We start from the raw sequence: 115,343 nt of genomic DNA on the forward strand, positions 1-115,343 counted from the left end.
TTCGCTCGGTCCACGACAAGCTGGAGCGTTACTTGCGCATGCAGATGAGCCTTTCGGCCGGTAAGGACCGAGCCGATCACGAGCACCGGGAAATCATCAAGGCCTGCCGCGCCGGTGATGTCGAGCGGGCCGTGGCGCTGCTGGACGAACACATTGCCGGGGTCTGCGAGACCTTGTTCAAGTTCCTGCCTTCCAGCCATTGATGGGCCAACGCTGTGCCGATTTCGTCATCGGCGACAGATAAAACCATCAAGCCTTCAGCCCTGGGCGCGGGCCACGCTTACCGTCACTCACCTGAACGGACGTGGCCCTCCCATGAAACGCATCACCGTGATCGATTCCCATACCGGCGGCGAACCGACCCGACTGGTTACCGACGGTTTTCCTGACCTGGGCCAGGGCAGCATGGCCGAGCGCAAGCAACGCCTGGCCACCGAGCATGACGCGTGGCGCACCGCCTGCGTGTTGGAACCCCGGGGCAGCGATGTGCTGGTGGGGGCGCTGCTCTGCGAACCGGTGGACCCGAGCGCCTGTGCCGGCGTGATCTTTTTCAACAACAGCGGCTACCTGGGCATGTGCGGCCACGGCACCATCGGCCTGGTGGCGTCACTGGCCCACCTGGGCAGGATCGGCCCCGGCGTGCACAGCATCGAAACCCCGGTGGGCACGGTACAGGCAACCTTGCACGAAGACCGCTCGGTCAGCGTGCGCAACGTGCCGGCCTATCGTTACCGCAAGGCACTGGCCCTGGAAGTGCCCGGCATCGGCCCGGTGGTGGGCGATGTGGCCTGGGGCGGCAACTGGTTTTTCCTGATCGCCGAACATGGCCAGCGCGTGGCCGGCGACAACCTCGACGCATTGACCGCCTACACCTACGCCGTGCAGCAAGCCTTGGAGCAACAGGGTTTTCGCGGCGAGGACGGCGGCCTGATCGACCATATCGAACTGTTTGCCGATGACCCGCAAGCCGACAGCCGCAACTTCGTGCTCTGCCCGGGCAAGGCCTATGACCGCTCCCCTTGCGGCACCGGTACCAGCGCCAAGCTGGCGTGCCTGGCGGCCGATGGAAAACTGCAGCCTGGACAGATCTGGCGCCAGGCCAGTGTCATTGGCAGCGAGTTCGAAGGCGCCTACGAACACTCGGGCGAGCGCATCGTGCCAACCATTCGCGGTCGCGCCTACATCAGTGCCGAAACCACCCTGATCATCGAAGCGGACGACCCGTTCGCCTGGGGCATTCGCCCGTGAGCCAGGGCCATGTCGCCGACGTGATCGTCATCGGCGCGGGCATCATTGGCGCAGCCTGTGCCCAGGCATTGGCCCGGCGCAACGTCAACGTGTTGGTGCTGGACGCCGGTTGGCACGGCGCCACGGCGGCCGGCATGGGGCATCTGCTGGTGCTGGATGACAACCCGGCGGAACTCGCCCTCAGTCAATACTCCCTGCAACGCTGGCGCGAACTGGCCCCGGCCCTGCCCGAGGGTTGTGCCTGGCGTAACAACGGCACCTTGTGGCTGGCGGCCAATGCCGAAGAAATGGCGGTGGCCCAGAGTAAATACCTGAACCTGCTGGCCCATGGCGAAGCCTGCGAATTGATCGGCCAAGCCGCTCTGCAACAGCGTGAACCCGAGCTACGCCCAGGGCTGGAAGGCGGGCTGCTGATCAAGGGCGACGGCATCCTCTACGCTCCGGCAGCCGCCCGCTGGATGCTGGACGCGCCCAACATTCGCCAGCAGCGAGCCCAGGTCAGCGAAGTCGACGGAAACCGCGTGCGCCTCGGCGACGGTCGCTGGCTGAGCGCCGACGCGGTGGTCCTCGCCAATGGCATCCAGGCCACCGAGTTATGCCCGGAACTGCCGATCGAGCCGAAGAAGGGCCACCTGCTGATCACCGACCGCTACCCCGCCACCGTCACTCACACCCTGGTGGAACTGGGCTACGTCACCAGCGCCCATAACGCCAGCGGGCCGTCGGTGGCGTGCAATATCCAACCACGTCCGACCGGACAATTGTTCATCGGCGCCTCGCGGCAGTTCGGCAGCGTCGATCCGCAGGTGGAAGGCTGGATGCTGGCGAAGATGCTCAAGCGCGCCGTCGAATACATGCCAGGGCTGGCGCATCTGAACGGCATCAGGGCCTGGACCGGTTTTCGCGCGGCGAGCCCCGATGGCTTGCCGCTGGTGGGTCAACATCCACAGCGCAAGGGGCTGTGGCTGGCGGTCGGTCACGAAGGCCTGGGCGTCACCACGGCGCCCGCGACGGCCGACCTGCTGGTGGCGCAGCTGTTCAACGAAACCTCGCCGCTGCCCGCGCAGCCTTACCTGCCGCAGCGTTTCCTGGGAGAACCCGTCCATGCCTGAGCCTGACGCCCACACCTGTGGCGCGGGAGCTTGCTCCCGCTCGGTTCGTAGGAGCTGCCGAAGGCTGCGATCTTTTGATTTTGATCTTTCGTTTGAAATTCAAGTGTCTGGGGAAAGATCGCAGCCTCGTTGCACTCGTCAGCTCCTACAACGCGCCCCAGCGGGAGCAAGCTCCCTCGCCACGGGATGGGCGTTTGGCGCTGATATCCATTTACCCCTGGGGGATTGTTCCCATGCCTGATTTATTTCTCGACGGCCACCCCTTGTCAGTGGCCAACGGCACCAGCGTCGCGGCGGCATTGGCGCTGGGCGCGGACGGTTGCAGTCGCACCTCGGTCAGCGGCCAGCGACGGGCGCCCTTGTGCGGCATGGGCATCTGCCAGGAGTGCCGGGTGTTGGTCGATGGCCGTCGCTGCCTGGCCTGCCAGACCTTGTGCCTCGAGGGCATGCGTGTGCAGACCCGACCATGAACGAAACCACCGACCTGCTGATCATTGGCGCCGGCCCCGCGGGCATGGCCGCTGCTCTCGCCGCGGCAAGCAGCGGTGCACGCATCGTGCTGCTGGACGACAACCCGCTGCCCGGCGGGCAGATCTGGCGCGACGGCCCCCAGGCCAACCCGCCCGCCGCCGCCCGACGCCTGCGCGATCGACTGCACACCTGCGCCAACGTACGTTGCCATGCCGGCACCCGTGTGATCGCCTGCGCGGCGGATAAAACCTTGCTGGTGGAAGACGCCGAGCGCGGCTGGCAGATCAGCTACGAGCGCTTGATCCTGTGCACGGGTGCCCGTGAGCTGCTGCTGCCGTTTCCCGGCTGGGCACTGCCCGGCGTGACCGGCGCCGGCGGGTTGCAGGCGTTGATCAAGGGCGGCTTGCCGGTGCGCGGCGAACGGTTGGTCATCGCCGGTAGCGGCCCCTTGCTGCTGGCCAGCGCCGCCACGGCAAAACATCAGGGCGCGCAGGTGGTACGCATCGCCGAGCAGGCCCGTCGCGGCGCCGTCGCCGGTTTCGCCGCGCAATTGCCACGCTGGCCGGGGAAATTTTTCCAATCGTTCAGCCTGTTCGACCGGCACTACCGCACCGACACCCATATAGTGGAAGCGCTCGGCCGGGACCGGCTGGAGGGCGTGCGCCTGCAACAGCAAGGCGAGACGATTGAATTGGCCTGCGATCGGCTCGCCTGCGGTTTCGGGCTCATTCCCAATACCCAGTTGGGCCTGGCCTTGGGCTGCGCGGTCGAAGACCAGGCGCTGGCGGTGGACGCCTGGCAAGCGACCTCTCGCCGCGAACATTACGCCGCCGGTGAGTGCACCGGTTTCGGCGGCAGCGAACTGGCGCTGGTGGAAGGCGCCATCGCCGGCCATGCCGCCGTCGGCAACAGCAGCGCCGCCCAACAGCTGTGGCCCCGTCGCGCACGTTGGCAGGGTTTCGCCCGGGCCTTGAACACGGCCTTTGCCCTCGATCCACGACTCAAGACCCTGCCCACGGCGGACACCCTGGTCTGCCGCTGCGAGGACGTACCGTATGGCGAACTGGCCGGCCATGACAACTGGCGCGAAGCGAAACTGGCCAGCCGCTGCGGCATGGGCGCCTGCCAGGGCCGAGTGTGCGGCGCCGCCCTGGAACACTTGTTCGGCTGGACCCCACCCCTGCCGCGCCCGCCCTTCAGCCCGGCGCGGATCGAGACCTTGCTGAACCTGGCAGAAACCCCGCCCACCTGACTGATCTGCACTCACCCCAATCCCCTGTGGGAGCGAGCTTGCTCGCGATAGCGGTGGGTCAGCTTGCATCGATGTCGGATGCACTGACGCCATCGCGAGCAAGCTCGCTCCCACAGAAGGTTTGCAGGAGACACCGCGGCCCCCAATGTGGGAGTGAGCCTGCTCGCGAAGGCGGCGTGACAGGCAGCACATTTTCGACTGACACTGCGCCATCGCCCCCACAAAAAAAGACGACGCCGGCCATGTACCCCTCGCTCACCGCCCTAGCCCCTTGCGACCTCGATACCCTGCTGCGCAGCCTGCAGCCCATCGCCCCGCTGCTGGACACCCTCGCGGACGTGGTGTTTTTCATCAAGGACCCGCAGGCCCGCTACGCCTTCGTCAACCAGACCCTGGCCCGGCGCTGCGGTTTCAAACACCGCGGCGACCTGCTCGGCCTCACCGCCGACCAAGTGTTCCCCGAACGCTTCGGCCCGCTGTACACCGAACAGGATCGCCGGGTGCTGGCCAGCGGGCGGGAGTTGGCCGACCAGCTCGAACTGCATTTGTATTACGGCAACCAGCCCGTATGGTGCCTGACCCACAAGCTCGCCCTGCACGACCCGGATGGCCGGATCGTCGGCCTGGCCGGCATTTCCCGCGACCTGCAACTGCCGCAATCGAGCCACCCGGCGTTTCACAAACTGGCGGCGGTGGACGCCCATATCAAGCAGCACTTCGCCCGCCCCATCAGCCTTGCCGAGCTGACCGCCATCGCCGAATTGTCGGTGGCGCAACTGGAACGCCACTGCAAGCGCATCTTCCAACTCACGCCGCGGCAGATGATTCACAAGGCCAGGCTGGAGGAAGCCTCGCGGCTGTTGCTCGACCAGGAGCTGCCGATCACCGAGATCGCCCTGCGCTGCGGTTACACCGATCACAGCGCCTTCAGTCGCCAGTTCCGCGCCCTGACCAGCCTGTCCCCCAGCCAGTATCGCGAGAATCAGCGCTGATCCCTTGTTCCCTGATGGGGCATCGGGTCCCATGGTTGCTCCCATCTGTAACACCACGGGCCAACGCAGCCCCCTGCCTCTGTGTGCCCCGTCCGCCGGAAAAGCCTCTAGGTCAGTCCTCCCACTCAATTACTGCGACTCAACCCGAAACAGGCATGCCGATTGCTTATCTAATATCGTATACGAAATCCTCAATACGATATCTCACCGCATTTATTCGACAGCGAGGCATTTATGAAAAACCCTACATTGGCCGTAGCCCTCAGCGTTGTCCTCACCCCGCTTTTCATCACCCCGGCCCACGCCGACAAACTCGACGACATCATCGGTTCCGGCAAATTGCGCTGCGCCGTGACCCTGGACTTCCCGCCCATGGGCTTTCGCGACGAAAGCAACAAACCGGCGGGATTCGACGTGGACTATTGCCAAGACCTGGCGAAGGTCCTCGGCGTAGACGCCGAAGTGGTGGAAACGCCGTTCTCCGACCGAATCCCCGCGCTGCTGTCGGGCCGCGCCGACGTCATCGTCGCCTCCACTTCCGACACCTTGGAGCGAGCCAAGACCGTCGGCCTGACCGTGCCCTACTTCGCCTTCCAGATGGTGGTGCTGACCCGCGACAACACCGGCATCAACAGCTACGCCGACCTCAAGGGCAAGGCCTTGGGTAACACCAGCAGCACCTACGAAGCCATCGCCCTGGAGAAAGACCAGAAGAGCTGGGGCAGCGGCAGCTTCCGCGCCTACCAGTCGCAGAACGACACCCTGCTGGCCGTCGCCCAGGGGCACATCGATGCCACCGTGGTGACCAACACCGTGGCCGCCGCGACCATCAAGTCGGGCAAGTACAAGGGCCTGAAGATCGCCGGTGACGCGCCCTACGTCATCGACTACGTGTCCCTCGGCGCCAAGCGCAGCGAGTACGGCCTGCTCAACTACCTCAACCTGTTCGTCAACCAGCAGGTGCGCACGGGTCGCTACAAGGAGCTGTTCGTCAAATGGGTCGGCACCGACATTCCGCCGGCCAACCTCACCGTCCCCCAGGTCTACTACTGAGGATCGGCGCATGCCAAGCACGCCTGTCCGTGTGAAAGGCCGCAGCCTGGTGGAGGGTGCCGCCCAGGGCGCCCTGCTGTTCGCCGAGGTCGGGCTGAGTTTCTGGGGTGGAGTCGATCCGGCCAGTGGCGAGGTCATCGACCGGCACCATCCCTTGAGTGGCCAGCACCTGGCCGGGCGCGTATTGGCGATTCCCAGCGGACGCGGCTCCTGCACCGGCAGCAGCGTCTTGATGGAGCTGATCAGCAACGGCCACGCCCCCGCAGCCCTGGTGCTGGCCGAAGCCGATGAAATCCTGACCCTGGGCGTGCTGGTGGCGCAGGTGATTTTCCAGCGTTCGCTGCCGGTGTTGTGCGTGGGGCAGGAGGCCTTCAATGGGCTGCGCGGCCAGGGTTTTGTCCGTCTGGAAGGCGATGTCCTGACATTGTCTGGCCGGCCCCTGGACGACGGCTGGCAAGGTTCGTACGCGGCGTCGCAACCGCCCACTTTCTCAACCCTGGGGCTGACCGAACACGACCGGGCATTGCTCGACGGCAGCCATGGCAAGGCCGCCCAAGTGGCGATGCACATCGTGCTGCGCATGGCCGAGATCCAGGGCGCCACGCAACTGCTGGACGTGACCCAGGCTCACATCGACGGCTGCATCTACACCGGTCCCGCCAGCCTGCGCTTTGCCGAACAACTGGTGCAGTGGGGCGCGAAAGTCCGTGTACCCACCACCCTCAATTCCATCTCCGTGGACCAGCGTCGCTGGCGCGAGCTGGGCGTCGAGCCGGCCCTGGGCGAGCCTGCCAGTGCCTTGGGCGACGCCTACATGGCGATGGGCGCCCAACTGAGTTTCACCTGTGCCCCCTACCTGCTGGACACCGCGCCAAAAGCCGGCGAGCAAATCGTCTGGGCCGAATCCAACGCGGTGGTCTATGCCAACAGCGTGTTGGGCGCGCGCACGCAAAAGTACCCGGACTTCCTCGACATCTGCATCGCCCTGTGCGGGCGGGCGCCGTTGACCGGCTGCCATCTCGACGACCCGCGCAAGGCCCGGTTGATCGTCGACGTGCCCGCGCTGGGCAGGGTCGACGACAGTTTCTATCCGCTGCTGGGCTACCACATCGGTAGTCTGGCCGGCCGGCGTATTCCGCTGATACGCGGCCTGGAACACGCCGCACCGAGCCTGGACGACCTCAAGGCCTTCGGCGCCGCGTTCGCCACCACCAGCGCCGCGCCGCTGTTCCACATCGCCGGGGTGACACCGGAAGCCCTCGAGCCGGCCGATGTCCTGGAGCGCGACGTCGCGTTGCCGCAGGAAAGCGTCGATGCCGCGGGCCTGCTTGCCAGTTGGCGCGAACTCAACAGCGCCCGGGATAACTGGGTGGACGTGGTGTCCCTGGGCAATCCGCATTTTTCCCTCAGCGAGTTCGCCGCCCTCGCGACCTTGTGCGCGGGCCGGGTCAAGCATCCCTATGTGGTGCTGGCGATCACCTGCGGCCGGGCGGTGCTGGAGCAGGCCCGCAAAGCCGGGTATCTGACCGCCATCGAGGCCTTCGGCGCGGTGCTGGTGACCGACACCTGTTGGTGCATGTTGGGTGAGCCGGTGATTCCGCCCCACGCCACCACACTGATGACCAACTCCGGTAAATACGCCCACTACGCACCCGGCCTGGTCGGTCGCGGGGTGCACTTTGCCGCTCTCGCCGATTGCGTCGAGGCCGCGTGCAACGCCGCGACTCGCGGCCAGCCGCCGACGTGGCTACAACCGAACCGCACCGGGAGCCCGACCCATGTTTGACTACAGCTTCCAATGGCGCCCGGCCTTGCGCGCCCTGCCCGACATGCTCGCCGGGGCCTGGGTGACCTTCGAGACCGCCGCGCTGTCGATGATTTTCGGCGTGCTGATCGCCCTGGTGCTGACCGTGATGCGCCAGGCCCCGAATCGCTTGCTGCGGGGCGTGGGCAATGGCTGGGTGTCCATCGCCCGCAACACGCCCTCGCTGTTCCAGATCTACATCCTCTACTTCGGCCTCGGCTCCCTCGGGCTGCACGTCAGTTCCTGGCTGGCCTTGCTGGCCGGAATCACCTTCAACAACGCCGGCTACCTGGCGGAAAACTTTCGCGGCGGCCTCAAGGCCGTGCCCGGTACGCAAATGCGCGCCGCCCGTTCGTTGGGGATGAGTGCCTTCCAGGCCTACCGGATGATCATCGTCCCGCAACTGTTGCGCATCGTCTTCTACCCGCTGACCAACCAGATGGTCTGGGCGGTGCTGATGACGTCCCTGGGGGTGGTGGTCGGCCTGAACAACGACCTCACCGGCGTCACCCAGGAATACAACGTCAAGACCTTCCGCACCTTCGAATACTTCGCCCTCGCGGCGGTGCTGTATTACCTGATCGCCAAGCTGATCGTCGGGTTGGCCCGACTAGTGTCCTGGCGCTTGTTTCGTTACTGAGGAGGGTGGGTCATGTTTTCTACAAGCCTCAGCGTCAACGACCTGCTGTATTTGCTCGAGGGGGCCTGGGTCACGTTGCAACTGACCGTGTGGTCGATCCTGCTGGGCACCTTCGCCGGGTTGCTGTTCGGCCTGTTGCGGGCGCTGTTGCCGCGGGCCAGCCTGCCACTGGCCTGGCTGCTGGACGTGTTTCGCAGTGTGCCGCTGCTGATCCAGTTCGTGCTGTTCAACTCCCTCAAGAGCATCGCCGGCCTGAACCTCAGCGCCTTCGCCGTCGGCTGCATCGTGCTCGGGGTCTACGCCGCAGCGTACTTCACCGAAATCGTGCGCGGTGGCGTGCTGGCGGTGCCGTCGAGCACCCGCCGGGCCAGCCGGTCCCTGGGACTGAGCTATGTGCAGGACCTGCGCTTCATCGTCCTGCCGATTGCCACGCGGGTGGCCTTTCCCGGCTGGCTGAACCTGGTGCTGGGCGTGATGAAGGACACCGCGCTGGTGATGTGGATCGGCATCGTCGAATTGCTGCGGGCGTCGCAAACCATCGTCACGCGCATTCAGGAACCCCTGCTGGTGCTGTGCATCGCGGGCCTCATTTACTACGTCATGAGCCTGGTGGTCGCCCGCCTCGGCGCACGCCTGGAAAGAAGGTGGCAGGAAAATGATTGAGATCGAAAACGTGCATAAAGCCTTCGGCGCCCTGGAAGTGGTCAAGGGTGTGAGCCTGACGGTGGACAAGGGCGAAGTGGTGTCGATCATCGGCGGTTCCGGCTCTGGCAAGTCAACCCTGCTGATGTGCATCAACGGCCTGGAGCCCATCCAGAAAGGCAGCATCCGCGTGGACGGCATCGAGGTTCACGACCGGGCCACTGATCTCAATCGCTTGCGGCAGAAGATCGGCATCGTCTTCCAGCAATGGAATGCTTTCCCTCACCTGACCGTACTGGAGAACGTGATGCTGGCGCCGCGCAAGGTGCTGGGCAAGAGCCGGCAGGACGCCGAGGCGCTGGCGGTGAAGCAGCTTGAACATGTGGGCCTGGGGGACAAGCTCAAGGCCTTCCCCGGCAAGCTTTCCGGCGGCCAGCAACAACGCATGGCCATCGCCCGGGCGCTGGCCATGTCGCCGGACTACATGCTCTTCGACGAAGCCACCTCGGCCCTGGACCCGCAACTGGTGGGCGAAGTCCTGGACACCATGCGCATGCTCGCCGAAGACGGCATGACCATGGTGCTGGTGACCCACGAGATCCGCTTCGCCCGGGACGTGTCCGACCGCGTGGCGTTCTTTTGCAATGGGCGGGTCCATGAAATCGGCCCGCCGGACCAGGTGATCGGCAACCCGGTGCAGCCGGAGACGGCGGCGTTTCTCAAGTCGGTGAAATAGCGGATGGCCCTATCGCGAGCAAGCTCGCTCCCACAGGGGAACGCATTTCAATGTGGGAGCGAGCTTGCTCGCGATGAGGCCCGACCAGACAACAAAGGATTTTGATCCATGCGCTCATCAAAAATCATCCATGTAGTCAGTTGCCACGCCGAAGGCGAAGTCGGCGATGTGATCGTCGGCGGTGTCGCGCCACCACCCGGTGCCACGGTGTGGGAGCAGTCACGCTGGATCGCCCAGGACCAGGCCCTGCGCAACTTCGTCCTCAACGAACCCCGTGGCGGTGTGTTCCGCCACGTCAACCTGCTGGTGCCAGCCAAGAACCCGCGTGCGCAGATGGCCTGGATCATCATGGAACCGGCCGACACGCCGCCGATGTCCGGCTCCAACTCGCTGTGCGTGGCCACCGTGTTGCTGGACAGCGGCATCCTGCCGATGACCGAACCCCAGACCCGCCTGGTGCTGGAAGCGCCGGGCGGCCTGATCGAAGCGGTGGCCGACTGCCGCGACGGCAAGGTGCAACGGGTCGAGATCAAGAACGTGCCCTCCTTCGCCGACCGCCTCGATGCCTGGATCGAAGTCGAAGGCCTGGGCTCCCTGCAGGTGGACACCGCTTATGGCGGCGACAGCTTTGTCATCGTCGACGCCCAACGCCTGGGCTTTGCCATTCGCCCCGACGAGGCCGCCGAGCTGGTGGCCGTGGGCTTGAAGATCACCCGCGCCGCCAACGAACAACTGGGCTTCGTGCACCCGTTGAATCCTGATTGGTCGCACATCTCGTTCTGCCAGATCGCCGCGCCCATCGTCCAGGAGAATGGCATCGCCACTGGCGCCAACGCCGTGGTGATCCAGCCCGGCAAGATCGACCGCTCCCCCACCGGCACCGGCTGCTCGGCACGCATGGCGGTGTTGCACGCCAAGGGCTTGATGCAGGTGGGCGAGCGGTTTATCGGCCGCTCGATCATCGGCTCCGAATTCCACTGCCGCATCGACTCACTGACCGACATGGCCGGACGCCCGGCGATTTACCCGTGCATCGCCGGACGGGCGTGGATCACCGGGACCCATCAGCTGTTGCTCGACCCGGACGACCCGTGGCCGCAGGGCTATCGGCTTTCCGACACCTGGCCTGGCGCATGAATTTTGAACTTTGCACATCCCCTGTGGCGAGGGAGCTTGCTCCCGCTGGGTCGCGAAGCGGCCCTCTGGATTTGCCTGACACACCGAGTTGCCAGGTGGTTATTGGGGCCGCTTCACAGCCCAGCGGGAGCAAGCTCCCTCGCCACAAAAGCTCTGTATTCGACTCAACTTTATCTACGTATACGAAATACCATTAACCACCGGAGACAACCCATGAGCAAACGCATCAACTGGAGCGGCGTGTTCCCTGCCGTCACCACGCAATTCAACGATGACTTTTCCATCAACCTGGAAAAAACCCACCAAGTGATTTCCAACGTCATTCGGGACGGCGTTTCCGGCCTGGTGGTCTGTGGGTCGGTGGGGGAAAACACGTCCCTGAGCGCCGAGGAAAAAATCGCTGTGACCGAAGTGGCGGTGGACGCCTCCCGCGGCCGCGTGCCAGTGATTTGCGGCGTGGCCGAGTTCACCAGTGTTCAGGCCGCCAAGGTCGCCAACGCGGTGCGCAAGGTGGGCGTCGACGGGGTGATGCTGATGCCGGCGCTGGTCTACGGCTCCAAACCCTTCGAGACCGCCGAGCATTTCCGCTACGTGGCCCGTCACGCCGATGTGCCGCTGATGGTCTACAACAACCCGCCGATCTACAAGAATGACGTGACCCCGGACATCCTGATTTCCCTGGCCGATTGCGACAACGTGGTGTGTTTCAAGGACTCTTCCGGCGACACCCGGCGCTTCATCGACGTGCGCAATGAAGTCGGCGATCGCTTTGTGCTGTTCGCAGGCCTCGATGACGTGGTGCTGGAAAGCCTTGCCGTGGGCGCCGAAGGCTGGGTCTCGGGCATGTCCAACGTGTTCCCGAAGGAAGGCGAGACCATTTTCCGCCTGGCCCGCGCCGGACGGTTCGCCGAGGCGATGCCGATCTACGAATGGTTGATGCCGATCCTGCACCTGGACGCCCGCGCCGATCTGGTGCAATGCATCAAGCTGTGCGAAGCCATCGCCGGCCGCGGCAGCGCCCTCACCCGCCCACCGCGCCTGGCCTTGCCGGAAGCGGACCGGGTGTATGTGGAGCAGATCATGGCCAAGGCCATGGCCAATCGGCCGGCGTTGCCGGATGTGGGGCTTTGAGCCCGGGGCATGGCGCCAACTGGCGGTGACTGGGACGCCGCCATCGCGAGCAAGCTCGCTCCCACAGGGATTTGTGGTGAATACGCGATAGTGAGCCCAGGGGATTCAAGCTGTGGGAGCGAGCTTGCTCGCGATAGCGGTCTGCCTGAAGCGACTATGCTGGGTGTGCCGACTAAATCGCGAGCAGGCTCGCTCCCACAAAGTTTGACGAGGCTTCCCATGAATTATTTCCTGGCCCAGGCCCTGAACAACCGATGGGCCAACCACAGGCTGCTCGGCGCCTGCGCGCAGTTGAGCGAGGCTGACTACGCCGCGCCGCGCACGGGATTCTTCCCGTCCATCCAAGCCACGCTTTGCCACATCCTGGAAGTGGACCGTTACTACCTCACCGCCCTGGAAGGTGACCGGGACGGCCAGATAAAAGATTTCTCCCAGACCCTGCCCTTTGCCCAGCTCATGCAGAGCCAGGCTCAAACCGACCAGCGGCTGGTGACCTTCTGCGAATCACTGCGAGAAAAAGACCTCGCCCGCTCCGTCGACCTGATGCGTGCCGACGGTGTGGTGCTCGAACGAATCGACCGACTGCTGTTGCACCTGTTCGAACATCAGATCCATCACCGCGGCCAGGTGCATTCGATGCTCAGCGGCACGGGTGTCAAGCCACCGCAGCTCGATGAGTTCTTCCTCGACTGCGACCGTAGGTTTCGGCAGCAAGAAGAACAAACACTGCAACTCAACGAAGCAACTGTCTGGCGAGACTATCGGCCCGACTGAAGCGCTACGCCGAAAAAAAGGCGACGGCCGCCGCCGGCCATCGCCAAATCGCCCACCCGGGCGCTCTCAGATCCGTGCGGGAGACACGATGATCTTCACGTTGTGCTCCTTGTTGTTCACCAGTTCCTCGAAGCCCTGCCCGACGATCTCCTCCAACTGGATGCGCCCGGTCACCAGCGGCGAGATGTCCAGGCGTCCGTCGGCGATGAAGGCAATCACATCAGCGAACTCACCGTTGTAAGCCAGCGCGCCGAGCACTTGTTTCTCGGTGGAGACCAGTTCAAAGAAGTTGAACTCGCTCGGTTCCTCGAAAATGCCCACCAACACGCATTTGCCGGCCTTGCGGATCAGGTCGATGGCCAGCTTGGCGGTGTGCTTGTTGCCAATGCATTCGAAACTGACATCGGCCCCCAGGCCAGCGGTCAGGCGACGGACTTCGGCCAGGGCATCGCACTCGTTCGGATCGATCACATGGCTGGCGCCGACTTCCAGGGCCTTGGCCTTGCGGGCTCCGGACATTTCCAGGGCAATCACCTGGGCCGCACCGGCCGCCCTGGCGCACATGATCGTGCACAGGCCGATGGTTCCGGCGCCAACCACCACCACGTTCTGACCCAACAGGCTGCCGGCCTTTTTCACCGCATGCATGCCCACCGCCAGCGGCTCGATCAACGCACCGGCCTCGGTCGGAAAGTCGGCAGGCAGTTTGTAGAGCAGGTTCGCCGGCACGTTGACCAGTTCCGCGAACGCACCGTTGTTCATCAGCCCGGTGAAGGCCAGGTTCTCGCAGATGTTGTAGAGCCCGTGGGTACAGTAATAACAAGTGCCGCAGTGCTGGCAGGCATCGGCCGCCACCGGTTCGCCGACGCTGAAACCCTCGACGCCGGCGCCCAGTTCGACGATTTCGCCGCAGAACTCATGGCCGAGGATGCATTGGCCCTTGATCCCGGTCAGCGGATGCGGCGCGTCCACCGGGATGAACACCGGCCCGGCCACGTATTCATGCAGGTCCGAGCCGCAGATGCCGCACCATTGCACGCGGATCTGCACCCAACCGGCCGGCGGCGAAACCGGCAGTGGCACGTCTTCGACGCGAATGTCGTTGCGGCCATGCCAGACGGCGGCGCGCATGCTGCGGGTCGGCTTGATTGAAACGTTCATAGTTGCCTCCAGAGGATTTTATGGGGCGGCGATTCATCGCCGCCCGCTTAGTCAGTGCTGGGCGATGAACTCGAGAATCGATCGATTGACCTGCTCGGCCGCTTCCATCTGCACCATGTGGCCCTGGCCGGGGAGCACTTCGACCTGGGCATCCAACCCTTCGCTGTGGGCCGCCGGGATGATTGCGTCGTCGCTGCCCCAGATCACCAGGGTCGGTACGTGGCCGGCCTGCACCACCTCGCGCAGGTCCACCTGCTGGCGACCGTCGACGAACAGCGTCGCCGACAGTTGCCGCAGGGCGGCGTCCACGCCTTCCAGGCGCTTGTACTTGAGCATGTCGTCGAGCATCTGCCGCGTGACCAGCTCGGCATTGGAGAACAATTGCACCAGTGGCGGCTTGAGGGCGTTGCGGTTGGCCGCTTCGACGAAACCTTGCAGGTAGCTGCCGTTGATCTGCGCGCCCAGCCCGGCGCTGCCGATCAAGGTCAGCGACCGTATCCGCTGAGGCATCAGGCGCGCGGCATTCAGCGACACCGCCCCGCCCATGGAATGCCCCACCAGATGCACCGCGTTGATGTCCAGGTGATCGAGCAAGGCCAGCACCACGCCGCTCAGCTCGTCCAGGTCGCCGCGTTGCAGGGTTTTCGAAGATTCGCCATGGCCCGGCAGGTCCAGGGCAATGACCCGACGCCCGGCGGCCAGTGCTTCATGGTTGAACAGCCAATTGTTCAGGTCGCCGCCGAAACCGTGCACCAGCACCAACGGCACGCCGCCCTCGCCGCGTTCGAAATAGCGGATCACCCGGCCGTCCAACTCGACTTTCTGCGGTGTCGGGCCGCTGTCTTCATCGGCTGCATCACCGGGCACGAAGTTGGATTGGAACTGCTCGATGACCGCGTCGATCTCGGCGTCGCTGGCCTCGCCGTCGACGACGATGCCAAGCAAGGCGCCGACCGCCAGGGTTTCGTCCTGGCGGGCAACCTGCCGGCGCAGGATTCCGGAGAACGGCGCCTCGACGCTGCTGGAGATCTTGTCCGTCTCGACGTCCATCACTTCCTCGCCCTTGGTGATGGCCTGGCCCTCCTCCTTGAGCCAGGCATCGACCCGGCCCTCGGTCATCGACAGGCCCCACTTGGGCATGGTCAAGGTATGAATCTGGCTCATCAGCGCTTGCTCCACTCGATCACGTTGAGCACGGCTTGCTCGATCTTCGCCGCGTCAGGGATGTACAGGTCTTCCAGGGCATCGGAGAACGGCACCGGCGTGTGCGGCGCGGTGACCATTTCGATCGGGGCCTTGAGCGCGCCGAAGGCCTTTTGTGCCACCAGCGCGGAAATGTCGGTGGCCATGGAACAGCGTGGGTTGGCCTCGTCGATCACCACCAGGCGCCCGGTCTTCTCCACGCTTTCGAGGATGCTGTCCTCGTCCATCGGGCTGGTGGTACGCAGGTCGATGACTTCGCAGTCGATACCGCGCCCGGCCAGGCTGCGCGCGGCGTCCATCGCGGTGTTGACCATGCGTCCGTACGATACGAGCGTCACGTCCTTGCCGTCGCGCAGGAAGTTGGCCTCGCCAAAGGGGATGGTGTAGAGCTCTTCCGGCACTTCGCCCTGCATGCTGTAGAGCAACTTGTGCTCGCAGAAGATCACTGGGTCGTTGTCGCGGATCGCCTGGATCAGCAGGCCCTTGGCGTCGTAAGGCGATGACGGGCAGACCACTTTCAGCCCCGGAATGTGCGTCCACAAGGACGTGAGCATCTGCGAATGCTGGGCGGCGGCGCGCAGGCCGGCGCCGACCATGGTGCGGATCACCAGGGGCGTGGAAGCCTTGCCGCCGAACATGTAGCGAAACTTCGCCGCCTGGTTGAGGATCTGGTCCAGGCAGCACCCGGCAAAGTCGACGAACATCAGTTCGCACACTGGGCGTACGCCACAGGTGGCAGCCCCGACCGCCGCGCCGACGTAACCGATTTCCGAGAGTGGCGTGTCCAGCACGCGCCCGGGAAACTGGTCGTAAAGGCCCTTGGTCACCCCAAGTACACCGCCCCAGGCGTCGTTTTCACCGGGGGCGCCAGCGCCACCGGCCACGTCCTCACCCATGATGAACACGCTTGAGTCCCGGCGCATCTCCTGGGCCAGCGCTTCGTTGATTGCCTGCTGATAGCTGATTTTTCTCGCCATGATGGAGTTCTCTATTCTTGTTGTTCAGGAGGGCGTTCAGGGATAGCTGACGTAGACGTCGGTCAGCAGGTCCGCTGCGGAGGGCTTGGGATCGGACTTGGCCTTGTACACGGCGTTTTCAATCAGCAGGTCCACTTCCTTGTCGATCTGGTCCAACTGCTCGACGGTGAGCAAGCCGGCCCGGGTGGTGCGCTCGCGGAACTGCATCAGGCAGTCCTGGTTTTCGCGGAAGTGCTTGACCTCGTCGGGGGCCCGGTAGGTCTGGGCGTCGCCCTCGAAGTGCCCGTAGTAGCGGGTCAGCTTGACCTCGATCAGCGACGGCCCCTCCCCGGCACGGGCGCGTTCGACGGCAGCCCCGGCGGCTTCATGCACGGCAAAGAAGTCGAAGCCGTCGACAGTCACGCCGGGCATGCCGAACCCGGCCGCACGATCGGCGATGTGATCGCAGGCCACCGACCAATTGGACGCGGTGGCTTCGGCGTAGCCGTTGTTTTCCGCGACGAACAGGCACGGCAGGTTCCACACCGAGGCCATGTTCATGGCTTCGAACACCGCGCCCTCGTTGGAGCCGCCGTCGCCGAAAAACACCACGGCGACGCTGTCGGTGCCCTTGAGCCGGGCCGCCAAAGCCGCGCCGACCACCAGGGGCGCGCCGGCGCCGACAATGCCGTTGGCGCCGAGCATGCCTTTCTCGAAATCGGCGATGTGCATCGAGCCGCCCTTGCCTTGGCAGACGCCGGTTTTCTTGCCGTAGATCTCGGCCATCATGCCGTAGACGTCCACGCCCTTGGCGATGCAATGACCATGGCCACGGTGGTTGGAGGCAATGCAATCGTCATCGCCCAGGTGGGCCATGACGCCTGCGGCCGAGGCTTCTTCGCCGGCATACAGGTGGACGAACCCGGGGATTTCACCCGTGGCGAACTCCACGTGAAGGCGCTCTTCAAAGGCGCGGATGGTGCGCATTACCTGGTAGGCGTGCAGCAGTTGATCGTGGGTGAGCGGTGTCGACATTTTTATTCTCCAGGGGTGTCTTGAAGGTTCAGAGGGTGTTGCGGGTGTTCGCGGCCGATGGCCAGCAAACGTTGTTGCGCGGCGTAGGCCAGCACCGCGTTGACGTCGATGCTCAGTGGACCGCCGGCATCGAGGGTGACCGTGGGCCGGTCATGCACGTTGAATTCGATTTCCCGCTCGCCGTCCAAGGCCAGGGTGCCGCTGGAGAGCGACAGGCCATGGGCGACACCAGGTTCCAGGGGGCCGGCGGCGAGCACGCCACAGCCCTGCAACAGGCCCGGCGCGAGCGGCACCAGCAGCGCTTCGGAGGATTGCGGGTCCAGGCGCATCCAGGCACCACCCGGCGCCTGGCGTGACACCGGAAACCACAAGCCGCATAGCGCCGACAGGCCGATGGACTGCGGTTCGGCGAAGGTCACGAAGACTTCGGCCAAGTCCTGTGCCCGACTGATGGCCCGGGCGCCGACAAACCGCAGGGGCGACACGGCGACGTCCACCAGGGCGATTTCGCGCAGGCCACGTCCGGCGTCGCAAACCAGCAAACGCTTGTTGCGGCGCAAACCGATCTGCGCCGGGACCCGGCCGCTGGCGTACAAGCCACCGGCCAGCCCGGCACTGGTGGCCTCGCGCAGTTCGGGAAAGGCGTTGTTGGTGCCGGTGGACAGGGTCAGCAACGGGATGTCCCCCACTTCGGCGGCCACCGCCTTGTGGGTACCGTCGCCACCGAGCACGGCGATCAGCGCCACCTCGCGCTCGGCCATCAGGCGCGCGGCCCGGCGGGTGTCTTCGACGGTCTGGCGCAGGGTCAGGTCGAGGAACTCCAGGGCCGGCCAGTGGCTGCTGCGGGCCTGGCGGCTGTGGCTGTTCTTCAGCACAGCGGCGGCTATGCCAATCATGTCGGTGGGCATCAACACCTGCTCGATGCCGGTGGCACCGAAAGCAGCCAGCAGGCGCTGGATCACCGAGACCTTGTCGGTGCTGGAAAACAGCCCGGCATTGGCGGTCAGGCGCCGCACGTCGCGGCCCGATGCGGGGTTGGCGATGATGCCCACGGTCAGTGGCCGGCGGCTCATGGTGCCACCACGGGAGGAACAGGCGAACGGCCTGGGCAGGAGAACATAGGCACCTCGTTGTTATTATTGGATGACCCGTCAGGCGGGCTCCAGGGGTAGAGCAAGGGCGGTGCCAGTTACCGGAAAAACCCAGGAAACAGCCGGGCCAGAGCGGTCCAGGCGGGATGTTCGATAAGGCCAGGCGAGCCCCGCTGAGACGCTCCATGTCAGCCTGCACGAGGTGGCGGCGAGACGCTGAGACGTGGCGTCTCACACCTGCCGAACAACCCGTCGTGCTTGTCGGCACCCGGCGAACGGCGCTTAATGTGCGCACAACGACAAGAAGCTGAATCGGAGGCCCCTATGCTTTCCGCTCACTCCCGGGCGCACGTGGATTGCGTCAGCCGCGTGGTGAAAAACGCGGCGCAATTGCCTCAACTGCCGGTCCCGGACCTGATCCTCGACTCCTGGCGCCGCTCCCTGGAGCAACATCACCTGGACCCCGGTTCGCTGCAGGGCCCGCGCATCCTGTCCCAGGACGTGCTCAAGCAATGCCGCGAGCGCTCCGAGCTGTTCCTCAATATCGCCAGCGAAGAAGTGGCCCGCCTCCATGGCCGGGTCCGTGATGCCGACTACTGCGTGCTCTTGACCGATGCCCAGGGCCAGACCATCGACTACCGGGTGGAAACCACGATCCGCAATGACTGCCGCAAGGCCGGGCTTTACCTGGGCACGTGCTGGTCGGAGGGTGAAGAAGGCACCTGTGGCGTGGCGGCGGTGCTCACGGGCAAAGCCCCGGTGACGGTGCACAAGCGCGACCATTTCCGCGCGGCGTTCATTGGCCTGACCTGCTCCGCCGCACCGGTCTTCGACCCCCAGGGCGAATTGCTCGGGGTGCTGGACGTGTCGGCCGTGCGCTCGCCGGATGATCGGCGCTCGCAGCACCTGATCCGGCAAATGGTGGTGCAGAGCGCCCGGGAGATCGAGCAGGCGTTTTTCATGAGCAGTGCCCAGGGCTACTGGGTGCTGCGGGCCCATCGCAACGCCGGCTACGTCGACAGCCAGCCGGACTTCCTGTTCGCCTGGGACGACGACGGTTGCCTGCAAGCCCTGAACCCCGCCGCCCGCCAATACCTGCTGCAGCATTACGGGCAGTTGCCGCAACACATCGGCCAGGTGTTCGACCAGCAGCGGCTGCACCGGGCCCGGGACGAAAGCCTCTGCTTCCTCGATCACGCTTTGCATGCCCGCTTGAGCGCCCCACGCCAGCGGGCCACTCCGCGTCCGCGGGTGGCGATGACGCCGGCCGAGATCGATCCGCGCCTGACCGACAGCCTGCGCCTGGCGGTACGGGTCAAGGATCGCAACCTGCCGGTGCTGATCCAGGGCGAAACCGGTTCCGGCAAGGAAGTGTTCGCCCGGCAGCTGCACCAGGCCAGCCAGCGCCATGATCGCCCTTTCGTGGCGTTGAATTGCGCCGCCATTCCCGAAAGCCTGATCGAAAGCGAATTGTTCGGCTACGTCGCCGGCGCCTTCACCGGAGCCTCGGCCAAAGGCATGCAAGGCCTGCTGCAACAGGCCGATGGCGGCACCTTGTTCCTGGATGAGATCGGTGACATGCCGCTGGCCTTGCAGACCCGCCTGCTGCGGGTGCTGGCCGAGGGTGAAGTGGCGCCGCTGGGGGCATCCCGCCGCAAGGCCGTGGACATCCAAGTGATCTGCGCCACCCACCGCGACCTGGAGACCCTGGTGGCCGCTGGCGAGTTTCGTGAGGATTTGTATTTCCGCCTCGGTGGCGCGCGTTTCCAGCTACCGCCGTTGCGCGAACGCAGCGACCGGCTGGCGCTGATCAATCGAATGCTTGCCGAGGAGTCGGCGCTCTGCGGGGGGACGGTGCAATTGAGCGGTGCGGCGCTGGAATGCCTGCTCGGTTATCACTGGCCGGGCAATGTCCGCCAGTTGCGCCATGTGCTGCGCTATGCCTGCGCGGTGTGCGAAGCCAGCGTGGTCCAACTCAGCCACCTGCCCGAGTCATTGCACCGCGCGGACGCCGCCGATCATGGGCCGCAGCCGAGCGCCAGCCCGGAACGCCAGGCGCTGCTTGATGCCCTGGTGCGCCACCGCTGGAAACCCACCGCCGCCGCCCGGGCCCTGGGCATTTCCCGGGCGACCCTGTATCGGCGGGTGCACCAGCACGGTATCGAGATGCCAGGCCGGAGCCCGGCCTGAGGCCTATCGGCGTGCCAGCTCATGACGGACACATTGTTCGTAGTAGGTCTGCTTGACCGCGGCAGGCTTCAGACGCGAAGCGCTGTTGTAAGTCTGCTCGGTAATGCCCAGGGCGGTCATGCGCATCCAGGGCCGGGGAAACTTGCGCACTTGCAGCTTCTTGCGCGCGCCGTACAGGCTGACGCCAGAAAGCTTCGACGCCTGCGCGCCCGCCGCGATGTCCGAACCCCAGCGGCATACTGACTGCTGGTTCTGCGTCAGCGCCTTGGCCTGGGCCCCAAGCGAGACGGCGGCCAGGAGAAACGTCGTTACGACCCACATAGAAATACGCATAGGTTTGTCGCCCAACTTTCTGAAAGGAAAGAAGTTTGACCGTATGCAAATGAGCAAGGGGCCAGCATTTGCATGCGGCCCCTGTGGCTTTGCCCTCGCCATCTGCGACATCCGTTGCCAAATGACGGGACAATCTAGAAATAAGAAGAGAATACTACTCCATATAATTGATATTAAACAGTTTTTAATCATAGACTTGACTCGCCTTCGCCTCCTGCAACAACTGCTGGATCACCTGCTCCTGCTCGCCGTAGCGTCCTTCGCCAAAATGGCTGTAGCGCACCTGCCCCTTGGCATCGATGAAGTAATGGGCCGGCCAGTACTGGTTGTTGAAGGCGCGCCAGATCGCATATTGGTTGTCGATCGCCACCGGATAGTGGATATCCAGCTTGCCTACCTGCTCGCGCACGTTGTCGATGATCTTCTCGTAGCCATATTCCGGGGTATGGACGCCGATCACCACCAGCCCGTCCTTTTCATACTTCTTCGCCCAAGCGTTCACATAGGGCAAGGTGTGTTGGCAGTTGATGCAGTCGTAGGTCCAGAAGTCCACCAGCACCACCTTGCCCCGCAGTGACTCACTGCTCAGCGGCGGCGAGTTCAGCCATTGCACCGCGCCGTCCAGCGCAGGCATGGCGCCCTGGGATTCGAGGGCCGGCATGGAGCTGGCGCCGGCCTTGCTCACCACATAATCGATAACCTTGGGCACGTTCTTCAGCAAGCCTTGTTCCAAGGTGGCCGAGGGTTGGGAGGAAGTCGCCGCCAACAACCGATCATCCGCCCCGGTGCCAATCGCCACGGCCGCCAGCAACACCACCGCCCCCGTTCCCCGGCGCAACCAGGTGGTGATCGGCAGCGAGAGTTTCAGGCGCCCGACCAGACCACGCCCGGCCAGGATCAATGTGCCCAGGGACAAGGCACTGCCCAGGCCGTAGGCGAGCAACAGCAGGCTGGTTTGAGCACTGGCGCCTTGCAACATGGCGCCGGTCAGGATCACCCCGAGTATCGGCCCGGCGCACGGGGCCCAGAGCAACCCGGTGGCGACCCCGATCAGCACCGAGGCCACCGGCCCGGCCATCCGCCCGGCCCCGGCGTCCAGGCGATTGCCCAGGCTGACCAGCGGCCGCGCCAGCCAAATGCCGACCCGGCTGAAGATCAATGACAAGGCGAACACCACCATCACCACCAAGGCGACTTGCCGGCCGACGCTGCTGGCGCGCACCACCCACTCGCTACTGACCACCGCCAGGCTGGAGACCAGGGCGAACGTCAGCACCATGCCACCGAGGGTCAACAACACCGAGCCGCGGGAGCGATCGGCCCGGGCGAACAGAAACGGCACCACCGGAAGAATACAAGGGCTGAGGATCGTCAGGATCCCGCCGAGAAAAGCGATCAGAAGCATGGCAACACCTCAAAATGGGCTGAAACATGAATAAGAGCCAACACCTTTGTGGCGAGGGGATTTATCCCCGCTGGGCTGCGAAGCGGCCCAAACCCTGACAACTCGACTCATCGGGTAAATGAAAGGGGGCCGCTTCGCGACCCAGCGGGGATAAATCCCCTCGCCACAGGGACCTGGCAGCCATAACCAGGGTGTTGATCTCAGTTCTGGTTGCTGCAGTTATCGGAAAGCTTGCGATAGTCCAGCGCTTGCTCGTGGCCCGCCGAATCCAGGTAGGTCATGTGGGCGTTGACCACGCCGCAGGTCGGGTCGGCGTCTTCGGTCAGGGAAAGCACCTTCTGGATGTCCAGGTGGGTACCGTAGGTGTAGCTGTGCGTTTGCACGTTGCTTTCGGCCCGGGCCGACAGGGTGCAGATGTTCAGCGCGGCGAAAAGGCAGGCGGCGTAGAGGGCTTTGGTGTTCATGGCGATTCCTCAATTCAATGGGATTTATCTGCCGAGGCTGCGTTGTGTTGCCTCGATGGGTGCCATTGAATGCCGCGCAGGTATCGCGTCTGTATCGAGCCACGTGGCTTTTTGCATCGCTGTGTATCCGTCGCGCGCCAGATACACTGCAATACAAACCGCCGCGAGCCGGGCCGGCCGGCGCCTGTAGACTGCTCACAACGAAACGCCGAGGAGCTGGACACCATGGATCATGTCGATCACGTGTTGATAGTGGATGACGATCGCGAGATCAGAGAGCTGGTTGGCAACTACCTGAAAAAGAATGGCCTGCGCACCACCGTCGTCGCCGACGGTCGGCAGATGCGCGCCTTCCTGGAAACCACCCCGGTGGACCTGATCGTGCTGGACATCATGATGCCCGGCGACGACGGCCTGGTGCTGTGCCGGGAGCTGCGTGCCGGCAAGCACAAGGCCACGCCGGTGCTGATGCTCACCGCGCGCAACGACGAAACCGACCGCATCATCGGCCTGGAAATGGGCGCCGATGATTACCTGGTCAAGCCGTTCGCCGCCCGTGAACTGCTGGCGCGGATCAACGCCGTGCTGCGCCGCACCCGCATGCTGCCGCCCAACCTGGTGGTCTCCGAAAGCGGTCGCCTGCTGGCGTTCGGGCGCTGGCGCCTGGACACCACCGCCCGCCACCTGCTGGACACCGACGGCACCATGGTTGCCTTGAGCGGCGCCGAATACCGTTTGTTGCGGGTATTCCTCGACCATCCGCAACGGGTGCTCAACCGCGACCAGTTGCTTAACCTCACCCAGGGCCGGGACGCCGACCTGTTCGATCGCTCCATCGATTTGCTGGTCAGTCGCCTGCGCCAGCGCCTGCTGGACGACGCCCGGGAACCGGCCTACATCAAGACCGTGCGCAGCGAAGGCTACGTGTTCTCGCTGCCGGTGGAGATCCTCGAGGCCTCGGTATGAGTCTGTCGCTGCGCTGGCCACGGACCCTGGCCTCGAGGTTGTCGCTGATCTTCCTGATCGGCCTGATCCTGGCCCAGGGCTTGTCCTTCGGTGTCCAATACTACGAGCGCTATCAGAGTGCCAAGTCGACCATGCTCGGCAACCTGGAAACCGATGTCTCGACCTCCGTCGCCATTCTCGACCGCCTGCCTGCCGCCGAGCGCCCGGCCTGGCTGCCGAAACTCGCCCGGCGCAACTATGGCTACCAGCTCGACGAAGGCCAGCCCGGGCAACCGATGGATCTTGCCGATGCGCCGATCTCGGTCAGTTCGATCCAGGAAGCCATCGGCCAGGCCTATGGCCTGACCTTCAAGCAGATTCCCGGGCCGAAAATGCACTATCAGGCGCTCCTGCGCCTGGGGGACGGCAGCCCGCTGACCATCGACGTACGCCCGGCGATGATGCCCCTCTCCCCCTGGCTGCCGATGGTGTTGCTCGGGCAGTTGGCGCTGTTGATCGGCTGCACCTGGCTGGCCGTGCGCATCGCCGTCGGCCCCCTGACCCGGCTGGCCCAGGCGGTGGAAACCCTCGACCCGAATGCCCACAGCGTCCGCCTGGACGAAAAGGGCCCGACCGAAGTGGTGCATGCGGCCAAGGCGTTCAATGCCATGCAGGACCGCATCGCCGCCTACCTCAAGGAGCGCATGCAGTTGCTGGCGGCGATTTCCCATGATTTGCAGACGCCCATCACGCGCATGAAGCTGCGCGCCGAGTTCATGGACGAAGGGATCGAACGGGACAAACTGTGGAGCGACTTGAGCGAGATGGAACACTTGGTGCGTGAAGGCGTGGCCTATGCCCGCAGCATCCACGGCGCCACCGAGGCCAGTTGCCGGATCAGCCTGGATGCGTTTCTCGACAGCCTGGTGTTCGACTACCAGGACACCGGCAAGGACGTGCAACTGTGCGGGAAAAACGCCGCCGTCATCGACACCCGCCCCCATGCCCTGCGGCGGGTGCTGGTCAATCTGGTGGACAACGCCTTGAAATTCGGCGGCGCGGCGCAGATCCAGGTGCAACCGGCCGCCAACGGGCAACTGGCGATCCAGGTGCTGGACCGTGGCCCCGGGATCAGCCAGCAGGAACTGGCCGAGGTGCTCAAACCGTTCTACCGGGTGGAAAGCTCGCGCAACCGGGAAACCGGAGGCACCGGCCTGGGCCTGGCCATCGCCCAGCAACTGGCGATCGCCATGGGCGGCTCACTGACCCTGAGCAACCGCGACGGCGGCGGCCTATGCGCCGAGCTGCGCCTGGCATTCGCAAGCTGATACCACCACAACCTTTGTGCCTTTGTGCCTTTGTGCCTTTGTGCCTTTGTGCCTTTGTGCCTTTGTGGGAGCGAGCTTGCTCGCGATAGCAGTGGATCAGCCAGCATCCATTCAACTGACCTGACGCCATCGCGAGCAAGCTCGCTCCCACACTGATCCGAAGCGCTACACAGGTTGATGCCTTACCAATCCCCCTGTGGGGGAATTGGATGTGGATGGGGGTTTGTATGTCAGTGTGTCTGCGGACGATGGGCACACACAAACTTGCACGAGACTGCGTTGCGGACACACCCCGCTTACACCGGCTTGAAAGACTCCTCGTACCCCGGCGGCCATCACGACCGGGCCTCGACTTCCAAGGAGCTTTACATGCCTACCGCAACTGCATCTCCCCTTCGTTTCCAGGGCTGGTCGCTGTTCAGCCTGCTCGCCGCCCTGGTGCTGTTGATGACCGGGTTGATCCTGGTGCTCAACCCGGACCTCACCGAAGGCGTGCGCAGCGCCATTCGCGCCACGGCTCGTTCGTCCTTCTTCCTCTTCTTGCTGGTCTTCACCGCCTCGGCATTCGCGGTGCTGGTGCCCTCGCCCCTGAGCCGCTCGCTGGTGCGCGAACGGCGTTTCATCGGGCTGGCGTTTGCCTTCTCCCATCTGGTCCACGCGGTGCTGATCTACAGCTACGGCCAGCTCAACACCGAGTTCTGGCCCGGCCGCACCACCCTCGGCAACGTGCCCGGCACCGTGGGCTACGTCTTCATCCTGCTGCTGGCCCTGACCTCGTTCAAAAGCACCACGCGCCTGATCGGCTTCAAGGCCTGGAAGCGCCTGCATGTCACCGGGATGTGGGTGCTGGCGGCGATCTTTGCCTATTCCAACTTCAAGCGCATTCCCATGAGCGACTGGTACGTACTGCCATTCGGCCTGATCTGCGCCGCCACCGCCATCCGCCTGGTGGGCAAGCTGGCCCAGGCCACTCAGCGCCGCCAACGGCCGCAACACGCTTGAGCCCAGGGAGGCCGATCATGTATTCAAACGTGCTGAAAACACTGCACCTGCATCTCGATCAGGCAGGCGCCTGGCTCGCGCCGCTGGGCCTGCGCCTGTTCCTGGCCTGGGAGTTTTTCGAGTCCGGCCTGGAAAAATGGAATGGCGAGAACTGGTTTGCCGAGATCCAGTCCGCCTTTCCGTTCCCCTTCGACCATGTGCCGGCCCAGTGGAACTGGGAACTGGCGATGTGGGCCGAACTGATCGGCGCCATCGCCCTGTTGATCGGCTTGGGCACGCGCCTGTGGGCGCTGGTGCTGGTCGTCGTCACCGTGGTGGCGACCGCTGCCGTGCACTGGCCGGCGGACTGGTCGAGCTTGAGCGAACTGGCCCAGGGTTATGCGATTACCAACAAGGGGCATGGCAACTTCAAGCTGCCGTTGATCTATCTGGTGGCGTTGCTGCCGTTGGTGCTGCAAGGGGCTGGGAAATTGAGCGTGGATGCACTGCTGAAGAGCGGCCTGCCTCACCCAAGCAAGGCCTGACCAAAAACCCTTGTGGGAGCGAGCTTGCTCGCGATAGCAGTGGGTCAGTCGACCTCACAGTGACTGACATGCCGCCATCGCGAGCAAGCTCGCTCCCACAGGGTTTGGGTTTAATTGACGGGGTGTGGCTGCACGCCAACAACCCCTTGCTCCTGCATCCGCCGCAACAGCGCCACAGCGCTGTCCATGAACTCGAACGAAGCCACCCCTGCCTCCTGCGCCAACGCCAGCAACTGCCCTCGCCCCGCCAACCCGGGATATTCCTCGATGCGCTGCAAAAGGCGCCAGGCCAACGGGCTGAGCTCGGCAAAGCGTATCTCAAACCCAGGCGTGCGCCGCACCAGCAACAGCGTCGGCTGGGCCGGTGGCGTCGAGGGCTGGTAGCTCGGGGCCAGGCGATGCACTGGCCACTGGTACGCCAGCGGCCAGGCCAGGGGCGAGACACGCAGCGGCAGATCGAGCAAGGCGGCCTCATCATGACTCGGCAACGGCTCGGCCTCGGATTGCAGCAGCGCCATCTCGACCCACTCATAGTGCGCCAGCTCCGCCACGAACGGCGGCCAGTCCGGCGATGGGTGGGCCGCGAGGTAGGTCACGAACGCCTCGGCGATTTCACCGAACATGGGCGTGACGCAGCGGTGTTCGCGCAGGAACCGGCGCACACACGCACGCCATTGCTCCTGCCCCAGCACGCTCACCAGCACCGGAAAAGTGCCGCTGAGCAGCGAACGCATGTTTTCGAAGATCAGGTCGCGATACACCTGCGCCCGCGCCGCGTCCATGCCGGTCGGAACCGGGCAGTGCTCCGGGTCGCGCAGGTAACGGGTCAGCGCCTGTTGCTGCTGATGCAGCGTCTGCCGGGCCTCAGCCATGGCTCACCGCCTGCCGGGGGACGGCCGGGTGTTGCAACTGGCGAATCGTCTGCAATTCGGCCACCAGCGCGGCATAGGGCGGGAAATTGAAGTCCCGTTCGAGCAAGGTCGGCTGCACACCGAAACGCGCGTAGGCCTGGGCCAGCAGCGCCCAGACCGCCGGCTTGACCGGTGCGCCATGGCTATCGATTTTAAGCGTATCGGACTCATCGTAATGCCCGGCCACATGCATCGCGACCACCCGCCCCGGCTCGAGGCCCGCCAGGAATGCCTGGGGATCGAAACCGTGATTGATCGAGTTGACGTAGACGTTGTTGACGTCCAGCAACAGGTCGCAATCGGCTTCGCGCAACACCGCCCGGGTGAATTCCAGCTCGCTCATGTCTTGTTGGGGGGCGGCGTAATAGGAGACGTTTTCCACCGCCAGGCGGCGCCCCAGCACATCCTGGGCCTGACGGATCCGCGCCGCCACGTGATGCACCGCTTCTTCGGTAAAGGGCAGCGGCAACAGGTCATACAGATGCCCGTCATCGCCGCAGTAGCTCAAGTGCTCGCTGTAGAGCGGCACGTTGAAACGCTCGAGAAACCCGCGCACCTGGCCGAGAAACGCCAGGTCCAGCGGTGCCGGCCCGCCCAGGGACAACGACAGGCCATGGCACGTCAATGGATAACGTTCGGCCAGCGAATGCAAGGCGGCCCCATGGGGGCCGCCGATTCCGATCCAGTTTTCCGGGGCAACTTCGAGAAAATCGAAATCCCCGGCCGGTGCCTGGCGCAACTCATCGAGCAAGGCCCGGCGCAGGCCGAGGCCTGCCGAGGGTTGAGGTAAATTCGACATGACACATCTCCTGGGGAAACGAGATGTGGCGAGCCTCATGGAGCGAACACCCCGTGGCGAGGGTATTGGCCCGCTGGGTCTGTAGGCGCAGACCTGACGGGCCCTCATCAACTCATCAGGCTCACCACCCGGGGCGAATCAGGACTCGATAGCCGCCCCGCACTTGCCTTCGCCACATTTGCCTTCGGCGGTCTTCGCCTGGGCCGACAGGTATTGCTTGGCTTCCGGCAACGAGATGCCGCCGTCGTGGTTGGCGTCGATCTTGTCGAACTCCGCCGCGCGCTCCGGTGCAGCGGCGATGAACTCGTCCCGCGAGACCTGGCCATCGTGGTTGGTATCGGTCTTGGCGAACTTGTCTTCGCCGCACTTGCCTTCGGCGGGCTTTTTCACGGTATCGGCTGCCGCCAGGGTGTAGCCCTGGGCCAGGTCGTTCATGGTCAAGGCCGAAGCCGCCGTGGAGAGCCCCAGGCCGCCAACCAGGGCCAGACCGAGTGCAAGGGACGAATGACGGGAGAAGTTGAGCATGGGTATTCCTCTGACGATTGACGATTAAGGTGCCAGTCATCCGCACCGAGCTTCGGTGTCGGCTGGCTGGCGTAGTTAATCGCCGGTGTGTATCCGGCCTGTGTCGCCGGCCAGGGCCTTCGTCAAGCAGGTGTATCCGGGCCGGTGCGGTACACACTGCGATACACGCCCGCCCGGCCTTAGGCCCCTGGGGTTGAAAAAATCGAAACCTTGGAAGGCCTGCGCCGGTCAAGTCCTGTATGAACGTCAACCGCTGCGCGTCGCGCCGAGCGACCGCAGCCTGAAACGAGGGACAGACATGAGCATGACCGTCGGTGATTTTCTGGTGGAACGTCTTTATGAATGGGGGGTTCGCCGTATCTATGGCTATCCGGGCGATGGCATCAACGGTGTGTTTGGCGCCTTGAACCGCGCCCAGGGGAAAATCCGCTTCATCCAGGCCCGCCATGAGGAAATGGCCGCGTTCATGGCCTGTGCCCACGCCAAGTTCACCGGCGAGCTGGGGGTCTGCATCGCCACCTCCGGGCCCGGTGCATCCCACTTGGTGACCGGCCTCTACGACGCCCGGATGGACCACATGCCAGTGCTCGCCATCAGCGGCCAACAGGCGCGCGCCGCGCTGGGCGGGCATTACCAGCAGGAACTGGACCTGGTCAGCCTGTTCAAGGACGTGGCCGGGGCATTCGTGCAGCAAGCCAGCGTGCCCGCCCAAGTGCGTCACCTGCTGGACCGTGCCGTACGCACGGCGGTGGGCGAGCGCCGGGTCACGGCGCTGATCCTGCCGAACGACCTCCAGGAGATGGAATACACCGCGCCACGTCACAAGCACGGTACGGTTCACTCCGGCGTCGGCTACCGCAAGCCCAGCATCGTCCCCTACGAAGAGGACCTGCGCAAAGCCGCCGACGTCCTCAATGCCGGCAAGAAAGTCGCCATCCTGGTCGGCGCCGGGGCACTGCACGCCACTGACGAGGTGATCGCCATCGCCGAGAAGCTCGGCGCCGGCGTGGCCAAGGCGCTGCTGGGCAAGGCCGCCGTGCCGGATGACCTGCCCTGGGTCACCGGCACCATCGGCCTGCTCGGCACCGAACCCAGCGACAACCTGATGGCCGGCTGCGACACGTTGCTGATGATCGGCTCCGGCTTTCCCTACGCCGAGTTCCTGCCCCCTGAAGGCCAGGCCCGGGGGGTGCAGATCGACATTCAAGCGGACATGCTCAGCCTGCGCTATCCCATGGAAGTCAGCCTGCACGGCGACAGTGTCGACACCTTGCGCGCCCTGCTGCCGCTGATCGAAGAAAAAACCGACCGCGCCTGGCGCAAGAAAATCGAGCATTGGCGGGAACGCTGGGACGGGACCCTGGAAAAACGCGCCCGGGTATCGGCCAAGCCGATCAATCCGCAGCGGGTCACCTTCGAACTGTCGCCGCGGCTGCCGGAGCACGCCATCATCACCTGCGATTCCGGCTCCTGCGCCAACTGGTTCGCCCGAGACATCAAGATCCGTCGCGGTATGATGTGTTCGCTGTCCGGTGGCCTGGCGTCGATGGGCGCGGCCGTGCCCTATGCCATCGCGGCGAAGTTCTGCCATCCGCAGCGTCCAGTGGTCGCCCTGGTGGGCGATGGCGCCATGCAGATGAACAACATGGCCGAGCTGATCACCGTCGCCAAGTACTGGCGCACCTGGGCCAACGGCACCTGGATCTGCGCGGTGTTCAACAATCGGGATTTGAACCAGGTGACCTGGGAACAGCGGGTCATGGAGGGCGATCCGAAATTCGCCGCCTCCCAGGACATCCCCGACGTGCCCTACCACCTGTTCGCCGAATCCATTGGCCTGAAGGGCATCCTGGTGCTGCATGAGGACGACGTGGCCACGGCCTGGGAAACCGCGCTGGCGGCGGATCGTCCGGTGCTGATCGAGTTTCGCACCGACCCCGACGTGCCACCGCTGCCGCCGCACATCAAGCTGGAACAGGCGAAGAAGTTTGCCTCGACCCTGCTCCAGGGCGACCCGAACGAGCGAGGCATCGTGGTCGAGACCGCCAAGCAGGTACTGAGCAGCCTCCTGCCGGGTCAGCGCACGGACAAGGAATGAGGCCGACGCGAGGGCAACCGTTGAGCTGCATCGTCGCTAGTTGCGCGAGGTGTTGCTGCCGGTTGCGCCAGCAACAGGGGTCGGGGGCTGTTTCCTGGCCTGGAGCCTGATTCTCGCGTCGCCGGCCATTTACGAGATCATTGAATGGCTGGCCGCCGGGGGCAATTCCCTGCGCCAACGGGATGGCGCCCTCGAGTGGCCTCACGCTTGAAGGCCCGCACATGACAAAGACAACGCAGCCCGTCGGCCCCTTCGTCAACACGACTCAGTAAATCAGCCCACCCGCCGATATAAGACACGTGCGGGTGAAATCGCTTTTGGCTGATGACTTATCTTTATGATTGAAAATGCTGGCAACGACTCGACTGTCCTTTCCCCGGGCTCGCCAACCCGTAGCTTCACCCGTCGCACTTTTCCGGCCATCATGCTCCTGCTGTTTGTCATGTCCGCACTGGCGATTGCCGTGTTGCTCAACATCACCGGCGCCCAGGACCGACGCTCCCGTGAGCAGAGCCTGTTTTTCGCCCAACGGGCCATCGAGGGGATCCGCACCGGCATCGGCCGGGACCTGAGCGACTATTCCAAATGGAGCGACGCCTACCGGCACCTGCACGTCAAGGTCGACAAGGAATGGGCCTATGACCAGGAAAACGTCGGCAGCAGCGTGTATTCGCTCTACGGTTACCAGGCGGTGTTTGTCATTTCCCCGACCGGCAAGACCGTCTATTCGGTGATCGAGGGCCAAATGAGCGACGTCGATGCCGACACCTGGCTGACCGGCGACCTGCGCGCCCTGTGGAACAAAGCCAGCACCGAGGAAAAACACGACGAAGTGGTCGTCGAGATGCTGCATCACGAAGATGCCCCGGCGTTCGTCGCCGTGTCCGCCATCACCACCGGCACGGACAACAGCGTGGCGCAAATTCCCGGCCCGCCCAGCCTGATGCTCTTCGTCAAGGTCCTGGACCCCGGCGCCCTGGAAAACCTGGCGCGGGACTTCGCCCTGCCCGATGCCCATATCGCCAGGACACCCGGCCCAGCCGATACCGCCCAACTGCCGCTCGACAACCTGACCCTGGAGGCCCTGGCCTGGCGACCCCAAACCCCGGGCCAGGATCTGCGCAAGGTACTGCTGCCGTTGCTGGCCCTGGCGTTACTGGTGCTGGGAATCCTGGCGCTGGCCGTCCTGCGCCATGCCTTGGTGATGTTTCGCGCCCAGGAAAGCCAATACGCCAGCCTGCTGGCCCACCGCAAGGCGCTGGAACGCAGTGAAGAACGTTTCCGCGACATTGCCGAAGTCTCATCCGACTGGTTGTGGGAGGTCGATTCGACCGGGACGCTGACCTACCTGTCGGAGCGTTTCGAACAAGTGACCGGGTTCAGCCCCACGGAATGGCTGGGCAAACCTCTGCAACGGCTGCTCCACCCCCACGGCGGCTCGATCTCGATTGCCCAATGGCTGCTCGGCGGCGCCAACAGCCTCTCTTCGGCGCCGCTGCTGTGCGAGTACACCGCGCGCAACCAGCGCATCCGCACCTGCAAACTGTCGGTACGGGCCATCGAGGCCGGCACCCTGGGTTTTCGCGGCACCGCCACCGACATCACCGATGAATTGCGGGCGCTGGCCCAGATCAAGCACCTTTCCTTGCATGATCCGCTGACCGGGCTGGCCAACCGCAACCGCTTGTTCGATTGCCTGCGCGAACATCTGGACCGACCTGATCGCCCGCCTCTGGCGCTGCTGAACCTGGACATGGACCGGTTCAAGCCGGTCAACGACTCCCTCGGCCATGCCGTGGGCGATAAAGTGCTCAGGGAAGTGGCGCATATTCTCCAGCAAAACGTCCGGGGCACCGATCTGGTGGCGCGCCTGGGCGGTGACGAATTTGTCATTGTCATGCCCGACCCCGGCGACGCCGACGATCTGGATCAATTGTGTGAACGGCTGATCGACTGCATGCAACGGCCCATGCACCTGGACGGCAATACGCTGTACCTGGGGGTGAGCATCGGCGTTGCCTGGGCGCAGCCCGGTGACGAACGCGCCGATGAACTGTTGCGTCACGCCGATATCGCCTTGTATGCGGCCAAGGCAGCAGGCCGCAACACCTGGCGCGTGTATGTCGAAGCCATGGGCAACCTGGCCCGCGACCGGCGGCGATACGAGCAACAACTGCGCGACGCCATGCAGCGGGACCAACTGGAACTGCGCTACTTGCCTCGCTTCGATGTGAGCGCCGAGCAACTGCACGGGTTCGAAGCCCAGACCTTTTGGCACCATCCCGAGAAAGGTGAGCTGGCTGGGGGCGACTTCATACCGGTGGCCGAAACCTCGGGCCAACTGGAAGAGCTGGGCAACTGGATGTTGATCAATGTCTGTGAGGAGGCCGCGACCTGGCCGAGCGCCGTCAATGTCTCCATCGCGGTTTCACCCCGGTGGTTCAACAGCAGCTTCCTGCTCGACCAGGTCCAGGAGGCCCTCCAAGCGAGCGGCCTGGCGCCTCACCGGCTGACCCTGGAAGTGGCCGAAGGGGTTTTGCTGGCCGACCACAAGACCGTCGCCAGCACCCTCCATGCGCTCAAGGACCTCGGCGTGCGGATCAACATCGACAAATTCGGCACCAGCATCGCCTCCCTGCGCGAAGTGCTGGACCAGCCATTCGATGGTATCCGCTTCGATCGCAACATCCTGTCGCAGCTGGGCCTGGAGGACGACAAGGAAGGCGTCCTGGCGATGATCCGGTTGAGCCGCAGCGTAGGGCTCATGGTCACCGCCGAAGGCATCGAAAACGCCCGGCAATTCAGCCAACTGCGCAACGTGGCCTGCGACCATGTCCAGGGCCCCTACTTCGGCGCGGCACTGGCCCGCTCGGAAATGGCCTCGTTCTTCACCACGCCGCGGTGGCTGTAACCCACTTCCCACCGCTATCGCGAGCAAGCTCGCTCCCACAATGGGATCTGTGGTGCATGCAAAAAACTCATGAACCCCCAATTCCCTGTGGGAGCGAGCTTGCTCGCGATGAGGCCAGCACAGCCCACCTCACTGCAAGCTCAAGCCCCTACAAACTCAACCGCCCCCGCTCCTCCTCGGTCAGCCGCTGGCGGTTCTGCTCGTCCAAAGGCCCCGCGCCCAGGACCTGCACCGGGCTGGCCGGGTCGTAGGCCCGAGGCGCGTCGCGGTTGGCGCCATCGCGTGACGGGGCCAGTTGCTCGGAGCCAAAACTCACCACCTGCACCGTGAACACCGACGCCTGGTTCTGCCGCGCCGCGTTCTGTTGCTGACGGGCCACGTCTTCAGCCGCCTGCGTCGCCGAAGACGCCGCCGAACTGGCCGAGGTGATGGCCCCGGTGTTCACCGAGGCTGCCAGCGGCACGCCGGTGGACTTGCCCTGGGTCTGGATGTTGGCCGCGTTCACCACGGTCAACGCCGCGATGTTGACGTTGCCCGACACGCGGATCCCCGCCTCGCCCGCATCAATGGTGCCCAACGGCGCGATCAGGTCGATATCCCCCGGCGCCACTTCGGCAATGGGGTTGAGGGTGGCGATACCGGCCCCGGTGCTCGGCACCGACGGCGACAGCGTCACGTTGCCCCAGGTGTCGTACAAGCGCTTGGGCGGCGTGTACACCACGGTGGTCTTCGAACCCCGGCCGGCGTTGATATCGCCCTGGGCCGACCAGCCGAGGATCGAGCCGCCAAAAGTGGTCATGATCCGGCTCTGCCCCAGCAGGATGCTGTTCTGCGCATACAACTGGATATCGCCCTCACCCTGGGTGATGACCCCGGCGGTGGACGGCGGCGCATTGCCCTCAATGCCGAAGGTCTGCCCGCCGCCCGGGGTGAGCATCTGGATACTGCCACCAAAATCGGTGTGCACCCCCGCCCCGCCGAACATCGTGATGTCGCCCTTGTAGGTGATCGGATTGCCCGCCACGTCCTTGGTCGGGAACAACAAGTCGATAGCCTCACGGCCCCGCAGGTAGCTGCCCTGGCGCACGCCGCCGACTTCGTTGTACTCACGACCACCGGCCTTGAGCTCGGCGAAGTACACGTCGCGGGCAAACACCCGTTGCTGCTCGGCCGGCAACGCCGCGAAATAGCTGCGAGCCTGTTCGCTGTCGCCGCTGAAGCCGAAGCGTTCCCTGAGCCAATCCACCAACTCCGCCTCGTAGGTCTTGGCGACCTTGCCGTCCTGGTTCGCCAACGGCACACCGGCCAGGGCCTGGTTCGCCGGGTCCAGGTAGGCCTTGACGAAGCGTTCGTAATCCGCGCCGTTGAGGCCGGCGCCGGCCTGCAACACCAGGCTCGCGCCAGGGCGCGAATCCCCCGGCACCACGGCACCGAGGCTGGTGATGCTGACCTTGTCGTCCATCAGGATATGGCGCCCGGCGGTGATCTCCAGCAGGCCGGGACCGGCGACGTTGAAGTTGCTGTAGAGGATGTCGCGGCCGGCGGAGACGATGGAGATGTCGGTGGGGTTGTGGTGGATGAAGAGGTTGCCGGTGCTGGTGTACTCCCCCGTGACCGACTCACCGCCCCTGCCGCCACTCAGCGGGGTGCCGCTGCTGACGATGTCCCGTCCGGCCATCATCCACACCGGCCCGGTTCCTTCGTAATAGGTCTGGCCGAATCGGCTGTCACTCGGGGTGGTGAACGTCATCGCCCGCCCGCTATTGACGGCCAGCAAGTCGCCCTTGAGCGCATAGAAACGGGCAGGATCGGTGTTGGTCGCCCATTCGTCGGCAGCGCTGCTGCTGTCAAAAGCAAACAACGGCAATGTATTCGCGCCTATGGAGACACTATTGGCATCGGCAGAGAGGTTACTGACCACCACACTTCCATTGACAAGCCCCATGAAAGCCGGCCGCAGCGGGGTGGCCATGGCCGCAGACGAGGCCCCGGAACGACTGACCGTCAGGTCGCCGCCGTAGATGGAGTCGCCGGCCAGGAACTGCAGCTCGCTGTTGATACCGGGTGCGAGTAGCAGCGCCCTGCGATAACTGCCATCGTAGCCTGCGGTACCAAAAACCTTGGCCTGGCCATAATAAAGACTGCCACTGGCGGCCACAGCCCGCAGGATGGAGGGATAGACCACCGACAGGTCGGTCTCGATTTCTGACACCAGGGGCGTCATATTGCCCCCCGACGACCAAAGGTCCACTGCCGTATTGGCCGTCCACAGCGTAAACCAGCTCACACCCGCCCCATTGATCTCGCCATTCTTGAAGGGCGAAACGCTCATTATCGGCGCTCTCCCCGGGTCTACGACCTCCTGCACCACCAGGTCGCCCAGGGTCGAAAGATTGAACGTGGCGTCGCCTGGCATCAGGGTCAAGCCACCGGTTGCCTGGCCGCGTGTGGAGCGGAAGGAATCGTAAGCCCGCGTTTCCCCCGGGGACTGGTCCGTGCCCTGATTACCGTAGCGCAGGTCGATTCGTCCGATCGCGCTGCTGTCGAGCTGCGCATGCCCACGCAGATTGATCACTGCGCCACTGAGACGCCCGTCAGTGAGCCGGCTATCGGAATTCAGAACGCCCCCCACCCGCAGCCTCAGGTCACCACCGCCGGTCAATTGCAGGCTGCCATCAGCGCCCACACGTCCAGTGCTGCCCACCGCCAACAGCAGCCCCTGGCTACGAGGGCTGATGTTTGAGTTGAAGTCGCCACCGGCGAGCCGGTTCAACACGCCCGCGTCACCCTTCACCTGTACATCCAGATCACCGCCACCCAAAGTTCCGAACCCGGTGAAGGCGGCCATTTGATCAGCGCCACCCGATACCATCGACGCGGTATAACTACCGAAGTTGATCCACCAGGCGGTCGGCTGGCTGCTCACTGAATCACCATTGCCCTGGCGCCAGAGCCAATTGCCCACATTGGCCGAGTCCTGGCCAATGTCGGCGGGATTAGGTCGTCCGTTCGGGGTGGCTGCAGGCGCGGTCAGGTTACCGCTGAGGTCGCCGCCGACCTTGAGCAACAGATTGCCGCCCGCGTCCGGATACCAGGCGCGGTAGAGACTTTCAGTGCCGCCATCGACCAGCTTTTCGTTGCTGCCATCCTCGTCGTTGAGCACCTTGCCGTTGGCGCCCAGGGCCCTGGGCTGGTTGTAGGGATCGCCCGGGAACGTTGGTGCTGACGAGGTGCCGGCGGTGTAGATGCCGAACAACGAATCCATGCGCAGGCTGCCACCGCTGAGCAGTTCCAGGTCCCCGGTACCGGTGCGGATGACGCTCGGACGGACACTGCCGGCAACCGCTTGATACTCCACGTCTGCGGGGGCACAGACACTCGGCGCCGCGTCGCAGAGTGACTGAACCGAATCAAACTGGAAAAACTGCGCAGCGGCCTGGCTGATCAGCTCGCCGGCCCTGACCTCAAAGCCGGAACCTGCCAATTCCTCCTCCGCGGCCTTGGTCCATCTGTAAGAAGCTTGAAGCGCGCAAATACCGGCGAAATCCGCACAGAAGGCGTCAACCGAGTCGTAGCCAAAATTGCTCACGATGTCCAGGTCAACGGTTTGGCCAAGCTCTACCGTGAACCCCGCGCCCGCCAGCTCATCGACCCCTAGTTGAGTCCACTGATAGGTGCCCTTGGCCGGCACGGATTTGCCAAACATGCCGTAGTGACTATCGGCAAGACGCAAGTCGCCTTGTACCGGATCGGGCTGGACGATCCGGCTGTCCGCCGCCGTCGTATCGGCCCCGGCCACCAACCGCAACGACCAGGATTGCGAACCCTCGGCGAGCATCGGCGCGACGGCCCACATCCGCCCCTGGCTGCCAGCGACTTCCGGACGTAGCTGGATCGACTCGACGCCATCCGGCAACTTCACATCGGTCCCGGACGGGATCAGCGAACCACGGTTCAGCGCCAGGCTGCCGTCCAGCCTGAGGATATTGCTCTGGACATTGCCCGCGTTGGCCACGTTGGGCAGCGCCACGCCCTTGGGCCAGGTAAAACCGAGCAATGCGGCGGCGCCGCTCAACACGCTGCCGGCGCCCAACTGCGAGCCGGCTTCGAGGGTCTGGGCCCGGCTCAGCAAAGTGCCCGCGGCAAACAGCAGGTTGCCGGAGGCGTCGTGCACCGCCGCCGCCAATACCGTGCCGGCCGGCAGTTCCAAGGGTTGTTCCAGGATCGCCACCACTGGCAACCGGGTGCCGGCCGCCAGGGTCACGTTTTTGATGGGTAAGTCGTAGTTGAGCGTGGTTCCCGCCGGGAACGCCGTACCGTCGGCCAGGGTCACGCCGGCACCGGGGACAACGATGTCGCCACCGGTGAAATCGATGCCGGGTAGCAACACCCAGCCTTTGTCATCCTGAGTGGCGGGCGGCGGAGCGAATCCGTCGTTGATGCTGCCGTAGATGCTCAGGTCGCCCCCGGCGCGCAGGGTCAGCGCGCCGGCCTCGCCGGAACCGTACACGGCGGTTTGCCGGGTGTGCGGGTTGACGCTGGCGTAGCGATAACCGGACAGGTCCAGGTCCCCCTGCACCACCAGGTCACCGTCGGCCGTCGCACTGACGATCTCGACGCCGGGCCGCAGGTGGAACGCATCGGCATAACGGGCGTTGCTCAGACCAGCGAGTTTGCGTTGCATCAAATCGCTGTTGGCCAGCGCCGCGTTGATGAAGGCGAGGCTGTCCTGATGCTTGCCATCCAGGTAGGCCTGATCGATGACCTGATACGGACGGCCACTGGCCGCCGGATCGCTGCCAAAGGCGGCGTCGTTGTATTGCCACATACCATTGACGGCGATGGACCGCGCTCCCTGGATATCCAGGTTGCCGCTGGCGTCGATGGCAATGTCACCGTGGGTGGCATCCGGGCCGGCGCGCCGGGCATTGAGTTCAAGGGTGCCGCGAGCGCGACCATCCTGCTGCCCCGCAGGCGCCGCGGTGCCATGGCGCAGATCGATGCGCGCGCCGTCGGCCAATGTCAGCACGCCGCCCCGGGAGGTCAGGTCGACCACGGCGCGGTTCGGTGAGTCGATGATCTTGCCGTAGCTGTCTACCCGCAGGCGATTGCCGTGGGCATCGAGCACCGCGTTGCTGCCCAGGGTCAGAGAGCGCCCGGCGGCGAACCGGATGCTGCCGACCCGCTCGCCGCTGGCGTCTACCTTGCCATTGACCAACAGGTTTCCGTTGTCGACCGACACGCTGATGGTCGAGGCCTTGAGTTCGTTGCCGATCACCAGGTCGCCCTGCTTGAGCTGGAAGCCACGGGAGCCGTAGACCTGCCCATCGTTCAGGCGTTGGTTCAACGCCGCGAACTGCTCGCTGAGGTCGCCGCTGTCGCCCAGGCGCTGGGCCTGGATTTCCACGCCGCCGGCCAGGTAAGGCATGGCGGTGCCGCCGGCGTCGTATTCGCCACTGCTGCTGCCGAGGATTCGTCCTTGCAGGTCGACCAGCCCGGCCGCCTCATTCAACGCCACCGCACTGAGCCGGCCGGCCTGATTGTTGCGAGCCGAGAGGTCGATGCTTGAACCATCCGCCTGACGGATGTTGCCGTTGCGGCTTTGCAGGATCACCTCGCCACCGGCGCTGTAGCGCGTGACATCGTTGAAGGTGATCGCCCGACCGGCTACATCGATCAACGCTTCATCGGCCAGGGTCAGATCATCCGTCGCGCTGAGGGTCAGCTTGCCGCTGGGCAACACCACCGCACTGGCGAGATTGAGACGCTGGCCCTTGAGGGACAACTCACCCCCAAGCCCGGAGACAGTGCCCGGCTTAGCGGTCGTGCCTGCTACATTGACCGCTCCGCCCGCCGTGATGCGGTTGACCGAGCCGGCTTCACCGGTGAGCAACGGGGTAAGGACATTCAGATTGCCGCCGCGGTAGGCGTAGCCTGTTTTCGCGTCATAGGCGCCTTGGCTTTGATACACCGCCAGGCTGCCCTTGTGGTTGGCGGTCAGACGCTCGCTGGCGCTGAGGTTGACGTTGGCAAAGCCCAGGGCCAGACGGTCCAGGGTAGTGACCGAGCTCGGCTGGGCGAATTCACCGTAGCCAAACTCGATCCGTTGGGCCTGGATGTCCAGGCGACCGGCACCGGTGCCCGCCCCACCGGCAATCACCGAACCCGGCGCGCCGACGGCGCCGTTCCAGATCAGGTTGGCGGTGCGAATGGTCGCCACGTCATTGGCGTTGCCGGCGCCATAGATGGCCGGGGTGCTGAGCATCAGGTTGCTCAGGCGCGATTTGCCGGTGACCGGGTCATACGTGTCGAGGCTGACGGTTGCGTAGAAATTCAACGCCTCGCGGGCCGACAGCTCTAGGGTTTCCAGGGCCGGTGCGCCATATTCGGTGTCGCCACGCAACAGGCGATCAAGCACGGTCTGGCTCAGGGTCAGACCCGCTGGCAAGACCTGGCGCATCGCCGCATCGCTGAGTGCCTGGGCGGTGCCGACGTTGATATTACTCAGGGCCAGGGTCAGGTGACGGGTGCCGTAGCGCACTTGGTCACTCAGGGCCACGCTGCCGCCCGAAGCAGCGACGATACTGCCCTCGGAATAAATCCGTGTGACGCCACTGCACGCTATCAGGCTGCAACCGCCGATGTTGATGGCGCCGTTGGAACCCGACTCGGGCGCAAGCACATTGAGCAAACCGTTGGAGGCAGCCAGCATGCTGTAGTTGAGCGATTTCCCGCTCAGGTTATAGATAAAACCATCACGGGCGTCATAGGCGGCCTTGCCCCGGCCGATGGTATTGATGGCGGCGCCTTGCTCCACCAGCACTTCCCCGCCACTGGACAGAAGGAATACTTCGGGAGCTGCCAAGGTCGCGCCTTCGCGCAAGATCACGCTGCTCGACACCTTCTGCGGGCTGATGTAATTGCCGCCTTGTCCATAGATCACTGAAAACTGGCCACCGATCACTTGGCGCGAGGCATTCAACGCATTCAGGCTCTCGGCATTGAGGGTAACGCCTTCGAAGCCGGCCGTCGCCCCACTTCCCTCGGCTACCACCTCCAACGCCTTATTCGCGATAGCAGTCACAGCGACAGTACCACCATACCCCCCCGTTTGAGGCGCGAACTTGCCGATGCCCTTGAAGGAAAACGCCTGATCTCCCGCGCCAGGCGACAGGCTCAACTTCAAGGTCTTGGCATCGACCGGCAAGACGGCCCGAGGCACGCCCAGGCGAGCGGCATCGGCCACGGCAAACTGGGCGTAGCTGGTTTCGTTATATTGCGAGTAGCGACGCAGCACATCCCCCGACGTCAGGATGACCTGGCTGGACAACCTGTCGCGCTGCCCGGTATTGGCGACCGAGAGCACGCCAGCGGTGGTCCAGGAGCCGTTGCGCATCTGTTGCGCGCCCGTTGTGAGGCCTTGCCCCGCCAGGCCATTGACCTCGACTCGGAACGCGCCTGGCATCAGCGCATACGTGGATGGCATCAGGGTATAGGTACCGGCGGCGAGCCCTGGCACACCGGCGCCAATGGTAATTTGCTGGCCTACTCGCGGATCCACCGCGCCGCCTTCGGGGGCGACCGGCGCATACTGGCTCTGATTGCCCGGCACGATAGCGTAGACCGGATTGCTGGACAGCCCCGGCAGGGTGAAGCCGCCGTTCGTGCCAATTTGTACCAACGGGTTGAAGCGTGCGTCGGTGGAACCGCCACGGCCGGAGATGAAACCAGCACCGAGCAAGTCACCGCCGCCCGAAAGGTCGAGTACCGAGCCTTTCTGGCCCTCCACCGACTTGCCGCCCAGAATCACGCCGATATTAATGTCGCCGTTTTCGGAAGGAACCGCGCCTTGCCCCAGCAGCACAACCTTCTTGCCGGCATACTGGTAACTCTGACCATCGACAGTGCCGCCATACGGCATGACCAGACCCAGGCCACTGACCGAGGTCAAGCTGCCCGGCAACAGGTTGATCCGATCGGTGATGGCTTCCCCGGGACCACCATTGGTGCCGATTTCAATCAAACCCAGCGGTGCCCGTACCACCCCGCCCTGTTCAATCCTTGCGCTACCCAATTGCAAGCGCCCGAATGCCGAGTAAGGCACCTGGGACATGGTTTGGGTCGTTCGCCCGATGACCAGGCTGCGCAAAGGATCATATTGCGGCGTTCCCTCCGCGGTCATGCTCCAACCCGCCAAAACCCGGGCGCCAACGCCCGTCGCTGGATACAGCTGAGCGGCTTGCAACATCATGTCCGAAGGCGTCAGGAGTTGGGTGGTAAAGCCTGTAGGCAATCCATCGTTCGAGAACCCGGCCAGGAATCGCACATCCCCCCGACTGTTTAACTGAACCCGGTCAAAACCGGCGCGCTCCAACTCGACGGTGCTGCCGTCGGCCTGTCGCACGGTACCCTTGCTACTGAAGGTCACGTTACCCTGCACATCCAGCAGGTCTGCGTTGACAGAAAACACAGCCTTGTTCGTCTGCAACGATACGCCGCCATCGACCACCGGTCGGACGTAGTTATCCCTGTTTGGAAGGTTGGCCGCGGGGCCCGACAGCAGTACATGGGAAGCATTGAGTTGAGCCCGGGTATTTGGCGCGGCTGCACGGGTTACAAAACTGCGGGCATACAGGCTCAGGCTTTGGCCAAGGGACAGCGACACGTCGCCATCGATGCTCAACAGCCCGTTGCTCAACAGCGCCAGGCTGTCGAAGCCACCCGACTGAACCTGATCCACACCCAATCGGCCGTGACCGTAGACCAGTGAATCCGCCGAGGTTTCGGCCGTGTCGCCCGGCAGGGTCGCTTGGGCGTTTTGCCCGAGCACCAGCTCACGCACTTGCAAGACCCGGTCACTGACCGCATCGTTGCGGTAATACGGCGTTTCCAGGGCCACCGACAAACTGCCCCCTGCCGCCCCCGTGCCCCCCGAACGAGCGCTGAAATCGCCATCCAGGTACAAACCATTGGCCGACGCCAAGGAAATACTGCCGCCATCGCTCGCCACCGACGTGCGTCCCTGTCCGGGAACATCCAGCACGGCCTGGCTGCCATCCGCTTGCAGACGCGCGCCGTCGCGCACCACGACAAACAGTTCGGATGCGGAAGCCGAACCCTTTGTGGCGTCGATCTGGCCGCCGATGACAATCTGCCCGCCATCACGGACCAAGCCATAGGTCTGACCGCGCATATCCTGGGCGGTCACGGCCCGACTGGAGACGTCGATCAGGGCTTGTTCGCCCAGCCAGATGGAGCGACCGTGGCCCTGGGCGTTGACGGCTTCACCCTGCGCACCGAGGACGCTCAACCCGGTGAGGCTGACCCGCCCGCCCCAGGCGTTGAGGGTACCGTTGGCAGTCAACTGGCCGATGCTGCGCACATCGATGCCCTGCCCCGGATCGACGCTGATCACGCTGCCCTTGCCCAGGTTCAACACCGTGCTGGCCATGTCGGCCGCGCTGGAGTTCGCGGTACCGGCAGTGAGGCTCAGGCTTGCGCCGCGACGCTGGGTCAGGACGCCTTTGATCGCATCCTCCTGGTACAGCTGCGGCATCCAGCGCTGCAACGCATCGGCCGGTTCTGCGCCGCTGCCGGTGCTCAACGCCTGCTCGTCGAAACGGTACACCGGCATCGTCACATCGACGCGGGTGCCTTCGGCCACGGTCAGGCCTTGGTTACCGGTGATGTCATAGGCCGAGAAGCCTTTGTCGAAGAAGTCAGCGCCCAGTTGCAAGGTACCGGGTTCGAGGGGCGAACCGCTGTCGCCGATCAGCACTTTGTTGGCCGCCAGTTTCAAGGTCCCGCCGCCATTCACGCCGGTGCCGCGCAATTCGCCGCCCAGGTTCAGGGCACCGTTACTGGACGACGTGCCGGTACTGGCGGTCAGGGTCAGGTCACCGCCCTTGCCGCCACGGGTCTTGCCATCGGCCATGACCGCAGCACCGGAGCTGACGTCGATCAGGCTGCCCTGGCGCACGTCGATGTCGCCGCTGCTGCGTACAGACACAGTGCCGCCATTGAGGAACGGCAGGCCCTGGCGATCGTTGCCGTCGAGTAGCAGGTTGCTCCACCGACCAGCGGTGTTCAATGTCACGCCCTCGCCCAGCGTGACCGCGGCACGCTGACCGGTGGCGGGCGAAAGCACAACGTCTTCCATCTGGAAATTATCGGTTCTGACCTGTTTAAGCACGTTACCCAAGGCAATGCGCCCACTACGGGCGGTCAGGTCGGCGTTCACCTCCACCTGCGGCGCATAAAGCGTGATATCCCCGCCATCGGCCACCTTGAGCGTGCCATCGACGTTGATGCCTTGCGCCGCTGCCACCTTGACCGCGCCTAGCTGGAAGCCATTGAGCAGCGCGTTATCCAGCACCAACTTGCCTTGCCGGTCGCTGCCGACCACCGAGGTCAGGTCCAGGCCCGCGGCAATCTTGTCGGTCACCTTGCCGACGGTGACCTGATCGAAGGTGGGGTTCAGGCCGCTATTGATCACGCCACTGGTCTTGTCGTAGATCGGCGTGTAGCTGCCTACCCACAACTGAGCCCGTCGGGCCACGGCGTTTTGCGATTGCTGGTAACCATCGAGGTTGAGGTTCGGCGCCTGGGTCTGGCGTTCACCCTGGTAGACCTCGCCAACGATCTGGCCTTCCAGCACCGCGTTGCGGGTCGATACCACCAGCTTGCCGGCATCGCGGCCGACGGTGTAGCCGGCTTCGAAGCGTTCGCGTGGGGCGATCAGTGGGTTGTAGTAGTAATCGGTCTGGCCCCAGCGTTGGCTGTGATCTTCGTAGCCCTTGTAGATACCGGTGTAGAGGATGTCCCCCGGTGCCTTGGACAATTCGTACAAGCGTCCATCGGGGCCCTTGAGCCAGGACTGGCGCAGGTAGCCGCTCTGCACATCCAGGGTGCCGCCAGACAGGTTCAGTTGCGCCGCCTGCTGGGTCACCACGTCGTTGCCGGTGAACGTCAGGGTACCGCCTTGTGCGGCCCATTCGCCGACACTGTGGCCGCGGGTGCCCAGGTAACCGCCGACCTCCAACAATCCACCCGCCGTGTACCAACGGTCAGTGGCGTAGCCGTTGGTGCCCGCCGGCACGTAGATCAAGTCACGCACGTCCACCCACACATCGTTGTTGGTCAGCTTGCCGCCATCGCGGTTGACCGGGGCGTCGCGCTGTTCATTGCCCTGCACGTTGACCTTGATGGAATTGGACTCCATCGCCACCTTGACGCCGATGGCACCGGACACATCGATCACCGCGCCATCGCGCACCAGGCTGCGCCCGGCAGCGCTGACCGTGACCTGACCGCCGGTGGCCAGGGTGATGGAGCCGTTCTGGAAGTCGACACTGCCGCCGCTGACGATCTCGACCCGGGACTGGTCGCTGCGGTCCACGACGCTGCTGAGGTTGTTGAACGGGCCGGTGATCAGGTTGTTCGGCGTGCCATCCAGGCCCGCCGGTCCGGCATTGCGCTGGCTGTCCAGGGCACTGCCGCCGGCAGCATCGAGCAACACCGCCGTGGCGCTGCCCTGCCCCAGGATCACGCTGCCGCTGCTGTCGCTGAAGGCGTTGAGCAGGTGCACGGTGCCGCGGGTGTCCACCGAACTGCTGGCCACGGCCACGCCGTTCTGCTGCACAGCGTGCCCGGTGAGGGTGATGTCGCCAGTGCTGGCCTGGATCAGGCCACTGTTGATCACCGTGCCGGCGCTGCTGCCCGGTTTGAGGGATGTCGCGACCTCGTTGCCACGGGTGGTGGAACGCAGGTTGCCGCTGGTGCCCTGGCCGCGCCGGATGTAGAAGCTGTCGCCTGCCGCCAGGGTGGTCTGGCCCTTGGCGGTGATGATGGAGCCGGCGTTCTCCACTTCGGCCCCCAGCAGCAAGGTATAACCACCACCGGCCGTGGAGGTGGCAGCGCGATGGGTTTCGATCAGTGCGCCCTGCTGCACTTCGACCTTGCCCGCCGCGTCGGTGAAGGTCGGTTGGCTGCCGGTGGCATCGACATACAAGCCGCGCTGGCTGAATTGCTCGTCGCTGATATTCGCCGCCACCGCCGCCAGGTTGCGCACGTTGACCTGGCTGCTGCCGCTGAAAATGATGCCGTTGCGGTTGACCAGCATCACCGTGCCATTGCCCTTGATCTGGCCCTGGATCTGGCTCGGTCGCGCCTGAGGGTCGTTGACCCGGTTGAGCACGGCCCAGTCCGACTGCTGCTGGAAATCCACCGTGGTATTGCGGCCGACGTTGAAGGTTTCCCAATTGAGAATCGCCTTGTCGGCGGTCTGCTCGATCTTCACCGTGGTCTTGCCGCCGGCCTGGGTCTGCTGCGGTCCCTTGGCGTTGAGCCAGCCCTGGGTCAGGCTGTTGTCGACCTTGAGCCCGCCCTCGCCCAAACCGTCGGGCACGGTCTGCACCTGCCCGAACGCCGCTTGCCGCCCGGCAGCCTGGGCCGCCTGCTGAGCCGCGATAGCGGCCACGGTGTTGTTGAGGTTGGTCAGCGAACGCTGCAACTGCGCATTGGCCCGTTGCTGCTGCGCCAAGGGCGGAGGCATGCCCGGCTGCGCCGTCGTAGGCCGCGCCGCGCCACCGGCCTGGGACGCCCCCTTGGCGGCAAACCAGGCCGAACTGAACGCCGTCGCCGCGTGGGCATTGCCGGCCACCATCAGCAGGGCAATGGCCTGGGCCAGCGGCTTGAGCCGCAACATCGACAACTCATCGCGACGGGAAGCATTCAGGTTCGTCTGGGGTTTGCAGCGCAGCATCCTACTCATCCTTTCGGGTTCGCTCTAAGGGGGCGCAACGCAGTGCCATCAAGCTGCCAGCGTTGGTTATAGGGGTTAGGCGGTTACAACCGCTCGGGACCGAACGGATGTCATGAAAATTTCATGTGGCTGTGTTGGTACGGCTATGACGCAAAAAGTCAGCAACGGCTTTCGCCGTTGCTGACCGGGTGTTGCGAGTCGTTCAAGCCTGGGCTTACAACGGACGACCGATGGCGTTGCAGACGCTGGTGTTGCCGATGCTCAGACCGCTGGAAGCCGTGACGAAGGAATCACGAATGGCGGTTTTCCAAGCCGAAGGCAGCGGCACGAAACGGTTGGCGGTGATGGCCGAGTCGTTGTTGGTCAACGAACCGTAGTGGCGGCTGAAGAAGTTCCGCACCTGGGTGGTCTGGGTCGCATCGGCGTAGCACTGGCTGAAGATCACGTTGGTGAAGCCCAGGATCGGGTAGCCGGTGGATGGGTAGGCTACGACGCTAGGGTCGCTTGGGTTGGTGGTAGCGGCGAACACCGGTACCCAGGCGTTCGGGTTGGAACGGTTGGCTACTGCCGGTACCGCAACCGCGGCGATGGCAGTCGAAACGTTGGCTGGGGCTGGGGAAACACCGGCAACGCGGGCAACCTTGGTGGCGTCATCCAGACCGGCCAGAGTGGTAGCGGCGTAGTCCGGGCTCATGTAGGTGATACGGCCTTGGGCGGCATTCACTGCAGTCATCACAGCCTGGCTGCCAGTGGCGGAAACGGCGCCGGCTGGCAGGCCGCCGCTGTAGCTGGAAGCGAAGTTGGTGGTGATGGCGAAGGTGCCGGTTTCAGCGCACTTGGCGTTCAGGAAGCGGGTGAACAGCTCGGTGGTGCCGCTGCTTTCTGCACGGTAAACCACGGTGATCGCGCCGGTACGGCCCGAACCGGTGATCTGGCTCCAGTCGGTCAGACGGCCGGAGAACACACCGCACAGTTGGTTGACGCTCAGGTCGACGTTAGCGGTGCCGGTCTTGTTGAACGGAATGGCAACCGAAGTGGCGACCGAAGGCACTTGGATCAATGGACCCCAGGCGGCACCGTGGGCGCTGACGTAGGTGCTCAGTTCGGTGGCACTGAGCTTGGAGTCGCTACCGGCCCAGTGCACTTTCTTGCCGCTGGTGTCGCCTGGCACGAACTTGGTGTAGTCGTTGGTCAGGAACGCCGACTTGCCGGCACCACTGCCCACACCGATGTAAGGGGCAAAACCGGCAGTCAGGACGCCGGAAGTCTGGTACAGCGGTTGAGGCAAGGTAGCACCACCGCCATTGACATCAGCCATGGCGGCCTGAGCGGCGCAGAGGCCGGCGAGGGTCAGGGATACCGCGAGAACGTTGCGCTTAAACATGAAGAATCTCCTTTCATCGTGTTCGTACGTAGGTTGGGTGACGCGTGCTTGCCGTCATGGCGCTCGGTCCTGTGCCGATGGCGATGGGGTGAGGCCATGGGTTAGAAATTCGCAGCTTCCGGTGACAGATAAAGGAAAAAACCTCGGGAGCTGAGGGCTGTTTTTCGAGTTTTTTCCTCGGGTGTTCGAGGGCTCTGCGCCGTGGGTTCAGGCGGTTTTTTCAGGGCGACGGCAAGGGCTGGTCGCGAAGATGGCGGCGGATGGTTGCCAGGCGGCGGAAGATGACAGAACGAGGAACCCGAGTTTGGCGATGGCGAGGCTCGGGAGGTGTTGACGGCGTCAACATTTATTTTGCTCGGTGTGCTTTTGTGGCGAGGGGATTTATCCCCGTTAGGCGGCGCAGCAGCCCCATGCCAGCCCAGTCAATTCGTCTGACACACCGAGGCGGCAGTTGTGAGGGGCGCTTCGCACCCCAGCGGGGATGAATCCCCTCGCCACAGGACCTGTGTTTGCCACGAGAGTTGTGTCAACCAGTAGAGGACGGTTTATTGCACCAACTGATTGATCTCGATGATCGGCAACAGCACCGCCATGACGATCACCAGCACCACGCCGCCCATGACCACGATCATCAGCGGCTCCAGCAGCGCAGTCATGCCCATGGCCCGGCGTTCGATGTCGCGGGACAGGGTCTGCGCGGCGCGTTCGAGCATCGGTGGCAGGCAGCCGGTTTTCTCGCCGCTGGCGATCAGGTGGATCAGTACTGGCGGGAAGACTTTTTCCACCCGCAGCGCCGCCGCCAGGTTGACCCCTTCGCGGACCTTGGCCGTGGCCTCGCTGACGCTCTGGCTCAGGCGGTCGTTGGACAGGGTCTGGCGTGCGGCTTCGAGCGCTCGCAGCAACGGCACCCCGGCTCCGCCGAGAATCGCCAGGGTCGAGGCAAAGCGCGCGGTGTTGAGGCCCAGTACGAAACGCCCGATCAGCGGCAGGCGCAACACCCGCGCGTGCCAGTTCAACCGCGCCGCCGGTTTGCGCAAGTACATGCGCCAACTCCAGAAGCCACCGGCCAGCACGCCAAAACACAACCAGCCCCAGGCCCGAATGAAATCACTGGCGGTGAGCATCGCCACGGTCAGCGCGGGCAGGTCCTGGCGGGCCTGGGAAAATGCACTGACCACCTGGGGCACCACGTAGCTGAGCAGGAAAATCACGATGGCGACCGACACCAGCCCCACCACCCCGGGGTAGATGAACGCCGTGAGGATCTTGCCCCGCAGGTTGTTGCGCTCTTCGATGTAGTCCGCCAATCGCTCCATCACCTGGGCCAGGTCGCCGGACTCTTCACCGGCGGCAATCAACGCCCGATAGATTTCCGGAAAATCCCGGGGGCGTGCCGCCAGGGCTTCGGCCAGGCGCATGCCGCTGCGCACATCGGCGCGCACCGCGCTCAAGGTCTGGGCGATGTGCTTGCGCTCGGCCTGTTCCACCGTGGCGCTCAACGCGGCTTCCAACGGCAGGCTCGCGCCCAGCAGGCTCGCCAGTTGCCGGGTGGCCCAGGCCAGGTCGTTGTCCGAGAGTTTGGCGCTGAACAAACCACCGCCATTGACCGGTGTCGTGTTGCGCTCGACCTGCACCTGCAATGCCGTCAGCCCGCGACTGCGCAACAGGTTGAAGGCCGCCCCCTGGCTGTCGGCTTCCAAGTGTCCGGATTCGATCTTGCCCTGGGCGTCGGCGGCCTCGAAACGGTAGCGATTCATCAGGCGTCCCGTGTCACGCGCAGGATTTCTTCAGGGGCCGTGGTGCCACTGCGCACCCAGCGCCCGCCATCCTCGCGCATGCTGAACATGCCGGCCTGGCGAGCGGCGGCGCGCAGTGCCTGCTCCCCTGCCCCCTGGTGGATCAGCGTGCGGATGTCATCGTCGATGCAGAACAGTTCATGGATGCCGGTGCGCCCGCTGTAGCCGGTCTGGTTACAGGTCGGGCACCCCACCGGGCGCCAGGTGCCGGGCGTGGCCGGATCCGGCTGCTTGCACTGCGGGCACAACCTGCGCACCAGTCGCTGGGCCAGCACGCCGAGCATCGACGAGGCCAGCAGGAACGGCTCGACCCCCATGTCGATCAGCCGGTTGATGGCCGACACCGCGTCGTTGGTGTGCAGCGTCGCCAACACCAGGTGACCGGTGAGAGACGCCTGCACGGCGATTTGCGCGGTTTCCAGGTCGCGGATTTCGCCGATCATGATGATGTCCGGGTCCTGGCGCAGGATCGCCCGCAACGCCAGGGCGAAGGTCATGTCGATCTTGGCGTTGACCTGGATCTGGCTGATGCCCGGCAGGTCGTATTCCACCGGGTCCTCCACCGTGAGGATGTTGTGGACGCTGGCGTCCAGCCGGGCCAGGGCGGCGTAGAGGCTGGTGGTCTTGCCGCTGCCCGTGGGGCCGGTGACCAGGACGATGCCGTGGGGCTGGCGGATCAGGTGATCGAGCTTGCCCAGCACATCCGGATCCATCCCCAACGTTTCCAGTTTCAGGCGGCCAGCCTGCTTGTCCAGCAACCGCATCACCACCCGTTCGCCGTGGCCGGTGGGCACCGTCGAGACGCGGATATCGATCGGTCGACCGGCGACGCGCAAGGCGATGCGGCCGTCCTGGGGCAGGCGTTTTTCGGCGATGTCGAGCTGGGCCATGATCTTGATCCGCGACACCAGCGCACCGTGCAGGGCCTTGCGCGGCGAAACCACATCGCGCAAGGTGCCGTCGACGCGATAGCGCACCACCGAATGGCTCTCGTAGGGTTCGATGTGGATGTCGCTGGCCTCATCCCGTGCGGCCTGGGTCAGCAAGGCATTGATCATGCGAATCACCGGCGCGCCGTCCTGGGTGTCCAGCAGGTCGGTGATCTCGGGAATATCCTGCATCAGCCGGTCGAGGTCGACTTCGTTTTCAGCCGCGCCCACCACCGCGGCAGCACTGCCGGTGTCGGCATAGGCACTGTTGAGCAGTCCATCGAGCTCCTCGTCGCGCACCCGCTCCAGCCGCACTTCGCCGAACTGACGGCGCACTTCACTGATGGACCAGCCCGGCGTGGACGGGCACACCATCAGCACCGCCCCCTCTTCGGACTGGCTCAACACCAGGCGCTGGGCCTTGGCCCAGGCGTATGGGAGGGTGTTCATGCCGACACCTCGGCCCCAAGAAACATACATACCCCCTGTGGGAGCGAGCTTGATCGCGATAGCGGTGGGTCAGTTGCAATGCGGTTGAATGAATGGCCGTCATCGCGAGCAAGCTCGCTCCCACAGTGTCTTGGGCTGGCCTCAGCATTGTGCATGCCGCTGATGTTCATCAGCGAGTGCCTCCTTCGACCGGCACCGCCTTGATCACCGCCCTGGGCATCTGCGACCCGGCAGGCGGCGTCCCCGGGATCGCCCTCGCCGAGGCCGGCAGTTGCGGGGCCTGCATGTCCGGCATTGCCCAGCTACGATCCGGTTGCAGCAGGCCCTGGGCGCGGCGCATGAAGTCATAGCGATTGAGGGTAATGCCGCGTCCCGCCGCCGTGTCGCGGATGATATAGGGCCGCAGGAACACCATCAGGTTGGTCTTGGTGATCTGCCGCCGTTCGTTGCGAAACAGCGCGCCGATCCCGGGAATGGTCGACAGCCACGGTACCGCGTCGTTGCTCTGGCTGTAGCCATCCTGCAGCAGCCCGCCAAGGACCATGATCTGCCCGTCGTCGAGCAGGATGCTGGTGTCGATGGCGCGCTTGTTGGTGACGATACCCGTGGTGCTCGAGGCGCGATTATCGACGCTGCTGACCTCCTGGTAGATGTCGAGCTTGACCGTCCCGCCTTCGGAAATCTGCGGCCGGACATTGAGCTTCAAACCCACCTCCTCGCGGGTCACGGTCTGGAACGGGTTGTTGCTGGTGCCACCCCCGCCCGTGACGTAGCTGCCGCTGACGAAGGGAATGGTCTGGCCGACGAAAATGCTCGCCGCTTCGTTGTCCAGGGTCAGCAGGTTCGGCGTCGACAGCACATTGGTGCCGCCCTTGCTCTTCAAGGCCCGGGCCAGGACCTTGAGGTCGAGGATCTTGCCGATGCCGGGAATGTCCACGGTGCCGTTGACCACGCCGAGGTTCAGGCCCTGGGGCAAGACATCGATGCTGGTCTTGCCGTTGAGGTTGAGCCCCGTGCCGCCGAGATTGACCCCGCCGATCACCCCGCTGCCACCGAGGTTACCGGTCTGCCATTGCACGCCGAATTCGCTGGCGTCGTCCTCGCCAACCTCGACGATCAGGCTCTCGATCACCACTTGGGCGCGACGCTGGTCCAGCAGGTCGATGACTTCCCGCAGGTTGCGGTACAACGGGTCCGGCGCGGAGATCAGCAAGGTGTTGGTGGTGGCGTCGGCCTGGATGGTGACACCGCCGGCGCTGAAAGCAGTGCTCTGTTCGTTTTTCGTCGAAGCGGAGGTTGTCCCGTTGCTGCCCTGGCCGTAGCCGTTGCCGCTGGTCGACGCACTGCCGCTGGTGGTGCTGCTGGTGCCATCACCACTGCTGCCCTGCCCGCTCTGCCCATTGGTGCTGCCACCCATGCCACTGAGCACCGAGCGCGAATTGTCGTTGCCCTCGCCTTCGCTTTCCCCGGTGAGCAAGCCGCGCAGGGCCTGGGCCAGTTTGCCGGCCTGGGCGTTGCGCAGGTACACCACGTGCAGGTTGCTCGGATTGTTCTGAGCGTTGTCGAGCTTGTAGATCAGGTTGCGCGCCAGCTCCGTGCGCTCGGGGCTGCCGGCGCGAATGATGATGGAATTGGAGCGAGGGTCGCCAATCACGTTGATCTTCTGGGTCTGGTCGCCGCCCTGGGTTTCCAGCAGATCAGAGACCATTTGCGCGATGTCGACGGCGATGCCGTTGTGGATCGGCACCACGTCGGTGTCGATGGCACTCGGGGTGTCGATGCCTTCGATGAGCTGCGCCACCCGCGACAGGTTTTCGGCGTAATCGGTGACGACAATGGTGTTGTTGCCCGGGTAGGCATTGATCGGATTGTTCGGCGACACGATCGGGCGCAGCACCGGGATCAGGTTCACCGCGTTTTCGTATTGCAGGCGGAAGGTGCGCGTCAGCATGCCGTTGCCGGCCGGTTTGTCGGCGCTGTAGATCGGCCCGCCCAACAGCTTGGCATCAGCCTCCGGCACCACCTGGGCCACGCCGCCCACGTCTACCACGCTGAAGCCTTGCATGCGCAGCGCGGCCAGCAGCATGTCGTAGGCCTGGTGAGCCGGGACCTGGCCTTCGGAAACCAGCGTCAGGTTGCCCTTGACCCGCGGGTCCACCAGAAACTGTTGGCCGGTGGAGCGGGACAAGGCCCGCACCACCGCCTGGATATCCGCCTCGACGAAATTCAGCGTCACCGGTTGATCCCCCAGGGGCGTGCGCGCCGGCACATTGCTGCGGGGCTCTCGGGCACGGGCGGTGAGATCGACCTGATGCCGCACCGCGGGCTTGCGTTCACGCAGGTCCTGGGCCCGCTGGCGATCGAGCAATGCATCGCCGCTACGCTGGGTACTCCCCAACGGAATACCCAGCTCGCTGTCCACCAGCAACGGTGGCTGCGACGCGGGCGGCGTGCTGTTGCACGCACTCAACGCCAGCAACAACAGCGGCGCGGCCTTGCGCCAATGACGTGGGTATCGGGCCCCTTTCATGAAGCTTCCTTAGCGCTTTGCGCCTGATCCATGCGAACGGTTCCGGACAGTGTGCCGGCGCTGTTATCGAGGTTGTCGTGGTTATCGGGATTGGCAAGGGCGGTGCGCTGCAAACGGGCTTCGATCACCTCCAGGGAGAATGGCCGTGGGTTGCCCAGCAGCCAGCTGATGACCGCCTCCGCCGGGGCCTGGTCGAACGTGAGCTGCCAGGCGCCGGGGCGCTCGGTGCCGGGCGCTTGCAATTGGTAGTGCTGGCTCAAGCCGCTGGCGTCCAGGCTCTGGCGCAAGGCGGCTTCGAGGGGCAGGCCTTGCGCGGGCCCGGCGACGTCACGCAACAGCACTTCGAGGGCCTCGGTCTGGGATCGCAGCTTCGGGGTTTCGGCTTGCCAGTAGGCGATGGTCTTGAGCGGTGGCTGGATCAGCGCGAGCCAGACCAGACAGCCGCCCAACACCAGCGCGGCCAGGGCCACGGCGGCTTGTTCGCGCACGGCGAGCCCCTGCCAGAACGTGCGCAAGCGCGTGCGAAAGGTTTGCCAACGGACCCGCGCCAGTGCCAGGGAGTGCTTATTCATCGTCGGCGTCCGGGGTTTCGTCGGCGTCCTGCGCACCCTGGCCGGCCGGGGCCACCCGCAGGCGCCAGCCCTGGTCGATGGCGGCGACGTCGATGCCGGCCTGGGCCAGGGGGATTTTCCAATCCTCTTCGGCGGCGGTTTTCTGCGCCTCGGCCACCACAGTCAAGCGCAACTCACCGTTCTCGAACACCAACGCCTGGACATTGCCGCTCATGAACGGCATGGCGCTGCCCGCCTGTTGCACCAGGCTGGCAAAGCGTTGGGCCGGGTCGGTCGCCGCACCGCTCTGGCGCGCGGCGATTTGCTGGCGTGCCTGCTGCAATGGGTTGAGGATCACCGGCAACTCAGGAAACGCCTGTTTCACCCGCTGGCTCATCTGCGCCTTGAGCCGTTGGCCCTGGGCCGCTTCGCGGGCGGCATAGAGGTTCAACCCGACCACCCACACCGCCAGCGCTGTCGCGCAGATCGCCACCGCCCGGCCCCAACCACCGCGCTTGACGGCGTTGCGTGCAAGGCCGACATGCAAACCCCAGCCCGGTGCAGGGCCCGTCCAGCGTTGGCCTTGGGCCAAGGTGTCGAGGGAAGATTGTGGCGGCGCGTCTCCGATCCAGTGCAGCCCAGCCCCCGTTTCCAGTAGCCACTCGTCCAACGCCTCCTCCTGCAACGGTTGCACCACGGCGTGCTGCAGGCCATGGCGCACCAGCAGATGGTCGTCCTCGATGCAGGCCACCGGCCCGGACAGCACCGGCAAGGCGTAGGCCGCCGGGTAGAGGCCACGCAGTTTCATGCCGGCCTGGTGCACTAGCCGCCCGAGATTGGCGAGGGATTCACGGTCCAGCCAGGTGATCTGCACCTGCCCGTCAATGTCGCGCGGGCCATGGGCCACCTGCATGTGCTCGCTGGCGCCGAGCATCAGGGCCTGGGCCGCGCACGTCACCGCTGCGCTGATCTTGGCCGCCGGTAACAGTGGCAATTCCAGGCGGGTCAACACGCTGTCGCGGGGATGAAGGAAACACTCCACCGAAAGGTTTTTACCGCCCTGGCCCAACGCCCGAAGGCTGCTGCGGCCTTGCTCGCGGACCTGGCCGTGGCGATCCAGCCAGGCAAACGCCACCGGGCTGTCGAGGTCCAGGCTGCCCAGCGGCGCCAGGGCGATGCGCAAGCGCGTCATACGCCCACCCTCGACCAGATCACCTGGGGCAAGCGGTCCTCGGTGCGTTGCAGCAAAGCCTCCAGTTCGACCCGCCGCTGACCACTGCGCGCCTGCCCCCGCAAACGGAACCAGTCGCTGGTGATGCCGACCTTGACGCTGGCGGTCTCCAGCTCCGGCATGCGCAGGCGATTGACGAAATCCCCGCGGTTGATAAACCAGTGGCCGCCGTCGCGCTCCCTGACCAGCGCCTCGGCCCGTTGCAGCGACAACCCCGGCACGTAGGCGGCCAGCACCGGGGCACTGGCGGTGTTGCCATTGAGCCAGGTGTTGGTGGGCAGGATCGTCACGTAAGGCGCCAGCGTGTCCAGTAACCGCGTGGTGACGCCTTTGATGCTGCGCAAGTCTTGCAAGGTGCGCAACATAGGGCGCGTCGGGGCCAGCGGCGTATTGTCGGCCTGGGGCGACGTTTCGCGCCCGCTGTCGAAGGTAGTGGCCTTTGGCGCCTGGTCCGCCCGCTGCGGATTCAACAGGCGCGGATAGGCCTCGACCACCCTGTCGACGATACGCGTGCGGACCGTCGCGGACACGCCCAATTGCTGGCACAGGCGCTCGAAGGCGCGCACTTGCTCCTCGTCCACCCGCTCATTGGCGACGAGGTTGCGCAGGTTGAACTTGCCTTGCTCATCTTCCAACTGGCCTTCGAACGGAGTGTCGATCTGGCCTGAACCCGGTATCACGATGGGTTTGGCCCAGGGTTGGCCGAAGCGCGTCAGTGGATCGCGCTGCCGGGCATCCCGGAGCAACTGGCGACCCAGTTGCAGGCCACCCTGCAACCGCGCCGTGCCCTGGACACGCAACTGCTCGGCCTCCAGGCTGCGAGTGAACAGGGTCTGGCGGGTCAGCATGCCGCCGGCGATGACCGCCACCACGGCGGCGATCAGCAAGGCACTGATCACCGCCATGCCGCGCTGCTTCGCCGCGAGGGGCGAATCCGTTCGCATCACGGCCCTTACAACTGCCAGGAGCCAATGTCGGCATTCACGCCGTCGCCATCGGGCTGGCCGTCGGCCCCCAGGGAAAAGATATCGACTTCGCCGTTGGCACCGGGGTTGAGGTAGTTGTAGGGGCGGCCCCACGGGTCGTTGGGCAGGCGCTCGAGGTAGGAACGCCAGGTGCCGTTTTTCGCATCGGCCGGTTTCTCCACCAGCACCTTGAGGCCCTGATTCATGCTCGGGTAACTGCCGTGGTCCAGGCGATACAGCTTCAAGGCTTGCATCAGGCCGCCAATGTCCTGTTTCGCCGCCGTTGCCCGCGCCTGGTCGGGACGGTCGAGGACCTTGGGCACCACCATCGCCGCCAGGATGCCGAGGATCACCACCACGACCATGATTTCGATCAGGGTGAAACCCCGCTGCCCGCGAGGGCCTAGGGAACGGGCGTTGTAACGGGCGATCTGCATCTCGACGGTCCTTCGCTGGATTCGATTCGAGGCGCAGTGTTGCAAGAAAATATGTCAGTGATATTGAAATTGCTCAGGAGCTTGCGTCGTCAATCGGTCACGAACGCCGGCTACCCTTCAAGACTGCCCTCGCACCCGAGCCCGCGCCATGCCACGCCCTGCTCCGCAAGCCGGCTTCACCCTGATCGAAGTGCTGGTGGCCCTGGCGATCATCGCCGTGGCCATGTCGGCCGCCGTGCGCGTGGCGGCGGTGATGACCCAGAGCAACGGCCTGCTGCGGGACAAATCCATCGCCCTGCTGGCCGCTCGCAGCCAACTGGCGCAGTTGCGCCTGGAAGGCCGTTTTGCCCAGGGCTCCAAAGTGTTCGAATGCGACCAGGGGCGCTTGCTGCTGCGTTGCGAACAGACCCTGCGCCCGGCGGAAAACGGCCGGCTGCTGCGGGTTGAACTGAGCGTGTCGGACCGCAGTCGCGAAGCACCGCCGTTGGCTCGGCTGGAGACGTTGGTCAGCCGCGAGAAGTAAGGAAATGCGTGCGATCTCTTGTGGCGAGGGCGCTTGCTCCCGCTGGGGCTGTAGGAGCTGTCGAGTGCAACGAGGCTGCGATCTTCCCCCAGACACTTGAGTCCCAAGTGAAAGATCAAAAGATCGCAGGCTTCGCCAGCTCCTACAGAGCCCAGCGAGAGCAAGAGTGCTCAGGGCTGTGTCAGGGACGGCAAACTCACCGAGTCCGGCAGCCGGGCCAGGACCAGTCGGGTCTGTTCGTTGCCACGTTCGATGACCACCGCTTGTGCCTCGATCGCCACCAGCCGCACCCCCTGGGCCACGCGTTCACCCACCAGGAAACTGCGCGGCGGCCCGTCGTTGAGGCTGAGGATCGCCACGGCGGCGTGGGGGCCGGCCAGCACGCCGCTGACCTTGATGTCCACCGGTGCTGGCTGGTTGGAGAACCATTGCAACGCCGGGTTATCGGAACGCTCGGCCATGCGCTGCGGGGCGACGTCCGGAGTGCGCGACTCGGCCGACGTGAGCAGCAGCGAAGACCAGGTCGCCACCCCGGCCAATGCTGCCAACAAGCCCACGACCTGGACGATTTGCGCCGGGGACACACGCTCGATGAACGCCATGGCCTGAATCTCCTTTTTTTGATTCCAGCTTGCAGCGTACGCGTCAATTCTCTCCGTTTTATTTCACATCCTTATCATCTTCACCGTGCAGGATGACGCTCACGCAAAGGAGCGCACATGAACCTCGGCAAGCAACGCGGTTTTACCCTGATCGAATTGATGGTGGTGCTGGTGATCATCGGCATCGCCAGTGCCGCCGTGAGCCTGAGCATCAAGCCGGACCCGTTGAAGTTGCTGCGCCAGGATGGCGAACGGCTGGTGCAGCTGTTGCAACTGGCCCAGACCGAAGCACGCAGCGACGGGCGGCCGATTACCTGGCGCTGGGATGCCAAGGGCTTTGGCTTCAGTCGCCGCGCGGACCGGGGCACCGGGGTCGATCGCTTCGAGGACGACCCGCAGCTGCGTCGACGTCGCTGGCAGAGTCCGTCGATGGAGGTGCGGGTGGAACCCAGGCAGCGGGTCGTGTTGAATGCCGAATGGATCGGCGAACCCTTGCAGATCCGCTTGTCGGACGGCCAGAACAGTCTCACGGTGCAACGCAGCGCCGCCGGGCGGGTGCAACTCCAATGAACGCCCGGGAGAAAGGCTTCACCTTGCTGGAGGTGATGGTGGCGATTCTGCTGATGGCGGTGGTCAGCCTGATCGCCTGGCGCGGGCTGGACAGCGTGACCCGTGCCGACAGCCATTTGCAGGCCAGTACCGAGCAGACCGAAGCGCTGCTGCGGGTGTTGAACCAACTGGAGCGCGACGTGGCCCTGCGCGCCAGCATCGAGCTGAGTGAACCGGTCAAACCCGGCGTCGACGACCAGCCGTCGACCGCCCCGCCCGCCCTCACCGTGCGCAGCACCGAAGGTCGGGGCTTTCGCTTGGATGTGATCCGCGTGGCGGCGGCCCAGGAAGGCGAGCTGCAACGGGTGCACTGGTGGCTCAAGGGCGACACGCTTTACCGCGCCCAGGGCCAGGCCCGCAACCGCTACCCCCTGCCCGCACCCGGCCCGGGCGTGGCTGTGCTCAGTGACGTCAGCGACGCCGGCCTGCGCTACTGGGACACGGAAAAAGGCTGGCGCAAACTCAGCGGCAACCGCCAGGAAAACCCGACGGGCATCGAAGTCAGCCTGACTCGCCAGACACCTCAGGGGGCCGAAACCTATCGACAGGTGCTGGGGCCGTTGGATTAGCTGGCGATAGCGGTGGGTCTGTCAAGGATGATGTCGAATGTACAGGCCCCATCGCGAGCGAGCTCGCTCCCACAGGGTTACCGGGTGAGCTCAAGATTTGGGCCCTTGTGGGAGCGAGCTTGCTCGCGATGGGGCCCGCCAGGCAGCGCCGGCCTCAGCTCAACACCACCACTCCACCCGGCAACTCGGTGCATTTGGCGCCGTAGGCATCGCGAATCAACAGCGCCACGCCCGCCAACTGGTCGAGGCGAAACCGTGCCTGGACCTTGCGCTGGCCCAGTTCGCGGTTGAGCAGCAACAACATGCCGGGACGGTAGCGGTTGATTTCATCGATGACGCTGGCCAGGGTCGCGTCGTTGAACACCAGCACCTGCTCACGCCAGGCAATGGCGGCCGACACATCGGCACGCTTGGGCGCGCCCACCTGGTGAGGGTCGTAAGTCAGTTGCATGCCCGGTTCCAGGCTAAAGCGCTGGCCTTGCACCTCGACCTGCACCACGCCCTCCAGGCAGGTCGCGCAGACACTCTGGCCGGTGTAGCGGATGTTGAAGCGTGCCCGGGCGGCGCTGATCCAGCCGGCGCCGGCCTGGACGCTGACCACCTGGGTACTGCGCCCCTGCACTTCAATTTCGCCACTGAGCAATTCCAACCCTTGTCCGCCATCGGCCAGCGCGCGGCGACTGAGACGGGTCTGGGTGTTGAGCTCCAGGCTGACGCCCTCGCCCCATTCCACTCGGCGCTGTTCGCCGACCTCGGTGATGTAGTCGGCCCCCAGCCCGGAAACACCACCAGGCACCGTGGCGCGGATCAACAGGAAAGCCGCCGATGCCGCGATGGCACCACCCAAGAACGCCCGACGGCCGAAATGCCGAGGCGCCTGCAACGCTGCGGCGGCGGGTTGCAGCTCATGCCACAGCGCCTTGGCCTGTTCAAAGGCCTGCGCATGTTCGGGACTTTGCCCGCACCACAGGCGCAAGGCCCGGGCATCGGCCACGGTGGCGCGCCCCGAGGTCAGCAGGATCAGCCAATCTCGGGCCTCGCTGGCCAATCGGGCCTGGGGCGTGGCATCAGGGGAAGCGATGCTGAAGATGTTCAAGCGCACACACACTCATGAAAGGGTCGGGTCTCTACTCTCAAGACGGTTTTCCCGCGCCGGGACCGAACCGCTGAATGACTTTTCTTTCCAGGCGCAGGGCACAATGCCCCAGCGCCGCCTTGATTTCCTTCTCCACCATGCGGGTGGAAATACCGAAACGCTCGGAGATTTCCAGGTGCGGCGCTTCTTCCAGGCGGGCGGCGATGAAAATCCTGCGACGGCGCGCCGGCAGTTCGTACAAGGCCTTGAGCAAGGTCTGCAACTCCTTCTGCCCACCGACCACCCGCGCCGGGTCCAGCGCCTCATCCGAGACCTGCAGCAGCTCCTCGATTTCACCGCCCGTGAGCAAGCGCGCATCGGCCTGCCGGCGGTCGGCGGCAATGTTCAGGGCCATGCGATACAAATAGGCACTGGGCTGGGCGATGTCCGGCGGGTCGACCATGCGATCGACCCGCAGGTAGGTTTCATGCAGCACATCGTTGGCCAGTTCCTCGGAGCCCAGGCGCCTGCGCAGGCGCACCCGGAAATCCTCATAGGAGGTGAGGAACAACTTCACCAACGGGCTGCGACCGATGTCTTTCATCGCCCGGACACCCCTTCCCCTGTCATGCATTCCATGCTTTTTCCTGATGAGTCGGGTAACAAAAGCAGGGTCACCGGCTGGCGCAACGAACTGGGCGCCGGGCGGTCGATCCTGAGGTTCTGCAAACTGTTGACCAGGGCCTTGTCCCGCATCAGGTCGCCCGTGGAACTGACCAGGCGGCTGTGCTGGACTACGCCGTCCCGGCCGATCCACACTTGCAGCACCGCCCGAAAACTGCCCGGGCGGGTCAACGCTGAACGACACAAATTGCGCTGGATGACCGTCTGGATGGCTGCCGCGTAGTTGCTGTCACTCAGGCCCGGGGTGACACCGGCAGGCAGCGGCACCTCGCGGACCCGCACCGGCTGCAACGTGAACGCATCCGCCCGGGCATAATGCGCCGCCAGCCCGGTACCGCTGAGCAACACCCGCAACCCTTCGGAGGGAGGAAACCGTCCCTGCACACCCAGCGTCTGGCGCTGGCTCGACAGCTGGTGGTCCACCAGCACCGCCATGCCCGTCGCGCGACTGAACTGCTCCAGCGCCGTGGTCAGTTCCTGGGGCGCGATGTCCAGGTCCACCAGGCCAACCGCCCGGATCGGCCCGGCCAGCAGGCACAGCAACACCATCAGCCACCCCAAGGGCGTCCTGGTCAATCCACGTCCGCGTCCGCCCCCGGCTCTGCCCTGCTGCACGACTGACGTATCCGTTGAAAATCGTCATCCTGAGGGGTGTTTATGAATGTCGTATGACAACTGATACAAATCCTCCAGGCCGCACTAGACTGATGCCCTGACAACGCACCGTCCGCTGCGACGGGCCAGGAGGTCGCAGATGAAACAGTGGATGAACATGATGGCAGGCCTCGGGCTGGTCATGGCCCTGCCCTGGGCCCAGGGTGAAGAAGCCCCGGCCTGTATCGAGGTGACCGTGGGGGGTTACAAGACCCCCGACTACAACTGCCTGAGCCGGCAGATGGGCAACACCCCCCAGGCCGCGAAGGCGGCGCAACGGGCCCAGGACGCCATGAACGTGCCGGTCAACGAACGCGCGCCGAACAGCATCGGCCTGGCCACCCCGGCGGCCACGGGGGTGCGCATGGGCAATACATTCGGCACTTCGGTCAAGCCCCAGCGGCCGCCGACGCCCGGCAATAATTAACCTTTGCCCAACATTAAACCGCGTTATCGTTCATCGCGAGCAAGCTCGCTCCCACAGTAATCCGGGAGAACACAAAACTCCCGTTCAGACCCATCCCATGTGGGAGCGAGCTTGCTCGCGATAGCGGCCTGCCAGGCGCTAAACGACTGAAACTCACCCCCCCGGACTCTGGCGAAAACTCACCGCCAACCGGTTCCAGCTATTGATGGTGCTGATCGCCAGGGTCAGGTCCACCAGTTCCTCCTCGCTGAAGCAGGCCCGGGCCTGGGCATAGACGTCATCGGGCACCTGGCTTTCAGCCAACAGCGTCACCGCCTCGGTCCAGGCCAGGGCGGCGCGTTCGCGAGCCGTGAAGAAACCGCTGTCGCGCCATACCGCCACCGCGTAGAGCCGCCGCTCGGTCTCGCCCTGGCGTCGCGCCTCCACCGAATGCATGTCGGTACAGAAGGCACAGCCATTGAGTTGCGAGGCGCGGATCTTGATCAGGTGCAGCAGCGCCGGTTCGATACTCAAGCGACTGGTCAGGGCTTCCAGGCCGATCATGGCTCGCATCGCCCCGGGGGATGCGGTGTAGTAATCCAGACGCGGGCTCATGGCGGGCTCCGTGGCATTCGAGGCCCTCACGGTAGGCCCTGGTGCCGGGCAATGACAGGTCCAATTCGGCGAAAAAACCGGGGACAAGTCCAATGGACGGGATTTTCCCCACGCAACTTCTATGCAGTCGCACAATGCGGGTAATCTTGCGCCTTTGACGCTGGCCACCGAACAATCGCCCAGGAGCTTGCGGGTATGGAACTTCATGTCGTCATCAACGGCCGCAAGGACCTGTCGGGCCAGTTGTATCAACAATTGCGCAGCGCCATCGAGAGTGGCCGCCTGGCCGCCGGCACCCAACTGCCGCCCAGTCGCCTGCTGGCCGAGCAACTGGGTGTCTCGCGCAAGACCGTTTCCGACACCTACGCCCAACTGACCTACGAGAACTTCCTCACCGGCATCATCGGCAAAGGCACCTACGTCAATGCGCGGCCGGCCAAAGTCGTGCGCAAGCAAAGCCACCGCGAACTGGCCGGCGCCGACGTCGTCGAGGCCTGGCGCACCATGCCGGACCTGATGCGCCACCCCACCCTCGAAGGTGCGTTGCGCTACGACTTCATCGGCGGCGCCACCGGCAAGGGCCAGTTTCCGCTGGACGACTGGCGGCGTTGCACCGCCCACGCGCTACGCCAGATCGCCAGTGCCAAGGGTTTCTACAGCCAGCCCGAAGGCCTGCCGTCGCTGCGCAGTGCCATTGCCCGGCACATCGCGTTTTCCCGCGGGGTCAATTGCCAGGACGAAGACGTCGTGGTGTGCAACGGCGCGCAACAGGCCCTGGACCTGATCTCGCGGGTGTTGACCCGTCCCGGCAGCCTGGTGGCCATGGAAGATCCGGGCTATCCGCCGGCGCGCTTGTTGTTCGGCTCCCAGGGCGCCACGGTGGCCGGGGTGCCAGTGGACGAGCAAGGCATGCGGGTAGACCTGATCCCCGACGGCACGCGGTTGATTTATGTGACGCCCTCCCACCAGTTCCCCCTGGGCATGCCCATGAGCCAGGCCCGCCGCGAGGCCTTGCTCGCGCGGGCCTATGAGCTGGGGGCGATCATCATCGAAGACGACTACGACAGCGAATTCCGCTACGAAGGCCGGCCCGCCGATTCGTTGCAGAGCCTGGATGAGCGCGGGATCGTCGCGTACGTCGGCACCTTCTCCAAGACCCTGCTGCCGGAGCTGCGGCTCGGCTACGCGATCCTGCCACCGGCGATCCTTGAAGCGGTGATCCTGGCCAAGCGTCTCACCGACCAGCACACCTCCACCCTGCCCCAGTGGGCACTGGCCAAGTTCATCGCCGAGGGCTGCCTGCTCAAGCACATCCGCCGCTGCCACACCCTGTACGCCGGGCGTCGCGAGCGGATCCTGGCGCGCATGGCCGGGGACTTGTCGCCCTGGTTCGAGGCCGTGCCCACCACCGCGGGCTTTCATATGGCCGTGTTGTGCAAGGTCCCGGTGGACCTGGCGCTGGTGATCGAGTTGGCGAAAAAAGCCGAGGTCGGGCTCTACAGCCTCGATGGTTTTTTCAATGATGTGCCGGTGCGGCCAGGCCTGTTTTTCGGTTTCGGCGCAATCGAAACCCTCGACATCGACATCGCCCTCGACCGTTTGCGCGACATCCTGCAGCAGGTGGCCTGAGGATTGGACTGCGCATTTATCCGCCCATTGGCTGTTTGAGCCTCGCGCCGCCAGGCCTATCCTGCACGGGTGTCATTACCCGTGGACACCTCCGTCCGACTTGATTCAGGAGTCTGAAACGATGTCTCGCCAAGTGATCAATACCGTACAGGTGCAAGCCGCCGCCGGTCGCTCGGAAGAACTGGGCCGGCAATTGCAGCAAATCGTCGAGACCCTGCGCGCCCAGCCAGGCTGCGATGCCTACCTGGTCGACCGTTGCCCGGACGATGGCGACCGCTGGAACGTCAGCGCCCGCTGGCAATCGGAAGCGGCCATGCAAGCCCACTTCAACTGTCCGGAAGTGCAAGGTTTCATCAGCCTGATCGACAACCGCCTGGCCCGAAGCGTGGATTTCAATAGTTTTCCGGTTGTTTGAAAGGCGCCGCTTCATTCCCGCCCAGCCAGATTGTGGTGAGGGGATTTATCCCCTCGCCACAACGGTGCAGGCCAGCTAATTGCACTGGCCGGCCCGCTGTAATTCGTACCCCCATTGGTCTACCCACCTTCCGAAAGATTGGACGTTTGCTTGCCACCCCCTGGGGCTTAGGGTGAACCCATCGCCGCTACCGCGCGAAATCACTCGAAATCACCAAGGTCCATGCCCCATGAAAACCCTCTATCTGATCGCCGCCCTCAGCCTGCTGCCCGTTCCCCATACCTACGCCCACGAAGCCACGCCTTCGGAGAAGGTCACGGTGTTGCAGGAGCAACTGCTGAAAAACGTTCCAGGCAAAAAAGCCATGATGCTGACCGTCAACTATGCCCCCGGCCAAGCGTCCATTGCCCACCAACACGAAGGCACGGCCATGGCCTATGTGCTGGAAGGCGCCATCACCTCCCAGGTCAAGGGCGAGCCGGCGAAGACCTACAAGGCCGGGGAGTTCTGGTACGAAGCGGCGGGCTCCGAGCACCTGGTGTCGAAAAACGCCAGCACGAGCCAACCGGCGAAATTGCTGGTGTTCATGGTGATGGGCGAGGATGAAGCGGTATTGATACCGCTGAAGAACTGACAGTCGCACTACAAGCCATCCCGTGGGAGCGAGCTTGCTCGCGATGACGGTGTATCAGTCAAGTTCAATGTCGCTGACCCACCGCTATCGCGAGCAAGCTCGCTCCCACAGGGGCACAGTGAATCCTGAAAGCAAAAAAAGCCCCGCATCTCTCAATGCGGGGCTTTTTCATTCAACGCCGGATCAGTTGGCCGTCACGACCGCCTGACCACTCAACGCCAGGTCCAGCAGCTCGCGGTTGGCGACCGCGTACATGGCGTAGTCGGTGCCGCTGGCGGCACGGATATCCACCAGCATCGCACGCCAGCGCTCGACCATGCTGTGATGCTGCTCCAGCCATAGCGCCAGGCGGGTTTCCACGTCCTGGGAACCGTCGCCCTCCTGCAGGACCGAGATGGTGATCGCCCGTTGCTGCCAGTCGATGTCGTCGCGGAACGCTTCACGGGCCAGTGCCTGCCAGTTGTTTTCCACCGGCAGTGCGCTGATCTGTTGCAGGTACCAGGTGATGTCCAGGGCACTGCCCACGGCGAAGTAAGCCTTGGCCACATCGGCGGCGTTCTGGCCGGTGACGTCGGACGCCTCGATGATCGGCAGCAAGGTGTACAGGTGCGTGGTGCCGGCAACCATGCGCGCCAGCAACTCCGGCACGCCAGCAGCCACATAGGCCTGGTAACGGGTCTGCCAGCCTTCACGGGTCGGGCCTTCCAGCAGTTCGTCGAGCTTGAGGCCCAACGCGGCCAGGTGCGGACCGAAGTGAGCGACGTCACGGGCCGCGTTCTGCTCGTTGCGACGGCTGCGCAGGAACCAGCGCGTGGCGCGACGCCCCAGGCGCATCAGCTCGTCCATCAGCTCCAGTTGCACGTCGGCCGAGACCTGGTGGTCGAGGGCTTCGATCTGCCGGAACCAGTGCGGGAGGTGGAAGATATCGCGCACGATCACATAGGCACCGGCCACGTTCGCCGGGCTCATGCCCGTCGACTCCTTGAGCCGTTGAACGAAGGTGATGCCCATGTGGTTGACCAGGTCGTTGGCGATCTGGGTGCTGACGATCTCGCGCTTGAGGCGATGGCGACGCATGGCCTCAGAGAACTTGCTCACCAGCGTCGGCGGGAACGCGGTTTCCATGTCACGGGTCAGGTAATCGTCGTCCGGTACCAGGGAGTTGAGCAGCGCTTCCTTGAGGTCGATCTTGCTGTAGGAGATCAGCACCGACAGTTCGGCACGGGTCAGGCCGTGGCCCGCCGCAACACGTTCGGCCAGTTGCTCTTCCGTCGGCAGGAACTCGATGGCGCGGTCCAGCTTGCCCCGGGCTTCCAGATCGTTCATCAGGCGCTTGTATTCGGCGATCCGCACGAAGGCGCGGCGTGCCGCCAGGGACAGGGCCTGAGTCTGCTTGTAGTTGTTGCCCAATACCAGGCCACCGACTTCGTCGGTCATGCTCGCCAGCAACTGGTTGCGTTGCTTGTCGGTCATGTCGCCGGCCTGCACCACTTCGTTGAGCAGGATCTTGATGTTCACTTCATGGTCGGAGCAGTCCACGCCGCCCGCGTTGTCGATGAAGTCGGTGTTGGAACCGCCCCCATTGAGGCCGAACTCGACGCGACCCAGTTGGGTCATGCCCAGGTTACCGCCCTCGCCCACGACCTTGCAGCGCAGTTCGTTGCCGTTCACGCGCAGCGCATCGTTGGCCTTGTCGCCGACATCGGCGTGGCTTTCGGTGCTGGCCTTGACGTAGGTGCCGATACCGCCGTTCCACAGCAGGTCCACCGGCGCCTTGAGCAAGGCGTTGAGCAACTCGGTCGGGGTGAGTTTGTCGGCCTTGATGTCGAAGCGTTCTTTCATCTGCGGCGAGATGGCGATGCTCTTCGCGCTGCGCGAGAAGATACCGCCGCCTTCGGACATGATGCTGGTGTCGTAGTCGGTCCAGGCCGAACGCGGCAGATCGAACAGGCGCTTGCGCTCGGCAAAGCTGCTGGCGGGCTCCGGGTTCGGGTCGATGAAGATGTGCAGGTGGTTGAAGGCCGCGACCAGTTGCAGCTTGTCGGACATCAACAAACCGTTGCCGAACACGTCGCCGGCCATGTCGCCGACGCCCACCACGGTGATGCTGTCTTCCTGGACATTGATGCCGCGCTCGCGGAAGTGGCGCTGCACGCCGACCCATGCGCCCTTGGCGGTGATGCCCATTTTCTTGTGGTCGTAGCCGGCCGAACCGCCGGAGGCAAACGCATCGCCCAGCCAGAAGCCGTAGTCGATGGCGATGCCGTTGGCGATGTCGGAGAAGGTCGCAGTGCCCTTGTCCGCCGCGACCACCAGGTACGGGTCATCGTCGTCATGGCGCACGACGTTGGCCGGCGGAACCAGCGCGCCGTCCTTGAGGTTGTCGGTGATGTCCAACAGGCCCGAGATGAAGATGCGGTAGCAGGCGATACCCTCCGCCGCGATCTCGTCCCGGCTACCGCCCAGCGGCAGGCGACGTGGCAGGAAACCGCCCTTGGCGCCCACCGGCACGATCACCGAGTTCTTCACTTGCTGGGCTTTTACCAGGCCCAGCACTTCGGTACGGTAGTCTTCTTCACGGTCGGACCAGCGCAGGCCACCGCGGGCGACGTTGCCGAAGCGCAGGTGCACGCCTTCGACCCGTGGCGAGTAGACGAAGATCTCGAACTTCGGTACGGGCTTGGGCAGTTCCGGGATCAGGTGCGGGTTGAACTTGAAGCTGAAGTAGGACTTGTTCTGGCCGTTGGCGTCGGTCTGGTAGAAGTTGGTCCGCAGGGTGGCCTTGATCAGGTCCAGGTAGCGACGCAGGATGCGGTCTTCGTTGAGCACCTGGACATCGTCCAGGGCCGAGAGGATCGCTTGCTCCAGACGCAACTGCTTGTCTTCCAGGTCATCGCCGCTGAGCTTGCGCGCCAGGTAGAAGCGGGTCTTGAACAACCGGGTCAGTTCGCGAGCGATGTCGGTGTGGTTGTTCAGGGTGCTGGCGATGTAACCCAAGTCGAAGCCCAGGCGGATCTGCTTCAGGTAACGGGCGTAGGCACGCAGCAGCGCCACGTCGCGCCATGGCAGGCCGGCGGTCAGCACCAGGCGGTTGAACGCATCGTTCTCGGCATCGCCACGCACGATATGGACGAAGGCGTCCTGCAAGGTGTCGTTGAGTTGCTGGATGTCCAGGTCCAGGCCTTCGGCGGCGGTGAACGCGAAATCATGAATCCAGAACTCGCGGCCGTTGGTGTGGCGCAAGCGGTACGGGAATTCACCGAGCACGCGCAGACCGAGGTTTTCCAGGATCGGCAGCACGTCGGACAGCGCCAGCGGGGTGTCGGCGTGATACAGCTTGCAATGCAGCTCGCGCTGGCCGGAGACCTGGCCCAGCGGCTGGTAGAAGCTCATGACCAGCGGGTTCTTTTCGTTCAGGTTCAGCAGGTGCTGCATGTCCACCACCGCCGAGTGCGCGGCAAAGCGCTCGCGGTAGCCGGCCGGGAAGCCTTTCGGGAAATCCGACAGCACATTGGTGCCCTGGGCTTCGCCGAAACTTTCGATGACCAGGCTGGCGTAGTCGTCCTTCCAGCTGCGGCAAGCCTGCACGACTTCTTTTTCCAGCAGCAGCGGGTCGATGTCGAGGCGGTTCTTCGGGTCCACCCGCAGGATCAACTGCACACGGGCCAACACGGATTCGGAGAAGAACGTCCAGAATTCGCAGTCCGTGGCCTTCAGGCGATCCATCAGCACTTGCTGGATCTTCTGGCGCACCTCGGTGGAATAGATGTCACGTGGCACGTAGGCCAGGCAGTAGCAGAAACGGCCATACGGGTCTTTGCGCAGGAACACGCGGATCTTGTTGCGCTCCTGGATCTGCACGATGGACATGACGGTGCTGAACAGCTCGTCTACCGGGGTCTGGAACAGGTCGTCACGGGGCAGCACTTCGACCACCTGGGCCAGTTCCTTGCCCAGGTGCGCCTTGGCCTGGAAGCCCGAGCGGCGCTCGATTTCCGCGACCTTGCGACGGATGTACGGGATGACCCGCACGCTCTCGCCATACACCGAAGAGGTGTACAGGCCCATGAAACGGCATTCCTTGATGACCTTGCCGCTGGCGTCGATTTCGCGGATCGACACGTAGTCCGGGTAGGCCGGACGGTGCACGCGGCTCGGGTGTGCGGCCTTGGCGAACGACAACAGCGTCGGCTCGCGCAGGTAGGCGACGGCGTAGTCTTCGATGCGCAGGTCTTCGGCGGTCAGGCCGGCGCGCAGCAATTTGGTCAGGCCGAGGAACGAGTCGGGGTCGTACTCGATGTGACCGCCGTCGGCCTCATCGCGCACCACGAACTCTTCGTAACCCAGGAAGGTGAAATGGTTACCCACCAGCCATTCCAGGAAGCTCTTGATCTCGCTCTTTTCATCAGCGTCGATGGCGTAGGCGCTGCTGTCCAGGCTGTCGAGGATTTCCTGGACCTTGGCTTTCATCGGTTCGAAATCAGCCACGGCCACGCGCACTTCGCCCAGCACTTGCTCAAGTTCCTTGCTCAGGACGTTGAGTTCGGCGGCGTTGGCGCAGCGGTCGATTTCCAGGTACATCAACGACTCTTGCAGGATGTCGTCGCCCTGGGTGCCTTTGGGCAGGATTTCCAGCAGCTCGCCCTTGCTGCCGCGACGCACGCTCAGCACAGTGGTTTGCAGGGTATGGATGCTGTAGCCGCGACGGTTCAGCTCGGTACGGACCGAGTCCACCAGGAACGGCAGGTCATGGTGCAACACTTCCACGGCCGTGTGGGTCGACTGCCAGCCGTGGCGTTCGTAATCGGGGTTGTAGACACGCACCTGCGGTTGCGTGTGATCAAAGCGCTCAAGCAGGCGCCAGGCAGACAGGGTGCAGCCAGCGAGGTCGGACAACCGGCGCTGGGTAAGTTCATCGAGGGAAATGATGCCGAAGAATTGTTCAGCGAACAGCGCCACTTGTGGCAGTGCCTGTTCACTGATGTGCTGCGCCAGTGCCGCTTGCAGTTGGTGCTGGAAGTCGGCTTTGCTGGCTGCGGTGAAGAACGCCATCTGTGGTACTCCGCTTGGGCTTGTTATTGATGAAAGCGTCGCGTGCAACCCCTTGCGGGGCTGTCGGCCACCCCGTTCCTGATTCTCGGGCAGAGGAAACAGGATGACAGGTGGGTGAAGCTGGACAGGACCCGCGGGTCACATCCTTTTCCATGTAATTTCATGTCATGGACACCTGCAAAAACCACCCGGGGGTGGCCTTGGCAGGTGCACATCCGTTGCGCAGCTTAACGAGTGCGACAACCTGCCTGCTTGCAGCGCTGCGACATATTCGGTCATCGGCTAGCGGTACGCCTCGAACAACCCTAGCAGCCTGCGGGACAAACGACACCTGGCGGCGTGAAATCGGCCTGGATCCAGCTAACCCAGCAGAAATTCTCCCGGGCTGGCAAAATCCCCTTTTCGTACCCGCAGGGCTCATCGAGCCAGGAGCCATCACCATGCAAATGACCACCGCCCTTCTGATCGCCAACCCGTGCGACGACGAAGAAGACAACATGGCCATGCTCTGCTGCCACAGCGCCCAGGGCGAAATGTTCCTGATGACGCGCTACCCCGACGAAGACGAACTGGAAATCACCCTCGACGGCGAACCCTCGACCCTGGATGGCGTGAAGGTGACGCTGAGCCCGACCTTGCTCAGGATCGAAATCGCTGCGGCGCACGCCGATGCGCTCAATGGCGATGATGTGCTGGAAATCAGTCACAACAGCGATGCGGCGGATCTGGCGGAAGTGGAATTGACCCTGCAGAACATTCTCCGGGGCACGGGGACCTATGTAAGACAGGACTGATCCCAGCGTCTCCACGGACGCCATCGCGAGCAAGTTTGCTCCCACAGGAATGGCGTCGTTCACCGATCTGTACAAGTCATCAGTGTGGGAGCGAGCTTGCTCGCGATGGCGGTGGCTCTGCTTGCATAGAGAGTGACCGTCATCTCCAAAACCGCTCGCGACGTGGCAACCGTCGGTCGCTCTCGTATCGAGACGCCCTTGACGGGCGACTGTGTTCTGAGGTTTCCTGAAACCGGTTTCAGAACCCCTGAATAACGCTAATAAGCAGGTTTCTATCCGTGAATTCTTTCTCCGCCGCCCAGCGCAGCCGCGTAACCATGCTTGATGTCGCCGAACGCGCCGGGGTCTCCAAGGCCAGTGTCTCGCGTTTCATTGGCGAAGACCGTGCCCTGCTCTCCGAAGCCATCGCCCGGCGCATCGAGCAGGCCATCAGCGAGCTGGGCTACCGGCCGAACCAGATGGCCCGCGGCCTCAAGCGCGGGCGCACACGCCTGATCGGCATGCTGGTGGCCGATATCCGCAACCCTTATTCGATTGCCGTGATGCATGGCGTGGAAACCGCCTGCCGTCGCCATGGCTACAGCCTGGTGGTGTGCAACACCGACCGCGACGACGAGCAGGAACGCCAGCACCTGGCGCTGCTGCGTGCCTACAACATCGAAGGGTTGATCGTGAACACCTTGGGTCACCACCGTGACGAACTGTTCGAGCTGCGCAGCGAAATGCCCCTGGTGCTGGTGGATCGCAAGGTCGATCGCCTCGACAGCGACCTGGTCGGGCTGGACAACCCGGCGGCCATCGAAATGGCCCTCGATCACCTTGAACAACGGGGCTACCGCGATCTGTTGCTGGTGACCGAACCGTTCGACGGCACCAGTTCGCGAATCGAGCGGGTCGAGAGTTTCAAGGCTGGCATCCAACGACGGCCTGCCCTGGCCGGCACCGTGGTGGAAACCTGCGATCAGTTGACCACGCGCATCAAGACCTTTCTTGCCCAGCCTGGCCATGGCCCCAAGGCGTTGTTCTGCGCCAATGGCATTGCCGCCCTCGCCGCGACGACGGTGTTGCGCGAGCTGGGTTGCCACTTGTTCGACGACGTGGGCCTGATCGCCCTCGATGACTTGGATTGGTACCCCTTGGTGGGCAGCGGCATCACGGCCCTGGCCCAACCGACAGCGCAGATCGGCGCCAGCGCGTTCGAATGCCTGCTCAAGCGCTTGCGCGGTGACAACGGGCCGGTGCGGACCCTGGATTTTGCGGCGCGGTTGATTGAGCGTGGGTCGACGCTTGGGAATGGTCGGTGATGGTGAGGGCCCTATCGCGAGCAAGCTCGCTCCCACACTGGATCTGTGGCGCACTGAAGATCCCTGTGGGAGCGAGCTTGCTCGCGATAAGGCCCTGAAACACACCCCCTTTTTTTGAACCCTTTTTTTGAACAAAACTGAAACCGGTTTCAGAGGTATAACAACAATGCACAACCCACCCGTCTCCATCAGTCTTTCCAGCTACGGCGCCGACCTGGTGCGGCAGCATGGCCAAGGCCGTTTCATCGATCTGTTGGCCGCCGCCGGTGCCTCGCGCATCGAATGGCGCGAAGAATTGCTCACCACCGAACAGCCCGCTGAACTGGCCGCCGCTGCCCGGGCCCAGGGGCTGCAGAGTATTTTTTCGTCGCCCCTGGAACTGTGGCTCGCCGGCCAGTCCAGGCCCAACCCCGCCCTGGCGCTGGCCCTGCAACGCGGCGAGGCGTTCGGTTCGACCTGGCTGAAAGTCTCCCTCGGGCATTTCACCGACTCCAATGACCTGTCGGCGCTGGCCCAGGTGCTCGCCGCCAGCCCGGTGCAGTTGCTGGTGGAAAACGACCAGACCTTGCAGGGCGGGCGGATCGAACCGTTGCAACGGTTCTTCACCGCAATGGAGCACCAGGGGCTCCCCGTCGCCATGACCTTCGACATTGGCAACTGGCAATGGCAGGACCAATCGGCCGCCGTGGCCGCCCGACAGCTCGGCCGGTATGTGGCGTATGTGCACTGCAAGGCCGTGGCCCGGCGCGCCGACGGCAAACTCGTCGCCGTGCCTCCGGCCATGACCGACCTGCACGTGTGGGAACAACTGCTCAAGCATATGCCCGCCGGCGTGATGCGCGCCGCCGAGTACCCGCTGCAAGACGATGACCTGCTGCAATTGACCGCCAGCCATGTCGCCACCCTGTCCCGCCTCGGGCAATCGCGCCAGGAGCCTGCCCATGTCTGAGTTCGATGTGTTGTCGTTCGGTGAAACCATGGCAATGCTGGTGGCGGATCAGCGCGGTGACCTGGCCAGCGTCGACCAGTTTCACAAGCGCATTGCGGGGGCCGACAGCAACGTGGCCATCGGCCTGTCGCGGCTGGGCTTCAAGGTGGCGTGGCTGAGTCGGGTCGGCGCCGATTCCCTGGGGCGCTTCGTGACGCAGACCCTGGAAAACGAGGGCCTGGATTGTCGTCACGTGGCGGTCGACCCGCAGCACCCCACCGGCTTCCAGTTCAAGTCCCTTACCGTCGATGGCAGCGACCCGCAAGTCGAGTATTTCCGGCGCAGCTCGGCGGCCAGTCATCTGTCGATCAGCTCCATCGCGCCTGCGCTGCTTGAGGCCCGTCACGTGCACGCCACCGGCATCGTCCCGGCGCTGTCGGGCACGGCCCGCGAGATGTCCTTCGAATTGATGAGCCGTATGCGCGCGGCCGGTCGCAGCCTGTCGTTCGACCCTAACCTCAGGCCAAGCCTATGGGGCAGCGAGTCGACGATGATCACTGAAATCAATCGCCTCGCCGCCCTCGCCCACTGGGTCTTGCCGGGGCTCGGCGAAGGCCGGCTGCTGACCGGCTTCGACGACCCGGCCGACATCGCCGCGTTCTACCTGGATCAAGGTGCCGAAATCGTCGTGATCAAGCTCGGCGCGGACGGCGCCTATTACCGCACGGCGCTGGACCAGGGCGTCATCCCCGGCGTGCCGGTGGCCCACGTGGTGGACACCGTGGGCGCCGGTGATGGCTTCGCCGTGGGCCTGATCAGCGCATTGCTCGAAGGCCAGGCCATTACCGAGGCCGTGCAGCGCGCCAACTGGATTGGCAGCCGCGCGGTGCAGAGCCGTGGGGATATGGAAGGGTTGCCGACGCGCCTTGAGTTATTGGCTGAATTTGAAACCGCCGATCGCGAGCAAGCTCGCTCCCACATGGGATCGAGTTAACCCCTGTGGGAGCGAGCTTGCTCGCGATAGAGGCCACCGCAAAACACACCTGCTGCAAACAAAAACAACAAGCTCAGGAGTCAACGACATGCAAACGCTCAACCTCGCCACCCGCCGCTGGTGGTACATCATGCCCATCGTCTTCATCACCTACAGCCTGGCCTACCTCGACCGGGCCAATTATGGATTTGCCGCCGCCTCGGGCATGGCCAAGGACCTGATGATCACCCCAGGGCTTTCGTCGCTGCTGGGCGCCCTGTTTTTCCTCGGCTACTTTTTCTTCCAGGTCCCGGGGGCGATCTACGCGCAAAAGCACAGCGTGAAGAAGCTGATCTTCGTCAGCCTGATCCTCTGGGGTTCGCTGGCCACCCTGACGGGCGTGGTCTCCAATGCCTACTGGCTGATCGTGATCCGTTTCATGCTCGGGGTGGTCGAGGCCGCGGTGATGCCGGCGATGCTGGTGTACCTGTGCCACTGGTTCACCCGGGCCGAACGCTCGCGCGCCAATACCTTCCTGATCCTCGGCAACCCGGTGACCATGCTGTGGATGTCCGTGGTCTCGGGCTACCTGGTGCAGCGATTCGACTGGCGCTGGATGTTCATCATCGAGGGCCTGCCGGCGGTGCTTTGGGCCTTTGTCTGGTGGCGCCTGGCCGATGATCGCCCGGCCCAGGCCAAGTGGCTCAGCGACCAGGAAAAACATGATCTGGAAAGTGCCTTGGCCGCCGAACAGGTCGGCATCAAGGCGGTGAAGAATTACGCCGAAGCCTTCCGCTCTCCCAAGGTGATCATCCTGGCGTTGCAGTTTTTCTGCTGGAGCATCGGCGTCTACGGGTTTGTGCTGTGGTTGCCGTCGATCCTCAAGGCAGGCCTGCAGATGAACATGGTCGAGGCCGGGTGGCTGTCGTCCTTGCCGTACCTGGCCGCGGTGATCGGCATGCTGGTGGTGTCCTGGGCGTCGGACAAGGCACAGAAGCGCAAGCGTTTTGTCTGGCCGCCGCTGCTGATCGCCTCTATCGCGTTCTACGCCTCCTACCTGCTGGGGGCCGAGCACTTCTGGTGGTCCTATGGCTTGCTGGTGGTCGCCGGGGCCTGCATGTACGCGCCCTACGGTCCGTTCTTCGCCATCGTTCCGGAAATCCTCCCGGCCAATGTCGCTGGCGGCGCCATGGCGTTGATCAACAGCATGGGCGCGCTGGGTTCGTTCGGCGGTTCGTACCTGGTGGGCTACCTCAACGGCACCACCGGCTCCCCTGGCATGTCCTTCCTGCTGATGAGCGGCGCCTTGCTGCTGTCGGTCGTGCTGACCCTCGCCCTCAAGCCCGGCGCAAGCGACCGGACCGTCTCCCACCCCGCGACGCCAAACCCGGCGCCTGCCCGTTCCTGAATCGAGACCCATCCATGAAAAAGCACGTGGTGTTGTACAAAACGCTGTCACCTCAATTGATGGCTCGCCTGCAAGCCCAGGCCCAAGTCACGCTCATCGAACGCCTCGATGCCCAAGGCCTGGCACAACTGCGCGACGCCCTGCCCACGGCCCACGGCCTGCTGGGCGCCAGCCTCAAGCTGGATGCGGCGCTGCTGGACCTGGCGCCGAACCTGCAAGCCATCGCCAGCGTCTCGGTGGGGGTCGACAATTACGACATCGACTACCTGACCGAACGCCGGATCCTGTTGACCAATACCCCGGACGTGCTCACCGAGACCACCGCGGACACCGGTTTCGCCCTGATCCTGGCAACCGCCCGGCGCGTGGTGGAGCTGGCCAACCTGGTGCGCAGCGGCGGCTGGCAACAGAGCATCGGCCCCCGGCATTTCGGCACCGACGTCCATGGCAAGACCCTGGGCATCATCGGCATGGGGCGCATCGGCGAAGCCTTGGCCCAGCGCGGCCACTTCGGCTTCGGCATGCCGGTGCTCTACCACAGCCACTCGCCCAAGCCCGCGGTCGAGCAGCGTTTCGACGCACGCTATTGCAGCCTCGAAACATTGTTGCAGCAGGCGGACTTCGTTTGCCTGACCTTGCCCTTGACGGCTGAAACCCAAGGGCTGATCGATGCGCAGGCGTTTGCCCGAATGCGTCCCGAGACCCTCTTCATCAATATCTCCCGGGGAAAAGTGGTGGATGAAGCGGCACTGATCGACGCCCTGCGCAACAAACAGATCCGTGGCGCGGGGCTGGATGTCTTCGAGCGCGAGCCCTTGAGTGCCGATTCACCGCTGTTGCAACTGGACAACGTGGTAGCGACACCGCACATGGGCTCGGCCACCCACGAGACCCGGGAAGCGATGGCGCGCTGTGCGGTGGACAACCTGTTGGCGGCATTGGTGGGTGAGCGGCCGGCGAATCTGGTGAATGCGGGGGCGTGGGTAGGCTGACGTATTGCCGCCTTCGAATATGCCATCGCAAGCAGGATCGCGATGGCAACCGTGTCCATTCAGACCTGCACGCAACACAACCTTCCCCGGACACCCCCGCCTTATAACACCTCTGCAGCCTTGTCGGATGGCCCTTTCGATCCGTTCTTAAAATAATATAAACATTCCAAACGACGAAAACAGCAACGAGAAACAATGCTTTCAACAAAGCAGCTACATTCCTACATCGCCCTCCTACTCAACAGCAAGAACAAACCTACGACAGCCTCGGAAGTCCCGCAATAGCCTTCATCCCACCCCAATGTTATTAATTAATCACTTGCGAACACACGCAAGTTGGGCACTCGCGTCGCGACACCCATTAACTACATTGGAGTAAATCGACATGGGCAGGAAACGCTCTGAAATAAATAATACCTTCTTTGGTCTGCCACAGGCATTAGGTTTTTCTAAAGGCCTCCTCGAAACGGAAGCCGATTTTTTTGCGTCACTGATCAATTAAACCAGTGACCGATTAAATATCGGCGAACAGATGCCGGAAGGATCTCCTTCCGGCATCTGTTAACGGAGATTCATATGTCCGAACGAGAACTAGCACCCACCGAAGCGCTATTCAATATCATGTCCACGCTTCATACACTGGGCCTCAGTGCAGTAACACGGTACACGACACCATCCAAGCTGGTAGCGACGGCTGAGTTGTTTGATGGCAACGATAATCTAGTTGAATCGGGGGCTGGCAAGGGACCAGACTCACTCATAGGCGCACTGGCAGAAAGCATTGAACACTTCAGCACCTTTCAGCCGCTTGCTGATTCTCCCCCACGGTATCGCTCCGATAAGATAGCTACTCAAAAAGCCGTCACAGAAGATGGGATTTTTACCAGCCTGCCTCACACCGGAAAATTAATCGAATGCTATAGGCTTACGTCGCTCGACAACAATGAAGAGTTATTCGCCCCTTGCGCCCTTCTATGCCCTGAAACGACGCAATCCGTCCACGAAGATTCGAATTCCGCATTGCATTTTCTATCTCGCTACTCATCAAACTCAGGAATTGCTTTTGGTTGCACAGAGAACGAAGCACTGTTACATGGCACGCACGAAATAATCGAGAGGCATATCCTGTCTCTTTTCTATATGACTATCTGTGGCCTCGGCCCGGCAATAGAACTGTACATACCTTCTACCGCTTTGCTTGAAACAGCGCTGAGGGGTCACCCCTCTGCCTTGGCATCAGTGAGAAAACTGCGAGTGATTATTATCAAGGATGTGCTGTCAGTTTATTTTGCCGTGGCATTTCCCAAAGCAGGCCCTGGACCTCACCATCTTTCACCCATTGGCTCCGGATGCTCGCTTGAAATCCATACTGCAATCCAAAGGGCAGTAACTGAACAGTTCCAGTCCGAGGACTTATATGATGCAACTGAAGAATCTATAGATAGAGAAGCTTTTGATTTACTATCCCAATCAAAGCACCTTAAACATCTAATTGACTTCGCACCAGTCACAAGTGCGACACTTCCTATTATTGATATTCCTGCGCACACCGGCTCCGCGACAGTTTCCACACAATTAGAAACACTGCAAAAAAACCTATCAAATACAGGATTGAAAATATTCCGTCGAACCGTAGCCTGCTTTTCAAGCAACAGCCTTGTCACTCAAGTTTATATCCCAGGACTTGAGCGCTTCAATATCATTCGAAGCGGTCGCTTGGTGGCGCCTCAGCACGTGTTGCGCGGTTGAACTACCGAAACACGAATCGACCAGGAGCGAGTACATGCACAGCATCCGCACAATGATAAAAAACGCCTATAAAAAACACACCAAACTCCTAGTAGTGACCATAGTCACGATCATCGCACTCAAACTCATCACACTCGCCCCGCCACTGTTACTTGGAACCATCATCGACACCCTGCAAGGCAACAGAAACCCAGCATCCAGCACGCTGCTCGCACTGACGACAGGCTTGATTGTCGCGGGATGTATTCATGCCATCATCACTCCGCTGCAAATCCATGCGCTGTCCAAGCTGGTACAAAGCATTATCATGAATGCGTCCATCGAGTGGATCACCGAACTCATGGGCAAGGAGTTTTCGTTATTCAATTCCTGGAGGATCGGCCACTTCATCAAATCGGTCGAGCGCGGAATTACTGCTCACGAACAACTGCTAACGTTCATTGTGACCATTGCGCTCCCCGTACTCTTGGAGTTCCTAGTTGTTGGGGCGGCTTTTATTTATATTGGGGGCAGTGAAATCTTTTTGAGCATGACGGCGTTTGGAATCATCTATCTGGCTGCTACCCATAAAATCATCAGATGGCGGAGAAAGCACATCGATGCAGTCAATGAACAGGAAGATGAATTAAGTGCCCACCTCTACAACACCCTCAACGCGGGAAAAGTCATAAAACTGGAAAGCACCATACCTACGGCCCTGCGCCCGTTGAACGCGGCGTTCGGAGGCTATGCCAACGCTGCGGTAACTACAGCATCATCGGGCGGCCTGCTGAGCACCGCCAAGATATTGTTCATCAGCCTTTCCACTGGGGGATTGCTCTACTGGGGCGTCGTGGACCAACTGTCGGGGCAGCCCAGTATCAGTGTCGGGCAGCTGGTTGCCATTTTTTCAATCGCGGGGAGCTATCTGCTCAGTATTTCAACCTTGACTGAAGGGTATCGTGTTCTTGATCAGTTCCTTGCAGACCAGCGTCAATTTCAAGGTCTGCTATCACTTCCGGATTTCGATTGCAGCAATCGGCTGGCGCGAGTTGATTCCCAGCGGTCCTCAGTCCTGGAACTCGGCCCCTGCGAAGTGGCAGGAGCAGGACCGCTTCGCCTGTCGATCAAGCGCTCCCTGGCATTTACTCAAGGGCAGTCAGTGGCCATTACGGGCCCTAGCGGCGCAGGCAAAACCACTTTTCTGGAAGTGCTCGCCGGACTTGATGCATCAACGCGAGACCAACTGAGTATCGACTCGGCACCGGTCTCACTTTTGACCGGTCAAGCTCACCTGGACGCCTTGAGATACTGTCCACAACAACCACGGTTTCTGGAAGGCTTTTTTGAACAATCGGTTCTGTTCGGAGGCAACGCATCGCCGATTTTGTCTAGAGCCATACAGCAATTGGAACTGGATGAGATCGTGACAACACGTCAGGTCAGCGAAAATGCATCGAATATCTCGGGAGGTGAAGCCAAACGCCTATCGCTGCTGCGCCTGATCAACAAGCCCGGAAAATTCAATATGTTCGACGAGCCAAGCGCATCCATCGAACCCAGGCTGACCACGCCCCTCTGGGACCTGTTATTCGACGTTTTTGCTGGGCAGGGGTTGATCTGTGTCACCCATGACGTTGACCACCTGCATCGGTTTGATCGGGTCATTGTGATGCATGACGGGGCAATCGTGGACGATGGTCCGTGGCGGGAGTTGGTCGACAGGCCAGCAGTCAAGCTGCTGGTGGATGAGATTAGGATGCAGAGCTAACGAAATAGGGTGGTGGATCTGCTGCCGTCATCGCGAGCAAGCTCGCTCCCACAGGTTTTTCGGTTTGCCCAGGATTTAAGGAATGACACAAGTCCCTTGTGGCGAGGGAGCTTGCTCCCGTTCGGCTGCGCGTAGGAGCTGCCGAAGGCTGCGATCTTTTGATCTTTCGCTCGGGACTCAATTGTCTGGGAAAAGATCGCAGCCTCGTTGCACTCGACAGCTCCTACACAGCTCCTACACCGCAGCCCAGCGGGAGCATGCTCCCTCGCCACGGGGGCTATGTCGGCTGACGGGTTTCGATGTTGTCCAGTGCACGGTTCGCCAGCAGGCTGCCCAGTTCGATCAGTTGCTGAATGCCCAGGAGGAAATGCCGGCGTGAACCGTCCAGGTCGAAGGCAAGGTCATTGACCATGGCATTGGCCGAAGCCAGGGTTTCGCTGAGGTTGGCAAGCAGGCTTTCGGTGTCGATGTCTTTGTTGACGGTGAAGAGTTGGCCGGGCGCAGGTTCTGCTTCGGCTTTGTCCGGTTTGGGGTTCAGGTAATGGTCGAGGACTCGGTCGGTGACTTCGTCGTGTTTTTGGGACTTGGTTTTTGGACGCGGTGAGGTTGGTTCGGTGTTCGGCGGGTTTGGAGTTGCTTTGAACATTGATAAAGCTCCAGGTGAGAAATTGGAGCCATCCCTCTCGCTACCAAACGAATGGGTGATGGCCATACGGAGGTTGGTAGACCGGTCACCTGAGAACCCGGCGCATCCGAAGACGCCCTACGCATGGCCACCATAAAACGGAGGGCGAAGAGCCCCGTGCATTCAATGGACTGCGCGTCAGGAGAGCCGGGCTACCAAACCCGATCGCTGATTCCTCAGCGACCCGGAAACGATAGAACCTGCCTCCCAAGCGCACAAGCCGGCGGATTCTGGCGCAGTCGTAGGCAATGGCGCAAGACAACGTAGCCCGATACAGAACACTCCTACATCCCGATAAACACCCCTTCATTTTGTGAGTGCTTCGCACTCAAGCGGGAGCAAGCTCCCTCGCCACGGGGTAAGTGCGCCTGTCGGGTGGGATTCATGGCAAGCAACCCCACCCCCACAATCTTTCCAAGCCGATCACAATTCACACGGCCAATCAAAATCCCGTTAGTCGCCACCCCCCGCCATGCATTAAAGTAACGCCCCCAGCCCCGGCGTTATCCGAACGCCTGGGGCCACCCTTTCCAGGAACAGTCACCGATGGAACATCGTGAAGCGCTGCTGGCGCTGCGAACCTTTCTTTCAACGCAGATTCTCGGCCAGGAAAAACTCATCGAGCGCCTGCTCATCGCCTTGCTCGCCGACGGTCATATGCTGGTGGAAGGCGCGCCTGGGCTGGCCAAGACCAAGGCCATCAAAGAGCTGGCCGAGGGCATCGAAGCGCAGTTCCATCGTATCCAGTTCACCCCTGACCTGCTGCCCGCCGACATTACCGGCACGGAAATCTACCGGCCGGAAACCGGCAGTTTCGTGTTCCAGCAAGGGCCGATTTTCCATAACCTGGTGCTGGCGGACGAAATCAACCGCGCCCCGGCCAAGGTCCAGTCGGCCCTGCTCGAAGCCATGGCCGAACGCCAGGTCAGTGTCGGGCGCAGCACGTATGAACTGTCGCCGCTGTTCCTGGTGATGGCCACGCAGAACCCGATCGAGCAGGAAGGCACCTACCCGCTGCCCGAAGCCCAGCTCGACCGGTTCCTGATGCATGTCAAGATCGGTTTTCCCGATGCTGCCGTGGAGCGCCGCATCCTGCAGCAGGCCCGGGGTGAAGCGCTGAACGGCGAGACCAAGCCCGAGCGCCGCGTGAGCCAGCAGGCGATCTTCTCCGCACGCAAGGAAATCCTCGGGTTGTACATGGCCGACGCCGTGGAGGAGTACCTGGTGCAACTGATCATGGCCACCCGCAACCCGGCCAAGTTCGATCCGGAAATGGCCGAGTGGATCGCCTACGGCGCCAGTCCGCGGGGTTCCATCGCCCTTGACCGCTGCGCCCGTGCCCATGCCTGGCTGGCCGGGCGCGACTTTGTCAGCCCGGAAGATATCCAGGCCGTGCTGTTCGACGTGCTGCGCCATCGCATCATCCTGTCGTTCGAAGCCGAGGCCGCCGGCATCGACCAGGACCGGGTCGTGCAGCGGATTCTCGACGTCGTCGCTGTCGCTTGAGCATGAGTCATGAATAACCCCCTGGCGCCCGCACCGGGCATCCGCGTCAGCCTTTCGGAGCTGATCGAGATGCGCCATCGCGTGCGCGAGGTGCAGCTGTTCTCGACACCGGGCCAGCGCAGCCCGCTGATCGGCCTGCACCACTCCAAGCTGCGCGGGCGTGGGGTGGATTTCGACCAGGTGCGGGTCTACCAGGCCGGCGACGACGTACGCACCATCGACTGGCGTGTCACCGCCCGGACCCAGGAGCCTCACACCAAGCTGTTCCACGAAGAGCGGGAGCGGCCGATCTTCATCATGATCGAGCAAAGCCACCGGCTGTTCTTCGGCTCGGGGCTGATGTTCAAGTCGGTACTCGCCGCCCAGGCCGCCAGCCTGATCGGCTGGGCCGCGCTGGGGCATAACGACCGGGTCGGCGGCCTGGTGTTCGGTAACAACACCCATTACGAGGTCAAGCCCCGGCGCAGCAAGCAGAGCCTGTTGCAATTGCTCAACCGGCTGGTGCGGGTCAATCAGTCACTGCACACCGAGGGCGAGCCGGACCGCGACTCGTTCGGCATCGCCCTGCGCCGGGCCCGGGAAGTGCTGCGGCCCGGCAGCCTGGTGATCGTGATTTGCGACGAGCGTGCATTGTCCGACAGCGCCGAACAGCAACTGAGCCTGCTGTCGCGCCATTGCGATCTGTTGCTGCTGCCGCTGTCGGACCCGCTGGATCACGCCTTGCCCGCCGCCGGCTTGCTGCGCTTCGCCCAGCGTGGCGCGCAGTTGGAGCTCGACACCCTGAATTTCGAACTGCGCCAGGCCTATCGCGCCCAGGCCGAGGCACGCCAGGCGCGTTGGGAATTGCTGGCGCAAAAGCTGCGAATCCTGATGATGCCCCTGAGTACCCAGGGCGACATGGTCGAGCAGCTGCGCGACTACCTGAACCCCAAGCGGGCCGGGAAAAGCCGATGAGCAGTCTCGATCAATTGCAGCCGCTGATGGCACCACCGCCCATTGGTTTCTGGCCGCCCGCGCCGGGCTGGTGGTTGCTACTGCTGATGTTGCCGTTGCTGGGCCTGGGGCTGTGGCAATTGCGCCGGTTCATTCCCGCCAAGCGCACCGCCGACCGCAGCGAGCAACCCCTGGACCCGGTGCGCCTGGCCGCCCTGGCCGAACTCGCCCGGCTGCCCAAGCCCTACGACGGCGCGCCGGCCGGCGCCTGGTTGCAGCAACTCAACGGGCTGCTCAAGCGCCTGTGCCGCAACCACTACCCCTACAGCCAGAGCCACACCCTCAACGGGCGCAAATGGCTGGCCTTCCTGGATAACCGTTGCCCGGCCGCTGGCTTGACGCGCTGGATGGTATTGGTGGAAGGCGCCTACAAGCCCGAATGCAAGCTCGATGACAAAGCCATCGCCGGCCTGACCCAGGCGGTCGAAATCTGGATTCGCAAACATGTTTGAATTCGCCTGGCCGTGGGTGTTCGCCCTGTTGCCGCTGCCCTGGCTGATGCGCTTGGTGCTGCCGGCGGCCGACAGCGGCGAGCCGGCGCTCAAGGTCAGCTTCCTCGGCGACCTGGAAGGCCTGGTGGGCCGTCGGGCCCGGGCCAATCTGCCGACCTGGCGGCAACAAGCGCCCTTTATCCTGCTCTGGCTGCTGTTGCTGATCGCCGCTGCACGACCGCAGTGGCTGGGGGAACCGCTGCCCATTGCCGCCAGCGGGCGCGACCTGCTGGTGGCGGTGGACGTCTCGGGCTCCATGGACTTTCCCGACATGCAGTGGAAAGACGAAGAAGTCAGTCGCCTCGCGCTGGTCCAGCACATGCTCGGGGATTTTCTCGAAGGACGCGAAGGTGACCGGGTCGGCCTGATCCTGTTCGGCAGCCAGGCCTACTTGCAGGCACCGCTGACCTTCGACCGCCGCACCGTGCGTCGTTGGCTCGACGAGGCGCGCATCGGCATCGCTGGCAAGAATACCGCCATCGGCGACGCCATCGGCCTGGCCCTCAAGCGCCTGCGCCAGCGTCCGGCCCACAGTCGCGTATTGATCCTGGTCACCGACGGTGCCAACAACGGCGGCGAAATCGACCCGCTGACCGCCGCGCGGCTGGCCGCCGACGAAGGCGTGAAAATCTACCCGATCGGCATTGGTGCCGACCCGGAACAAAGTGGCACGGCGGGCTTCCTCGGCGTCAACCCGAGCCTGGACCTCGACGAACCGTCCCTCAAGGAGATTGCCCAGGTCACGGGCGGTCGCTATTTTCGTGCCCAGGATGGTGAGCAATTGCTGGCGATCAAGACCACCCTCGACCAGCTCGAACCGGTGACCCAGCAACCGACCCAGGCACGCCCTGCCCTGGCGCTGTATCACTGGCCCCTGGCCGCTGCGCTGCTGTTGAGCCTATTGCTGGTGGTCAGGGCGCGCTGGCCGGACAATCCACTGCAACGCCTGTTCAACCGGCCGCTGTTCCAGCCGTCCCAACCTACCGAGTGGCGCCAGCGGCTCAAGCGCCTGCGCTTGCGGAGGCGTCGATGATCGCCCTCTGGCCGCACTGGCTGCGCCCCTGGTTCGTGTTACTGCTGCCGTTGCTGGGCTGGTTGCTCTGGCAATTGTGGCACCGGCAGAAACGGGTGGGCCGCTGGCAGATGATCTTGCCGCCGGCCTTTCATGCGGTACTGCTCAGTGGTGGCAGTGGTCGGGAAAGCCGGCTGCCGTGGATTGCCCTGGGCCTGGGCTGGCTGCTGATCGTGCTGGCGTTGCTGGGGCCAAGCTGGGCGCGGGTCGAACAGACCAGCCAGAAACCCGCCGATCCGCTGGTAGTGATACTGGAACTGACCCCGGAAATGCTCGCCACCGATGTCCCGCCCACGCGCCTGGAACAGGCCCGGCGCAAGGTGCTGGACCTGCTGCAGAACCGCAGCGATGCCCAGACCGCGATCATCGTCTATGCCGGCAGCGCCCATACGCTGGTGCCGCTGTCCGACGACCTGGCCACCAGCACCAACCTGCTCGAAGCCCTTGCGCCGTCGATCATGCCCCAAGGCGGTCATCGCGCCGACCTGGCCGTTCATAAAGCCATGGCCCTGCTGGACCAGGGTGAACTCGGCCACGGTCGGATCCTACTGATCGGTTCGTCGTTGAACGAGCAGGAACGTGAAGGTATCCGCCAGGTCCTGGACGGTTCCGCCACCCAATGGCTGATGCTGGGCATCGGTACCCGCGAAGGCGCGCCGGTGGCCCAGGAAGATGGCAGTTACCTCAAGGATGCCCAGGGCTCGATCCTGGTACCGCGCCTGGACAACCCGGGCCTCAAGGCCTTCGCCAACGAACTGGACGGCCGCTACCGACCGGCGCGGCTGGATGACAGCGACCTGCGTGGCCTGGGTCTGCTGGGCGGTCCTCGCCATCTGCGCAGCGACGGCCAGACGTTGCGCCTGGACACCTGGGCCGACCAGGGTTATTGGCTGCTCCTGCCCTTGTTGCTGCTGGCCGCTTGCGCCGGGCGTCGAGGCTGGCTGTTCTGCCTGCCGCTGCTGTTCGTCTTGCCGCAAACCGGCCACGCTTTCGAATTCCAGGATTTGTGGTTGCGCCCCGACCAACAGGGCCAGCACTTGCTCAAGCAAAAGCGCCCGGTCGAAGCCGCCGCCCACTTCGAAGACAGCCAATGGCAAGGCGTCGCCCTGTACGAAGCCGGCCAATACAGCGAAGCCGCCCGGCGCTTCGCCGAAGGCAACGACGCCCGTGCCCACTACAATCGTGGCAATGCCCTGGCCCGAAGTGGTGAGCTGGAAGCCGCACTGGATGCCTATGAACAAGCCCTGGAATTGCAACCCGACCTGCGCCCGGCCCAGACCAACAAGGCCCTGGTGCAGAACCTGTTGAACGAACAGGCACCACCGACGCCAGAGCCCAAGCCCGCCGAACGCGAGGAGCCGGGCCAGGCCGAGCAAACGCCGGATAGCACTTCGACGAGTCAATCTTCCGAAGCAGGCCAGCCATCCGCCGAGGCAACCGCGACACCGGACGAATCCCAACCCCCGCGAACCGCGCAAGCGCCCACCGCCCAGGATGTGCCGGGCAGCGAGCTGCCTGACGAGCAGACCACCACGCCGCCGCTGCGCCCCGCCGCCGGCCAGCGTAATGAAGAAGAACAACGCCAGGCCATGGAACAATGGCTGCGCCAGATCCCGGACAACCCCGGCGAGCTGCTCAGGCGTAAATTCTGGTATGAACAGCAAAGCCATCAGGCCCAGGGAAAAACCCCATGACCCGCTTCACCGCCTACCTCCTCGTCTTGCTGCTCTGGGTCTCTGGAGCCCAGGCTGCACAGTTGACGGCCAGTGTGGACCGCAGCCGCCTGAACTCCGGGGAAACGGTGGAGCTGACCCTGGAATCCAACGACGCCACGCTGTTCGGCAAACCCGACCTGGGCCCGCTCCAGGCCTTGTTCGATGTGCGCGGCACCCGTCAGGTCAACCAGTTGACGACCCTCGACGGCGAGAACCGCGCCACCACCCGCTGGATCGTCACCCTGCTGCCGCGCCAGAGCGGTACCGTGATCATTCCCCCGCTGCAACTGGGCGAAGTGACCAGCCAGCCGATCACCTTGCAAGTCATCGAAAGCGAAACCCGCAATGCGTCCGGGACCCTGGCGCCGGTGTTCATCGAGGCCAGCCTCGACCAGACCCAGGTGTATGTGCAGGCCCAGGCCATCCTGACATTGCGCATCTACCATTCGGTGTCGCTGTACGACGACAGCAGCCTGACGCCGCTGCACATCCCCGATGCCCGCACCGAACAACTGGGCGAATCGCGTACCTATGAAAAGGTCATCAACGATGTGCGCCACGGCGTGATCGAACTGCGTTATGGCATCTACCCGCAGCGCAGCGGCGAACTGACGATCCCGGCCCAGACCTTCAGCGCCACCCTGGTCGAACCGGTAGCCCAGGACGCGGCCCCTTCGGGCCCCAAGCCCGGCCAATTGATGCGGGTAAGCTCCGAGCTATTGCAGTTGAACGTCAAGCCCAAGCCCGCCAGCTACCCGGCCGATGTGCCTTGGCTGCCAGCGCGCAGCCTGTCCTTGAGCGAGAGCTGGAGCCCGGAACCGACCCACAGCCAGGTGGGCGACTCCCTGACCCGCAGCCTGACCCTGGAAGCCGAAGGCCTGGCCAGCGCCCAATTACCACCGCTGCCGGCCACTGAGATCAACGGCCTGCGACGTTATCCGGACCAGCCGGTACTCAGCAGCCGCAGCAGTGAACGCGGGCTGGTGGGCAGCCGCGAAGACCGCGAGGCGCTGGTGCCCAACCGTAGCGGCACCATCGAGCTGCCACCGGTGGAAGTGGTCTGGTGGAACACCCTGGAAGATCACCTGGACCGCACCAGCCTCCCGGCGCGGACCCTGCAGGTGGCGAACAATCCGAGCCTGATGGTGGATACACCCGCCGGCACGGCGCAGATCGTGACGACGGTCGACAGCGAGACCCTGTGGTATTGGCAACTGAGCAGCCTGATCCTGGCCTGCACGACGCTGCTCGGCTTTGGCTTGTGGTGGCGCGCCCGTTGGCAGCCGGCCGTCCTGCGCTCGACCCAGGCCGGACCGAGCCCGCGCACCCTGCTGGACGACCTCAAGCGCACCTGCCTGGCCAACGACCCCCACGCCACCCGCCAGGCCCTGGACGCCTGGGCCCGCCAGCAACCGGAAACCCTGGCCGACATGGCGGCGCGCTTCGTGCCGCTGTCCGACGCCCTGGACGGCCTCAACGGCGCGCTCTACAGCGAGACCGGCCAGCATTGGCAAGGCGAAGACCTGTGGCGCGCCATCCGCACCATCCCGCCTACCGAAGGGGCGCTGGATTCGGCCGGTGATTCCGGGTTGCCGCCGCTTTACCCCAAGTAACTCACGCATTGATGCAGAGCAATAAAGCCAGCCACAGCACCTGTGGCGAGGGGATTTATCCCCGCTGGGCTGCGAAGCGGCCCCAACACTGTCGACGCCATCAAACAGGCAAATGAAGATGCAGGATTCCAAGGCTGCTTCGCAGCCTATCGGGGATAAATCCCCTCGCCACAGAGTTGACTCCAGACTTGATCGGTACATCCAACGAAGTTGAACAAGTCCTCCCCCCCGTTTCCCAGTAAACTCTCCTTCTTTTAGCCGCCCTTCTCTTCATCGCGGCCATCATCTGTTTTCTGGAGTTTGCCTTGCGTCTGTTTCACACCTCCGACTGGCACCTGGGGCAAAACCTGCACGGTCAGGAACGGGATTTCGAACACGCCTGTTTCCTCGACTGGCTGCTGCGTCAGCTGACCCACGAAAAACCCGATGCGCTGCTGATCGCCGGCGACATCTTCGACACCGTCAACCCGCCGGTCAAAGCCCAGGAGCGGCTTTACGACTTCATCGTCAGCGCCCATGAGCAAAACGCCAACCTGACCATCGTGATGATCGCCGGCAACCATGACTCCGGCTCGCGCATCGAGCTGCCTGCGCCGCTGATGCGCCGCTTGCGCACCCACGCCCTGGGCCGGGTGTTGTGGCTGGACGACGGCCAACTGGACGTCGAGCGCCTGTTGTTGCCATTGCCCGATGCCAAGGGCAAGGTCAAGGCGTGGTGCCTGGCCCTGCCGTTCCTGCGCCCCGCCGAAGTCACCGGCGCGCAACTGGGCGACGACTACCTGCGAGGTATCGGTCAGGTGCATGAGTGGCTGATCGCCGCGGCCAACAGCAAGCGCAAGAAAGGCCAGGCGCTGATTGCCATCAGTCATGCGCACATGGCCGGCGGTTCGGTGTCCGAGGACTCCGAGCGCAGCCTGATCATCGGCAACGCCGAGGCCCTGCCCGCCAGTCTGTTCGGCCCGAGCATCAGCTACGTCGCCCTCGGCCACTTGCACAAACCGCAGAAGGTCAACGGCGAAGAGCGCATCCGTTACAGCGGCTCGCCGATCCCACTGTCATTCTCGGAAATTGGCTACCAGCATCAGATTCTCGACATCACCCTGGACGGCGAAACCCTGGTCAAGGTCGAACCGCGCCTGATTCCCCGGGCCGTCAACCTGCAACGCCTGGGCCCGGCTCCCCTGGCCGATATCCTTGGGCAACTCAAGGCGCTGCCCGACATCGACCTGCTGGCCGACATCCAGCGCCAACCCTGGCTGGAAGTGCGGGTGCGCCTCGACGAACCGCAGCCGGACCTGCGCCACCAGGTTGAAACCGCACTGCAAGGCAAGGCCGTGCGCCTGGTACGGATCGCCGCCGAGTACGCCGGCAACGGTGGCGCCGGCAGTGCCGATGACGACAACGCGCTGGTGGAACTGGATCAACTCAGCCCGCAGGAACTGTTCAGCCGCGCCTGGCAGGACACCTATGGCAACGAAGTGGATGAACAGACCCTCAAGGACTTTGCCGTGCTGTTGCAAGACGTGCAGATGGAGAGCGAGCAACCATGAAGATCCTCGCGATCCGCCTGAAGAACCTGGCGTCCCTGGCCGGGCCGTTTGAAATCGATTTCACCGCCGAACCCTTGGCCAGCGCCGGCCTGTTCGCCATTACCGGTCCCACCGGCGCCGGCAAGAGCACGCTGCTCGACGCCTTGTGCCTGGCGCTGTTCGGCGCCGTGCCGCGCCTCAACAATACCGGTCGCGATGCCAAGGTGCCGGACGTCGATGGCGAGATTGCCACGGGCGATCCGCGCACGCTGTTGCGCCGTGGCACCGGCGATGGCTTTGCCGAAGTGGATTTTCGCGGCATCGACGGGCGCCGCTACCGGGCCCGCTGGGAAGCCAATCGCGCCCGGGAAAAGGCCGGCGGCAAGTTGCAAGCCAGCCGCCAGAGCCTGCGGGACCTGGACAACGATCAGCTGCTGGCGAGCCAGAAAGGCGAATACAAGACTCAGCTCGAAGCCGCACTGGGCCTGAACTTCGAGCAGTTCACCCGCGCCGTGTTGCTGGCCCAGAGCGAGTTCAGCGCGTTCCTCAAGGCCGACGACAACGACCGCAGCGAACTGCTGGAAAAACTCACCGACACCGCCCTGTATACCCGCCTCGGCCGCCGCGCCTTCGACAAGGCCAAGCAAGCCAAGGAAACCCATAAACAACTGCAGGACCAGGCCACCGGTGTCACCCCGCTGGCCCCCGAAGCCCGGGCCGAGCTCGACCAGCGCTTCAACGACGCCCAGCAACACCTCAAGGCCCAACAGGCGCAACTCAAGCAACTGGAGCTGCAACACACCTGGCTGCGCGACCTGCGCCAATTGCAGGATGAACACGCCAGCGCCGCCGAACAGCTGCAACAGGCCCAGGCCGATTGGAACGCCCTGGCCGACGAACGCCTGAAGCTGACCCGCCTGGAACAGCTGGCGCCCCAGCGCCATCAGTTCATCCGCCAGGCGGAACTGAGCCGGCAGCTCGAACCCTTGGCCGCGCAGATCCAGCAGCTCACCCAGCGGCAAATCGACCTGCACCAGCAGCAAACCGAACTGGAAAAAGGCCTGGGCGTCACGCAACTGGCATTGGCCGCGGCCCGGCAACAAAGCAGCGACAGCGCGCCGCTATTGCGCCAGGCTTTCGAGGAACAAAGCACCCTCGCCCGTCTCGTCAGAGACGCCGGCCAGGCCGCCGAGCACCAGGACCAGGCGCAACAAGCCTGCACCGAAGGCCAGCGCGCCATCGACACCTTGCTCGAACAGCAGAAACAGGTGGCCGAGCGCTTGCAGCGCATCGCCGACGAGCTTGAACAAAGCACGCATCTGGCACCGCTGAGCGACGCCTGGAACGCCTATCGCGATCGCCTCCAACAACTGATGCTGATCGGCAATCGCCTGAACCAGGGCCAGGCCGAACTCTCCATGCTGGAGCAGGGCGCTGCCCGTGCCGCCGAGGAACTGGCCAGCCGCCGACAAGACCTCGAGGTGCTGTACAAGGAAGCTGGCGCCGAGCCGGAGGCCGTGGCCGAACAGATCCAATTGCTCGGCACCCTGCTGCAAGACAACCGCAAGCAACTGCGTGCCTTCGAAGACCTGACCCGGTTGTGGGCCAGTCAGCAAGAGCTGGACAACCGGGGTGCCGAGCTTGAGCGACGCCAACAACAGGCGTTGCAGGAACGTGACCGCCTGGTGCGCGAGGGTGGTGAAGCCAAGGCCGAGCTGACCATCGCCGAACAGACCCTGACCGTGACCCGCGAACTGCTGGAACGCCAGCGCCTGGCCCGCAGCGAAAGCGTCGAACAACTGCGCGCACAGTTGCAGGACGAGCAGCCCTGCCCGGTGTGTGGCAGCGTCGAGCACCCTTATCATCAGCCCGAAGCCCTGTTGGAAAACCTCGGACGCTTCGATGAAGCCGAAGAGGCCAACGCCCGCAAAGCCGTCGAGCGGCTCAATGAAACAGTCATCGACCTGCGGGCGCAATACAGCGGGGTCATCGCCCAGCTCAAGGAACTCAAGCAACAACAGGAACAGCTCGCCAGCCAGCAACAGAGCCTGGCCCCCAGCCTGGAGGCCCACCCGTTGTCGGCGCAACTGCTGGCCCAGGATTCGGGCAAGCGCGACGCCTGGCTGGCCCAACAGAACAGCCAATTGCACCTGCGCATCAGCCAGGACGAACAACGCCAAGCCGCCCTGCTGACCCTGCAACAGGACGCCGCACGCCTGGGCCAGCGCTTGCGCGAGGCCGAAACGGCCAGCCAGCAGGCGTCACACCACCTGGGCAACCAGCAGCAAGCACTGGCCCGCGACCGCCAGCGCCTGGACGAGGAACTGGACCACTTCAGCGCCCTGCTGCCGACGGACACCTTGCAGGCCTTGCGCAACGAGCCCGCCGCGACCTTCCTGCAGCTCGACCAGCAGATTGCCCAACGCCTGGAGCAACTGGAACAGCAGCGCGACGAACTGGACGAACAACGCCAGCGCCAGCAGACCCTGGAGAAAGAGCAGGACCGCCAGCAGACCCGCGTCCAGCAGCTGGAAGCGGCCCGCTTGCAATTCAGCGCCCTGAGCGAACAACAGCAAGCCTGCCAGGAGAAACTCGCGCAACTGCTCGGCGAGCACCTCAGCGCCGAACAATGGCAACAACAACTCGACCAGCGCCTGGAACAGACCCGGGAGGCCGAGGCGACGGCCAATCAGCAGTTGCAGCAAGTGCGCAACAGCCTTGTGCAACTGGCCGCCGAACTCAAGGCCCGCCGGGAGCAGGCGCAATCCCTGGACCACGAACTTCAGGCATTGACCACGGGTATCGCGCAGTGGCGCACCGGCCATCCTGAACTGGACGATGCCGCCCTCGAAGCCCTGCTCAGCCTGGACGAGCAACACGTCGGCCAGTTGCGCCAGCGCTTGCTCAACAGCGAAAAGGCCATCGAACAGGCCAGCGTATTGCTCACCGAACGCGAGCAGCGCCTGCACAACCACCAGGCCCAGCACAACGGTAACCTGGCGCCCGAGCGACTCGCCGAAGCCCTCGCCGAACTGCAAGCTCAATTCGCCGTCAGCGAACAGCGTTGCGCCGAACTGCGTGCCGAACAGGCCGAGGACCAGCGCCGGCAGAACGCCAACCAAGCCCTGGCCCAGCAGATCGAACAGGCCTACGCCGAATACCAGCGCTGGGCGCGCCTCGATGCCCTGATCGGCTCGGCTACCGGCGACCGCTTCCGCAAGCTGGCCCAGGCCTACAACCTCGACTTGCTGGTGCATCACGCCAATGCCCAATTGCGGCAACTGGTGCGCCGCTACCGGCTCAAGCGTGGCGGCAGCATGCTCGGTCTGCTGGTGATGGACACGGAAATGGGGGATGAACTGCGCTCGGTGCATTCGTTGTCCGGCGGCGAAACCTTCCTGGTCTCCCTCGCCCTGGCCTTGGGCCTGGCCTCGATGGCGTCCAGCACATTGAAGATCGAATCGCTGTTCATCGACGAAGGCTTCGGCAGCCTCGATCCCGAATCGCTGCAACTGGCGATGGACGCCCTCGACGGCTTGCAGGCCCAAGGCCGCAAGGTCGCGGTGATTTCCCACGTGCAGGAAATGCACGAGCGGATCCCGGTGCAGATCCAGGTGCGACGCCAAGGCAACGGGTTGAGCACCGTGGAGGTGAAATGAGCCTCGCCACGCTCTATTCCTTCCGCCGCTGCCCCTATGCGATGCGGGCGCGCATGGCCTTGCGCTACAGCGCGGTCGACGTGGCGATTGTCGAAGTCAGCCTGAAGGCCAAGCCCGCCGAGATGCTCGCCCTCTCCAGCAAAGGCACGGTGCCGGTGCTGCAGGTCGATGGCCGGGTGATCGATGAAAGCCTGGAGATCATGAACTGGGCCTTGGCCCGGCACGACCCGCAAGACTGGCGGCTACGGGACAACGTCGATGGCCAGGCGTTGACGGCGGCGTTGATCGAGGAAAACGACCAGGTGTTCAAGCTGCACTTGAATCGCTACAAATACCCCGAGCGCTACCCCGAGCACCCGAAGGAACATTACCGCAGCCAGGGCGAAGACTTTCTGCGCCGCCTGGAGGTACTGCTTGAAACCCGGCCGTTTCTGGCAGCTGAGCACCAGAGCCTGGCGGACGTGGCAGTGATACCCTTCATACGGCAATTCGCCCACGTCGACCGCGACTGGTTTGCCCAGGCACCCTATCCGCGGCTACAGGATTGGCTGCAGAGGTTCCTGGCGTCGGAGCTGTTCGTGGCGATCATGGCCAAGTAACGCCCTGCACAAAAACCCTTGTGGCGAGGGCAAGCCTTGCTCCCACAAAATATCAATAACCGGCCTGGTCCGATCAATCGCTCAGCAGACTCAATAAGCGCTCGCGCGCCACTTCCAACTCACCGGTATCCGGTTGGGCCGCCGAGACAATCGGCGTGGAGTAGAGAAACAGCAGCATCACTGCCAGACGCATCGCCATGGTGTCGATCCTTATCTGCGAAGGAGTCAATTTGTCAGCGTCAAATTTAAACACATGGCCAAGTGATATTACAGCGGGACTTTTCCAGAAACGGCGAAGCCTGCGATCTTTTCTCTTTCACCCGGTGTTCAGTGAAGATGAAAAGATCGCAGGCTTCAGGCGTTGCGCGAGATTTCAGTGTTGGGTCTTGTGGTCCAGCGCCGCATAGAAGTTGGCGCTTTGTTGCAGGTATTTCTCGGTGTAGCTCTGGGTACGGTTTTTCTTGTCGCTGATCTCGACACTGGCACTGGCGGGCAGCGCCACGGTGGCAGAGATGGCGGAAGCGGCGATCACGGAGAAGAGATTCAGATTCATGGCGGTAGACCTCGGATTCAGTTGGCTGACTTGCCCGGTTGGGCCGTGGAGCAAACTTACGCGCCGAGGCGTCTCGCTTTGAAATGCTTTGTAGTACTAGCGAATATCAGTCTCGTTGATACAACAGCGCAGGCCTTGAAAAACAAGGCCTGCGGTCTATTGACGCAGCATGAACTTCAAGTCGCTCGGCGCATCCATCGGCATTTTCTGCACGGTTTTACCCAGCAGGCCGGTCTTTGGATCGCGCTCGACCACCACGATCTGGTTGCTCTTCTGATTGGCAATCAGCAGGAATTTTCCGCTCGGGTCGAGGCTGAACTCCCGCGGATGATCGCCTTCGACCGAGCGCCGCTGCAGCTCTTTGAGCGTGCCCGCAGCCGGGTCAATGGCGAACACCAGCACTTCGTTGGTGGTGCCACGGTTACTGACGTAGAGGAACTTGCCGTCCCTGGAAGCATGCAGCGCAGCCGCCGCCCTGCCCGGCTGGGGTTTGCCGGCGGCCAGGTCGACCAGTTGGCGCTGGGTCAGGCGGCCGTCCTGGTAATCGAACACCGCCACTTGCGCGCTCATTTCCATGGTCAGCCAGGCGTGCTTGCCGTCAGCGCTGAACAGCAGGTGACGCGGTCCGCTGCCGGGTGGCAATTGCACGAAGGCCGGATCGGCGGCAGTCAGCGGCAGCTCGGGATTGGCTTTGGGGTCGTAGCGGTAGATGAACACCTTGTCCGCCCCCAGGTCGTTGGCGAACACGTACTTGCCATCGGGCGACGAGACCGCCGAGTGCACGTGGGCCGACATCTGCCGCTCAGGGTTGACCCGGCTCGGTTGATGGCTGCTCAGTTGCACCACCGGCGACAGTTTGCCGTCGGCGCCCACCGGCAATACCGCCAGGGTGCCGCCCGGGTCCTCCAGCACCGAATAGTTGCTGACCAGCAGATGCCGACCATCGCCGCTGAGGCTGGAATGCGTCGGCTCGTTGCCCAGGGATTGCACCTGGTTGATCAGGCTGATGACATGGGTCTTCGGGTCGATGGCATAGCTGCTGACCTTGCCCACCGGGTCTTTCTGGCCCGGACCGTTTTCGTTGACCACGAACAGCCGGGTCATGTCGCTGGACAGCGTCAGCCATGAAGGATTGTCAGTCTTGATCACTTGCAACGGGTTGGCATCGAGCTGGCCAGTGCGGCTGTCGAACTGCAACCGATAGATGCCCTGGCTCTGGCCGGCGGTGTAGGAACCCACCAGCACTTGATGGCGCTCGCTGGTATCCGCCTGGACGCCCATGGCACCCACGCTGCCGGCCATCAACAATGGCCAGAGCCTACGCATTTTCATCTTCGTCATCCTCATCGTCGTGGCCGCTGGTGGCGTCCACGCATTCCAGACGGTGGTCACCTGAATCACTGGTGATGATCCAGTGATTCGAAGCCTTGTCGAACGTCGCGGCCTGCATTTGCGCCGGCGTGAAACGCCAGTGCTCGAGGGTGCGGCCGTTCATGCACTCGACGTGCAGTTGGTCCTGATCGTCGAGCTCAAAATTGAAAGCGTGCAGCCCGTCGATAATCAGCATGTCGCAGGAGTCGAGGGCTTGCAGCAGGGGAGCGGTTACGGCAGTCATGGTGATCAGTCGGTCTTTGGGAAAGTAGCCATGATAACCCAATGGGCGAGTGGACCTTGGGCCATAAGGTTCGAAAGCACCTTTGACTGGTAGATCGCCATCGCGAGCAGGCTCGCTCCCACACAGGATCAGCGGTGGCCCCCTACTTCAGGTTCACAAAAAATCCCCTGTGGGAGCGAGCCTGCTCGCGATGGCGGCAGTCCATCAAACCTCAATGCAACTGCCCCACCGCGGCCGTCAGAGCGCCTCGCGCCCCGGCACCCCATCCACCAACCGCAGGATTCCCAGCGGGTTGGCGTTCTTCAGCGGTTCCGGCAGCAGGCTGTCGGGATAGTTCTGGAAGCACACCGGGCGCAGGAAGCGATCGATCGCCAATGTGCCCACCGAGGTGCCCCGGGCATCGGACGTCGCCGGATAAGGTCCGCCGTGCACCATCGAATCACACACCTCGACCCCGGTCGGATAACCGTTGAGCAGGATGCGGCCGACCTTCTGTTCCAGCAGCGGTGTCAATTCGCTGAACCGTTCGAAATCCGCCGGCTCGCCAATCATCGTCGCGGTCAGTTGGCCGTGCAGGCCGTTCAGCGCAGCGGTCAGTTGTGCCTGGTCGGCGACTTCGACAAACACCGTGGTCGGGCCAAACACTTCTTCCTGCAGCGCCTCGTCACCGTTGATCAGCAGGCTGGCATCGGCCTTGAACAGCTGCGGCTGGGCCTGGTTGCCCTGCTGCTCGCGCCCGGCCAGGTGCTCGATGCCCGGGTGAGCCAGCAATTTCTGCAGGCCCTTGCCGTAGCTTTGCAGCGTGCCGGCGTTGAGCATGGTCTGGGGCGCCTGGTCGCCGATCAGCGCGGCTACCTGCTGGGTGAAGGCAGTGAATTGCGGCGAGCGAATGCCGATCACCAGGCCCGGGTTGGTACAGAACTGACCGCAGCCCTGCACCACCGAGGCGGTCAAGTCACGCGCGACGCTCTCGGCGCGGGTTTCCAGCGCTTGCGGCAACACGATCACCGGGTTGATGCTCGACATTTCGGCGAACACCGGAATCGGCTGCGGCCGTGCGGCCGCCATGTCGCACAGGGCACGTCCGCCCTTGAGGGAGCCGGTGAAGCCCACGGCCTGGATCGCCGGATGCTTGACCAGCCATTCGCCGACACCACCGCCGTAGATCATGTTGAACACGCCAGCCGGCATCGCGGTTTTTTCCGCCGCGCGGATGATCGCATCGGCCACGTGCTCGGCAGTCGCCATGTGGCCGCTGTGGGCCTTGAACACCACCGGGCAACCGGCCGCCAGGGCCGACGCCGTGTCGCCACCGGCGGTGGAAAACGCCAGGGGGAAGTTACTGGCGCCGAACACCGCCACCGGCCCCAGGCCGATGCGGTATTGACGCAGGTCCGGACGCGGTAATGGCGTGCGCTCAGGCAATGCCCGGTCGATGCGCGCACCGTAGAAATCGCCTCGGCGCAAGACCTTGGCGAACAGGCGCATCTGGCCGCTGGTGCGACCGCGCTCGCCCTGGATCCGTGCCGCCGGCAACGCGGTTTCACGGCAGACCACGGCCACGAACTCATCGCCCAAGGCGTCCAGTTCATCGGCAATGGCCTCGAGGAACTCGGCCCGGCGCACCGCGCTCAGGCTGCGGTAGGCCGGATAAGCCGCTGCCGCGGCCTTGGCGGCAGCATCGACTTCTTCGGCCGTGGCCTGGATGAAGTCATGGGGCAAGGCCTCGCCAGTGCTGGCATCGACGCTTTGCAGGCGGGTCTGGCCGGCCGCGCTGCGCGCCCCGCCGATATAGTTGTGGCCAAGGATCTGGTTCATCGCAAGTCTCCTTTAAAGTGTGCCGATAGTACCCGGGTTGAACACCGCGTCTACCGGGGCAATGCCGTTGACCAGCGGCACGCCGAATTCAGCCTGGCTGATTTCGAACACATCCCCCGGTTGGGTGCGGATGCCGTCGGCGAACGACAGGGTCGCGGTGCCGAAGAAGTGAACGTGCACGTCCCCCGGGCGCAGGAACTGACTGTACTTGAAGTGGTGGAACTCCAGGTTCTCGAGGCTGTGGCACATGTTCGCCTCGCCGCTGAGGAACTCGTTCTGCCACAGCACTTCGCCATTGCGCAGGATACGACTGGTCCCGGACAGATGTTGAGGCAGTTCACCCACGCGAAGTTCCGGGCCAAAACTGCAACTGCGCAATTTCGAGTGGGCCAGGTACAGGTAATTCTTGCGCTCCATCACGTGGTCGGAAAACTCATTGCCCACGGCGAAGCCCAGGCGATAGGGCTTGCCGTCATGGCCGATGACATACAGGCCGCTGATTTCCGGCTCTTCGCCGGCGTCTTCGGCAAAGGGTGGCAGCGGGAACGGATGGCCCGGGCGGACCACGATGCTGCCGTCGCCCTTGTAGAACCATTCCGGTTGTACGCCGGCCTGCCCGGCCTGGGGTTTACCACCCTCCACGCCCCACTTGAAGATGCGCATGGTGTCGGTCATGGTCGCTTCGTCGCCGGCCTGCTGGTGCATCTTGTCCCGGGCCGAGGCGCTGCCAAGGTGGGTCAGGCCGGTACCGCTGACCAACAGGTGCGCCGGGTCCGGGTGGTCCAGCGGTGGCAGGATGCGCAGCTCAGCGAGCAGCTGTGCGTAATCATGACCGGCGCCCAGGCCCAGGCTATCGACCTGCCGTTCAAGTTTCACACCTGCCTCGATGGCCGCCAGCGCCAGCTCGCGCACGGTGCCGGCGCCCTGCACTTCGCGCACCTGATCGCCCTCGACCACACCGACGCGGCGTTCGCCGTTACTCAATTCGAACTGAACTAAACGCATATCTTTCTCCTTGTAAGCAAAACTTGAATTCGGTGCAGCCCCTTGTGGGAGCGAGCTTGCTCGCGATGGCGGTCTGACAGTCGACATCATCGGTGAATGTGAGACTGCTATCGCGAGCAAGCTCGCTCCCACAGTTAAGTGCAGTGGCCTCAGGTACGCGTCGCCCCCCGGGCGCTGGCGGCGAACTGATCCGCCGGTAGCACATGCTTGCGCTCCAGCAGGCGATAGACCACGCCGGTCAACACCAGGCCGAACACCATCACACCGGACAGGAAATACAGCCCCGAGGCCAGGTTGCCGGTGTACTCCTTCAGCGCGCCGATCACGAACGGCCCGATGTAACCGCCCAGGTTGCCCACCGAGTTGATCAGCGCAATACCCGCCGCCGCACTGGCGCCGGCAAAGAAACGCCCTGGCAAGGTCCAGAACACCGCCGTGCAGGAAAACAGCGCGAACGCCACCAGGCACAGCGCCGCCAGTTGCAACACCGGCACCGACAACCAGGCGCTGAGGAACAGGCCGATGGCGCCCAATACATAGAGCACGGCCAGATGACCGTAGCGATCATTCAAGCGGTCGGAGCTGCGGGGAATGATCAGCAAGCCGACGATGCCGAAGATGTACGGCACCGACGAGACGAAGCCGGTCACCAGGTCGCTGCCACCGAACTGCTTGATCAGCGTCGGCAGCCACAGGCCCAAGCCGTAGATACTCAGGGTCACCGGTAGGTAGAACAGCGCCAGCAACAGGACGCGCTTGTCCTTCAGGGCGTGCAGCGGATTGCCGTGGCGGGTCTGGCCGTATTCCTGCAGGTCTTTTTTCAGCTCACCGGTCAGCCAGTCCTTCTCGGCCTGGTCCATCCATTTCACTTGTTGCGGACCATCCGGCAGGTAACGCAGCACCGGCCAGGTCAGCAGCACCGCCGGCAGGCCGATGACGATGAACAGCCACTGCCAGCCGTGCAGGCCGAGGATGCCGTCCATGCCCAGCAAGCCGCCGGACACCGGGCCGGTGATCATCATTGCAATAGGTTGGGACAGAATGAACAGGCCCAGGATCTTGCCGCGATGGCGTACCGGGAACCATTGGGTGATGTAGTACAGCACGCCCGGAAAGAACCCGGCTTCGGCCGCGCCCAACAGAAAGCGCATGACATAGAAGCTATGCGGGCCCTGCACGAACGCCATGCCGATGGTGATGGCGCCCCAGGTGATCATGATGCGGGCGAACCAGCGCCGGGCACCGAAGCGCTCCAGCATCAGGTTGCTGGGGATCTCCAACAGGAAGTAACCGATGAAAAACAGCCCGGCACCCAGGCCGTAGGCGGCATCGCCGATACCGATGTCGGCGCCCATGTGCAGCTTGGCGAAGCCCACCGCGGAGCGGTCCACGTAGGCGATCAGGTATAGCAGGATCAGGAAGGGAATCAGTTTTAGCGTGATGCGACGAATAAGCCGCAATTCCTGGCTCATGGGACCGGTCTCCGATTGTTGTTGTTATGGAACCTCGGGGGATTTCTCTCGCGAATGACCGCCAGGACAACCCCTCCGTTGAATCGGACTATATAGTAATACTATTTACCCAACAACACTTCCAAAGCGCGCAATTTGCGCTTATGTTACGCTCAAGCTCGAACAATATAGTCATACAATAAGAGAATCGATCATGTCTGATAAGAAACCCTCCCTGCGCTCGGCCCAATGGTTTGGCACCGCCGACAAAAACGGCTTCATGTACCGCAGCTGGATGAAAAATCAGGGCATCGCCGACCATCAGTTCCACGGCAAGCCGATCATCGGCATCTGCAACACCTGGTCGGAACTGACGCCGTGCAACGCGCACTTCCGGCAGATCGCCGAGCACGTCAAGCGCGGCGTGATCGAAGCCGGGGGCTTCCCGGTGGAATTCCCGGTGTTCTCCAACGGCGAATCGAACCTGCGCCCCACCGCCATGCTGACCCGCAACCTGGCGAGCATGGACGTGGAAGAAGCGATTCGCGGCAACCCGATTGACGGCGTCGTGCTGCTCACCGGTTGCGACAAGACCACCCCTGCGTTGCTGATGGGCGCCGCCAGTTGCGACGTCCCGGCCATCGTCGTCACCGGCGGGCCGATGCTCAACGGCAAGCACAAGGGCCAGGACATTGGCTCCGGCACCGTGGTCTGGCAATTGAGCGAACAGGTCAAGGCCGGCACCATCACCATCGACGATTTCCTCGCGGCCGAGGGCGGCATGTCCCGCTCGGCCGGCACCTGCAACACCATGGGCACGGCCTCGACCATGGCCTGCATGGCCGAAGCCCTCGGCACCTCCCTGCCCCACAACGCGGCGATTCCGGCCGTGGATGCACGGCGTTATGTGCTGGCCCACATGTCCGGCATGCGCGCCGTGGAAATGGTCCGTGAAGACCTCAAGCTGTCGAAGATCCTGACCAAGGAAGCCTTCGAAAACGCCATCCGCGTCAACGCCGCCATCGGCGGTTCCACCAACGCGGTGATCCACCTCAAGGCCATTGCCGGACGCATCGGCGTGCAGCTGGACCTGGATGACTGGACCCGCATCGGTCGCGGCATGCCGACCATCGTCGACCTGCAGCCGTCCGGGCGCTTTTTGATGGAAGAGTTCTACTACGCCGGCGGTCTGCCCGCCGTGCTGCGGCGTCTCGGCGAGGCCAACCTGATTCCCAATCCGAATGCCCTGACGGTCAACGGCAAGAGCATCGGCGAGAACACCAAGGACGCACCGATCTATGGCCAGGATGAGGTGATCCGCACCCTGGACAACCCGATCCGCGCCGACGGCGGTATCTGCGTGCTGCGCGGCAACCTGGCGCCACTGGGGGCGGTGCTCAAGCCGTCCGCCGCCACCGCCGAACTGATGCAGCATCGCGGTCGCGCCGTGGTGTTCGAGAACTTCGACGAGTACAAGGCCCGGATCAACGACCCGGAACTGGACGTGGATGCCAACTCGATCCTGGTGATGAAGAACTGCGGGCCCAAGGGTTATCCAGGCATGGCCGAAGTGGGCAACATGGGCTTGCCGGCCAAGCTGTTGGCCCAGGGCGTGACGGATATGGTGCGGATTTCCGATGCGCGCATGAGCGGCACCGCCTACGGCACCGTGGTGCTGCACGTGGCACCGGAAGCAGCGGCCGGCGGACCTCTGGCGGCGGTGAAGGAAGGCGACTGGATTGAGCTCGACTGCGCCAGCGGCCGCCTGCACCTGGACATCCCGGACGCCGAACTCGCCGCGCGCCTGGCCGACATCGCTCCCCCGCAGCAACTGCTGGTGGGTGGCTATCGCCAGCTGTACATCGATCACGTGTTGCAAGCGGACCAGGGTTGTGACTTCGACTTCCTGGTGGGCTGCCGCGGCGCCGAAGTACCACGCCACTCCCACTGACCCCATCCATCCCCTGTGGGAGCGAGCTTGCTCGCGATGGCGGTGTGACAGCCAACTTAGATGTTGAATGTTCAACCGCTATCGCGAGCAAGCTCGCTCCCACAGTAGGTCGGCGTCAGCATTGAATCGCACTAGCGACCCGCCATCGCCGCGCCTGCTATCATGCGCCACACTCCCCTCGCACAGGATCGCGCCGCGCCCCATGGATTACCGTAAACCCTCCGACCGCAAGAGCATGCACGCGCGCATCGTCCAGGAACTGGGCATGCAGATCGTTTCCGGGCGCTTCAAACCGGACGATAAACTGCCCGCCGAAGCCTTGTTGTGCGAAGAGTATGCGGTCAGCCGCCCGGTGCTGCGCGAGGCCACGCGGGTGCTGGTCGCCAAGGGCCTGGTGTATTCGCGTCCGCGCGTGGGCACGGTGGTCAAGGCCCGGCGGGAATGGCACATGCTCGACCCGGACGTGCTGCATTGGTTGATGCAGAGCAGCCCGCAGAATGAATTCTTCAACCTGCTGACCAGCGTGCGCAGCATCATCGAGCCGGCCGCCGCCGCCCTCGCCGCCCAGTTCGCCGACGAGGCCGACATCGCCGCCATCCGTGAAGCCTACCAACGCATGGAAGCAGCCCCGACCCCCGAGGCCGTGCTGCAACCGGACCTGGACTTCCACAGCCGCATCGCCGACGCCACCCACAACGACCTGCTCGCCAACCTCTGCAACATGTTGTCGGTGGCCATCGCCGAAGCCCTCAAGCACTCCAACCAGCGGCCCAACCTGCACGAGCTGGCGATGCCGCGCCACAAGGCGATCCTCACCGCCATCGAGAACCGCGATGCCCTCGGTGCCCGGCACGCCACCCTGGTGCAACTGGACGATGCCCGTAGCGCGCTGAACGTCGTGCTGGGCAACGATCCCGCCTGATAAGGTCAGTGCTGTGGGAGCAAAGCTTGCTCGCGACAGTGGACTGGAGTGCGCCCCATCGCGAGCAAGCTATGCTCCCACAGGGTCGTGGCTTGACTGAGCAGCTTTGCTCCTACGAGGTTTGGCTTGACTGACTGACCGGCATTGTCCTCAGCGGGTGGTATTTATGTACCACCCGCACCACAGCGAGAAGTCGATACTTTTCTCGCCGTCATTCCGACGGCCATGTTTTGTGAAAAGGACTTCTCATGACCGCTCCCTCCTCCGCAGACTCCATCCCTGCGTTGACGCAAAACGTCAGCCTGCAATTCGCCAACCATCCGACCTTCGAACAGATCGTGCAACGCATGCTCGAACAAGCGATCAAGCGAACATACCCCTGGCTGGCCATCGACTTGCCCACGGTCCAGCTGGCGACTCCAGACGCCACTGGACATGCCTGGAAATTCCAGCCGTTCATGCCCGTGGTGCTCGATCACCTGGCCGTTGGCACACCCGTGGATTTCAGCCCACGGGGCAACCTGGATTGTTTTCTCTCCGACACCCCACCGCACCGGCTCCGGGCAGGCAACCAGGAAGTGGACATCCAGGTCATCAAGAACTCGTTGCTGGAACTGGCCTGGAGCGTACCGCTCGGGCTGGAGGATGCGCTGGTCCGTTACTGGGGCGACGACATTGACGCAACCGGTGCGAACAGCCACGGCAACCGCTGGCGCTGGCTCAGCGATGTGCTGAGGAACATGCTGAGCATCCACGGGCTGCAACAGCCCGGGCTCGCTGACACGGCCCGCGAAACCCTTGACCAGGTCGTCCGTTGGCCGGACCGGGAGCGACGCTTTCGTCTCGCCCCACAGGCGCCTGTGTACGCCTACAACCTGGAAACCCGAATCACCCGAGGCACCACCCGCACCGTACTGGTCGGCAGCGAAATCCTCCTGGTCCGCGCCACGAAAGGCACCACCGACTTGCTGCTGTGCAGCCCCGGCAGCGCCGTGCAATCCTTTGCCTCCCTGGAAGCCTTCAACCGGCATTGGGGCGCATCGATCGCCAGCCGTTACACCGTCGACACCGTCACCTGCCAGCGCTACGAGATAAGCGGCGACGTCTTCGAGAGCCAGGCGGCAATGCTGTTGGAGCAACAACTGGCCGACCTGAAGGCTGTGCAGCTGCCCGCCGGGATCGACCTGCAAAACCTGAAGAACCTCTACAACGACTTGAGCGACCCGGCTCGCTACCTGCTGGAAGCCCCGCGACTCTCGCCGCAAACTTCGGCACGCCTGGCTCCCTTGCTGCCCCGTTGGCTGAAAAAAAGCGCCATCGCCGACCAGACGACGCTCCAGCGCTACAGCCTGGCCCTGGCCAGTGCCAAAAAACGCCACCAGGGCCAGACCTTCCTCAGCGGCATCGAGGACATCAAGGCCTTCACCGCCAGTGCCTTGTCCAGCGCCATGGGACAAACGAACGGCAGCAGCCCGGACAAGGTGCCGTCGAGCCAATACCGACCCGACGATGTGCTGCTGAACTTCACCGTTTCCGCAGGCTATCCCGGGACCATCGGCCTCAGCGAGAAGCGGCAGATGAGCCTGACCGAACTGGCCATCCACAATCTCGTCGCCCGCCCCAGCGGCCACTTCACGCTCAGCCATCGCCTGGGCCTGACGCTGCCGACCTGGTTGACCCCGGACTTCGTGACCGGGCTGGTCGAACAGGTCGACATTGGCACGACCTATCCTCGCTACCTGCAACAGCACCTGCTCGGTAACTCGTCCCAGGCAAAGAACCGCCAACGGATGTTCGCCGAACAGATCCCTGCGCAACTGGCCCTCGACGCGCTGAAACAGCGGTTGAACAACGAAAACGGCATGACCCTCCAAGGCCTGCGCCTGCTGGAAGCCGTTCTACAACCTGACGCGGCGAGCCAACAGGTCAACGGTTGTCCGGTGGTCATTCGCCACCTGGGTTTGGTGCGCAAGCCCCAGGCCCAGCCCGATACCGTGACCAATATGTTCCTTATCGAAGCGCAGGACACCACCACCGGCCCGCACCTGCTGTATCGGCCGCTTTACGCCCCTGCGCTGCAAGAGTTCCCGTCACGGGAAGCGCTGTTCCAGGCCATTGCCGCCGCCGGGGATCTGCAGAACAGCGTCCTGACCTGGCTGTCCGACGCCGCCCGCCCGGTGTACGCCAACGGCGGTTTCCTGGAGCCACACATCGTGCGGTTCTTTCCCGGTGATGAGTTCAGCGTCCCCGACAAACCCGCTCCGGCCACACTCGCCACGCAGGACACCCACGACGAACTACTGCAAGCGCTGCACAACGGTGAGCTGATGCAGTACCTCTATGGCTGCAACGCCCAGGCCCTGGTCACCCAGGCCGACCGGGACTCGGTGTCCAACCGCGAGAGCCGCTGGGCCGTGTTGCTTCGGGGCGGCAGCCTGTTGTTCAACACATTGCTGTTCCCTTTGCTGCGCGGCCCGGTCATGACCACTGCCTGGCTATGGAACCTGATGGCCAGCGCCCAACAGGACATTCCAGCCTTGATCAGCGAGGATCCGGTGGCACGGGAGCTGGCCGCCGTCGATCTGCTCGTCAACCTGGCCATGCTGGTGAGCCAACTGCCCACCGGTCATGCGCCGGTCACCCGTGAGGCGGTGGCCCCATCGTTGAAGGAGCAAGCCATGCGTCCCCCGGCGCCACGCACCGTTGCCGAGCAGTGGCCCGCGCCGGCACCGCCCACCGTCGTGGAGGGAACCATCGCCGTGCCTGGCGCCCACGCCGATGCCGCCAGTAGACGCCTGGACTTCAGCTTCGCCAGCGCCGGCCAGCGCCTGACACCGGAACAACGCACCCGGCTGCTGCGCTTGCAGGCATCGCGCCCTTCGGCAATGCCCGAACCCATCGGATATGGCCCGTACAAGGGTTTGTACGTGATCGACAAAAAATGGCATGCCGAGGTGGATGACGTTCTGTATCAGGTCAACCCTGAAGCGGACGGCAGCGCGACCATCGTCGACCCGCTCGCCCCCAGCCGGAACGGTCCGCCGTTGAAAACCGACAGCCAGGGCCACTGGTTCCTCGATCTGCGTCTGCGCCTGCTGGGCGGCTCTCCCCCCAAACGGTTGCAAGCACAGCGCGACCTCAATCTGGAGCGGAGGTGGGTACTACAAGAGGAATACAATCAGGTGGTCAAGGGAGACGCAGCTCGAAACAGAGCCCTGCAAATTGCCCAGGAAGTGATGATCAGGCTCGATAGCGGAAGGGACTATACCGAGGCACAACGCACGGCGAAGCGCAAAGTTTACTATGACCTGCTCCAGGAACAGACCGACCTTTATCTGAAGCTGGTGAACAGCGCGCCCGAGCGGGCCAGCCTGGGTATCGAGCTCTCCCCGGCAGACTTGCGCGGGATGTTGGAAAACGTGGTGAACAATGCCCGGAAGGCCGTCATAGTCACCGAAAATCAACGCACGGCCATCATCAATGCCCATCCTCAGTTTCAAGGGGAGGTCAATCAGATGGAGGCTGTCGTCACTAACCTGCAGGACTACCTGAAGTATCTCGGCACCCTGAGCGATCTCAATGATCAGGCGATCCATTGGCTGGAGCTCAAGGACGATTTTCTCGAGCGATTATTGAATCTGGATGAGGCCGGGGCCCAGGCGTTCGAGCGCCTCACCAGTGACCGGCCGCTCGACGAAATAAATTCAATCAGCAGCAAAGCCATGCAATTCGCTACGCTTCCGATGCTGTCGGTCAAAAACTCCAGTTCCAACCTGTCCGAGAGCCTGCTGCGCATCGTCGTGCCCTTGGGGGAACAAGTGCGCTCCCATTGCGAACTGCGGATGTATGAACTCCCCCCCTCGGAACAGCTGGAGGTACTGACGAGCCTGACTGAGCAATATGGCAAGTCCTTGGATGCCTTACAGGGAGTCAAGACGCTCTACGCCGACAATCTCAACGAATCCTATTTCGACAAGTTGCTCAAGCTGATCGAGAGTCTTTACCAAGAGGTCTCCGGCAAACTCGCCGCAGAAATCAAGCCCGAGCCAAAGCCGCGCAGGCGTGCGCCAAAACAGTCCAGGGTGCCCGCCGGACGCCCACAGAAAAAGGTGATCAGGACCCGCAACCGTGGCGTCCTGATCGGTGACTTGAAGCCGGCCGGCACGGCCCTGCCGATTGAAGTCGTCGAGCTGCGCTTCAACGATACGCTACTGGCCACCTACTCGCGTCACGACGATGTGTGGGATGCCGTCGATATACGCAAACCAACCCCGGCCCCCAAGACGAGATCGGTCAAGGCGATCAAGAACGATGCGCGCAAACTGCTCGCAGAATTGGACGAACGTCTGCGCCGCGCTGAAAGCTACAAGAAACACTGCCGCCATCCCCAGGAAATCGAGGAGATCATGAACAATGAGGCGGGTCGTTTTCGCAAGCTTGCCGAGGAGTTCGACCGGGCATTGGCCGCATCGAAAACCCCGCGCACCCCGGCAGACGAGGCACTGAGTCAACAGTTGTCAGACGCAGTCTCCAGCCTGACCACCAAAGGCAGTGCCCTGCGCACCGAATTGAGCCTGCAATTGCCGCCTACCGACGGCAACCTCCGGTTCCTGTTCGAAAAGAACCTGATACAAGTCGCACGGCTCGGGGATCGCAAGGCCTTGAAAGGAAGCCGACAGGATTTCCTCCAGGAATACGCCATCAACGACCGTGACGGTTTTCCCCTCTGGTATGCCCATTTTCACTACGAAACGGCTGACACACCGAAGGACAATTTCAGCGTCGCGCACCTGAAGACCAAGGAACAACGCAAGGAGCACTACCACTCACTGCTGGCCAAGGCCACCAGCCCTTATGCGGTGGTGAACGTGCATCGAGGGCAGCTCAGCAAGTCGTTGGCGCAGAGCAAGTTCTTGCCCTTGGCGCCTTGATGGCCAGGGCTTACAGGCTGGAGTGATCAGTCGCTGAGCGCGAGAAAAAACCTGTGGGAGCGAGCTTGCTCGCGATGGCTGACGGACAGTCAATACCTTCATTGACTGTCACACCGCTATCGCGAGCAAGCTCGCTCCCACATGGGTTCACCCCCAGGGCTGTGCTGGGCAGGTTCCGCCCCTCATCAATGGGCAAACAACGAGTTGCCCTTCTGCCCCGCCAGTTTCTCCGGCTTGATCAGGAAGCGCGCCAGCGCCGGCAGCAGCCACAGCGCACCGAACATGTTCCACAGCAGCATGAACGTCAGCATCAAGCCCATGTCGGCCTGGAACTTGATGGCCGAGAAGATCCAGGTGCACACGCCGATGGCCAGGCACAAACCGGTGAACAGTACCGCCTTGCCGGTGGATTTCAGCGTCTGGTAGTAAGCCTCCTGCAACGGCAACCCGGCCCGCAGGAAGCTTTCCAGGCGGCTGTAGATGTAGATGCCGTAGTCGACGCCGATCCCGACACCCAGCGCGACCACCGGCAGCGTCGCGACTTTCACACCGATGCCCATGAAAGCCATCAGGGCGTTGCCCAGTACCGACGTCAGCACCAGCGGCAGCACGATGCACAGCGTCGCCGCCCAGGAACGGAAGGTGATCATGCACATGGTCGCCACGCAGATGTACACCAGGATCAGAATGGTCAGTTCCGATTCCTTGATCACTTCATTGGTGGCCGCCTCGATGCCAGCGTTACCGGCGGCGAGGAGGAACTCCAGGCCATCGCGGTTGTTTTCCTTGGCGAAGTCCTGCACCGCCTTCACCGCGCGGTCCAGGGTCTCGGCCTTGTGGTCGTTGAGGAACACCAGCACCGGCGCCAGGGAGCAGCTGTTGTTGTACAGGCCATCGGCCCGGGCGATGGAGTTGTTCAGCACATCAGGGTTGCGCGACAGGGTCTCCCATTTCAGGTTGCCCTCGTTCATGCCCTTGATCATTTGCTTGGATACGGTCACCAGGGAAATCGCCGACTGCACACCCTCGGTGTTCTGCATCTTCCACATCAATTCGTCGATGGGGGCCATGGCTTCATAGCGCGAGCAGCCTTCGGCCTTGGTCTTGACCATCACCACCAGCACATCGGAGCTGGTGGAGTAATTGCTGATGATGAAGTTGTTGTCCTGGTTGTAGCGCGAGTCCGGACGCAGTTCCGGCGCGCCCTGGTCCAGGTCGCCGATCTTCAGGTTCTGGCTGTACCAGAGGCCACCGCCAAAGGCGATCACCGCCAGGGCGATGGACACCGGCGCGACCTTGGCGCTGGCGAAGTTCGACAGCAGGCGCCAGAACGGATGTTCGCGGGTCGCATCTTTCTTGCTGCGTTCGACCGCACGCTTGCTGATGCCAACGTAGGAAATCGCCACTGGCAGCAGGATCAGGTTGGTGAACACGATCACTGCCACGCCGATGGAGGCGCCGATGGCCAGTTCGCGGATCACGCCGATGTCGATGATCAGCAAGGTGATGAAACCCACGGCGTCCGCCAGGATCGCGATCATCCCCGGCAGGAACAACTGGCGGAAGGTGCGCCGCGCCGCCGTCAGGGCGTTGTCCGCCTCGCTGGACTGCAAGGCGATGCCATTGATTTTCTGCACCCCGTGGGAAATGCCGATGGCGAAGATCAGGAACGGCACCAGCATCGAGTACGGATCCAGGCCGAAACCGGCCGCGTGCATCAGCCCCAGTTGCCAGACCACCGCCACCAGGGTGGTGGCCAACACCGCCACGGTGCTGCGTATGCAGTTCGTGAACCAGTACAGCAGGACCAGGGTGATGACGAAGGCCACGCCGAAGAACAGCACCACCATGACCAGGCCGTCGATCAGATCACCGACTTTCTTGGCGAAACCGACGATATGGATCTGCACATTCGGGTTCTGGGCCTCGAACTTGTTGCGGATCTTGTCTTCAAGCTCGTGGGAAAACTTCCGATAGTCGAGGGCGAGCAATTTGCCCTGGTCCTGCGGGTCGGGATAGGACTCCAGTAGCGGGATGTCGATGATGCTCGACTTGAAGTCGTTGGCCACCAGGCGCCCGACCTGGCCGGACTTGAGCACGTTGTTGCGCAGCAGGTCGAGGCTGTCGGCCGAGCCGTTGTAGCTCTGGGGGATCACCTCGCCGCCGGCGAAGCCCTCCTCCGTCACTTCGGTCCAGCGCACGCTGGGGCTCCACAACGACTTGAGCCCGGAACGGTCGACACCGGAGATGTAGAAGACCTCGTCGTGGATCTGGCGCAGGGTCTCCATGTAGTCCTTGGAGAAGATGTCGCCATTGGTGGCTTCCACGGAAATGCGCACCGTGTTGCCCAGGTTCGCCAGGTCGTTGCGGTGCTCGAGCATCTTCTGGATGAAGGGGTGCTCGAGGGGGATCATTTTTTCGAAACTGGTGGAGGGGCGGATCAGCGTGGCCTGCCAGAACAGGAAGATGCTGACCAGCAGGCAAATGACGATCACTGCCGGGCGGTTGTTGAAAATCAGGCGCTCGAGGAACGTCGCCTTGTCTTGATGATGACTGCTCATGGGGTCCGCCTTCTTGTTTTTATGCCCGTCTTGCAGGCCTGACTCATTTGCTCAGTTCGGCGCCGGTGGAGGTGGTGGCGCGCACGCCGCCTTGCCCCGCCAGGATCAGGTTGCCGTTGCCTGCCGCCGTGACGGCCGCCACGGAGATTCGGTCCGGACGGTTGAACACGCTGAAGGTCTCGCCATCGTCGGTACTGCGCACCACACTGCCGCCGTTGCCGACAATCACGATGGAACCGTCCTCCAGCAGTGTGGCGCCCGACAGGCCGAATTCCAGGCTGCCCCGGGCGGCCTTGAGCTCGACCTGTTCCCAGGTGTCGCCAAAATCGGTGGAACGGTACAGGTTGCCGCGCAAGCCGTAGGCCAGCAGCGTCGAAGGCTGGGCGGTGCCGATGACCCCGAACAGCGAGCCTTCGTACGGGCCTTCGACCTTCTCCCAGGTCTGCCCCCCATCGGCGGAGCGGAACATGCTGCCGGCCTCGCCGACAATGAACAGCCCGGCGTCTTTCACGGCCGCGATTGCGTTGAGGTGGAACTGGTCTTCGTTTTCGAGGCGGTCGCTGGCGTCTTCCCAGTGCTTGCCGCCGTCGGTGGTTTCCAGCAGCGCACCGTACGCCCCCACGGCAAAACCGTTGCTGGCGTCCTTGAACCAGACATCCAGCAGCGGCGCTTCACGGGTGAGGTCTTCGTATTGCTTGGTCCAGGTGCTGCCACCGTCGTCGCTGGCGAGGATCTGCGCGTCGTGCCCCACGGCCCAGCCGTGCTTGTCATCGACGAAAAATACCGCGGTGAGCAGTTGGCGGGTCGGCACCTTGGCCTGGGTCCAGGACGTGCCCTGGTCGTCGGAATAGACAATGTGCCCACGATCGCCGACCGCCACCAGGCGCTGGCCGGCATGGACCACATCGAGCATCAGGGTTTTGCTGGCCTTGGCCGATTCGACGGAATAGATGACATCGGACGTCGACGCCGCAACGGCCATCGCCGGTGCCGACAACACCGCAGAGCCCAGCAGCGAGAGCGCCGAAGCCAGCAACGCGATTCTGCGCAGCAGCGGCGGCCGGCAGCGGCCCACAGCCATGACAGGCTCACTCATAGACCTTTCCCCCATTATTATTGTTATGGCTTGGTACGTTGCCAGTCCTGGAGCATAGCCCTGAAACCTGCAATCTAGAGCCACTTCGGAAGCTGGCCTATCCTATCGGGCTTTCGAAAGGTCTGACAATCGACGCCGCGTTATCTTTTGTTAACCAGGGGGGTTGGCGCTGGGGGTGAATGGCGGGGTATTCGGTGGGGTGATAAGCGAGTATTTCAGAATAAGCATGGTGGTGCGCCCAATCGCGAGCAGGCTCGCTCCCACAGTAGATCTTCAGTGAGTGATCATCCGAGATCCCTGTGGGAGCGAGCCTGCTCGCGATTGGAGCACCGCAGTCTAAAAGACAAACCGCGGCCTCAAGGTCACGCCAGACTCTTGCTCACCACCTCGAACACATCGGCCGACAGCCCGCCTGACGCCAGGATGCGCTCCAGCTCGGCTTTCATCAGCGCCTGGCGGGCGCTGTCGTATTTGCGCCAGCGGGTCAGCGGTGCCAGTTGCCGCGAGGCGATTTGCGGGTTGAAGCCATTGAGCTGGATGACCAGATCCGCCAGGAAGCGATAACCCGAACCGTCGGCGGCGTGGAAGTTGATCAGGTTCTGCCCGGCGAACGCGCCGACCAGTGCCCGCACCTTGTTCGGGTTCTTGATATTGAACGCCGGGTGCTCCATCAGCGCCTTGACCCGCGCCAGGCCACCGGGCAACGGGCTGCCGGCCTGGACGCTGAACCATTGATCCATGACCAGCGGGTTGCCCTTGAAGTTTTCCGCGAACACTTCCAGGGCCTTGGCCTTCTCGGTCTCGAACGGCGAGTTGACCAGCACCGCCAACGCCGTGAGGCGTTCAGTCATGTTGTCGGCGGTGTCGAACTGCTCCAGGGTCGCACTCAGCACCTCAGGCTTGCCGGTGAGCATCAGGTAGGACAGCGCGATGTTCTGCAACGCGCGGCGGGCGAAATGCTCGGCCTCGGCCACGTATGGCGTGCGTTTCGACAGGTCGCGGTTGGCTTCGTAACGCAGCCACAGGGCTTCGAACAGGTTGTCGGCCAGTTGCTGACGGGCGAACTCACGGGCGGCATGGATCGCCTCGACGTCAGCCACTTCGCTGATTTCCGTCAGGTAGGCTTCGCTGGGCAGCGAGAGCATTTCCGCGACCATGGCCTGGTCCAGGGACTCGTCCGACAATACGCTACGCAGCGCACTGACCAGGCGTGGATCCAGCGTCAGGCTGGCGCCCTGCTGATGTTGGGCGATCAGTTCCTGCAGCACCTGCACCGACAACTGCTGGCCGGCATCCCAACGGTTGAAGCCGTCGCTGTCGTGCTGCATCAGGAACATCAACTGGTCGCGGTTGTACGGGAAGCTCAGCTTCACCGGCGCCGAGAAACCACGCAGCAACGAAGGCAGCGGTTGTTCGGCGACGTCGACGAAGGTGAAGGTCTGCTCGGCCTCGGTCACCGAGATCACCCGGGACGTACCGTCTGCCGTCGCTTCACCGGCCAGGCGCAACGGGATCTCGGCGCCTTGGCTGTCCAGCAGGCCCAGTTCCACGGGAATCACGAACGGCAGCTTTTCCTGTTTGTCCGGGGTTGGCGGGCAACTCTGGCGGAAGGTCAGGCTGTAGGTCTTGGCTGCGGCGTCGTAAGACTCGCTCACCGCCAGCCGTGGTGTACCGGCCTGGCTGTACCAACGCTTGAACTGCGCCAGGTCGACGCCGTTGGCATCTTCCATGGCCTTGATGAAGTCGTCGCAGGTCACGGCCTGGCCGTCGTGGCGTTCGAAGTACAGGTCACTGCCCTTGCGGAAACCCTCAGGCCCCAGCAGGGTGTGGATCATGCCGACCACTTCCGAGCCCTTTTCGTACACGGTCAGGGTGTAGAAGTTGGAGATCTCGATAAAACTGTCCGGCCGCACCGGGTGGGCCATGGGGCCGGCGTCTTCGGCGAACTGGTGGGTGCGCAGGTACGCCACGTCCTGGATGCGCTTGACGGTGGCGGAGTTCATGTCGGCCGAGAACCCGGCGTCGCGGAACACCGTGAAACCTTCCTTGAGCGACAGTTGGAACCAGTCGCGGCAGGTCACGCGGTTGCCCGACCAGTTATGGAAGTATTCGTGGGCAACGATCGCCTCGACCCGCTGGTGCGCGGCATCGGTGGCGGTTTCGGCGCGGGCCAGCACGGCGCTGGAGTTGAAGATATTGAGACCCTTGTTCTCCATGGCGCCCATGTTGAAGTCGTTGACCGCGACAATCATGAAGATGTCCAGGTCGTACTCGCGCCCGTACACCTCTTCGTCCCAGCGCATCGACTTCTTCAGGCTGGTCATGGCGTGCTGGCATTTGTCGATGTTTTCCGGCTCGACGTAGATGCGCAGCGCCACATTACGCTCGGTCATGGTGGTGAAGGTGTCTTCGACGCACCACAGGTCACCGGCCACCAGGGCGAACAGGTAGGCCGGTTTCTTGAACGGATCTTCCCAGGTCGCCCAGTGCCGGCCGTCTTCGCCGGGGCCGCTGGCAATCGGATTGCCGTTGGACAGCAGCACCGGATAACTGTGCTGCTCGGCCACCACGGTGGTGGTGAACTTGCTCATCACATCCGGACGGTCGAGGTAATAGGTGATCTTGCGGAACCCTTCGGCCTCGCACTGGGTGCAGAACATGCTGCCGGATTTGTACAGGCCTTCCAGGGCGGTGTTGGTTTCCGGATGAATCCTGACGGTGGTGTCGACCGTAAAGGCCTGGGCCTTGGGGTGCACGGTCAGGTGATTGTCGTCCAGTTGATAGTCGCCCTGCCCCAGGTCGGCATCGTCGAGCTTGAGGGAGATCAATTCAAGATGCTGGCCATCGAGCACCAGCGGCGGCAGCCCGGCGCCGCGCTCGGGGTTGCGGCGCATCACCAGTTGCGCATGGACCAGACTGTGGTCCTCGAACAACTCGAAGGTCAGGTGTGTTTCGTCGATCAGGTACTCGGGGGCCTGATAGTCCTTGAGGTAAATCATCTTCGGTTGTTCGGTGCGCATGGGTCGAATCCTTCTACTGATGCACGGCGAGCTGGTAAGCCGTGTATTTACGAATGTTGATCACGCCGGTATCGAAAATCAGGTATTGGCCCTTGATGCCCAGCAGCGTGCCTTCGGCGATCGGGTTCTTGTCCAAGTTGAAGCTGACGATCTTGGTCGGGTACTGCTCCACCGGATAACGAATCTCGACGGGCTCGACGTCCGCTATGGTCTGGATCGCTTGCAGGCCGAATCGTTCCTGCAAGCCGTGCAATCCCTGGGCGCAGTTTTCGAACAGCGCGTCG

The 115,343-nt window shown here is 63.5% G+C and carries 86 protein-coding genes (2 of these 86 cut by a window edge); 48 read left to right on the forward strand and 38 right to left on the reverse strand.

Annotated elements, in window-relative coordinates:
- The 14 genes from BLQ55_RS02765 to BLQ55_RS02830 all read left to right on the forward strand — a co-directional run.
- Window positions 1–203, forward strand: the 3' end of a protein-coding gene (locus tag BLQ55_RS02765; RefSeq protein WP_060742054.1) for a GntR family transcriptional regulator. It extends 469 nt beyond the left edge of the window; only the last 203 of its 672 coding nucleotides appear in the window; the start codon falls outside the window, past its left edge; it ends in the stop codon at window positions 201–203.
- Between the two features lie 112 nt (window positions 204–315).
- Complete coding sequence (locus tag BLQ55_RS02770) at window positions 316–1,248, forward strand: 4-hydroxyproline epimerase (protein ID WP_092252229.1); 933 nt, start codon at window positions 316–318, stop codon at window positions 1,246–1,248.
- Window positions 1,245–2,360, forward strand: coding sequence for an NAD(P)/FAD-dependent oxidoreductase (locus tag BLQ55_RS02775; protein ID WP_092252231.1), 1,116 nt, complete (start codon window positions 1,245–1,247; stop codon window positions 2,358–2,360). Before BLQ55_RS02770 ends, BLQ55_RS02775 begins: the two co-directional genes overlap by 4 nt.
- Before the next feature lie 233 nt (window positions 2,361–2,593).
- Window positions 2,594–2,830 (forward strand): 2Fe-2S iron-sulfur cluster-binding protein, encoded by a 237-nt coding sequence (locus BLQ55_RS02780; RefSeq protein ID WP_092252233.1) that lies wholly within the window; start codon window positions 2,594–2,596, stop codon window positions 2,828–2,830.
- Window positions 2,827–4,083, forward strand: coding sequence for an NAD(P)/FAD-dependent oxidoreductase (locus BLQ55_RS02785; RefSeq protein WP_092252235.1), 1,257 nt, complete (start codon window positions 2,827–2,829; stop codon window positions 4,081–4,083). Before BLQ55_RS02780 ends, BLQ55_RS02785 begins: the two co-directional genes overlap by 4 nt.
- Window positions 4,084–4,325: 242 nt before the next feature.
- Entirely contained in the window at window positions 4,326–5,075 is a 750-nt protein-coding gene (locus BLQ55_RS02790) for an AraC family transcriptional regulator (protein ID WP_092252237.1), read from the forward strand.
- Between the two features lie 234 nt (window positions 5,076–5,309).
- The gene (locus tag BLQ55_RS02795) at window positions 5,310–6,128 is read left to right on the forward strand and encodes an ABC transporter substrate-binding protein (protein ID WP_092252239.1); all 819 of its coding nucleotides are present in this window, start codon (window positions 5,310–5,312) and stop codon (window positions 6,126–6,128) included.
- Between the two features lie 10 nt (window positions 6,129–6,138).
- Window positions 6,139–7,914: a cis-3-hydroxy-L-proline dehydratase gene (locus tag BLQ55_RS02800; protein WP_092252241.1), complete on the forward strand. Its 1,776-nt coding sequence runs from the start codon at window positions 6,139–6,141 to the stop codon at window positions 7,912–7,914.
- On the forward strand, window positions 7,907–8,572 hold the full coding sequence (locus tag BLQ55_RS02805) for an amino acid ABC transporter permease (protein ID WP_092198412.1): 666 nt from the start codon (window positions 7,907–7,909) through the stop codon (window positions 8,570–8,572). The genes BLQ55_RS02800 and BLQ55_RS02805 overlap by 8 nt, the downstream gene beginning before the upstream one ends.
- Window positions 8,573–8,584: 12 nt before the next feature.
- A complete protein-coding gene (locus BLQ55_RS02810) occupies window positions 8,585–9,235 on the forward strand; it encodes an amino acid ABC transporter permease (protein WP_092252243.1) in 651 nt (216 codons plus the stop codon).
- Entirely contained in the window at window positions 9,228–9,950 is a 723-nt protein-coding gene (locus BLQ55_RS02815) for an amino acid ABC transporter ATP-binding protein (protein ID WP_092198406.1), read from the forward strand. The genes BLQ55_RS02810 and BLQ55_RS02815 overlap by 8 nt, the downstream gene beginning before the upstream one ends.
- Window positions 9,951–10,058: 108 nt before the next feature.
- Window positions 10,059–11,087 (forward strand): trans-3-hydroxy-L-proline dehydratase, encoded by a 1,029-nt coding sequence (locus BLQ55_RS02820; protein WP_092252245.1) that lies wholly within the window; start codon window positions 10,059–10,061, stop codon window positions 11,085–11,087.
- Window positions 11,088–11,300: 213 nt separating this feature from the next.
- Complete coding sequence (locus BLQ55_RS02825) at window positions 11,301–12,218, forward strand: dihydrodipicolinate synthase family protein (RefSeq protein WP_092252247.1); 918 nt, start codon at window positions 11,301–11,303, stop codon at window positions 12,216–12,218.
- A 219-nt stretch (window positions 12,219–12,437) separates the two neighbouring features.
- The gene (locus BLQ55_RS02830; RefSeq protein WP_092198397.1) at window positions 12,438–12,992 is read left to right on the forward strand and encodes a DinB family protein; all 555 of its coding nucleotides are present in this window, start codon (window positions 12,438–12,440) and stop codon (window positions 12,990–12,992) included.
- Window positions 12,993–13,058: 66 nt separating this feature from the next.
- Here the strand turns inward: BLQ55_RS02830 and BLQ55_RS02835 are convergent, their stop codons facing one another.
- From BLQ55_RS02835 to BLQ55_RS02855, 5 genes are all read right to left on the reverse strand, one after another.
- The gene (locus BLQ55_RS02835) at window positions 13,059–14,123 is read right to left on the reverse strand and encodes a 2,3-butanediol dehydrogenase (RefSeq protein WP_256326529.1); all 1,065 of its coding nucleotides are present in this window, start codon (window positions 14,121–14,123) and stop codon (window positions 13,059–13,061) included.
- A gap of 81 nt (window positions 14,124–14,204) precedes the next feature.
- Complete coding sequence (locus BLQ55_RS02840) at window positions 14,205–15,317, reverse strand: acetoin dehydrogenase dihydrolipoyllysine-residue acetyltransferase subunit (RefSeq protein WP_092252251.1); 1,113 nt, start codon at window positions 15,315–15,317, stop codon at window positions 14,205–14,207.
- Complete coding sequence (locus tag BLQ55_RS02845; protein ID WP_047228964.1) at window positions 15,317–16,333, reverse strand: alpha-ketoacid dehydrogenase subunit beta; 1,017 nt, start codon at window positions 16,331–16,333, stop codon at window positions 15,317–15,319. Before BLQ55_RS02845 ends, BLQ55_RS02840 begins: the two co-directional genes overlap by 1 nt.
- Before the next feature lie 36 nt (window positions 16,334–16,369).
- Window positions 16,370–17,347 carry a thiamine pyrophosphate-dependent dehydrogenase E1 component subunit alpha gene (locus BLQ55_RS02850; protein WP_092172937.1) on the reverse strand — a complete coding sequence of 326 codons (978 nt, stop codon included), beginning with the start codon at window positions 17,345–17,347 and terminating at the stop codon, window positions 16,370–16,372.
- A gap of 2 nt (window positions 17,348–17,349) precedes the next feature.
- A complete protein-coding gene (locus BLQ55_RS02855) occupies window positions 17,350–18,420 on the reverse strand; it encodes an ATP-NAD kinase family protein (RefSeq protein WP_092252253.1) in 1,071 nt (356 codons plus the stop codon).
- 342 nt (window positions 18,421–18,762) lie between these two features.
- Here BLQ55_RS02855 and BLQ55_RS02860 point away from each other — a divergent pair, with 342 nt between their 5' ends.
- Window positions 18,763–20,628, forward strand: coding sequence for a sigma-54-dependent Fis family transcriptional regulator (locus BLQ55_RS02860; protein WP_092252255.1), 1,866 nt, complete (start codon window positions 18,763–18,765; stop codon window positions 20,626–20,628).
- A 3-nt stretch (window positions 20,629–20,631) separates the two neighbouring features.
- On the opposite strand, the gene BLQ55_RS02865 is transcribed toward BLQ55_RS02860, so the two are convergent.
- The 3 genes from BLQ55_RS02865 to BLQ55_RS02875 all read right to left on the reverse strand — a co-directional run bounded on the left by BLQ55_RS02865 (window position 20,632) and on the right by BLQ55_RS02875 (window position 22,830).
- On the reverse strand, window positions 20,632–20,961 hold the full coding sequence (locus tag BLQ55_RS02865) for a hypothetical protein (protein WP_060743197.1): 330 nt from the start codon (window positions 20,959–20,961) through the stop codon (window positions 20,632–20,634).
- Window positions 20,962–21,145: 184 nt separating this feature from the next.
- A complete protein-coding gene (locus BLQ55_RS02870; RefSeq protein ID WP_092252257.1) occupies window positions 21,146–22,366 on the reverse strand; it encodes a cytochrome c biogenesis protein DipZ in 1,221 nt (406 codons plus the stop codon).
- 200 nt (window positions 22,367–22,566) lie between these two features.
- Entirely contained in the window at window positions 22,567–22,830 is a 264-nt protein-coding gene (locus BLQ55_RS02875; protein WP_092252259.1) for a DUF2790 domain-containing protein, read from the reverse strand.
- A 225-nt stretch (window positions 22,831–23,055) separates the two neighbouring features.
- Here BLQ55_RS02875 and BLQ55_RS02880 point away from each other — a divergent pair, with 225 nt between their 5' ends.
- From BLQ55_RS02880 to BLQ55_RS02895, 4 genes are all read left to right on the forward strand, one after another.
- Window positions 23,056–23,796: a response regulator gene (locus BLQ55_RS02880; protein ID WP_092198377.1), complete on the forward strand. Its 741-nt coding sequence runs from the start codon at window positions 23,056–23,058 to the stop codon at window positions 23,794–23,796.
- Window positions 23,793–25,103, forward strand: coding sequence for an ATP-binding protein (locus BLQ55_RS02885; protein ID WP_092252261.1), 1,311 nt, complete (start codon window positions 23,793–23,795; stop codon window positions 25,101–25,103). The genes BLQ55_RS02880 and BLQ55_RS02885 overlap by 4 nt, the downstream gene beginning before the upstream one ends.
- Before the next feature lie 369 nt (window positions 25,104–25,472).
- The gene (locus BLQ55_RS02890) at window positions 25,473–26,105 is read left to right on the forward strand and encodes a ferric reductase-like transmembrane domain-containing protein (RefSeq protein ID WP_092252263.1); all 633 of its coding nucleotides are present in this window, start codon (window positions 25,473–25,475) and stop codon (window positions 26,103–26,105) included.
- Between the two features lie 17 nt (window positions 26,106–26,122).
- Window positions 26,123–26,629, forward strand: coding sequence for an HvfX family Cu-binding RiPP maturation protein (locus tag BLQ55_RS02895; protein ID WP_092198367.1), 507 nt, complete (start codon window positions 26,123–26,125; stop codon window positions 26,627–26,629).
- A 110-nt stretch (window positions 26,630–26,739) separates the two neighbouring features.
- Here the strand turns inward: BLQ55_RS02895 and BLQ55_RS02900 are convergent, their stop codons facing one another.
- The 3 genes from BLQ55_RS02900 to BLQ55_RS02910 all read right to left on the reverse strand — a co-directional run bounded on the left by BLQ55_RS02900 (window position 26,740) and on the right by BLQ55_RS02910 (window position 28,864).
- Window positions 26,740–27,501 (reverse strand): HvfC family RiPP maturation protein, encoded by a 762-nt coding sequence (locus BLQ55_RS02900; RefSeq protein WP_092252265.1) that lies wholly within the window; start codon window positions 27,499–27,501, stop codon window positions 26,740–26,742.
- Complete coding sequence (locus tag BLQ55_RS02905; RefSeq protein WP_092252267.1) at window positions 27,494–28,339, reverse strand: HvfB family MNIO-type RiPP peptide maturase; 846 nt, start codon at window positions 28,337–28,339, stop codon at window positions 27,494–27,496. Before BLQ55_RS02905 ends, BLQ55_RS02900 begins: the two co-directional genes overlap by 8 nt.
- A gap of 138 nt (window positions 28,340–28,477) precedes the next feature.
- A complete protein-coding gene (locus BLQ55_RS02910) occupies window positions 28,478–28,864 on the reverse strand; it encodes an EF-hand domain-containing protein (protein WP_092198357.1) in 387 nt (128 codons plus the stop codon).
- A 298-nt stretch (window positions 28,865–29,162) separates the two neighbouring features.
- Between BLQ55_RS02910 and BLQ55_RS02915 the strand changes: the two genes are divergently transcribed.
- Complete coding sequence (locus BLQ55_RS02915) at window positions 29,163–30,962, forward strand: thiamine pyrophosphate-requiring protein (RefSeq protein WP_092252269.1); 1,800 nt, start codon at window positions 29,163–29,165, stop codon at window positions 30,960–30,962.
- Window positions 30,963–31,299: 337 nt separating this feature from the next.
- Window positions 31,300–33,873 carry a bifunctional diguanylate cyclase/phosphodiesterase gene (locus tag BLQ55_RS02920; protein ID WP_092252271.1) on the forward strand — a complete coding sequence of 858 codons (2,574 nt, stop codon included), beginning with the start codon at window positions 31,300–31,302 and terminating at the stop codon, window positions 33,871–33,873.
- A 148-nt stretch (window positions 33,874–34,021) separates the two neighbouring features.
- Here the strand turns inward: BLQ55_RS02920 and BLQ55_RS02925 are convergent, their stop codons facing one another.
- From BLQ55_RS02925 to gspG, 9 genes are all read right to left on the reverse strand, one after another.
- On the reverse strand, window positions 34,022–46,636 hold the full coding sequence (locus BLQ55_RS02925; protein WP_092252273.1) for a filamentous hemagglutinin family protein: 12,615 nt from the start codon (window positions 46,634–46,636) through the stop codon (window positions 34,022–34,024).
- Window positions 46,637–46,850: 214 nt separating this feature from the next.
- The gene (locus BLQ55_RS02930) at window positions 46,851–48,020 is read right to left on the reverse strand and encodes a substrate-binding domain-containing protein (protein ID WP_092198345.1); all 1,170 of its coding nucleotides are present in this window, start codon (window positions 48,018–48,020) and stop codon (window positions 46,851–46,853) included.
- Between the two features lie 545 nt (window positions 48,021–48,565).
- On the reverse strand, window positions 48,566–49,777 hold the full coding sequence (gene gspF, locus BLQ55_RS02935; protein WP_092252275.1) for a type II secretion system inner membrane protein GspF: 1,212 nt from the start codon (window positions 49,775–49,777) through the stop codon (window positions 48,566–48,568).
- Window positions 49,777–51,195 carry a type II secretion system ATPase GspE gene (gene gspE / locus BLQ55_RS02940; protein ID WP_092252277.1) on the reverse strand — a complete coding sequence of 473 codons (1,419 nt, stop codon included), beginning with the start codon at window positions 51,193–51,195 and terminating at the stop codon, window positions 49,777–49,779. The genes gspF and gspE overlap by 1 nt, the downstream gene beginning before the upstream one ends.
- Window positions 51,196–51,364: 169 nt before the next feature.
- A complete protein-coding gene (gene gspD / locus BLQ55_RS02945) occupies window positions 51,365–53,725 on the reverse strand; it encodes a type II secretion system secretin GspD (protein ID WP_092252279.1) in 2,361 nt (786 codons plus the stop codon).
- The gene (gspM, locus tag BLQ55_RS02950) at window positions 53,722–54,297 is read right to left on the reverse strand and encodes a type II secretion system protein GspM (RefSeq protein WP_092252281.1); all 576 of its coding nucleotides are present in this window, start codon (window positions 54,295–54,297) and stop codon (window positions 53,722–53,724) included. The genes gspD and gspM overlap by 4 nt, the downstream gene beginning before the upstream one ends.
- Window positions 54,290–55,468 (reverse strand): type II secretion system protein GspL, encoded by a 1,179-nt coding sequence (gene gspL / locus BLQ55_RS02955; protein ID WP_092252283.1) that lies wholly within the window; start codon window positions 55,466–55,468, stop codon window positions 54,290–54,292. Before gspL ends, gspM begins: the two co-directional genes overlap by 8 nt.
- Entirely contained in the window at window positions 55,465–56,451 is a 987-nt protein-coding gene (gene gspK / locus BLQ55_RS02960) for a type II secretion system minor pseudopilin GspK (protein WP_092252285.1), read from the reverse strand. The genes gspL and gspK overlap by 4 nt, the downstream gene beginning before the upstream one ends.
- A gap of 8 nt (window positions 56,452–56,459) precedes the next feature.
- Window positions 56,460–56,909, reverse strand: a complete 450-nt coding sequence (gene gspG, locus BLQ55_RS02965) for a type II secretion system major pseudopilin GspG (protein ID WP_092198324.1) — start codon at window positions 56,907–56,909, stop codon at window positions 56,460–56,462.
- 148 nt (window positions 56,910–57,057) lie between these two features.
- On the opposite strand from gspG, the gene gspI reads away from it, so the two are divergent.
- Window positions 57,058–57,432, forward strand: coding sequence for a type II secretion system minor pseudopilin GspI (gene gspI, locus BLQ55_RS02970; protein WP_092198320.1), 375 nt, complete (start codon window positions 57,058–57,060; stop codon window positions 57,430–57,432).
- 170 nt (window positions 57,433–57,602) lie between these two features.
- On the opposite strand, the gene BLQ55_RS02975 is transcribed toward gspI, so the two are convergent.
- Complete coding sequence (locus tag BLQ55_RS02975) at window positions 57,603–58,034, reverse strand: type II secretion system protein N (RefSeq protein ID WP_092252287.1); 432 nt, start codon at window positions 58,032–58,034, stop codon at window positions 57,603–57,605.
- A gap of 117 nt (window positions 58,035–58,151) precedes the next feature.
- On the opposite strand from BLQ55_RS02975, the gene gspH reads away from it, so the two are divergent.
- A complete protein-coding gene (gene gspH, locus BLQ55_RS02980; protein WP_092198312.1) occupies window positions 58,152–58,604 on the forward strand; it encodes a type II secretion system minor pseudopilin GspH in 453 nt (150 codons plus the stop codon).
- Window positions 58,601–59,212 (forward strand): PulJ/GspJ family protein, encoded by a 612-nt coding sequence (locus tag BLQ55_RS02985; RefSeq protein WP_092252289.1) that lies wholly within the window; start codon window positions 58,601–58,603, stop codon window positions 59,210–59,212. Before gspH ends, BLQ55_RS02985 begins: the two co-directional genes overlap by 4 nt.
- Window positions 59,213–59,366: 154 nt before the next feature.
- Here BLQ55_RS02985 and BLQ55_RS02990 read toward each other — a convergent pair whose 3' ends face one another.
- Genes BLQ55_RS02990 through BLQ55_RS03000 form a run of 3 tightly spaced genes read right to left on the reverse strand, consistent with a single transcriptional unit; the run spans window position 59,367 to window position 61,520 of the window.
- On the reverse strand, window positions 59,367–60,308 hold the full coding sequence (locus BLQ55_RS02990; RefSeq protein WP_092198559.1) for a FecR family protein: 942 nt from the start codon (window positions 60,306–60,308) through the stop codon (window positions 59,367–59,369).
- Window positions 60,309–60,345: 37 nt separating this feature from the next.
- Window positions 60,346–60,891: a sigma-70 family RNA polymerase sigma factor gene (locus BLQ55_RS02995; RefSeq protein WP_092198307.1), complete on the reverse strand. Its 546-nt coding sequence runs from the start codon at window positions 60,889–60,891 to the stop codon at window positions 60,346–60,348.
- Window positions 60,888–61,520, reverse strand: a complete 633-nt coding sequence (locus BLQ55_RS03000; RefSeq protein WP_092252291.1) for a secretin and TonB N-terminal domain-containing protein — start codon at window positions 61,518–61,520, stop codon at window positions 60,888–60,890. Before BLQ55_RS03000 ends, BLQ55_RS02995 begins: the two co-directional genes overlap by 4 nt.
- 205 nt (window positions 61,521–61,725) lie before the next feature.
- On the opposite strand from BLQ55_RS03000, the gene BLQ55_RS03005 reads away from it, so the two are divergent.
- Window positions 61,726–62,052, forward strand: coding sequence for a hypothetical protein (locus BLQ55_RS03005; RefSeq protein WP_092198301.1), 327 nt, complete (start codon window positions 61,726–61,728; stop codon window positions 62,050–62,052).
- Between the two features lie 153 nt (window positions 62,053–62,205).
- Here BLQ55_RS03005 and BLQ55_RS03010 read toward each other — a convergent pair whose 3' ends face one another.
- The gene (locus tag BLQ55_RS03010; RefSeq protein ID WP_072404481.1) at window positions 62,206–62,646 is read right to left on the reverse strand and encodes a carboxymuconolactone decarboxylase family protein; all 441 of its coding nucleotides are present in this window, start codon (window positions 62,644–62,646) and stop codon (window positions 62,206–62,208) included.
- A gap of 195 nt (window positions 62,647–62,841) precedes the next feature.
- Here BLQ55_RS03010 and BLQ55_RS03015 point away from each other — a divergent pair, with 195 nt between their 5' ends.
- The 3 genes from BLQ55_RS03015 (at window position 62,842) to BLQ55_RS03025 (ending at window position 65,324) form a co-directional block, all read left to right on the forward strand.
- Complete coding sequence (locus BLQ55_RS03015) at window positions 62,842–64,275, forward strand: MocR-like pyridoxine biosynthesis transcription factor PdxR (protein WP_092252293.1); 1,434 nt, start codon at window positions 62,842–62,844, stop codon at window positions 64,273–64,275.
- Between the two features lie 121 nt (window positions 64,276–64,396).
- Window positions 64,397–64,690 (forward strand): antibiotic biosynthesis monooxygenase family protein, encoded by a 294-nt coding sequence (locus BLQ55_RS03020; protein WP_092252295.1) that lies wholly within the window; start codon window positions 64,397–64,399, stop codon window positions 64,688–64,690.
- Between the two features lie 229 nt (window positions 64,691–64,919).
- Window positions 64,920–65,324: a cupin domain-containing protein gene (locus BLQ55_RS03025; RefSeq protein WP_092252297.1), complete on the forward strand. Its 405-nt coding sequence runs from the start codon at window positions 64,920–64,922 to the stop codon at window positions 65,322–65,324.
- Window positions 65,325–65,507: 183 nt separating this feature from the next.
- Here BLQ55_RS03025 and BLQ55_RS03030 read toward each other — a convergent pair whose 3' ends face one another.
- Window positions 65,508–70,376 (reverse strand): NAD-glutamate dehydrogenase, encoded by a 4,869-nt coding sequence (locus tag BLQ55_RS03030; RefSeq protein ID WP_092198289.1) that lies wholly within the window; start codon window positions 70,374–70,376, stop codon window positions 65,508–65,510.
- Window positions 70,377–70,816: 440 nt separating this feature from the next.
- Here BLQ55_RS03030 and BLQ55_RS03035 point away from each other — a divergent pair, with 440 nt between their 5' ends.
- From BLQ55_RS03035 to BLQ55_RS03070, 8 genes are all read left to right on the forward strand, one after another.
- The gene (locus tag BLQ55_RS03035) at window positions 70,817–71,170 is read left to right on the forward strand and encodes a hypothetical protein (RefSeq protein WP_092252299.1); all 354 of its coding nucleotides are present in this window, start codon (window positions 70,817–70,819) and stop codon (window positions 71,168–71,170) included.
- Between the two features lie 278 nt (window positions 71,171–71,448).
- Window positions 71,449–72,474 (forward strand): LacI family DNA-binding transcriptional regulator, encoded by a 1,026-nt coding sequence (locus BLQ55_RS03040; protein WP_092252301.1) that lies wholly within the window; start codon window positions 71,449–71,451, stop codon window positions 72,472–72,474.
- Between the two features lie 166 nt (window positions 72,475–72,640).
- Entirely contained in the window at window positions 72,641–73,423 is a 783-nt protein-coding gene (locus tag BLQ55_RS03045) for an apurinic/apyrimidinic endonuclease family protein (RefSeq protein ID WP_092252303.1), read from the forward strand.
- A complete protein-coding gene (locus BLQ55_RS03050; RefSeq protein ID WP_092252305.1) occupies window positions 73,416–74,396 on the forward strand; it encodes a sugar kinase in 981 nt (326 codons plus the stop codon). The genes BLQ55_RS03045 and BLQ55_RS03050 overlap by 8 nt, the downstream gene beginning before the upstream one ends.
- Before the next feature lie 88 nt (window positions 74,397–74,484).
- On the forward strand, window positions 74,485–75,783 hold the full coding sequence (locus BLQ55_RS03055; RefSeq protein ID WP_092198274.1) for an MFS transporter: 1,299 nt from the start codon (window positions 74,485–74,487) through the stop codon (window positions 75,781–75,783).
- A 14-nt stretch (window positions 75,784–75,797) separates the two neighbouring features.
- The gene (locus tag BLQ55_RS03060) at window positions 75,798–76,775 is read left to right on the forward strand and encodes a 2-hydroxyacid dehydrogenase (protein ID WP_092252307.1); all 978 of its coding nucleotides are present in this window, start codon (window positions 75,798–75,800) and stop codon (window positions 76,773–76,775) included.
- 576 nt (window positions 76,776–77,351) lie between these two features.
- Window positions 77,352–78,524, forward strand: a complete 1,173-nt coding sequence (locus BLQ55_RS03065; RefSeq protein WP_256326512.1) for a YcaO-like family protein — start codon at window positions 77,352–77,354, stop codon at window positions 78,522–78,524.
- A gap of 34 nt (window positions 78,525–78,558) precedes the next feature.
- Complete coding sequence (locus BLQ55_RS03070) at window positions 78,559–80,274, forward strand: ATP-binding cassette domain-containing protein (RefSeq protein WP_092252309.1); 1,716 nt, start codon at window positions 78,559–78,561, stop codon at window positions 80,272–80,274.
- A gap of 277 nt (window positions 80,275–80,551) precedes the next feature.
- On the opposite strand, the gene BLQ55_RS03075 is transcribed toward BLQ55_RS03070, so the two are convergent.
- A complete protein-coding gene (locus BLQ55_RS03075; protein ID WP_092252311.1) occupies window positions 80,552–80,920 on the reverse strand; it encodes a DUF6124 family protein in 369 nt (122 codons plus the stop codon).
- A gap of 585 nt (window positions 80,921–81,505) precedes the next feature.
- Between BLQ55_RS03075 and BLQ55_RS03080 the strand changes: the two genes are divergently transcribed.
- The 9 genes from BLQ55_RS03080 (at window position 81,506) to BLQ55_RS03120 (ending at window position 94,136) form a co-directional block, all read left to right on the forward strand.
- Window positions 81,506–82,465, forward strand: coding sequence for an AAA family ATPase (locus BLQ55_RS03080; protein WP_039589986.1), 960 nt, complete (start codon window positions 81,506–81,508; stop codon window positions 82,463–82,465).
- A 9-nt stretch (window positions 82,466–82,474) separates the two neighbouring features.
- Entirely contained in the window at window positions 82,475–83,419 is a 945-nt protein-coding gene (locus BLQ55_RS03085; RefSeq protein ID WP_092252313.1) for a DUF58 domain-containing protein, read from the forward strand.
- Entirely contained in the window at window positions 83,416–83,910 is a 495-nt protein-coding gene (locus BLQ55_RS03090; protein ID WP_060742000.1) for a DUF4381 domain-containing protein, read from the forward strand. Before BLQ55_RS03085 ends, BLQ55_RS03090 begins: the two co-directional genes overlap by 4 nt.
- The gene (locus tag BLQ55_RS03095) at window positions 83,903–84,982 is read left to right on the forward strand and encodes a vWA domain-containing protein (RefSeq protein ID WP_092198257.1); all 1,080 of its coding nucleotides are present in this window, start codon (window positions 83,903–83,905) and stop codon (window positions 84,980–84,982) included. The genes BLQ55_RS03090 and BLQ55_RS03095 overlap by 8 nt, the downstream gene beginning before the upstream one ends.
- Window positions 84,979–86,715 carry a tetratricopeptide repeat protein gene (locus BLQ55_RS03100; RefSeq protein ID WP_092252315.1) on the forward strand — a complete coding sequence of 579 codons (1,737 nt, stop codon included), beginning with the start codon at window positions 84,979–84,981 and terminating at the stop codon, window positions 86,713–86,715. The genes BLQ55_RS03095 and BLQ55_RS03100 overlap by 4 nt, the downstream gene beginning before the upstream one ends.
- Entirely contained in the window at window positions 86,712–88,349 is a 1,638-nt protein-coding gene (locus BLQ55_RS03105) for a BatD family protein (protein WP_092252317.1), read from the forward strand. The genes BLQ55_RS03100 and BLQ55_RS03105 overlap by 4 nt, the downstream gene beginning before the upstream one ends.
- A 305-nt stretch (window positions 88,350–88,654) precedes the next feature.
- Window positions 88,655–89,899, forward strand: a complete 1,245-nt coding sequence (locus BLQ55_RS03110; protein ID WP_092198248.1) for an exonuclease SbcCD subunit D C-terminal domain-containing protein — start codon at window positions 88,655–88,657, stop codon at window positions 89,897–89,899.
- On the forward strand, window positions 89,896–93,537 hold the full coding sequence (locus BLQ55_RS03115) for an AAA family ATPase (RefSeq protein WP_092252319.1): 3,642 nt from the start codon (window positions 89,896–89,898) through the stop codon (window positions 93,535–93,537). The genes BLQ55_RS03110 and BLQ55_RS03115 overlap by 4 nt, the downstream gene beginning before the upstream one ends.
- Complete coding sequence (locus tag BLQ55_RS03120) at window positions 93,534–94,136, forward strand: glutathione S-transferase (protein ID WP_092252321.1); 603 nt, start codon at window positions 93,534–93,536, stop codon at window positions 94,134–94,136. Before BLQ55_RS03115 ends, BLQ55_RS03120 begins: the two co-directional genes overlap by 4 nt.
- 73 nt (window positions 94,137–94,209) lie before the next feature.
- Here BLQ55_RS03120 and BLQ55_RS32375 read toward each other — a convergent pair whose 3' ends face one another.
- From BLQ55_RS32375 to BLQ55_RS03150, 7 genes are all read right to left on the reverse strand, one after another.
- Window positions 94,210–94,335, reverse strand: a complete 126-nt coding sequence (locus BLQ55_RS32375; protein WP_256326513.1) for a hypothetical protein — start codon at window positions 94,333–94,335, stop codon at window positions 94,210–94,212.
- A 174-nt stretch (window positions 94,336–94,509) separates the two neighbouring features.
- Entirely contained in the window at window positions 94,510–94,689 is a 180-nt protein-coding gene (locus tag BLQ55_RS03125; RefSeq protein WP_003202673.1) for a hypothetical protein, read from the reverse strand.
- Window positions 94,690–94,845: 156 nt separating this feature from the next.
- Window positions 94,846–96,021 (reverse strand): lactonase family protein, encoded by a 1,176-nt coding sequence (locus BLQ55_RS03130; protein WP_092252323.1) that lies wholly within the window; start codon window positions 96,019–96,021, stop codon window positions 94,846–94,848.
- The gene (locus BLQ55_RS03135) at window positions 96,008–96,304 is read right to left on the reverse strand and encodes a DUF5629 family protein (protein ID WP_170847558.1); all 297 of its coding nucleotides are present in this window, start codon (window positions 96,302–96,304) and stop codon (window positions 96,008–96,010) included. The genes BLQ55_RS03130 and BLQ55_RS03135 overlap by 14 nt, the downstream gene beginning before the upstream one ends.
- Before the next feature lie 237 nt (window positions 96,305–96,541).
- The gene (locus tag BLQ55_RS03140; protein WP_092198232.1) at window positions 96,542–98,122 is read right to left on the reverse strand and encodes an aldehyde dehydrogenase (NADP(+)); all 1,581 of its coding nucleotides are present in this window, start codon (window positions 98,120–98,122) and stop codon (window positions 96,542–96,544) included.
- Between the two features lie 12 nt (window positions 98,123–98,134).
- On the reverse strand, window positions 98,135–99,127 hold the full coding sequence (gene araD1 / locus BLQ55_RS03145) for an AraD1 family protein (RefSeq protein WP_092252325.1): 993 nt from the start codon (window positions 99,125–99,127) through the stop codon (window positions 98,135–98,137).
- Between the two features lie 149 nt (window positions 99,128–99,276).
- A complete protein-coding gene (locus tag BLQ55_RS03150; protein WP_060741990.1) occupies window positions 99,277–100,599 on the reverse strand; it encodes an MFS transporter in 1,323 nt (440 codons plus the stop codon).
- 193 nt (window positions 100,600–100,792) lie between these two features.
- Here BLQ55_RS03150 and BLQ55_RS03155 point away from each other — a divergent pair, with 193 nt between their 5' ends.
- The 3 genes from BLQ55_RS03155 to BLQ55_RS03165 all read left to right on the forward strand — a co-directional run bounded on the left by BLQ55_RS03155 (window position 100,793) and on the right by BLQ55_RS03165 (window position 108,382).
- Window positions 100,793–102,529, forward strand: a complete 1,737-nt coding sequence (locus BLQ55_RS03155) for an IlvD/Edd family dehydratase (protein ID WP_092198223.1) — start codon at window positions 100,793–100,795, stop codon at window positions 102,527–102,529.
- 202 nt (window positions 102,530–102,731) lie between these two features.
- Complete coding sequence (locus BLQ55_RS03160) at window positions 102,732–103,451, forward strand: FadR/GntR family transcriptional regulator (RefSeq protein ID WP_060741988.1); 720 nt, start codon at window positions 102,732–102,734, stop codon at window positions 103,449–103,451.
- 248 nt (window positions 103,452–103,699) lie between these two features.
- A complete protein-coding gene (locus BLQ55_RS03165; protein ID WP_092252327.1) occupies window positions 103,700–108,382 on the forward strand; it encodes a dermonecrotic toxin domain-containing protein in 4,683 nt (1,560 codons plus the stop codon).
- 185 nt (window positions 108,383–108,567) lie between these two features.
- Here BLQ55_RS03165 and BLQ55_RS03170 read toward each other — a convergent pair whose 3' ends face one another.
- The 4 genes from BLQ55_RS03170 to BLQ55_RS03185 form a co-directional block, all read right to left on the reverse strand.
- Window positions 108,568–110,943 carry an efflux RND transporter permease subunit gene (locus BLQ55_RS03170; protein WP_092252329.1) on the reverse strand — a complete coding sequence of 792 codons (2,376 nt, stop codon included), beginning with the start codon at window positions 110,941–110,943 and terminating at the stop codon, window positions 108,568–108,570.
- 43 nt (window positions 110,944–110,986) lie between these two features.
- A complete protein-coding gene (locus BLQ55_RS03175; RefSeq protein ID WP_092252331.1) occupies window positions 110,987–112,039 on the reverse strand; it encodes a WD40/YVTN/BNR-like repeat-containing protein in 1,053 nt (350 codons plus the stop codon).
- A gap of 362 nt (window positions 112,040–112,401) precedes the next feature.
- A complete protein-coding gene (gene pepN, locus BLQ55_RS03180; protein ID WP_092198208.1) occupies window positions 112,402–115,059 on the reverse strand; it encodes an aminopeptidase N in 2,658 nt (885 codons plus the stop codon).
- A gap of 13 nt (window positions 115,060–115,072) precedes the next feature.
- Window positions 115,073–115,343 carry the end of a DUF2797 domain-containing protein gene (locus BLQ55_RS03185; RefSeq protein ID WP_092252333.1) on the reverse strand. Its footprint extends 560 nt past the window's final position, so the window shows 271 of its 831 coding nt (coding positions 561–831); its start codon lies off the right edge, out of view — the gene reads right to left on this strand; the stop codon is at window positions 115,073–115,075.

This window comes from Pseudomonas sp. NFACC13-1 (assembly GCF_900104425.1).
Lineage (GTDB): Bacteria > Pseudomonadota > Gammaproteobacteria > Pseudomonadales > Pseudomonadaceae > Aquipseudomonas > Aquipseudomonas fluorescens_AA.

Coding starts and splice junctions, on each gene's coding strand:
- BLQ55_RS03090 (WP_060742000.1), top strand. CDS start 83,416: ATGAGCAGTCTCGATCAATTGCAGCCGCTGATGGCACCACCGCCCATT.
- gspG (WP_092198324.1), bottom strand. CDS start 56,909: ATGCAGATCGCCCGTTACAACGCCCGTTCCCTAGGCCCTCGCGGGCAG.
- BLQ55_RS02820 (WP_092252245.1), top strand. CDS start 10,059: ATGCGCTCATCAAAAATCATCCATGTAGTCAGTTGCCACGCCGAAGGC.
- BLQ55_RS02770 (WP_092252229.1), top strand. CDS start 316: ATGAAACGCATCACCGTGATCGATTCCCATACCGGCGGCGAACCGACC.
- BLQ55_RS02830 (WP_092198397.1), top strand. CDS start 12,438: ATGAATTATTTCCTGGCCCAGGCCCTGAACAACCGATGGGCCAACCAC.
- BLQ55_RS03175 (WP_092252331.1), bottom strand. CDS start 112,039: ATGAGTGAGCCTGTCATGGCTGTGGGCCGCTGCCGGCCGCCGCTGCTG.
- BLQ55_RS02780 (WP_092252233.1), top strand. CDS start 2,594: ATGCCTGATTTATTTCTCGACGGCCACCCCTTGTCAGTGGCCAACGGC.
- gspE (WP_092252277.1), bottom strand. CDS start 51,195: ATGAACACCCTCCCATACGCCTGGGCCAAGGCCCAGCGCCTGGTGTTG.
- BLQ55_RS02800 (WP_092252241.1), top strand. CDS start 6,139: ATGCCAAGCACGCCTGTCCGTGTGAAAGGCCGCAGCCTGGTGGAGGGT.
- BLQ55_RS02845 (WP_047228964.1), bottom strand. CDS start 16,333: ATGGCGAGAAAAATCAGCTATCAGCAGGCAATCAACGAAGCGCTGGCC.
- BLQ55_RS02815 (WP_092198406.1), top strand. CDS start 9,228: ATGATTGAGATCGAAAACGTGCATAAAGCCTTCGGCGCCCTGGAAGTG.
- BLQ55_RS02795 (WP_092252239.1), top strand. CDS start 5,310: ATGAAAAACCCTACATTGGCCGTAGCCCTCAGCGTTGTCCTCACCCCG.
- BLQ55_RS03150 (WP_060741990.1), bottom strand. CDS start 100,599: ATGAGCCAGGAATTGCGGCTTATTCGTCGCATCACGCTAAAACTGATT.
- BLQ55_RS03010 (WP_072404481.1), bottom strand. CDS start 62,646: ATGAGCCCGCGTCTGGATTACTACACCGCATCCCCCGGGGCGATGCGA.
- BLQ55_RS03065 (WP_256326512.1), top strand. CDS start 77,352: ATGTCCGAACGAGAACTAGCACCCACCGAAGCGCTATTCAATATCATG.
- BLQ55_RS02850 (WP_092172937.1), bottom strand. CDS start 17,347: ATGTCGACACCGCTCACCCACGATCAACTGCTGCACGCCTACCAGGTA.
- BLQ55_RS03075 (WP_092252311.1), bottom strand. CDS start 80,920: ATGTTCAAAGCAACTCCAAACCCGCCGAACACCGAACCAACCTCACCG.
- BLQ55_RS03155 (WP_092198223.1), top strand. CDS start 100,793: ATGTCTGATAAGAAACCCTCCCTGCGCTCGGCCCAATGGTTTGGCACC.
- BLQ55_RS02790 (WP_092252237.1), top strand. CDS start 4,326: ATGTACCCCTCGCTCACCGCCCTAGCCCCTTGCGACCTCGATACCCTG.
- BLQ55_RS03015 (WP_092252293.1), top strand. CDS start 62,842: ATGGAACTTCATGTCGTCATCAACGGCCGCAAGGACCTGTCGGGCCAG.
- gspM (WP_092252281.1), bottom strand. CDS start 54,297: ATGAATAAGCACTCCCTGGCACTGGCGCGGGTCCGTTGGCAAACCTTT.
- BLQ55_RS02885 (WP_092252261.1), top strand. CDS start 23,793: ATGAGTCTGTCGCTGCGCTGGCCACGGACCCTGGCCTCGAGGTTGTCG.
- BLQ55_RS03130 (WP_092252323.1), bottom strand. CDS start 96,021: ATGAAAATGCGTAGGCTCTGGCCATTGTTGATGGCCGGCAGCGTGGGT.
- BLQ55_RS03020 (WP_092252295.1), top strand. CDS start 64,397: ATGTCTCGCCAAGTGATCAATACCGTACAGGTGCAAGCCGCCGCCGGT.
- BLQ55_RS02930 (WP_092198345.1), bottom strand. CDS start 48,020: ATGTTTAAGCGCAACGTTCTCGCGGTATCCCTGACCCTCGCCGGCCTC.
- BLQ55_RS03120 (WP_092252321.1), top strand. CDS start 93,534: ATGAGCCTCGCCACGCTCTATTCCTTCCGCCGCTGCCCCTATGCGATG.
- BLQ55_RS02925 (WP_092252273.1), bottom strand. CDS start 46,636: ATGCTGCGCTGCAAACCCCAGACGAACCTGAATGCTTCCCGTCGCGAT.
- BLQ55_RS03105 (WP_092252317.1), top strand. CDS start 86,712: ATGACCCGCTTCACCGCCTACCTCCTCGTCTTGCTGCTCTGGGTCTCT.
- BLQ55_RS03085 (WP_092252313.1), top strand. CDS start 82,475: ATGAATAACCCCCTGGCGCCCGCACCGGGCATCCGCGTCAGCCTTTCG.
- BLQ55_RS03025 (WP_092252297.1), top strand. CDS start 64,920: ATGAAAACCCTCTATCTGATCGCCGCCCTCAGCCTGCTGCCCGTTCCC.
- gspF (WP_092252275.1), bottom strand. CDS start 49,777: ATGAATCGCTACCGTTTCGAGGCCGCCGACGCCCAGGGCAAGATCGAA.
- BLQ55_RS03165 (WP_092252327.1), top strand. CDS start 103,700: ATGACCGCTCCCTCCTCCGCAGACTCCATCCCTGCGTTGACGCAAAAC.
- BLQ55_RS03170 (WP_092252329.1), bottom strand. CDS start 110,943: ATGAGCAGTCATCATCAAGACAAGGCGACGTTCCTCGAGCGCCTGATT.
- BLQ55_RS02855 (WP_092252253.1), bottom strand. CDS start 18,420: ATGAGCCGCCGGCCACTGACCGTGGGCATCATCGCCAACCCCGCATCG.
- BLQ55_RS02785 (WP_092252235.1), top strand. CDS start 2,827: ATGAACGAAACCACCGACCTGCTGATCATTGGCGCCGGCCCCGCGGGC.
- BLQ55_RS02880 (WP_092198377.1), top strand. CDS start 23,056: ATGGATCATGTCGATCACGTGTTGATAGTGGATGACGATCGCGAGATC.
- BLQ55_RS03050 (WP_092252305.1), top strand. CDS start 73,416: ATGTCTGAGTTCGATGTGTTGTCGTTCGGTGAAACCATGGCAATGCTG.
- BLQ55_RS03000 (WP_092252291.1), bottom strand. CDS start 61,520: ATGGTGTTGCTGTGCCTGCTGGCCGGGCCGATCCGGGCGGTTGGCCTG.
- BLQ55_RS02810 (WP_092252243.1), top strand. CDS start 8,585: ATGTTTTCTACAAGCCTCAGCGTCAACGACCTGCTGTATTTGCTCGAG.
- BLQ55_RS02905 (WP_092252267.1), bottom strand. CDS start 28,339: ATGTCGAATTTACCTCAACCCTCGGCAGGCCTCGGCCTGCGCCGGGCC.
- BLQ55_RS03035 (WP_092252299.1), top strand. CDS start 70,817: ATGCAAATGACCACCGCCCTTCTGATCGCCAACCCGTGCGACGACGAA.
- BLQ55_RS03115 (WP_092252319.1), top strand. CDS start 89,896: ATGAAGATCCTCGCGATCCGCCTGAAGAACCTGGCGTCCCTGGCCGGG.
- BLQ55_RS02915 (WP_092252269.1), top strand. CDS start 29,163: ATGAGCATGACCGTCGGTGATTTTCTGGTGGAACGTCTTTATGAATGG.
- BLQ55_RS03080 (WP_039589986.1), top strand. CDS start 81,506: ATGGAACATCGTGAAGCGCTGCTGGCGCTGCGAACCTTTCTTTCAACG.
- BLQ55_RS03005 (WP_092198301.1), top strand. CDS start 61,726: ATGAAACAGTGGATGAACATGATGGCAGGCCTCGGGCTGGTCATGGCC.
- BLQ55_RS02985 (WP_092252289.1), top strand. CDS start 58,601: ATGAACGCCCGGGAGAAAGGCTTCACCTTGCTGGAGGTGATGGTGGCG.
- BLQ55_RS03055 (WP_092198274.1), top strand. CDS start 74,485: ATGCAAACGCTCAACCTCGCCACCCGCCGCTGGTGGTACATCATGCCC.
- BLQ55_RS03060 (WP_092252307.1), top strand. CDS start 75,798: ATGAAAAAGCACGTGGTGTTGTACAAAACGCTGTCACCTCAATTGATG.
- BLQ55_RS02995 (WP_092198307.1), bottom strand. CDS start 60,891: ATGAAAGACATCGGTCGCAGCCCGTTGGTGAAGTTGTTCCTCACCTCC.
- BLQ55_RS02805 (WP_092198412.1), top strand. CDS start 7,907: ATGTTTGACTACAGCTTCCAATGGCGCCCGGCCTTGCGCGCCCTGCCC.
- BLQ55_RS03070 (WP_092252309.1), top strand. CDS start 78,559: ATGCACAGCATCCGCACAATGATAAAAAACGCCTATAAAAAACACACC.
- BLQ55_RS02835 (WP_256326529.1), bottom strand. CDS start 14,123: ATGCGCGCCGCCGTCTGGCATGGCCGCAACGACATTCGCGTCGAAGAC.
- BLQ55_RS02860 (WP_092252255.1), top strand. CDS start 18,763: ATGCTTTCCGCTCACTCCCGGGCGCACGTGGATTGCGTCAGCCGCGTG.
- BLQ55_RS02920 (WP_092252271.1), top strand. CDS start 31,300: ATGATTGAAAATGCTGGCAACGACTCGACTGTCCTTTCCCCGGGCTCG.
- pepN (WP_092198208.1), bottom strand. CDS start 115,059: ATGCGCACCGAACAACCGAAGATGATTTACCTCAAGGACTATCAGGCC.
- BLQ55_RS32375 (WP_256326513.1), bottom strand. CDS start 94,335: ATGGCGATGCGTCTGGCAGTGATGCTGCTGTTTCTCTACTCCACGCCG.
- gspL (WP_092252283.1), bottom strand. CDS start 55,468: ATGACGCGCTTGCGCATCGCCCTGGCGCCGCTGGGCAGCCTGGACCTC.
- gspH (WP_092198312.1), top strand. CDS start 58,152: ATGAACCTCGGCAAGCAACGCGGTTTTACCCTGATCGAATTGATGGTG.
- BLQ55_RS02825 (WP_092252247.1), top strand. CDS start 11,301: ATGAGCAAACGCATCAACTGGAGCGGCGTGTTCCCTGCCGTCACCACG.
- BLQ55_RS03045 (WP_092252303.1), top strand. CDS start 72,641: ATGCACAACCCACCCGTCTCCATCAGTCTTTCCAGCTACGGCGCCGAC.
- BLQ55_RS03140 (WP_092198232.1), bottom strand. CDS start 98,122: ATGAACCAGATCCTTGGCCACAACTATATCGGCGGGGCGCGCAGCGCG.
- BLQ55_RS02975 (WP_092252287.1), bottom strand. CDS start 58,034: ATGGCGTTCATCGAGCGTGTGTCCCCGGCGCAAATCGTCCAGGTCGTG.
- BLQ55_RS02890 (WP_092252263.1), top strand. CDS start 25,473: ATGCCTACCGCAACTGCATCTCCCCTTCGTTTCCAGGGCTGGTCGCTG.
- BLQ55_RS02900 (WP_092252265.1), bottom strand. CDS start 27,501: ATGGCTGAGGCCCGGCAGACGCTGCATCAGCAGCAACAGGCGCTGACC.
- BLQ55_RS02895 (WP_092198367.1), top strand. CDS start 26,123: ATGTATTCAAACGTGCTGAAAACACTGCACCTGCATCTCGATCAGGCA.
- BLQ55_RS03160 (WP_060741988.1), top strand. CDS start 102,732: ATGGATTACCGTAAACCCTCCGACCGCAAGAGCATGCACGCGCGCATC.
- BLQ55_RS02910 (WP_092198357.1), bottom strand. CDS start 28,864: ATGCTCAACTTCTCCCGTCATTCGTCCCTTGCACTCGGTCTGGCCCTG.
- BLQ55_RS02865 (WP_060743197.1), bottom strand. CDS start 20,961: ATGCGTATTTCTATGTGGGTCGTAACGACGTTTCTCCTGGCCGCCGTC.
- BLQ55_RS02875 (WP_092252259.1), bottom strand. CDS start 22,830: ATGAACACCAAAGCCCTCTACGCCGCCTGCCTTTTCGCCGCGCTGAAC.
- BLQ55_RS03125 (WP_003202673.1), bottom strand. CDS start 94,689: ATGAATCTGAATCTCTTCTCCGTGATCGCCGCTTCCGCCATCTCTGCC.
- gspK (WP_092252285.1), bottom strand. CDS start 56,451: ATGCGAACGGATTCGCCCCTCGCGGCGAAGCAGCGCGGCATGGCGGTG.
- BLQ55_RS02840 (WP_092252251.1), bottom strand. CDS start 15,317: ATGAGCCAGATTCATACCTTGACCATGCCCAAGTGGGGCCTGTCGATG.
- BLQ55_RS03095 (WP_092198257.1), top strand. CDS start 83,903: ATGTTTGAATTCGCCTGGCCGTGGGTGTTCGCCCTGTTGCCGCTGCCC.
- BLQ55_RS03100 (WP_092252315.1), top strand. CDS start 84,979: ATGATCGCCCTCTGGCCGCACTGGCTGCGCCCCTGGTTCGTGTTACTG.
- araD1 (WP_092252325.1), bottom strand. CDS start 99,127: ATGCGTTTAGTTCAGTTCGAATTGAGTAACGGCGAACGCCGCGTCGGT.
- BLQ55_RS02870 (WP_092252257.1), bottom strand. CDS start 22,366: ATGCTTCTGATCGCTTTTCTCGGCGGGATCCTGACGATCCTCAGCCCT.
- BLQ55_RS03135 (WP_170847558.1), bottom strand. CDS start 96,304: ATGACTGCCGTAACCGCTCCCCTGCTGCAAGCCCTCGACTCCTGCGAC.
- gspD (WP_092252279.1), bottom strand. CDS start 53,725: ATGAAAGGGGCCCGATACCCACGTCATTGGCGCAAGGCCGCGCCGCTG.
- gspI (WP_092198320.1), top strand. CDS start 57,058: ATGCCACGCCCTGCTCCGCAAGCCGGCTTCACCCTGATCGAAGTGCTG.
- BLQ55_RS03030 (WP_092198289.1), bottom strand. CDS start 70,376: ATGGCGTTCTTCACCGCAGCCAGCAAAGCCGACTTCCAGCACCAACTG.